Below are 113581 nucleotides of genomic sequence, written 5' to 3' on the forward strand. Positions count from 1 at the left end.
TCGCAGGAGAAACAAGGTGAAAATGGGAGTTATGAATCCGACCGAAATCGTGGCACGGTACAGGTAGTACCGGCGCACTAACCCACGGTCGGATACCGGTCCGAACATACGGACGTTGTCACTTTCGGGGGACTAAAGCACTTCCTGAAACGTGATTCAGTACGATTTTTGACAGGAGAGTGCAGATATCAGCACCCAACGATAGTATTGCAGGGTACTGTGAAGCGTTAGACCGTTTCCGATGGGTCGGTGACCTCGTCAGCGGCCGGATACACGCCGACCTGGTCGCAGTGGCCCGCCAGCGGGCAGGCGTCGGGGTCGTCCAAACAGGCCGGCTTCCGGGCGCTACAGTACTCCCGGCCGAACTGGATCATCGCGGTATGTCCGAAGCCGCATTTCTCCCCAGGGACGTCGCGTTCCAGATACTCGCGGACAGTCTCGTGGTCGGCGTCGGGCGGGGCCAGCCCCATCCGGCGGGCGATGCGGTGGACGTGTGTATCGACGGGGAACACACCGCCGCGACCGCCCGCGAACAGCAGGACGCAGTCGGCGGTCTTCGGGCCGACGCCGTTCATGTCGAGCAGCGTTGACCGCACCTTCTCGGGGTCGCTGTCGCGGACGAACTCGTCGAAGCCCGCTTCGCCGCCGTACTCCTCGCAGATACGCTGAGCGAGGGCGATGATGCGCTCGGACTTCTGGTTGTAGAGCCCGGCCGAGGAGATGGTCTCGGCGAGTTCGGGTTGGTCGGCGTCGGCCAGCGCGCGGGCGAGGTCAGCATCGGTGCCGCCACCGCTCGCAGCCCCGCCGCCGCTCCCGTACCGCGCCATCAATTCGTCGTGGGCCGGCTGGCTCGCCTTGTCGGAGGTGTTCTGGCTGAGAATCGTCCGGACCAGACACTCGAAGGCGTCCCGGCCGCCGTAGGTCTTCGTCCAGTACATTTCGCCGAGGCGGTCCACGATAGCTTCGGCCCGCGTCCCAGCCGTTTCCGGGTCGAACGTGGCTGACTGGCCGCCGCCAGCGGTCCCGCCGCTGATGTTCTCCGCTGGTTCCTCGTCGCTCATATCCAGTGCCAGGGCCGGCGGACTCAAAACGCCTACCCCGAACCGTTCGCATGACGGCGGCATCGCTTCTTCGCCGTCGCTATCGTCGTCAATGGTATGATGAACGGGAGTGATTGGCGGCGGGACCTATCCGGGCCGAGCGTCATCACAAAAGTGCTGATACAGACGATGTGAGATGGGTTCTCGTACTCTCCAGACACCATCCGCTGGGCGGACCGATAGTTCCGGTGTGGTCCACAGCAAAGGACCTGAAATGGGGCGTCCTTGGGGCGAGACGCCCACGGGACAGACACGAAAAACTCGTGGCGCGCGGCGACGGGCTATGCCCACGGTGGTCGTCGCCGCGAAAGATGGTCGAGACTGACAGGTCAATACCCGGTCACGTCCTGACTCTCACCTCCTGTAGGGCGGCGTTTGCGCGGACGACAGGGACGGCAGTACCCGACTCGCTACGGCGACAGATATCCCGTCTCGATGTGGCCTGTTCGTCCGGCATACAATTGTTTAGGCTACCCTAAAATACAAAAAGCCATCGGTTTCTAGGCGAGCCAAAAAGTAGAGCGTCGATTACTCCTCGACGATGACGGTGCCAACCATCCCCGCGGCTTCGTGCGGAATACAGACGTAGCCGTGCTCGCCAGCCGTCTCGAACGTGTGAACGTAACTCTGGCCGGACTGCACTGCCCCTTCCCCGTTCTCCCATCCCTCGCGTGCGGCCGACTCGCTCTCGAATCCGCCGGAGGCCCAGTAGGTCGCGTCCGACGGGATTTCGTCCGCCACAGCGGTGACCGAGTGCGGTTCGCCGCCGACGTGTTCCCAGGCGACTTTATCGCCGACGCTGACAGTGAGTTCTTCCGGCGCATACGCCACTGCTTCCATGTCGACGACGTGGTCGGCGTCGTCGGGAACGCCCTCGACGACGTTCGGGCCGCCGGACAGCGACGTCTCGGTCTCCTCGGACTCCTCGCTACCGTGGCCTCCGGACCCGCTCGGGGCGCTGTCGACAGCGCCGACGACAGCGAACTGCCCGGTTCGTGTGGCATCCGCCATCCGTGTCGGGTTGCCGTCGCCGTTCGTCAGCCCTTGCGAGTAGTCGCTCAACGCAGCCTCGAAGTTCTCGTAGGCGTCGTGGTCCGCTTCCTCCAGCATCTCGTGAACCCGTGCTTCCTCGAAGGTCGCGAAGACGTCCTGTACGATGGCTGTCGCGGCCTCCCCGTTGCCGCCGGCGCTCCCGGCGATGGCATACGCCGCCGCGATGGCCTCGTCGTTGAACGCTGTCGCCGCGCTGGTGACATCCCCACCGTCCTGAGCGGCAGCACGAACGTCGGAAAGCGTCGATTCGAAGCTCTCGTAGATTTCCCCGTCGGTTTCTTCCAGCGCCTCGTGGAAGCCCGCCGCGCCGCTCTCGAAGTGGGCGAAGGTATCCTGGATGACGGTCGCCGCGCGGTCGGTTTCCGACAGCGCCGCGAGGCCGGCCGCGTCGAAGGCCCGCCCGATCATGTAGTCCGCCTCCGCTCCGCTGGCGACAGCCGTCGACAGGGCCGCTTCGAAGTCAAGCAAGGCCTGCTGGACCCCGTCGTGATGGGTCGCCACGGCTTCGCTGTCGTCGTTCTCGTAGGCCGACTGGAGTGCCACGAGGTGTTCCTCTTCGAAGCGATGGTAGAGGTCCTCGCTCTCGTGCTCCATCGTCTCGTGGAAGCCGAGTTCGTTCTCCTCGAAGCGGGCGAACACGTCTGAGACGATAGTCGCCGCGCTGTCGGCGTCGCCGAGGCGATACAGTTCGCGAGCGTCCGCAATGCGCGCACGGAAGAAGGCGGACTCCAGCGCCGCCCGGGCGTCCTCGCCGCCGACCAGCGCTTCGATACCAGTCACGAGGTTCGTATCGACCGTTTCGACGGCGCTGTCGATGCCGTCCGCGCTCCCGTTCTCGATGGCACTGGAAAGGTCCTCCAGTCCGCCCTCGAAGGCTTCGTAGGCCTCGCCGTCGGCCTCCTCCAGCGCGTCGTGCGCGTTCGCTCCCTCGAAGTGAGCGAAGACGTTCTCGACGGCCGTCGACGCTGCATCGGCCGCGTCGTTGGCGGCGAGCCAGTCCGCATCGGCAATCCGGGCACGGTAGCTGTTCAGCGTGACCGTGTGCGCGTACGCCTGCCCGGGACCGCCGGCGGACGCGAGTGCGGCCGCGTCCCAGCCGCGGGCCTGCATCGTCGCGAGGTGACCTGCACCAGCGACCGCCTCTTGCTGGACCAGCGCATACGCACCTGTGACAGTCGCATCGAGCGCGGCGCGGGCCTGTTCGGTGACACCGCTCGCGTCTTCACTGCCCGCGGCGGAACCGATGCCAGCCAGTGCGTTCTCGAAGGCTTCGTAGGACTCCGCGTCCGCAGTCTCTATTTTGCTGTACACCAGCGCGTCCTCGAACGCGGTCATCGTCTCCTCCGCGATGGTAGCGGCCGCTTCGAAAGCGCCCAGCGTCCCGGCCATGGCGGCATTGCTCGCCCGACTACCCAGCACGAGCAGGTCCAGCACTCTGGTGGCCTGCTGTCCGGCAGCGGCCTGCTGCGCTGTCTGGAGGTGGCCCGACGCTTTGTCTGCGGCCGAGGCGGCTCCGGACACGTCGCCCTCGGACAGCGACGACTGGACGGACCCGAGCGCGTCCTCGAACCCCTCGTATGCCGACTCGGACGTGGCTTCTAGCTGTTCGTGGGCTCCGTACTCGCCCGACGCCCCCTCGAAGCGGGCGAAAACGCTCTGGGCGACAGTCGCCCCGGCACCGGGTGCGCCGGCCCGGCCCAGCGCGACGGCGTCGTACAGCCGCGCCCGGTAGACGTTCCACTCAGTCGCGACAGCGGTCATCGGCCCGACCGAGACGCCGCTTTCGTCCCCCTCGTCGGTTTCCGCACCCGTTACCTGTTCTGTCGCTGCTTCGGTATCAGCTGACGCCGTGTTCGGTTCGGACGACCCCTGGCTTGGACAGCCAGCAAGGAGTCCCGTCGCAGCGATCCCCACCGTCTTCAGCAAGTCGCGTCTCTGTGGCATACAGTCGATTAGGCAGGCCTAAAAGACTTAACAGCACCGATTTTTCGGCGAGCCTAAAACCCTTCGTAGTTACACGTCATCACAGTGATACGGAAACTGTGTCGCCGGTACTGACACCGAACGCTTCGTCGCCGCGGCCGCGGTTGACGGCGAGTTCGACGTTCCCATGGCTGCCAACAGTGACGAGTCGCTGGCCCTGGTCGACGGCGGCGTAGGCCCGTCGGACTGGAGCCTCAACGCCGTCGACCGAGACCACCCCGCCGAACCGCTCCGCAAGTACCGCACCGGGTATGTTCGTCACGGCGTTCCCGAAGTCATCGACGACGAGTACCTCGCCGGTCGCTCCGTCACCTTCGACTGCGGCTGCCGGGAACCGAAGGTCGACGTAGTCGTCGGTCGGCTCGATTTCGGGCCGTGTTTCAATGGTATCGACGCCGGTGTCGTGGACGGCCGCCGCGGCGGGCGCAAACACGTCCCGCCCGTGGAACGTCGTACTCGCCGGGTCGTCGTAGGCCCAGGTGAACACCTCGAACGCGTCCGGGGCGTCGTTCTCGGTTTCAGCCAGTTCGCGGGCGACTGGCAGGAGGACGCCGTTGTCAGGCCCCACGAGCGCGTGGTCGCCCGCACGGACGACGATGGCGTCTCTGTCGGTTCCGACGCCCGGGTCGACGACGACACAGTGGACTGCCGGCGGAAAGTACGGGAGCGTCTGCGTGAGCCAGAACGCCGCTGCCCGCACGTCCTGCCGTGGGAAATCGTGAGCGATATCCGCGATACGCGCGTCCGTCGCCCGACAGATGACGCCCTTCATCGCCGCCGGATACGGTGATCCGAAATCAGAGCTGAGCGTAATCATCAGTCGTCGAGGTCATCGATGGATTCGGTGACGGACTCGCCGCTGGCGGTGTATCGTTCGAGCGAGTCACTGTCTGAGACGTGCTGGAGTCGCTTGATGCCGTGGATCTCCTCGATGACTTCCACAACAGATGCCGGGACCCGGTCACGCCAGGACTCGTCGTCGATCATCCGCTGGCGGATCTCGCTGCCCTCCAGTCGGTCGCGGTCGAACATCGGCGACTGGCGGACCTCGATACCGGCCTCCTCGAACAAGCGGACGACAAGCGGATTGTTCGAGTACGCCACGTCGAAGTCCGGGCACATACTCTCGACGTGGCTCACCCAGACGGCGTTGCGGTTGATGTCCTCAAGGGGGACGACATAAGTCGTCAGGTCGTACTCCGCGACGGCCTTCGTAATCATCATGATTCGCTCGCCGGCCGTGAAGGGGTCGTGAGTGGTGTGTGAATCGTCGGCGCTTCCGATGCCCAGGACGAGTTCGTCCACCTCATCGGCGATACGTTCGACCATCGAGTGATGGCCGTTGTGGTAGGGCTGGAAGCGACCGATGTAGAACCCACGCATATTCCCCAGTGGGTGTGGTGGTTTGATAAACCCGACGACGCGGTACCGCCGGAATACAAGCACACCCAATTCGGGCGCTGTACTGCGGTTTCCGGGGTGTTGCAACAACCGACACGGGGAGAAAGTATATCAGTCGACAGGCCTTCCGTGAGTATGTTAGCAACGTTTGTATGAGCGACAACACCGACACCGACGCGACTCCCGACCCTGACCGGGAGGCATCCGACGCTGGGGAGGAAGAGGCGTCGACCAACGGGGCCAAACAGGACCCCGACGAACCCGCCTCTGAGCCCTCGGCCGACGAGCCATCCGACCCGTCCGAGGAGCGATGGGGCGGCGAGGGAGAAACGTCCGAAACGACACTCGGAAGCGATGTCCAAGTTGACGGCGAGTCCGAACTGGACGGAGACGAGGAGAATCTCCTCGGCGGTCTCGAAATCGAGTCGACCGCCGACATCGAAGTGCCAGACCGACTCGTCGACCAGGTCATCGGGCAGGACCACGCCCGTGACGTGATCAAGAAGGCGGCCAAACAGCGCCGCCACGTCATGATGATCGGCTCCCCCGGGACGGGGAAGTCGATGCTGGCGAAAGCGATGTCCCAACTGCTTCCGCGGGAGGAGCTGCAGGACGTTCTCGTCTATCACAATCCCGACGACGGCAACGAGCCGAAAGTTCGCACCGTCCCCGGCGGCAAAGGGGAACAGATCGTCGAGGCCCACAAGGAGGAGGCCCGCAAGCGAAACCAGATGCGGACCTTCCTCATGTGGATCATCATCGCCATCGTCATCGGCTACGCCCTCATCCTCGTCCAGCAAGTCCTGCTGGGGATTCTCGCGGCCGGTGTCATCTATCTCGCGTTCCGCTACGGTTCGCGCGGTAGCGACGCGATGATCCCGAACCTGCTGGTCAACAACGCCAACCAGAAGACTGCGCCGTTCGAGGACGCAACGGGCGCTCACGCCGGCGCACTGCTGGGCGACGTTCGCCACGACCCGTTCCAGTCAGGCGGGATGGAGACGCCGAGCCACGACCGCGTCGAACCCGGTGCCATCCACCAGGCCAACAAGGGCGTGCTGTTCGTCGACGAGATCAACACGCTCGACATCCGCAGCCAGCAGAAGCTGATGACGGCCATCCAGGAGGGCGAGTTCTCCATCACAGGCCAGTCCGAGCGCTCCTCGGGCGCGATGGTCCAGACCGAGCCCGTTCCCTGTGACTTCATCATGATCGCGGCGGGGAACCTCGACGCGATGGAGAACATGCACCCCGCGCTGCGCTCCCGTATCAAGGGGTATGGGTACGAGGTGTACATGGACGACACCATCGAGGACGACCCCGAGATGCGACGGAAGTACGCCCGGTTCATCGCCCAGGAGGTCGAGAACGACGGGCGGCTCCCGCACTTCACCGAGGAGGCCGTCCAGGAACTCATCCTGGAGGCCCGGCGTCGCGCCGGCCGCAAAGGCCACCTCAGCCTGAAGTTCCGTGACCTCGGTGGGCTGGTCCGCGTCGCCGGCGACATCGCCCGCGCCGAGGACCGCGACCGCACCGAGCGAGCGGACGTGCTACAGGCCAAACGCCGCTCCCGGTCCATCGAGCAACAGCTCGCGGACAACTACATCGAGCGCCGCAAGGACTACGAGCTCACCGTCAACCAGGGCGACGTGGTCGGCCGCGTCAACGGGCTCGCCGTCATGGGCGAGGACAGCGGTATCGTCCTCCCTGTCATGGCCGAGGTCAGCCCATCACAGGGTCCCGGTCAGGTCATCGCCACCGGACAGCTCAAGGAGATGGCCGAGGAAGCCGTACAGAACGTCTCGGCGATTATCAAGAAGTTCTCCGACGAGGACATCTCCGAGAAGGACGTCCACATCCAGTTCGTTCAGGCCGGTGAGGGCGGCGTCGACGGCGACTCCGCCTCTATCACCGTCGCCACCGCGGTTATCTCCGCGATAGAAAACGTTCCGATCAAGCAAAACCTCGCCATGACCGGCTCACTGTCGGTCCGGGGCGACGTGCTCCCGGTCGGCGGCGTCACGCACAAGATCGAGGCGGCCGCCAAGTCCGGCCTCGATACGGTCATCATCCCCGAGGCGAACACGCAGGACGTGATGATCGAGGACGAGTACGAGGACATGATCGAGATCATCCCCGTCTCGCACATCTCTGAAGTCCTCGAAGTCGCCCTCGCCGGCGAAGCCGAGAAGGACTCGCTGGTCGACCGCCTCAAGTCCATCACGGGCAAGGCGCTCGATCACGAGGTCGGCCGGCAGAGCGGCAGCCCAAGTCCCCAATAGATGCCCGAGTGGGCCGCGTTCGTCGGCCTGACGGGGTTTCTTTTAACCGCGCTTCTCGGTCTCGCACGGCTCTCGCAGGGAGCCGTACGGTCCGACGGCGGTGTCTCGTCGACAGTCGACGGTACTTCGATGGCCACCGAACCCCAGGACCCGACTCTCCCACGCTTCGAGACACAACGGGCGGCGGCCCAGCGACGGCAGATGCAGGATACGCTCGCCCCAAGTGACCTCTCGACAGGGGCCTTACTTGCCAACGTCGCGTTCACGCAGGGGCTGTTCGGCGTGTTGCTGGTCGCTGGCGCGTTCTACTTCGAAATCCCGGCCAGTGCGTTCGGTATTACTGCGGACGCTCTCTCGACTGGACTGCCGGCGATAGCCGTCGGCATCGGCGCTGGCGTCGGGTTCTGGCTGGGCAACGAACTCGCCGCGGCGCTGGCCGACGGCTTCGGCGTCGCCTTCGACGAGTCGCTGCGGGAACTGCTCGCCCCGGACTCGGCCGGCGGCTGGGTCGTCCTGCTGGGCGGTGTCCTGCCGGTCATCGCCATCGTCGAGGAACTCCTCTTCCGGGCGGCGGCTATCGGCGTTCCCGTAGCCGGCCTCGACGCGCCGGCGTGGGCGATGGCCATCGTCGCCTCCGTCGCCTTCGCGCTGGGCCACGGTGCACAGGGTCGGATGGGCATCGTCGTCACCGGCACGCTGGGGCTGGCGCTCGCGGGCCTGTTCATCGCGACAAACAGCCTGCTCGCCGTCGTCGTCGCCCACTACCTCGTCAACGCCCTCGAACTGATCGTCCACGAGGGGCTGGGCGTCGACCGGCTCTGGGCCTAGAGGCCCTCGATAGCGCGGAGTTTCTGCTCGACGGGCGGCGGCGCGGCGCTCGGTCCGTCACGGACTCTATGGTCCGGAATCAACAGCGGCACGGGGTTCGCGGCCAGTGCCTTCCGGACCTGCGCAAGGTCGTCCTCGTCGTCGTCGTCCAGATCCGGCGTCATCCGCGCGACCTGTGCAACGGTGGCGTCCTCGCCGTACGGAATCTCTTGGACCGCTTCAAGCACTGTGCGCTGGTCCGTCGGGACGGTGAGGCCGACGGTGACGTCCGCGAAGTCGTCCTCGACCCCCTGAAGATACTCGTCGATGCGGTCGAGCAGCGCGTGGTCCGCCCCGGCGTCGTCCTCGGGCTGGGACGGAAACGACAGCGAGATGATCCGGTCGCCGGCCTCACCGAGCTGGACGTACCGGTCGAGATACGACGACTCGCGGGCGTAGATTCCTGCGTCCCCGGTCGGTGCTTCCATACTAGCGTCGTCGGCCGGTCGCCCCTTCAACATTCGGCCTTGGATTGATTGAAGAGACAGACTGGGAAGCGATTTCGAACAGCCAGAAAGCCCCGGCCGGCTCCGGTCGAGGGCCTCGTTGCGCACTTCTTCGCTCCCTACGGTCGCTCATGCAGTGCTTACATCTGCCGTCTTCCCGGAGCCGGCCACCGGGAGACCAGAGGTCTCCCGAGCAGTCGGCGTGGTCCGAGGGAGCGGAGCTCCCTCGTCATCACGAAAGACGCGAAGCGTCTTTCGAGCGACTTCGCGCCGACGACGCCCCTTTCAGTCCCACCAAAGCCCGTTGGACAATCCAGGCTGGGTGGGACTGAAAGGGGCGAGGCGCTGGGCTACTGCGACTCGCTGCGCCCTTCGCTCACTGCGTTCGCTCCAGTGCTTGCGTCGCCTCGTACGCCCAGCGCCTCGGGGCTTTCAGGCTCTTTGAGGAAACACAACGAAAACGAGATCCGCCGTCAGTCCTGAACGGAGAGCACGCTGGGGTAGTCAGAGATGAGCCCGTCGACGCCGGCCCGGACCAGTTCACGGGCCTGATACCACGTACTGATCGTCCAGACGTTCAGATCACGGCCTTCGTCGGCAGCGACGTCGACGAGGTCGATATCGCTCAGATTGGACTCGATGTAGCCGTCGTCGTTGAAGAAGGGCGTTCCCTGAACCATGTTCCGAGGGACGTGCATCGCGTCACAGTCGTAGCGGCGGGTAATTTCCAGCCCCGCCTCGATGTCATTCCAGAAGAGGCAAGCGATGGGAATCGAGTCGTCGTAGTCGCGGACGGTCGCGAGCGCGGCCTCGTAGAACGACGAGACGAGGATGTCGTTGTCGTACTCGCTGACGAGGTCGAGCGCGCGCTCGGTGTAGGGCCGCCACACCGCTCGCTGCGCCGACAGCGCCTGGTCCGGCAGCGACTCAGCGAAACGGAGGTCCTGACTGCCGGGGTTCTTGAACTCCAGATTGACGGCGACGCTCGGCGGAATCGAGTCCATGACCGTTTCGAGCGTCGGGACCGTCTCCCCGGTGCCGAGAACAGTCGCACTGGTCACAGTATCGGTGTCGGTCTCGAAGACGAGCCCGTCAGCGTCGGTCAGACCGCGCTCGCCGCCGTCACGCTCGGCCAGCCCGTCGTCGTGAAAGGTGACGAGCGTGCCGTCGGCCGTTGGCACGACATCGACCTCGATCATGTCGGCGCGTCGGTGGGCCGTCTGGGCTCCCGGACCGCCGAACGAGGACGCCTCGACGGCCAGTTCCGTGTTCTCCGGGTAGACGCCGGCGAATCCGCGGTGAGCGATGAGCGTCGTGTCGTCAGTCATCGCTTTGCGCTCGCTGTCGTCGGTGTCACTGTTGGTTGTGTCAGTATCATCCGATTCCTGGGGCGTTGCGCTCCCCACGAGTCCCGCGCTCGCCAGCGTCGCCGCTGTCCCTCCGACGAACGTCCGTCGGCCGATGTACCGTGACATGCTAGGTACGGCTGCCGAGCGGTTGTGAAAGACCGTTTATATGAGGGATATATGCCTCTCAGTAGACGTGCCCCACAATGTCCAGACCTGTCGCCGTCTACGGCGGCGTGGTCACGCTTACGCGCTGTGCCGCTCGCGGGCCGCGGCCACGACCAGCGGGAGTGTAATCGTCGCGTCGGCATACACCGAGACATTCCGGGCGTCCTTTTCAAGCTTCCCCCACGAGCGGGCCTCGTCGAGCGTCGCGCCGGAGAGGCCGCCGGTGTTCGATGGGTCCATCGTCAACTGGACGGCGTAGTCGTAGGCATCGGGCGAGACCAGCATCGTCTGGAGGACGTAGTTCTTCGGGACACCGCCGCCGACGACCATCGCGCCGGCGCTGTCGGCCTCGTACGCGATATCGGTTATCTGTGTCATGTCCGCCAGCGCGTCGACCGTGAACTCGCTGGTCTGGGAGTACATCCACGCCTGCAGCCCCAGCACGGAGTCCTGAAAGGCCGGGCAGTACACCGGCACGTCGTTCTCGTAGGCCGCCGCCAGCACGCCAGCGTCCTCGGGCACGTCCTCGCGCTCGTTGACCTCGCTGTTGGCTCGGCCCAGTTCCTCCGTCATGCGCTGGATCGAGACCGCGCCCTCGTCTTCCAGCGTCGAGAACACCTCGTCCCGGAGGTGGTTCTCGAACAGGGCGAAATGCTCCTGGGGGAGGTAGACGTTGTAGATCCGGTCGACGCCCTCGTCACGGAGCGTCTCGTCGTGTTCGCGCTCCGTTTGCCCCTCGGGTGTCACCTCGCCGTGGTGGTGCTTGCCGCCGATGGCCTCGATGCTGTCGTGGGTGCAGTTCGCGCCCGTCGTCACGAGTACGTCGATGTGGCCGTCGCGGATGAGTTCGCTGACGATGGCCCGCATCCCGGTCGGGACCATCGCGCCGGCCAGCCCGAAGAAGGTCGTCACGTCGTCGTCGAGCATCTCGCTGTAGATGTCGACGGCCTCGTGGATGTCGTTCGCGCCGATGCCGGCCTCGCCGTAGCTGTCAGCCAGTTCGCCGACCGTCATTCCGGCCCGGGCTTCCGCGTGCCCGATCGGATCGTGATGGAACGTCTCCCGCTCGTCGGTGTGGTCGCTCATTACAATGCAGTCGAATGGCGTCGGGTTTCAACGTCGTGGTTCGCCGTGACGGGTAGAGGCCGTTGTCGACGTGCCGTCACACACCGCGGACGGCCCATGCATCGACGTGCCGTCACACACCGCGGCTGAAACGGAGGGCTTAGACGCCCCTGCGTTGGATTGGGAGCTATGGATACTGCTGCGTTCAGGCGCGGCGTTCGGGATGTTGCGCCGCTGTTGCTAGGAATTATTCCGTTTGGCCTCGTTGCCGGCATCGCGACCGTCAACGCCGGACTGGGGCTGCCGACCGCAGTCGGGCTGTCGGTGGTCGTCTTCGCCGGCGCATCACAGCTCGCGGCGCTGGAACTGCTGGGACAGAACGCTCCGCTGACGGTCGTTGTCGCGACAGCCGTCGTCATCAACCTCCGGCTTCTGATGTACTCGGCGTCGATTGCCCCGTACTTTCGGGAATTCACTGGTCGGTGGAAGGCGGTGCTCGCCTACGTGTTGACCGACCAGGCGTACGCGCTGTCGGTCGCCAGCTACCGGTCCGACCGTGAGACGGACCGGAAGTGGTACTACCTCGGCGTCGCCGTGACGCTCTGGGCGGTGTGGCAGGTCACGACTATCGCGGGGGCGCTACTCGGGACCGGCGTCCCGGACGCCTGGGGTCTCGAATTCGCTATCCCGCTGGTCTTCCTCGCGATTCTGGTCCCTGCAATCGAGGACGCAGCGACCGGCATCGCCGCTGTCGTCGGTGGAACCGTCGCCGTCGTCGGCGCTGGCCTCCCGCTCAATCTCGGACTGCTCGTCGCGGCCGGCGTTGGCATCACCGCTGGTGTTCTCACCGAGTCCGCCACAGGAGGCACCGATGGCGACTAACTACGGCCCAGTTGAGATCGCCGGTGTCATCGCTGTCATCGGCGTGCTGACGTACGCCTGTCGGCTCTCCTTTATCGCGCTGTTCGGTCGGCTGGACGAAATTCCGCCGGTCGTCGAGCGGGTGTTGCGGTTCGTCCCCGCCGCCGTCCTCGCCGCGCTTGTTCTCCCCTCGTTCGTGACACTCGACGCCAGTAGTTTCGCCGCGGACAAGTTCGTCGCCGGAGCGCTCGCGGCAGGCGTCGCCTGGCGGACCGAGGACGTGTTCGCGACGATGGTGACCGGGATGGGCGTCCTCTGGGCCATCAGGTTCCTGCTGTAGTCAGCCCAGTTCCAGTGAGGCCCCACAGCAGTCAGACCGGTACTGCTCGCGTCGGTCGACGAGCTTGCAGTCCTGATAGCGGCGGGCGACGAGGTCCCCACACGCCCCGCAGGTGAGGACGTGCTTGGGATCGGAGAAGGCCGGACAGTGGACGTCGGTGTCGAGCTGGTCGGCCCGTTCTTGAAACGCCCGGCCGTGGTCGGTCGTCCCGTCGCGCTGATATTGCTCGACGTGAATGAGTTCGTGGCGCAGTGTTGCCTCCCAGGCGTCCCGCTCGAAGGCCGAAAAGGCGTCCCAGGTCAGCGACACCGTACATCGAAGCGGGCGGCCGTCGCTCCCGTCGACGCTGTCCCAGTCGTACCGCTCACCGATGGTGGCGTCGTCCAGTTTCGGCCGCTTGACTGCGGCGGCCCGACGCTTGGCTCGGTGGGACACTGCCCAGTCGACGAGGTCGAACCGAACCGAGACGCCCTGCTCGCGGCGGACCCCGCGACAGTACTGTTGCGACCAAGCGATGAGGTCCGCATCCGAGCTAACGCCCTCGAACGAAACGACATCTGCCATCGCCTTAGAGGCCGGTCGGGCAGTCGATGTAGGTCGTCTCCAGCCCCCAGTCCTCGACGACGGTCTGGAGCGACTGAACGCCGAACGTCTCCGTCGCGTAGTGGCCGGCGAGAATGACGTGGAGTCCCTGCTCGCGCGCCTCGTGGAAGGCCTGCTGTTTCCCCTCGCCAGTGATGAGCACGTCGGCGTCCGTCTCGACCGCCTCTTGCAGCCAGTCGACGCCGCTACCGGTCACGATGGCGACGTCCTCGACAGTCGACGGGCCGAAATCAAGCACTTGAATTGGCTGTCCGCCAGTATCCAGATTTCCTTCGAGGGTTTCGGCGAGTTCGGAGACCGTCTGTGGTTCTTGGAGGGAGCCACGCTGGCCGATGTGCTCGCCGCCCATCGATCCGAACGGCGCACGGTTGTCGAGGTCCAGCAGGTCCGCGACGCCGGCGGCGTTGCCAAGCGATTGATGGCCGTCTAGCGGGAGATGCGCGACGTACAGCGCGAGGTCGTTGTCGATCAGCGGTGCGACCCGGCGGTAGTTGGTTTCCGTCACGCGCTCCATCCCGCCCCAGACGATACCGTGGTGGGTCACGAGCAGGTCAGCGCCCGCGTCGGCGGCGCGGTCGATGGTCTCGACGGCCGCATCTACTGCGAAGGCGACGTGCTCGACCGGCTGGCTCGCCGGCCCGACCTGCAGGCCGTTCGGACTGGCGTCGATGTCGGCGTAGGCCTCGATGTCGAGTCTGTCGTCGAGACGCGTCGCGATGTCGCCTGCGTTCATGGCGCGGACTTCGAGATGACCGGTGGTATGTTTTTCTCTACCGGCGACGGGCTACCCATCCGATTCAACCAGCTGGCCGTTTTCCTGACCGATGAGGTCCCGGTCCACCGCGGCGTCGATGATGGCGTCGAACTGCTCCCCGTCGATGTCGTAGGCGTTGACCGCGACCTCGCGGATTTCCGCGCGGTCAACGGGCATCTCACGGTTCTGGAGGAGGCGCATCACCTTGTTGTACTCCAGTTTCGTCAGCGAGGGGCCGTCAGCGCTGTCGTCGCTGTCCGTACCGCGTTCGGTGTCCTCGCTCCCAGTGTTCGCCGCCGAGTCATTCGACTCGGTCGGCTCCGCCGCTTGTCCGTCCGTGGTGTCCGATGCCGCCGGGTTCGTCGCATCTGGCTCCGCAGTCGCCTCCGTCGTCGCCGCTGACTGCGCCGACTGTTCCTGTCCCGCCGCGCTCGCGCCGTCGTCGCCCAGCAGCGAGCCGTCATCGGCCGGCTCGACCACGCTGTCGGTGGTCGCCTGTGCGTCGCCTGCCGTCGTTCCAGAATCGTCCAGTAGCCCCGGCGGCTCCGTGGTCCCGGCGTCGCCAGTCGTTTCCGCTGTCTCGCGGGCGTCCGCCTTCGCCGCCTCGACGGCCGGTTCGACGATGGTTGCGAGCTTCTCTCGGCAAGTCGAGCAGAGAACGACCGTCCCCTGCTTTTCGGCTTCCGGGTCCAGCGATTTCGGGATAATCGGATATTCGGAGAGCGAGACGTCGAGCGCGCCGCCACAGAAGTAACACGACGATAGCTGGTCCATGCTCCCAACCGAGATGGCCTGTTTACTAAAAGACTACTTGCTGTGTCGGATGCCGAGCAAGTGGTGACGGCCACGGCGGTCCGAACAGCACTGACGCTGAGTCGTTGTTTACGATGTATTATATTGAAAACTCTCACCTATCGAAGAATCCACGGACCAGTCCAGCGACTTCATCACCCGGTTCCAGCCACGGCGTATGACCGTGTCCCGGGAGTTCGTGGAACTCGGCGTCGGGCATCTTCTCGGCGACGGGGCGACCGACGTCAGGCGGATAGAAGGCGTCCTCCGTCCCCCAGACGAACTGCGTCGGGCAGTCGATTCCAACGATTTCGTCCCTGATGTCGAACAACGGGTGGACACGGCCGTACGAGCCCTGTGCGGTCGCTAGCGACCGCTGGCTTTCCGGCCGGCCGGGCAGATCCTGGCCGGCGGCGAGCAGTTCGTAGAACACGTCCGGTATCGCTGCGGCGTCAACGACGTTGACCCGCTGCATCGACTGCCTCGCGTTCTCGACTGGGTCACCACGGCTGAGCAGCCACAGCAGCACGCGGTTGAGGCCGCGAACCGTCAGCAGGCGAAACAGGAGCGGGAGGTCCCGCGAGACGCCGCCCGGCGCGCCGATCAGTTGCAGTCGGTCCACACGGTCGTGGTCGATTGCGAGCAGAAGCGACTGCAGGCCGCCGTGGGAGTTCCCGGCGACGTGGGGACGGTCGATAGCGAGGTCGTCGAGCAGTTCCAGCAAGTATGCGACCAGAAACGAACGGAGGTCCCGGTCCCGGTAGCTCGGCGCGGCTGAGAGGCCGAGGCCGGGCCGGTCGGGAGCGTACACGCGGTACTCGTCGGTGAGCGCCGGGACCAGCGGGAGCCACGTCGCTGCTGGCGTTCCGACACCGTGGAGCAGAAGTACGGCGTCGCCGTCCTGATTCCCACCGACCAGATAGTGAACGCGACCCGCGGCGTCCGTCTCGGTCACTCTGGACTCGACGGAGTGGTCGTAGTGGTCCACAAGACGGGCCTGTGCGTCCGCGTATCGGCGCTCGGCCGGATGGGACCAGTCGTCTGGCGACAGCGCGCGGTCCTCGGAAACTGTGGTACTACCACTCATACCCGAACTGTCCGGCGCCGTCCGCATCAGTCTACCGCGGCCAGTGCTACATGGCAAGATTGCGCCTCCATGAGACACATATAGCTCCGCTTCCTCGCACCCACATGGAGGCTATCGAAGGAACCGTCCTTGCCGGGCGGTCGTTCGAGCCGGTCCACGGCAGCGTTGTCGTCGAGGACGGCTACATAACGGCCATCGAGGAGACGTCCGAGCGCGAGAGCGACCACGACCGCATTGTCTTGCCGGCGTTCGTGAACGCCCACACGCACGTCGGCGACTCAGTCGCCAAGGAGGCCGCTGTCGGTCTTGGCTTGGAGGAGGCAGTGGTGCCACCGGACAGCCTGAAACACCAGCAGATCGCAGCGGCCGATGACGAGACGCTGATTGCCGCGATGCACCGTACACTTCGATTCATGCAGCGAACCGGCACCGCGGCGTTTCTCGACTTCCGGGAGTTCGGCGTCGACGGGGCACGGGCACTACGCGAGGCCGCCGAGGGACTCGATATCGAGGACTTCATCTTCGGGAGCGATGACACTGCGGTGCTGGACGTGGCCGACGGGTTCGGTGCCAGCGGCGCGAACGACGACGATTTCACCGCCCGGCGGACCGCCACCGAGGAGCGCGGGGCCCCGTTCGCTATCCACGCCGGCGAACCGGACGCCACTGACATACACCCGGCGCTGGATCTGGAGCCGGAGTTGCTGGTCCACATGGTCCATGCCGAAGCAGAACACCTCGAACGGGTGGCCGATCAGGACGTCCCGATCGCGGTCTGTCCCCGTGCGAACCGCGTCCTTGAGGTCGGCCGACCGCCGATCGAGACGCTTCTGGAGTACACTGACGTGGCACTCGGGACTGATAATGTGATGCTCAATGCACCATCCATGTTCCGTGAGATGGAGTACACCGCGAAGACGTTCGACCTCCCCTCGCGGACGGTGCTTCGGATGGCCACGACCGCTGGGGCCGAAGCGGTCGGCCTCGACTGCGGTGTCATCGAACCCGGCCGCCGGGCCGCACTGCTGGTCCTCGACGGCGACTCAGACAACCTCTCGGCTGTCGCCGACCCAGTCGACGCGGTTGTCCGGCGAGCGTCGCCGCTGGACATCCACCGAGTTGTCTGCTGAAGCCGACGGCGAGAATATTCCCCGATACATCTCGGATTAGCGCTGGTCCGCGTGGGCGAACACGAACGCCCGGAGGAGTTTCGCGGCCAGCGTCGCCGTCTGACCGTCGTCGCGGTCGTTGACCTCCACTACGTCGAAGCCGACGGTCTGCGGTGCGACGGCTCGGACCACGGTGTGCATCTCCCGCGGGTCGAGGCCGAACGGTTCCGGCGTCCCGGTGCCCGGCGCGAACCCGGGGTCGGCGGCGTCGATGTCGACTGAGAGGTACACCCGCTCGTCGTCGAACGCAGGCGACCAGTCGGCCACGTCCTCGGGCGGGACGACGGTCACATCGGGTTCGTTCGCGCGGTCCCATTCGGCTTCCGAGCCAGTGCGTGCGCCCAGCACAATCGCTTCGTCAGCCACCGAGAGCGCGTGGTGGGTCACCGTCGCGTGGGAGTACTCGTCGCCGGCGTAGGACTCGCGCAGGTCGAGATGCGCGTCCAGACAGACGAATATGTCGGGGTCAAGGGCGCGCACGCCGGCCACAGAGACGGTGTGTTCGCCGCCGACGACGAGCGGGACGGCCCCCTCGCTCTCGAAATCCGAGAGAGTGCCCTGGAGGAAAGTGAGGTACTCGGCAACGTCGGCCGTGGGGCCGATATCGCCGTGGTCGTAGACGGAACAGTCAGTGAAGTGCTGGTCGGTGCGGTGGTCGTAATCGTCGAACTGCTGGCCGAACTGGCGGATGCGGCGTGGGCCGAACCGTGTCCCGGGGCGAAACGACGTCGACGCGTCGAGTGGTGCGCCCACGAGCGCGTAGTCGGCCGCCCCGCGGTCGGCCCCCGCACCGGGCAACATCGTTACGAGCGTGTGATCTTGCGCTGTTCCTCGTACTGGAGGTACTCGATTTCGTCGTCAGGCTGGAGGTCGATGTCCTCGGGGACCCGCATCGTGAACGTGTCGTAGGTGTCGAGGTCCATCACCTGTGCGTCGTTGCCGTCCGTGGAAACGACCTGCCCCTGCTTTCGGTTGACAATCGGGACCCAGACCTTCGCGTCGACGGGCTGGGACAGCGAGCGCTTCTTGCCGTCGAAAACGCCCTTGGCGTCGATTCGGGCCTTGGCGCTGCCGTGCTTGCCCGGCTTGGCCGTGCTGTAGGAGTTAATCTTACACGGCGTGTCTTCGATCATGACGTAGCTTCCCTCGTCGAGCTCTCGAACTTCGGTCTGCTCTCTTGCCATACCGCCGGATTACCCCTGTTTGGGTATAAACGGTTTGGAATGCCGCAGGCCAGGTCTGTCGCTGGGCTCGTCCGAGGTAACGAGTCCTCCAGCGGCCGGAACTCCTCGACAGCAGCCCGACTCCCACAGCAGTTCCCACGTCTACCCCCACAGTTCAAGTGAGCTTGCACTAACCACACGGGTGTGGCACTCTCGTTCGACCTGTTCGGGACGCTCGTAGCGGCAGACCGGCCGTCAGAGCCGTGGGACGCCGTTGCGGAGACGCTTTCGGCCCGGTCGGTTCGGGTGCCGGACGACTGGGAGGACGCCTATCGCTCGGCCCACCGCGAGTACGACCGCGGCCGGGAAGCGCCGCTGGACGAACACGTTCGACTGGCGCTTGCCAGCCGCGGAGTCGAGGTTGCCGAGGAGACGGCGACCGAGGTCGTCCTCGATGCCTTCGACAGCCCGGAGACGGTCCGCGAGGGAGCCATCGAAGCGCTGGACGCCGCAGCACAGCGTGGCCCGGTCGCTATCTGTTCGAACTGCAGTGTCCCTGGATTGGTCGAGCGAACGCTGGAGCGAGCGGCCATCGAGAATCAGAGCGGCCACGCGTTCGACGCCGTCGTCACCAGCGTCGACTGCGGCTGGCGGAAGCCGCATCCGACCATTTTCCAGTCGACCGCCGACGCACTCGACGTGGCGCTTGCCGACCTCGTCCACGTCGGCGACGACGCCCGAACGGACGGCGGCGCGGGCCGCGTGGGCGCGCAGTCGATTCTGCTGGAGGACCACTCGCTGCCGGCGATAGCCGAGAAGCTCCGGGAGGGAACGCTGTGTTGAGCGCGCTGGCGGTGGCCGTCGCCGGCGGGCTGGAACTCGCAATCGGTGAGCCACCGACCCGATTGCATCCCGTTGCGTGGTTCGGACGGCTCGTCGGGGCGGTCGACCGCGAGTGGGACCACCCGCTTGCGGTCGGAGGGTTCGCCGCGGCGCTGTTGCCCGTCGGAGTTGCTGTCGTCGTCGGTGGCAGCGTCGCACTCGCCGCCACTCGCGAACCGCTGGCCGCCGTCGCGCTCGCCGGCCTCGCGCTGTTCCTGACCACGAGCCTCCGCAGTCTCCTCTCGACCGCTCGGGGCGTCATCGCCGACACCGAGGCCGACCTCGCGGCTGCTCGGGACGGGCTGCTCGCACTCGCTGGCCGCGACGCCAGCGCGCTCTCTGCGGGCGAGGTTCGCAGCGCCGCCGTCGAGAGCGCGTCGGAGAACCTCGCCGACGGCCTCGTCGCGTCGCTGGCCGCGTTCGTCCTGGGCGGGCTCGCCGCTGCGGGCGTCGGCCTTCTACCGCTTCCCGTCGCTGCCGGGACAGCGGCGTGGATCAAGGCCGTCAACACGATGGACTCGATGCTTGGCTACCGCTCGAAACGCGTCGGGACGCCTGCGGCGCGGCTCGACGACGCCGTGATGTGGCTCCCGGCGCGGGCGAGTGCGCTCCTGCTCGCCGTCGCCTGCGGGTCGCCCCGGTCGGTGGCCCAGGCCCGGGACTGGCTGGACGGCGTTCCCTCGCCGAACTCCGGGTGGCCGATGGGGACGGCCGCCGCGGCGCTGGACGTTCGACTCGAAAAGCCCGGCGTGTACGTCCTCAACCCCACGAGACACCTCCCCGATGTGGCGACAGCCCAGCGTAGCGTCACGCGGGTTGGCGTCGCCGGGGTGCTGGCGTATCTGCTGGCCGGTCTGGGGGTGCTCGCGTGGTTCTGACCGCGGTCCGGGGGGCGCTCGGCTTCCTCTCACGGCTCCCGGTCGGCCACAGCGAACGGGCATGGGACGCCTTCGTCGGGACGCCGGCGGCGTTCCCGATGGCCGGCTACGTCGTCGGCGGCCTCGTCGCGCTCCCGTTCCTCGCCGCCGGCCTGCTCCCGGCCCCGGTCGTCGCCGCGGCCTACCTCGGAGCCGTCGTCCTCGTCGCCGGCGTCAACCACGCCGACGGCCTCGCGGACCTCGGGGACGCCGCCGTCGTCCACGGCGACCCCGCGGAGCGCCGCGAGGTGATGCGGGACACGACTGTCGGCGTCGGGGCCGTCCTCGCGCTGGGGACCGTCCTCCTCGCGCTGGCGCTGGCCGCGCTGGCCGCTGCCGGGCTCCCGCCGCTGGTCGCTGTCGCGCTGGTCCTCGCCGCCGAGGTGGGGGCGAAACTCGCGATGGCGACGCTGGCCTGCGTCGGACGCCCGAGCCACGAGGGATTCGGGTCGACGGTTATCAACGGGAACAGCCCACGCCACCTCGTCGGCTCGCTCGCCATCGCACTCCCGGCCGCTGTCGTCGCCGTTCCAGCAACCGCAGTCGTCGTTCTCACCGGCCCGCTGCTCGCTCTTGGCCTCTCTGGCTGGGCGAACCGCCGACTGGGCGGCGTCAGCGGCGACACGTTCGGCGCGGCCAACGAACTCACGCGCGCTGTCGCGCTCCACGTCGGCGTCGCCGCGTGGTCGCTCTTCGGCGGCGTCCGGTCGGTACCGCTCGTCGACTGGGAGGTGCTCGCATGGACGCTCTGGTGATGTGTGGCGGGCGCGGGACGCGGCTGGACACCGAGGCCGAGAAACCGCTCTTTCGGGTCGGCGGTGTCCCGATGGTCGACCGGGTCGTCGGCGCACTGGAAGACAGTTCCGTTGAAAGAGTTATCGCTGTAACGTCGCCGAACGCACCGGAAACGCAGTCACATCTGGACGTGCCCTGTATCGAGACGCCGGGCGAGGGATACGTCGCGGACCTCGACGCGGCGCTGGCCGACGGCCGACTCGCCCGGCCGGTGCTGACCGTCGCCGCCGACCTGCCGCTGCTTGACGGCGAGATAGTTGACCGTGTTCTCGACGAGCACGACGGGGGGTCGCTGACGGTCCTGGTCCCGGCTTCGCTGAAGCGTGCCCTCGGCGTGAGCGACGACACGGCGTTCGACAACGGAGGTCGGGAGGTCGCGCCGACAGGCGTCAACGTCGTCGGCGATGGCCCCGACGACGCCTGGCTCGCGCGGGACCGACGCGTCGCGGTCAACGTCAACACGCTCGCTGACGCGCGCGTGGCTGAGCAATGGCTGTAACGACGTGGGGCGGAGGCCAACCGCCGCGAAACCTTCTCCACACCGCCCGCCGTAGCCCCCGTCAATGGACCCTGATTCGGTCGAGGGCTTGCGAGCGAGTGGCGGCAACGGGGCCGAGGACGCCATCGGGCCGGACGGGCGCGTCCCACACGGCAGCAGCGACGACCCGGACCTGCTGGATTTCAGCGCGAACACGAACCCCCGCGTCCCGCCGGACGCCGCGAAGACGTACCGGGAAGCGTTCGAGGCCGCCCGCTCGTATCCGGCGGACGACTACCCCGAGTTCCGGGCGGCCGCGGCGTCCTTTGTCGACTGCGAACCGGAACAGGTGATACCCACGGCCGGCGGCCTCGAAGCCATACGTCTGGCGATCCAGACGACAGTTCGGACTGACGACAGCGTGCTCGTCCCGTATCCCAGTTTCGGTGAGTACGCCCGCGAGGTCCGGCTCCAGGGCGGGACGCCGGAGTTCGTCCCACACGACGACCTGCTGACCGCCGACCCGGACGGTCATGCGCTCGCCATCGTCTGCAACCCGAACAATCCGACCGGCGAAGCGGCCGACCCGTCGGCGCTCCGGGCCTTCGCCGACGACTGTCTCTCTGCTGGGACGACACTGCTGGTCGACGAAGCCTTTCTCGGCTTTACCGACGAGCAGTCGCTGGCGGGCCGTGAGGGCATCATCGTCGCGCGCTCGCTGACGAAACTGTTCGGCCTCCCCGGCGTCCGGATGGGCTACGCTGTCGGAGCGGGCGAGGCCCGTGACCACCTCGCCACCGCGCGACGCGCCTGGTCGATGAGCGCGCCGGCGGCCGCGGTCGGCACGCACTGCTACGGGCAACGCGAGTTCGTTGCGGAGACGAAGGCCCGTGTCGCCGACGAGCGAGCCCGTATGCGGGACCGACTCGCGGCGCGGTTCGACGTGTTCCCCTCCGATGCGCCGTTCCTGTTGTTGTCGGTCAGCGACGCCGACGAGTCTGTCGACGACATCCTTGCCTCGGCTCGCGAGGCTGGTATCGCACTCCGGGACGCCCGAACCTTCCGCGGGCTGGACTCGCACATCCGCGTCGCCGTCAGAGCCCCCGAAGAAAACGACCGGCTGCTGGACGCGCTGGATGTTTGAGACGACCGTCGAAGATGGTGTCTGTCAGGTCCGCCGCGAGGGTGCCAACTGGCTCTCGACGGCGTGGGACGGGGGCTACCGGACCGCAGACGCCGTCTACAACGTCACCGTACCCGAGGGGTTCGAGCGGACCGACCTCGACGCCTACCGCGCGGAGCGACTGTCCGCGACCGGTTTCCCCCTCGGCCCGGCGCTGCTCACCGGCGTGCATATGGAGCACGCCCGCTGTGTCCGGAGCGGCCCGGTGTCGGTGTTGGCGACCGCGGGCCTCTCGAACCCCGCGGCGTTACCGATGTCGGGAGAGGGGACAGCGGACGACTCCGACGGAACAGCATCGAATCCGGCAGACAGCCCCGACTGGCGTCCCGGCACGGTCAATCTCGTCGTCGGCGTCGACCGAGCGCTGGACAGCGGCGCGCTGGCAACGCTACTCGCCACGGCTGTCGAAGCGAAGGCCGCGACGCTACTCGACGCAGCGGGCGTGCCCGGAACCACCTCGGACGCAGCCATCATCGGCTGTGTCCCGAGCGCTGAGTCCGCACCGTTCGCCGGCAGCGCAACAGAAATCGGGGCCGCCGCTCGCGTCTGTGTCCGCGACGCTATCCGGTCGAGTCTCGCCGCCCGCTACGACGGCGACAGCCTGCCGACCGTCGACGACGCGGCGTACGGCGTCGTCACCGACCGTGAGACGGAGGTGTTCGAGCCGTGAAAAAGCCGTTTATCACACGACATTCCCGGAGACCAAACGGCTAAACAGAATCCGGTCGAACAGACGGGTATGAGCGATAACACGGCCGGACCGACCGCCGAGCCCATCAGTCCAAGCGCGCCCGAGGAGTTCGGACTGGTCCAGGTCTGGTGGGGCGATGGCAAGGGCAAGACGACCGCGGCGCTTGGGATGGCGACCCGCGCCGTCGGCCACGGCTACCGCGTCCACCTCCTGCAGTTCATGAAGGGCGGGACAAGTACCGTCGAAGACGTGCGCGGCGAGTACAACGCGATTGCCGCCCTGCCGGGCTTCTCATACGAGAACGCGGGCCACTACGGCTGGCACGGCTTCCTCGACGGCAGCGAGGACGACGAGCACGAGGCCCGTGCGAAAGGCGCACTCGACCGGGCACAGGAACTCGTTCAGGCCAGCGCCGACGCCGACCTCTCGACGCCGCGGGACGCCGACGGGCCGCCAGAGGAGGGCGTCAATATGCTCGTCTTCGACGAGATTCTCTACGCCGCGAACCGCGACCTCGTCGATCCGGCGGACGTGATTGGGCTCATCGAAGCAAAGCCCGACGACCTCGAACTGGTCCTGACGGGCGGGCACGAGCGACCAGAATTTCTGACCGACCATGCCGATCTCATAACGGAAGTCAACAAGGAGAAACACCCCATCGACGCCGGGCAGGGCGCGCGGAAGGGAACGGAGTTCTAGAGGGTTCCAAGCAGATAGTCAAGACAGACGCCGAAGACTAGCGAGTACGTCACGTTGGCGATACTCCCCGTGAGATAATACGTCGTGTTCCCACTGGAGATGTCTTGCCAGCGGACAATTGACTTTGCAGTGAACACCAGTCCCAGTGCCGTGTATGCGCCGAGTAGCGTCAACGTGAGTATCAGAATATTCTCTACTTTCCCGACCGCACGTCCCGTATCCGCTTCTTTTTCACTCACATCGGCACCGGCGTATTGGAGAGCAGCGGATACCATGGTCCCACTTGTCGACAGCAACAGAGCGTACCCGGCACCAACTACGACCGCTGAGCGAAATGAGATAGACGAAATCAAATCACCGGTCGCCCAGACAAGACCAAGAATAGCACCGACTGTGACTACGGCCGACGCTGGTGTCCGCCAACTCACAGAACTCATTCCCAGACCTCTGTCATGGCCGCTTCAAGATTTGCTTCGGTTGACAGTACCATCTCCGCCTTTGCCCGCGAAAGCGTCTGTGAGACGGCCTGAATCGAGATGTCTCGGTCGTCAGCCAACGCCTGCATACTTTTTCTTTCGCGGTACTCACGGACGATCGACGCCTGGTGTGGCGTCCATTCCTGTTTCCACGCAAACAGCAGGTGTATCTGGTCGGCAAGCAGCGAAAGTAGCCAAGACTTCACGACAGGATCGTGCAGCGCAACGGCCCGACCGTTTTCCGTGATGTCAGCTAGCAACGTATCTGCTTTGTGGAACGCAGGGCCATCCATCTCTGAAACCTCGCTCGTTGTCATCCCCACGTCAACTTCTCCGTGGACAACCGCAAACCGAATCGCAGTCGGGTGTATCGATTCGGTGATTTCCCGGATAGCGCGGTAAGCATGTCCAGGGTTTCTGATGACTCCTCCGACCTCGTCAACCCCCTTCAACACCGAGAACGGCGCAACCGTCTGGTCGGCGAGTGCGTCGGTCGCTCGTGACACACCCTGATTGAGCGCCGCTCGCAACGCCTCTCTATCTGTGACCGACCGTGACTCGATGACATCACCGATGATGACGCACCATCGCTCCGCCATAGTCATCGACTCAACCCGATATCGTTTACTTGTTTCGGTTAAACCGTTTCACGTTGAGTACCGTGTGAACGGCTAATCCGGATTCAGTTGATTGGGCAGTGTTAAATCGATATGGGTTTAGTGATCTGAGCGAAAGACACCAGTGCGTTCGTCTCCCAACACAGCCTAATGGCCCACACGCTGCTGGTCGCCGGAACGGCGAGCCACGTCGGCAAGTCGACCGTCGCGGCCGGGCTCTGTCGCTATCTGGCCGACCGTGGTGTCTCGGTCGCACCGTTCAAAGCCCAGAATATGAGCAACAACGCCCGGGCGACACCCGGCGGCGAAGTCGGCGTCTCGCAGTACGTTCAGGCCCGCGCGGCCGGCGTCGCGCCGTCAACCGACCACAATCCGGTACTCCTGAAACCGCGAGGGGACGGCAAATCCCAGCTCATTCTGGATGGCGAGGCGGTCGGGCATTTCGAGGCCCGTGGATACTACGACGAGCACTGGGAGGACGCGCTGGACACCGCCCGCGCGGCCCACGACCGACTCGCCCGGTCCCACGACGTGATTGTCGCCGAGGGCGCGGGATCGATTGCCGAAATCAATCTGCACGACCGCGACCTGGCGAACGTCGAGACGGCGCGTTTCGCCGACGCCGACATCCTCCTCGTCGCCGACATCGAGCGCGGCGGCGTGTTCGCCTCGCTCGTCGGGACGTTGGAACTGGTTCCCGACGACATCCGGGACCAGGTGGCCGGCGCGGTCATCACGAAGTTCCGCGGCGACCGCTCGCTGCTTGACCCCGGCATCGACGAGTTCGAGGACCGGACCGGCGTGCCCGTCGTCGGCGTGATTCCCTACGACGACCCCGGACTCCCCGAAGAGGACAGCGTTGCGCTGCCGCCGGTCGGCGAGCGGTCCGTCGTCGGCGCTGACGATGGCGTCCCCGACGACGGGAGTGTTACTGTCGCCGTGCCGCGACTCCCGCGCATCTCGAACTTCACTGACCTCCAGCCACTCGCCCGCGAACCCGGCGTCAGGGTCGCGTACGTCCCACCCGAAGCCGCCCTCGACGACGCCGACGCGGTGGTCCTGCCGGGGAGCAAGAACACGGTCGACGACCTGCTGACGCTCACCGACGCTGGCTTTGATGGCCGCCTCCAGTCGTTCGACGGCCCCGTCGTCGGCCTCTGTGGCGGCTACCAGATGCTCGGGGAGGAAATCACGAACGCCGCAATCGAGGGGACCGGCGACGCGGACCGCGTCGAGGGTCTGGGCTTGCTCCCGGTGACGACGGAATTCAGCGAGTCGAAGACAGTCGAACACGTCCGGCGGGACCTCCGTGGCGTCGGCCCGCTTTCCGGGGCGAGCGGGACTGTCGAGGGCTACGAGATCCACATGGGCGACTCGACGCTGACCGACGAGGCGGCCCGGCCGTTCGACGGCGACGGGGCGGCGACCGACAGCGTTCTCGGCACATACCTCCACGACCTCTTCGTCAACGAGAGTGCCAGAGGTGCCTTCGTGCGAAATGCGTTCGAGAGTGCTGGTGTTAACTCCCCAGCGGCAAACGAGCGAGAAAGCGGCGACCCGTACGAGCGAGCCGCCGGCCTCGTCGCCGACCATGTCGACCTCGGCCCGCTCGGACTGGCCGATTGGTGACCGTTTGATACTTCTTCAAATTCCGGAAATTTATATACATCTAGCTCGCAATATTCTCCAATGGTCGAAGTGTTCGCGGTCGCCAGTGGGAAGGGCGGGACTGGCAAGACGACGAGCACCGTCGCCCTCGGGATGGCGCTGTCCGACCGCTACGACGTGACGGTGGTCGACGCCGACACGGGGATGGCGAACCTCCTCTTTCACGCCGGCCTCTCCGACGCCGAGACGACGCTGCACGACGTCCTGGCCGACGACGCGCCCGTTGAGGCGGCCACGTACGACCGGTTCGGGCTGACCGTCGTTCCCTGTGGAACGAGCCTGGACGGTTTCAGAGACGCCGACCCGGACCGCCTTCGAGACGTGGTTGCGACGCTTGCAGAAGATACTGACATCATCCTCCTCGATTCGCCGCCAGCGCTCGACAGCCGGACCGCCGTCCTTCCCATCGTGCTAGCCGACCGCATCGTCGTCGTCCTCCAGCCGACGATCCCCGCCATCTCGGACGGGCTGAAGGTCCAGGAGTACGCGACGACCTACGACACGGACGTTGCGGGCCTCCTGTTCAACAAGGTCCGCGAGTCCGAATCCATCGAACAAGTCTCAGAGAAGACCGAACGGTACTTCGACGGGCCGACGCTGGCCGCGGTCCCCGAAAGCGAGCGGGCCCGTGAGGCACGCCGTGCTGGCCGGCCGCTCCTTGCCCACGCCCCCGAATGCGAGGCGTCGACGGCCTACCGAGAGGCCGCCGAATCGCTTACCGTGCGGGATGGGGCGGCCGCCGACGCCGCCGACCGGTTCCAGAGCGCCGTCATCCCCGAGTCACTATGAAGTTGCCCCGCGGCCGACTCGACAAGTCCCGCGTCGTCACGGACCCGCGGGACACGCTGGCCGACGTGCTCGACCGCGAACTGACCGGCTATGCCGTCTTCGAGTCCCAGGAGACGCTCCTGCTTGACGGCGAGGGCCGGGGCGTCATCACGTTCACCGACGGCGTGCCGGTGCTGGCCTACCACACCGGCACGGACCGCGGCGGTCCGCCGGCGCTCGCGGACCTCGCCATTCCCGGGCCGTACCACGTCTCGTTGTACACGCTTGACGCCGCTGACCTCGAATCGGCACACGAAGCAGCCGACCTCCGAGTCCCACCCGGGATGCCCGCCGAACGGCTGGGCGGCGACCCGGCGCTGGCCGACAGTACGCGACGGGCGGCTCCCGACGAGCGGCTGCCAGCGATGGGCGACGGCGACGCGGCAGCAGCCGAGGACGGAACCACCGAACAGAGTGCCGTCGAAGCGTTCCTTGACGACGCCGAGAAAATCGAAGCCATCAAACAGCAGGCGCGCTCGGAGGCCCGCGAACGTGCTCAGCAGTGGGAGTTCTGAATGGTCCCGCTTGCGTGGGGTTCTATACAGCCAGCCATGAGATCAGTCTGCTTTGCTACAGGTCTTCAGTGTGTCCGTCGTGACACGGCCCCAATCCCACTCCAAGAGTAAACCGCCTGACGGCACCGTCGCATAGTTGTAGCGATGTACCGATCTGTGTCGACTCCGAAGTCGGTACTATCGGGAAATAGTCGACAACAATCCGCATCAATCCGCTCGCACGGGGATCCACCACACCCGCGACCGGCCCCCGACTTTCTTGCTCGTGATATCCGTCTCCGATTCGAGGTCGTGGAGTTTGTTCAGCGCAGTCCGTCGCGAACAGCCGAGTCTGTCCGCCACCTCCGACGCCGTGAGTGGCTCCGCGTAATCATTTCGGTGTCTGAACACCTCGATAACGTCCGATTCAGTGTACTGAATCTCCCGTCCAGGCGGAGACATACTTCTGTCAACGATTGCCACATACTTATACTGTCGGCTATTATTTCATTCTGGGTGAAAGTATAGAAACACAGCCCGTTGTTGTCGCAAAACGAACCCGGACGTCGGATCAGAATAGCATGAACGTTCTAAGCTGTTACAGCCCCTGTAACATGTGTTGTGTCCCGAAACAGTTACAGCGAATAAGTATAGGCCCCCACCGGCTATACCATGCTCCGGGGATACGCCATCCCGCCCTCCAGTGAGTGCTGGCGCGCCGACCAGTGCTCCCTTCGGCCCTTCCACACCGGATTCCATCCGTGAGCGACTGGATCATTGCTTGTTTTCTTGCACCGACAGGACCGATTCAAGCGGCTGTGACCGCGCTCTGTATCGGTCGAACACCGTCTCAGCCCAGCTATACACCGCTGTGGCGTCGGATTCGGCTATCGCCCGGACGTTGTTCCGGTCGTCGTAGGCCGCCAGACAGACCCGCGAGCGGTCCAGTGCGAGGCCGATATCAAGCGGAGTATCGTGGACGTACGTGTCGATGTTCTCGTGTTCGACGCCTCGTTCCAGCGCGTCTGCGAAGTCCGACGCTGACCGTTCGAGGACGCTGTGATCGATGATGAACTCGATACGCGTCCCCGTTTCGAGCAGGTCCACCGCGACGTCGTTGAACACCGATGTAACGATAGGCGAGATGGCCCGAACGTCGCCGTCGACCTCGTGCAGCCAGTCCGTGAACCGATCAATCGCGGCCAGCGGGTTCTGTTCGGAACTCGTCGTGAGACAATCGGGGTCTAACAGCTCCGCCGGGAGATCCGCCGCGATGGAACCGAGGTGGGCTGCCAGCGGACCGACCGCCCGAGCCCGTTCGATCTCGCTCATGAGTGCCGTGTACTGGTCCAACACCCGCTGTCCAGTCACCGTGAGCCGGTACTCGCCGTCCCGTTTGACGACCCACTGCCGCTCGGAGAAGCCCGCGAGTATCCGCTGGATCGTGGTCCGAGTCGCGTCCACCGCATCGCACAGATCGGTGGGCCGTGCCGGACGCTCCCGGAGCTGGGCCAGTACTGCGAACCGCTGTGGTGACCCAGTAAGGAACTGGCAGTCCTCGAAAACGGTGTCGTCCGGACCCTCCGCCATTGGATACGTCTGCGTGGGCAACCGTCTTAGCCTCTTTGGCGTTTGGCAACACTGAACGAATTGTGGAGCTACTCGTCGCCGAACGAGCCGAGGGTGCTTTGGGTCCCGCCGTCTTCCGCGCCGTTCGACGCATCCGTCCCGTGTTCCGCGGCGATGCGTGCAGCGGCTTCGCGGCCGCCGGAGAAGGAGGCACGGCGCGCAATAGCCGAGTCCTGCAGGGCGTCGGCCGCGTCAGCGCGGACCTCCTCGTAACGCCTGCGGAACGCCTGTCTAGCCGCGTCGTAGTCGACGACCGGGTGCGGGTAGTCTTCGCCAATGCTGACGCCACAGGACGCCTGTACGTGGACCGGCGTCCCCTCGGGCCGGTCGAGGTACTCGTCGGGGAGCGAATCGAGTTCGGGCACCCACCGACGAATGAACTCGCCGTCCGGGTCCTGGTCACGGACCTGCTTTCGAGGATTGTACAGCCGGAGCGTCGGTTTGCCGATCAGTCCACATTGTGATTGCCACTGTGTGTAGTTGATCGCCGCCGAGGCGTCGATGAGATGGTGGTAGAACCAGTCCGCGCCGATCCGCCAGGGCTGCTGGAGCAAGTGGTAGTAGACCGAGGCACACATCGCCCGCATCCGGAAGTTGAGCCAGCCCGTCTCCTTGAGACACCGCATCGACGCGTCGACCATCGGGAACCCGGTCCGTCCGTGCTTCCAAGCGGCCACCAGATCGGGGTCATACTGTGCCGTGTTGAACCCCTCGAACACCGGGTTCACCGCCGTATCGAGCCAGCCGGGCCAGTCTTCGAGTTTCTGTTCGTAGTGTTTGTTCCAGAACAGCCGCGAGACGAACATCTCTTTCCCGCGGCCGTCGGGCGCGTGGGCCTCGATGTACTGGATGACCTGCCGCACGGAGAGACAGCCGAAGGCGAGGTACGGCGAGAGCCCGCTGGTCCCGTCCCGCGCGTCCGTCGGCGCGGAGATGTTCCCCGGGTAGTCGTCGATCCGCTCGGCGAACGCAGACAGCCGTTTGCGTGCTGGCCCGGTTCCGCCGCGCGGCACCGCAGATTTCGACGGCGTGAGGTCGTAGTGTTCCTCAATCGTGCTGATGTCGATGCCGCTATCGAAGCTCCGAGAGGTGACCGTGCTCGGGTCCCAGTCGTACTGGTCGGCGGAGAACCACGCCGACACGTCGTCCTGCCACCCGTTGCGGGTCTCCGCTCGGTCCCGAACCAGCCCGTCGCCGTCGACGAATGTGACGCCACACTGTTCCCGAACGCGGCGGTCCCGCTCCCGGCCGTAGCGTCCGGTGGGAACGGCCATCGTCACGATGTCCCAGCCGGCCTCGCGGAACCGCCCCAGCACGTCCACCGGGTCCCCGTGGGCGTAGGTGAGCCCGCGGCCGGTCACAGTGTGGTACTGGTCTGCGAGGTCGGCCAGACAGTCGTGCAGGAAGCGGATACGGCTGTCACAGGCGAGGCCGTCCGCGCCGTAGAACGCCGGGTCGAACACGAACAGCGGGAGCATATACTCGGACGACGCAGCCCTCGCTACCGCGGCCTGATCACGAATCCGAAGGTGTTCGCGATGCCAGACGACTGTGCCGGATACATCGCTCTCAAGCGTCGGAATCGCGTCCTGTCGTGGCGCGTCCAGCGTCTCGTCTGACTCCAGTCCCGGCATACGCGCTATTGATTCGTCATTGGACCACAGGCACCACTGTCTTTCGTCTCTCGAAGCCACAGTGTTCGAGAGGGCAGCCCAGTGGAGTGAGCCGCGGTCGGCTACCAGAAGGGTTACACCGCGAGACCCGCGCTAGTCGATAATGGAATTCGAGTCCACACGCCGACGATTCATGGAACTCGCCGGAGCGAGCGCGACAGTGTCGCTCGCTGGCTGTAACGCCCTTCAGGGAGGCGACAGCGACGGAACGAACACGGGTACAGGGCCACAGAGCCAGAGCGCGGACGCGGACTCCGCGACCGTGACGGTCGTGGTTGAACCGGACCAGACACAGTTGCGGGAACGACAGCAGGAGATCCAATCTGAACTCCAGGCAGGGAATCTCACACAAAGCGAGGCACAGGCGGAATACCGTACCGCACAGGAGAACCTTGGCGAAGACGCAATCAGTTCTTTCGAGGAGCGTGCGACAGCAGACTTCGGTCTCACTGTCGACGATTCTGTTCCCGAAGCGAGTGCGCTGTTGGTCACTGGCCCACCAGCCGGCCTCATTGGTACCCTTTCAATCGAAAGTGTCACCGGGATCCTCTCACAAGCGACGTTCGAACAGATCCGGTCGCAGGTTCGAACCGAGACGCCGGGTGCGACGGAGTAACGAACGCTACGGACCGTCTCCTGATTTGCGGCGAGGGGTGCAGCTTTTGTTCCGGACTCTCACCACGAGGACCGACCGCTGGTCTCCAGAACCACGGTGACGGTGGTTTCGCCGCGTTCGGTCGTCGTCGTCACGTCGAAGCCGACGGCGAGGACGTGCGTGCGGCCGACCCGGTCCTGAGCGACGACGCCGCGGTCGGCGACGCAGTCCCCGAACTGGCGGTCCGGCCCGGACGGACAGTTCGCGTCTTTCCACTGCCGCGTTGCAGTGCCGTTGTAGGTTATATTGTAGTGAACACCGTCTTCGATTCGGGAGGTCTGGAGTCGGTCGAGCCGAGGCTGCAACCCCGTCCGAACGGCCGCCACTGCCGAATTGTTCGCGGCCCAGGCGTACTGGCTCGGGATGGACGTGCTCTCCGTCGCGACGGCTCGCTCAAGCACCCGAAGCGCGTCAGCAGACGGGTCGTCGTCGTAGTCTGCCGTCGCCCGAACGTCGTCGTGATAGCCCAGTTGGAGTGAGGCGAGCACGATTGGGACCAGCGCTACAGCGATAACCGTGGCCGCAACGAGGACTAGCTGTCCGCGCCGGGTCATGTGTACCACACGATGATTTGGACACTCCCGTGTCCCGTCGGCACAGTTGCGGTCCCAGTGCTGACGCCCTGTGGCGTCGGTGTTCCGACCGCTCCGTGCGGTGTTTCGACCCGGAAGAGGACGTTGTCGGGCAGGATACGGGCGACCCGGTTCGAAAGCGCGTCCCGTTCGCGGTCGAACGCCGTCGGACTCGACACGATCTCCTGCAGTCGCGTCGCTCCGCTGTGTCGCGGCGGGTCGTTAGCCAGCAGCGTCGCCGTATCGGAGGCGTAGGCGTCGAGCTGTGGCCCCTGTCGGTCCGGCGCTGGCGTCCCCAGGGCAAACCCGAGTGCGACGCCGAGAATCAGTACTGTCCCGAAGGCAACTTCCACGAGCGACAGCGGCAGCTGGGCTCTACGCATCGACGGTCACCACCAGGGTTTCCTTCGTCGACCGCGGGGCATCGTAGCTGACGGTCACGTTCCCAGGTTCGAGTTGCCCGGCCCGCTGGAAGCGCAGTTCCGTCGTCTCGTAAGGGACCAGTGGGACCTCGTAGCTGCCGTCCAGCCCGCTTCGGTTATGCAGGACGACCCGGTCGTTAGCGCGGACCGTCCAGACGGTCGTGGCGGCCGGCGGGTCGATAGTTACTGTGGCCTGCGCGCTCCGGCGAGGGAGCGTCACCGCGTCGGTCGTTGCCAGATCAGGCGTGAGGGTGCGTTGCTCCTGAGACTTGACTACGACGAGACGGCTGATTCGCGTGCCGCCGTGAACCGTACCGCTGCGTGCGATCTCCTCGTCAGCCACCGCGACGCTGACCGCGTACTCACCGGCCGGCGGTGCGCTCCCCTCCAGCGCCGACTGGTCGAAGTCGTCCACCCGAGATTTGTTGAGAACGTTGCTCCGGGCGGCCAGTGGACCGCCCGCCGCGACGAGTCGGTCAGCGATAGCGGCGGCGACCCGACGCTCGTCGGGGGCCCTGTCTGCGCCGGCAATCGCGGTGTCGGCCATGGCGACACCCAGTCCGGTGACGACGGTCAGCAATACAAGCGCGATGCCCAGCGCTGGTAGCGACGTCTGTGCGCGAGTAGAATGGGCACAGCGACGGTTCGACAGGGTCATCGCTCCGCCTCCAGTGTCACCGTCACGCTCCCCCGTGTTCCGGAGACAGCGACGACGGTCGGACTGCCGCTCTGCCACTCGCCTTCGAAGGTATCGACTCTGTCGGGCAACAATGGCTGTGTTCGGCCGCCGATTTCGGGGTCGGGATGGTCGAGGACGAGAGCATCCCCGTCAGTCCGGATGCTGTATCCTGCGCCGTCGATGGTCTCCGGCAGCGAAACCCGAACAGTGGCCGAGACGGCCCGAGCATCCGGCGGGATAGCCTGCTCGACGCGGGCCGTGGCTTCGGCGAGCGTTCGGTCGCCGAGTTCCGCCCCGACGGCGGATTGGTACGCTGGGACAGTGCCGCCGTACAGCGTAGTCGTCACTAGTCCGATGTACAGCAGCACCAGTCCCATGCTCAGCAGTTTCTCGACGACGGTGCTGAGCGCACGGTTATCCATGCCCCACCTCCGTCCGCATATCGTGGCGGACCAGATACAGCGTCCGGCGGCCCGGGAACGTCGCCACGACGCTCTGAACGCCGTCGCCGTCGATATCCCTGACTCGCGTGGTTGCGCCGACACGCTGGAAGGACTCGGTAAACGGACGGGGCGTCTCCGTCTCGATAGCCACGCTATAGTTGTCGGACGGGAGCCGTTCGCGTTCGTGGCTGACGTTCTGGCGGATATGTGCGGAGACGCCGCCCGTTCCGGACACCGTGCCGCCGCTGGCGTTGACGAGCGGTGCACCGACGATGACCGCCGTGTCGTCCCGCGTCGCCGTCACCGGCGGGTCCGATTCGAGCCAGGCGTTGCCCGCTGTCCCGCGGACGACACTGCCCCCGAGAAACCGAACGCGGCTGTCGCCGGAGTCGTACACTATCGCGTCGATGGGAACCGTCCGCTGAACTCCCGAATCGTTGAGGACTCGGAGTTCCCGCTCCGCAGTGGTCAGCCGCCCCGCAGTAAACCGGACGCGAGCAGTCTGGTGGCCCGTCTGCTCGACCGGCCGGAACGTCGTCTCGAACGTGTTGGCGACGCGGGTCTCATCGGCAGTCGCAGTGTGGCCGTCGACGACGGTCCCGACGACAGCCGTCAGTCCACCGAGCGCGACGACGGTCAGTCCCAGCAGCAACACCACGCCGACGACGTGTGACTGAGCGTCGGTGTCGGGAATCAAATCAGACCAGCCCCCGCGAAGACGACGTAGGCGACGAGTACCAGCCCCGAAGAGTGTAACAGCGCTTCGTAGACGCCGCGACTCGCCGTGCCGGCGAACCAGCCACAGGCCAGCATCGTCGCCTGCGTGACGACGTAGAACCGATGTTGCTCCCGTGCGGGTTTGATTGCGGTCGGGTCGAAGGCGATGTTGGCACCGCCCGAGACGGCAGATAGTTGCGCGAAGCTATCGAGGACGTAAACGTTGACAGCGACGGTGATCCCGATGACGAGCAGCGCCGTCGTCCAGCCGACCGCAACGTAGACGAGCAGGGCCGATCGGATTGATTTCCGGAGGTGATAGAGCTGGCCGATTTCGGTCTGGAGCGTTTCGAACACGTCCTCCGCGTCACTCCCCGTATCCAGTGCGCCGACGACCAGCCCGATGGTCTGTTCGGCCATCGGCGTGCCGACGCGGTCGACGAACTGGTCCAGCGCCGCGGCCCGGCGGTCAGCCGCGGCGTCGCCGGGGCTATCGCCCAGCGACAGTGTGAACGCGAGCGACTGGACATCGCTGGCGAGCGCACCGAGTTCCACGTCGTCGGCGACGCGTCGGACCGCCTCTGGAAACGGGCGGCCCAGCGCGACGTGGCCGGCGACGGCGTGAACGAAGTCCTGAATCTCCCTGTCTTTCGCGTCGTCCGCTCTGGCCCGGCGGACCGTCACCACGCCGACGGGGACGCCAACGGTAGCATACGAGAGGAGCGCGACGTTGACCGGCCGGTAGCCCAGTGACCAGAGGCCTGCCGCGACGACCGCACCCAGCGGCGCGCAGGCGAGAAGCGCGCTCGCAGGGTTCGAGGGGATCGAGGTGAGTATTGCCACGGGACCGTCCGGGAGGCTGTAACTCGGGGCAGCCGTGTTCCGTGGTCGGAGCGTAGCGACGACAAAGGCTGCCAGCAGCCCAGCAGCCATCACGAACGCCGCGCTCCCGTAGACGACGATGGCACGGACAGTCGTCTCGCCCAGCGGCGTCGCAACGGGCTCAGAGAGGCCGGGCGCGAGAATACCCATCACGGTGACGATGAGCACCACGAGCGCCGGCAACACCAGCAACACGACGAATAGCTCCGCAAGCAGTTCGAGATAGCCGGTCGCCCGCTCGTGCTGCCGGCTCTGCTCGTGGGAGAGCAAGCGGCCCTCCATCTCCAGGTACCCCTCAAGCGCCTCGGCGCTCTGGTTCGCGTGTTCACGGAACTTCAGCAGAAACGGTGCAAGCAGGTCCCGTGAAGGGGTTTCGCTAGCGACTCGTTCGATACCGGTGTCGAGACTGCCGGTGAGAATGCCCTGATTGAGTGCGCGCCGGAAGGCGACCGCCGTCTCGCCGTATGCGTCCTGTTCGGCAACGGCGCGGAGCATCTCGCGGCGGTCGTGGGTTCCGGAGGCGAGCACTCTGAGGTATCGGACTGCGCCAGGGAGCGTGGCCGCGATGTCCGCGCGCCGCGCGCTGGCCACCCACGAGAGATACCGGTTCCCGGCGACGAACACGCCCCGCTTGAGCGTGAGTCCAGCGACGGTTCCGATGCCGGTGGCCACGAGAAGTCGAGGGACTTCCGGCAGCGCCAGCCGATTGATGACCGGGAGGCCCTGCTGGAGCACCGCGACGAACGAGTCGAAGGTCCCCGGCGGCACGAGCATCGCTGTCGTCGCGGTTCCGACGACGCCCACAACGAGTGCCAGCCACGACAGCCCGTACACTCTGGCGACGTAGACGCCGAAGCCGGTGCTCGGATAGGCGGCCCGGTAGCGGTCGCGGGTGCTCGCGTGCCGGTCGTCCTCGGCGTGGTGGGCAAACAGAGCGTACAGGCCCCGGTCGAGCAAGCCAAGTGTCCCGCCGCCCTCAGTCGTCACCCGTACTGACCTCCAGTTGCGGGTCGTCGGGCGTCCCGGCCTGTCGCCGCAGTCGCTCGACGGTCGCTGCCTCGTTCGTCTCTAAGTCGGCCAGCACGCCGAACAGGTCGTCGAAGTCGGTCACCTCCTCCTGAACGAGATACTGCACGTAGCGATGGCGGCGGTGGAACGCGTCCTCGACGGCCGACACCGGTTCGTCCCGGAGGTCCGAAAGCCGGTCGAGAATGCCGGTGTCGACCTGCCGCTGCTCGTCGCCGAACTGCGGGTGGTCGTAGGCGAGTTCGAAGCTTCCGTCCGGTCGCCGCCAGCAGACGCTGTTCCAGTGGATGGTCGTCCCGTCCTTGTGTATCGTGCCGCTCCGGTCGGTCCCGCTCTCGACCATCGATGGGTCGTCGACGAACTCGACCACTTCGCCGACGTAGCGCTCTCCGCCGACGTGGCGGGGGAACACGACGAGGTCGATCTCGTTGAGCAGATAGGTCGGCAAGCCCTTCTCGATGACGCGATTGACCAGCGACTCGATATCGTCGGCGTGGGTCGTCCCGAGGACACCGTGACCCGTATTCAACGTCTCAGCGAAGGTTTCGAACGACGCGGCCGTGTTGATCTCCGCGATGACCTCGACATCGGGGTTCAGGTAATTGCACTGCGTCATCAGGTCGGCCATCGTCACGCGGCGGTGGTCCCGCTCGTGGTCTCTCGTGGTGAGCGAGACGCCGGTCTCGTGGGGAATCCGAACCTCACGCGACCCTTCGTCGATACTGATGGGACGGTCCCGATACGGGATAAACGGCATATGCGCGTTCATAAGGGTCGTTTTGCCGGCTCCCGTGGGTCCCGAAAAGAGGACGACCCCGTGAGACTCGTACAGGAGCCACAGCAGCGCGACGAGTTCCGTCGGCAGTGAGTCCCGCTGGACCAGATCGACCGGCGTCATCGCGTCGCCCGACTGTTTCCGGATGGAGATGTGTGGACCGCCTTCGCTAATAGTCGGCAAGGCAACTGCACAGCGGATGGTGTCGTCGGCGTCGTGGAGGCTGTCCCCGTCCGGGTCGATGTTGACCTTCGCGCTCGGGTTCGAGGCGTTGAGTTCGACGCCGTCGTCGGCGGCCAGTTGCGTGACGACGTTGACGAAGGCCGCCTCGGAGTCGAAGGCGAGGTTGGTCGGCACCCGGCCGTCGTGGCCGAGATCGGCGCGTGGGAGGACCTTCACGCGCTCGTCGACGCGGTTCGCCTCGATGTCTTCCAGCGTGTGGTCCCGGATGGGAACGGTGAGCTTTCCGTAGCCGACGAGGTCTCGAAGCACGTAGTACAGCAGGTCGTCGAGGCGGTCGTCGGCGAACCGATGGTCGACCGGCGGCACGGCCAGGTCGAGTTCGGCCAGCGCCGACCGCAGCCGGTAGCGGGCGGCGTCGACCCACTCGGTCGTGTTGCGGACGGTTAGCTGCCGGGCCAGGAGCGAGCGGGCACGCTCCCGCACGAACTCGACACGGTCCTGAACGACGCCGTCGACGCCGGTTTCCCAGACGCGCTCCTTGCACACCTCGATGAGTTGCTCGTCGCCGGGGAGCAGGTCCGGCTCTCGAACCGCGTACTTCGTCGTGAACGGGTCGGCACCGAGGAGATGCTCGCGGTAGACGACGACCGGAATCTCGAAGCCCTGAAAACGGACGGTGTGGCGCTCGACACGCTCGCTCGCGAACCGGTTAAGATACGCCGGGTCCGGGCCAAGGTCAGTCTCCGCCGGAGCGTAATCGTCAGTGTGGACGACGACGCCGTCGTCGGTCACGTCAGCAACGTCGATGCGGGAATCCAGCGCGTATGGGGTCAGGTCGTCGAAACACGCCAGCGACGAGAGCGCATGGTACTCGATTCGACGGCGGCTCGCTGGCGACGCGTCGATCAGTCGGTCGATTACCCGGCGGTGTTTCGCGTCGAACCCCCCGTTCATCCGCTCGACGGCCCCCTCACGCGTCCGCGGTCGCTCGATGTTCGCACCTGCGAAGTGTGATTCGACAGTCGACAGTGCGTCAGCCTCTGCCGCTGAAAGTACCGGATCACGGACATCGTACCGGAACCCGCTGCGTTCCCGTCGGACGGTCACGACGACGCCCGGATACACCTCGTCTTGCTCACGAACGTCCGGCGCGTACCAGGCGTCGGCGGCGTCCGGTGGCGTCGGTGCGGGAACCACCGGTGCGGTCTCCGTGCCAGCCTGTGCGGTCATACGCAGTTTTAAACTAGCTATTGTACTTAAAGTTGTAGACTTAGTTTTGCGGAATTTAATTAAAATATAATCTCCCTATATGGAGAATGTGAGTTGGAGTACAGACCATGAAAACACTCTGTCAGCATAGAGGCATACGAGCACAATAGGGGTGTCTGATAACATCAAAAAACCACTAATTAGGAGATATGATCCCGCTTTCGGGTCCGCTCTCTCCCATAACTCGGTGTTTCGAGATATGCACCAGAATTATCATAACTGTGCCAGCGGATCAGTTCACGTGGATGAAAGGAAAGGAGTCAGCGACGAGCAACGATAGCACAAAATCGGCAACTACCACACGACGACGGCTCCTCAAAGGAACACTTGGCACAGCAGTGACCGCGGCCGCGGTTCCGAGCCTGAGCGGCGTCGCGGCGGCCCACTTCCCGGTCGAGATCACGGTCGACGTCCAGCCCGAGAACGCGGAGAACTTCATCGACCTGTCGGAACACGACACCATCACCGTCGCAGTCGAGCAGTCAGAGTTCGTCAACAGCGACGGGGACAGCGAGACCTTCGACCCCACGGAGCGGGCCGTCCGCTATCGGTTCGGCTCGCGTCTCGCGCTGGAAGACGGCGAGGGGGCGCGTCCCGTCGAGGATGGCGAGATCAGGGAACCGGACGACGATGCTGCGGACGGCCAGGCGTCGCTCGTTCTCACATTCCCAGTCGATGAGATGGGCTTCGATGGTGGGGAGGAGACAGCATGGCTGTACTGGGAGCGGGACGAATCCGGGAACCACGGGTACGCGGGCTTCGATTCCGTGCGGGTGTATCGTGGGCAGCCCGCAAGCCGCTCGTTAATCGAACAGCTACAGCGATTGCTGGGTGGTGAGACAGCGTCCAGTTCTGACTGAGCGGCTGCGAACCGGAGCGGGGCTGTCAGTGCGCCTGTAATCGCAATGCTGGCGACTATATACGTCGACTCCGATGGCACGCTATGGCCATCGTTGCTGAAATCCTCCTCGCGGACGAGACGCTTCCGCTGGTCGGCGTGGCGGACTCGATTCCGAGCGGCGAACTCTCGATTTCGAACGCCGTCGGCCTCGAAGACGGACGACTGCTGCTTACAGTTAGCGTCGACGCTGGCTCCCGCGACGCCTTCGAGCGAGAACTCGACGCGCGGCCACAGATCACCGACGCGGCGGATATCGGGCAGACGGCCGATGGCTGGTTCTACAAGGTGGTCGTCGACAACGCACCGGATCTCATCGCGTCACACGACCCGGAGGAGTTCGAGGGCGTTGCGATGGACGCGACGGTCACCGGCGACGGGATACGGGAACAGAAGGTGTTCTCCGACTACGACGCGTTCAGTGCGCTACGGGACCGGTGTGCGGTCAACGACATCCCGCTCGAACTACTGCACATCGCTTCGGACCCCGAGAACCCCGGGGAACGCGACCAGTTCGGACTCACGGACAGGCAGTATCGGGCGATGTCCGTCGCCCTCTCCTCGGGGTACTACGACTCACCGCGTCGCTGTTCGACGGCGGAACTCGCCGACAAGCTCGATGTGTCGGCCGCCGCGGCCTCTGACCTCTTGCGTCGAGCCGAAAAACAACTCATCAGTTCGACAGTCGGCCCCGACCAGTTCCGGAACGCGCTCGCACAGTAGCCGCCAGCCTGTGCGACTGCGCTGTTGCAGCCAGTATATAAATGGGCTTATCAGTAAGCAAAGGACGCTCGTGGCTGTCGCACTGACTAAACAGCGATGTCAGACGAATCTGCAGCAGACGATCAGGACGCACAGCGGCTTGCAGGCGACGTGGCGATTGTAACCGGCGCATCGTCGGGAATCGGTGAGGCAACCGCGGAGGCGCTGGCCGACGCGGGCGCGAGCGTGGCGCTGGCGGCCCGCCGCGCTGACGAGCTAGAGGCTCTGGCGGACCGAATCGAGTCGGCTGGCGGGGATGCGCTGGTTGTGCCGACCGACGTGACCGACGAAGACGACATCGACTCGCTGGTCGACGCGACGACCGACGAGTACGGTCGCATCGACATCCTCGTCAACAACGCCGGCGTGATGCTCCTCGAACCACTGGAGCGGGCAGATCGCTCGAACCTCCGGCAGATGGTCGAGGTGAACCTGCTCGGACTGATGAACCTCACCCACGCAGTGCTTCCGGTCATGCAAGAGCAGGAGAGCGGCCACATCGTCAACGTCTCCTCCGTCGCGGGACGCCGGGCCTCGGCCGATTCGAGCGGCTACAACGCGACAAAGTTCGGTGTGAACGCGTTCACCGAGGCAGTCCGGCAGGAAGTGACGACACAGGGCATCCGGACGACGGTTATCGAACCGGGTGCTGTCGATACGGAACTCGCGACACACGTTCCGGACGAGCAAGTGCTTGAGCGGTTCGCGGAGATGGACCTCCCAATGCTCCACCCCGACGATATCGCTCGCGGCATCGTGTACGCGACGAGCCAGCCCGCCCGCGTGGACGTGAACGAACTCCTGATCAGGCCGACCGGGCAGGATATCTGATCGAGGCAGGTCTTGCGAGTGGGAGACAACGGAGAAACGGAGCAGCCACCATTTACGCGGTCACACAGCCGACGACAACGGCTACTGGAACCGTGTCTCACTCGTTCGATCCGGTAGCACTTTACCGGGTTCGTGTCCACCGGCCGCGGTCAGTTTCCGGGGGTGAAACTGGACGCACAGTTGTCGAAACCCCCGGTATCGGAGGAATCTTACGTCGTCTACCCTAACCAGACACATGGCAATTGAGACGGATGTCCTCGTCGTCGGTGGTGGCGCGACCGGCGCTGGCGTCGCTCGTGACCTCGCACTCCGTGGCATCGACGTGACGCTTGTCGAGCGTGACGGGCTGACAAGCGGTACCTCCGGACGTTCGCACGGGTTGCTGCACAGCGGTGCCCGCTACGCCGAGGCAGACCGGGTCGGTGCCGAGGAGTGCATCACCGAAAACCGGATACTCAAAGAAATCGCCGGGGCCTGCATCCGCGACACCGGGGGCCTGTTCGTCCAACTTGCCGGGGACGACCCCGACTACTTCGAGGCCAAACGGGCGGCCTGTGAAGACATCGGCATCCCCGTCGAGACGCTGGACAGCGATGCAGCCCAAGAGCGGGTTCCCGACCTCGCCGCGGAGGTCGAGCGCGCGTTCGAAGTCCCGGACGCCGTCATCTACCCGTCCCGGCTCGTCGCCGCGAACGCCGCAGACGCCCGCGAACACGGCGCGGACATTCACCCACACGCGCCCGTTGAAGACGTGCTCGTGGCGGACGGGCAGGTAACCGGCGTGCGGGTCGGCGGGGCGGTCGGCGATACCATCGAGGCCGACTACGTCGTCAACGCGACCGGTGCCTGGGCGGGCGAGTTCGCTGCGATGGCCGACCTCGACGTCGAGATGCAACCGACGCGGGGCGTGATGGTCTCCGTCGAGTACGACGACCTCGGGCCGGTACTCAACCGCTGCCGGGACCCCGACGACGGCGACATCGTCGTGCCACACGAGCGCGAGGCCGTCCTCGGGACGACGAGCGTGCCGGTCCGCGACCCGGACGAGTACGAGACGGAGCAGTGGGAAATCGAAGAGAGCATCGAAGAGTGTGCGGCGATGCTGCCGCCAGTTGCAGACGCCCCCGAGGTCCGGACCTGGTGGGGCGTCCGGCCGTTGTACGCCCCAGACGAGGACGAGCGCGGCGGCCGCGGCATCTCGCGTGGCTTCTTCCTGCTCGACCATGCTGACGACGGCGTCGACAACATGGCGAGCATCGTCGGCGGTAAACTGACCACCTACCGGCAGATGGCCGAGGCGACGGCCGACCTCGTCTGTGACGGCATCGGCGTCGATGCGGACTGTCGGACTGCGGACCGAAGGCTCCCGAGCGTCGACGACCCGGCGCAGTTGGACGCGCTCGTGGCCGAGTTCGACGGTCAGGGACCGACCGACGAGGACGTGGTCGGGTCGGTGTGACCACGCCCGTCGTGGCCCGTTGCAAGCCGCGGGAACGGGCTGTCAGCCGGCTGTAGCGTTATAAGGGAGGCAACCGCACGTACACTCATGATAAACGAGACCGTGCGGCAGATCGAGGAGATGGAGACACAGAGTTCCTCGATTGCCGCCGTGAAAGCTGCGAAGGCGCTCCGCGAGCTAACAGACCGCGAGTGCCACACGGTCGAGGACTTCCTCCGCGTGGTCGAGCGCAACAGTAGTGCGCTCCAGCGGGCGAACCGCTCGCACGCGCCGCTGTACACCACACAGCAGCGTATCGTCACGGACCTGAAAGACGCCGACCTCGACTCCGTCTCAGAGGCCAAGGAGCGATTGCTCGACACAATCGACGAGGTCGTCACGGAAATCGAGACCAGCAAGGACCGCGCGGCGGAGCGGGCGGCGACGCTCATCGACGACGGCGACGTGCTGGTGACTCACGAGAACTCCTCGACGGTGATGGCGACGCTCATGGCGGCGCTTGACGACGGCAAGGAGTTCCACCTGTACGCCAGAGAGTCGCGGCCGCATTTCCTGGGCCGGCGAACCGCCCGCCAGTTGGCCGACCGGGACGGGGCCGACGTGACGCTCATCGTCGACGGTGCGGCGGGCCACTACCTCTCGGAGGCCGACCGCGTGTTCGTCGGCATGAACTGCCTCATCGACGACACGGTGTACAACCGTATCGGGACGTTGCCACTGGCCGCGACGGCCAACGAGATGGACGTCCCCGTGACCGTCGTCGGGACCTCGTCGAAGTTCATCGGAAGCGGCTTCACCTTCAGGAACACGTTCCGGCAAGGTTCTGACGTGATGCTCGAACCGCCAGAGGGGTTCGATATCGGGAACCCGGGCTACGACGCGACGCCGACCCGCCTGCTCGATACGGTCGTCACGGAAGACGGTATCCTGCAGTTCTGAAGGTACTCAGCGGATCGTTCTGTCGGTGACCTGTCTGAGCCGTTCGGCGACCTCGTCGTTGATGGCGTCTTCGGTCACCCGCCACTGCCAGTTCCCGGTCGCCGTGCCGGGGACGTTGAACCGGGCGTCGCTGTCGAGGCCGAGCAGGTCTTGCATGGTCGTCATCGCGACGACGGCGTTCGAGTTCCACACCGCCTCGATGAGGTCCCAGTTGATCTCGTCTCCGTCGGTGCCGAGGTTGTAGTGGAGGCAGTCCCGTTGCCGGTCCGCGAGGTCGCGGTAGTAGCCGACGATAGTGTCCGTATCGTGGGTCGAGGTGTAGCCGACGGCCGACTCCGGGTAGTGCATCGGCTGGTACATATGCCCCTCCTCGCACCAGTCGGCGTACTGTGGCACGCGCATGCCGGGGAAGCCGAACCGGTCCCGAAGCGCGACGATGCTCTCGTCGAGAAAGCCCAGATCCTCGACGAAGAACGGCAGTTCGCCGAGCCGGTCTCTGACCGTCTCGAAGAAGTGCGCGCCGGGGCCGTCCCGCCACTGCCCGGCGGCCGGGTCGTCCGCCTCGGCCGGAATCGACCAGAACTCGTCGAAGCCCTTGAAGTGGTCGATGCGGGCGATGTCGACGAGGTCGAACAGCCGCTCGAACCGGTCGACCCACCAGCCGTAGTCGTTCGCACGGAGGGCGTCCCAGTCGTACACCGGGTTCCCCCACCGCTGGCCGTCGTCGCCGGGATTGGGCGGGACGCCGGCCACCTCTGCAGGGTGGTGGTCGTCGTCGAGTCGGAACACCTCTGGATACGCCCAGACGTCCGCCGAGTCGAGGCCGACGTAGATGGGGAGGTCGCCGACGAGGCCGATGTCCCGTTCGGCCGCGTACTCGGCCAGCGCCTGCCACTGGCTGTCGAAGCACCACTGGACGAACTTGTGGTAGCGAATATCGTCGGCCAGTTCGTCCCGGTATCGCTCCACGGCCGCCGGCTCGCGCGTTCTGATATCGTCCGGCCAGTCCATCCAGCCGGCATCGTCGAACTCGGCTTTCAGCGCCGTGAACAGCGCGTAGTCGTCCAGCCAGCCGGCCTCGCGCTCGCAGAACTCGGCGAACGACTGCTGGTCCGCATCGCTTGCGCTCTCGTCGAAGCGCTCGTACGCGGTCCGGAGCCGGCGCTCCTTGAACTCGGTCACGCGGTCGTACTTGACGTGCTGTTGTGAGAAATCCTCGGGCGGGTCGACCTCGTCCGCTGTGAGATAGCCGCGGTCGACGAGGTCGCGGAGGTCGATGAGCAACGGGTTTCCGGCGAAGGCGGACGACGACTGGTACGGGGAGTTCCCGTGGATGCTCGCCGTGGGACCGAGCGGACAGAACTGCCACAGCGACTGGTCGGCCCGGTCGAGAAAGTCGACGAACGCCCACGCGCCGGCACCGAGGTCGCCGATACCGTGTGGCCCCGGGAGCGACGTTTGGTGGAGAAACACGCCACTCTGCCGTTCGAATTGCATACGCACCTGTTGCCCTGACAGGCATTTCAATGGGCGGGGTCGGTGACTGCCATCGTGTCTGCTTGCGGGGCCGGAGAAGGGCGCACGCAAACATATATATTGTATCCATTTGATGCTATGGTGAGAGAGCCAGTTACAGAGATGCCACCGAACGTTCTGATGCTTGGCTGGGGGTTCCCACCCAACATCACCGGCGGGCTTGATACCGCTATCGGGGAGCTGTTCGAACAGCTTGAACCGAGAGACGACGTCGAGTTCGAGTTGGTGTTGCCCGCGGAGTACGCGCCGCCGGACCGCGACGGCATCCACGGCGTCTCGACGGGAAGCGGCGACATCGTCACTCGCATCGGCCGGCTGGCTGGAGAGTTCGCCGACGAGGCGGCCGATGCCGACATTATCCACACGAACGACTGGTTCGGCTACAACCCCGGTTCGCGAGCCAAATCGGCCCACGACGTCGAATGGATCTCGACCTTCCACTCGCTGTCGGCGGACCGGAACGTGACGCCGCCACAGCGGGAAGTCGAGACGGAACAGCGGGTCGCCAACCGCTCGGACCACCTCGTCGCGGTGAGTGAGTTCACGCAGCGACGGATACGCGAGCAGTACGACGCCGACTCGACGGTCATCTACAACGGGTTCTCGTCGGTGGAGCCGACGGGCCGGGACATCAAAGCGGAACTCGGTATCGACGGGAAGATGCTGTTTTTCGTCGGCCGACACACCGACCAGAAAGGGCTGTCGTACCTGCTGTACGCGCTCTCGAAGCTCGGTCGGGACGACGTGAGCCTAGTTCTCGGTGGCTCGGGGCATCTCACTGAACAGCTCGAACGGTTCGCGGAGCTGCTGGGCGTCGAGGACCGAGTCTACTTCCCGGGGTATCTCCCCCAGTCGGAACTCGGGGACTACTACAACAGCGCGGACCTGTTCGTCTCGCCCTCGCTGGCGGAGCCGTTCGGCATCACCATCGTCGAAGCGCTATCGGTCGGGACGCGCGTCGTCGCCTGCGAGAGCGGGGCCGCGGAGCTGTTGAACGAGGACTGCGTCATCGAGGTCGAACCCGATTCGGACTCTATCGCCGAAGGGATCGAGCGCGCTCTATCGCTGTCGACGCCCATCGACTACGATGTTCGGACCTGGGAGGAAGTAGCCGACGAACACGTCGAGTTCTACCACGAGGTTCTCGACGAAGCCTGACGACGACCGAACGCTTACCGGAGGAAGCGAACGTCAGTGACCGGTTCCGGGTGAACGATGAGGTAGCCGTCGGCGGTCGGCTCCAGCCCTGTCACGGACGTCGTATCGGTTTGTGTCCGGTACGGGCTGTCTGCGGTCCCGTCAGCCGACTGGTAGGGGCTGTCGTACGGTGTCTGCCTGTCCTCTGGGGGGCGGTCGAAGTCCTCCGGCGGCAGGTATATCTTCTCGCCCGATTTCGAGCGGACCACGACGGCCGTGTCGCGGTCGCCCGAGACGTCGATTCTGGTCCGGCCGTCGTCGATTGTCATCTCGAACGTGACTGGCTCCGTTTCTGGTTGTGCCATGTTGTCAAGTAGCTTGCGTACGGCGAGTAAACGGCGCTGTGTCACTTAGTCCTTCGCCAGCGGTGTGGTGGCTGGCGGCGAATCGTGTCGCGTCCTGCACTCGAACGGTGGCCCCATCGCCGCGAGCCATCAACGGTTGATGATGAGCGACCCGGACATGTTGTACCCCTCGACGTGGACGTTCTCGCCGAGAATCGTTTCGTCGATATCACAGTCGTGGACCTCGGCGTCCGGGAAGATGATGGCCCGGTCGAGGCTGCTGTCGGTCACTTCCGCCCCAGCCATCACATGGACGGTGTCACCGATCTCGGAGTTCTCGACGGTCGCGTCGGGGTGGATGAGCGACCCGCCGTCGAGTTTCCACTCGACCGTTTCGAAATACGAGTCGGGCGTTCCGATGTCGAACCAGACGTCGTCGAACGTGAACGCGGACACCGGCTCCTGCTGTTGCAGCCAGTCGATGTACCAGCCCGGTTCGTCGGGGTTGTTGTCGCCCGAGAGGTACTCCTCAAAGCGGAGCGAGTCGGCCGGGAAGGCGTAACAGGCAATCGAGACGAGCGTGCTCTTGGGGTTGTCGGGCTTCTCCTGGAAGTCGACGACGCGCTCGCCGTCGAGTTCGACGAGCCCGTAGGACTTGGCTTTCTCCCGTGAGCCCACGTCGTAGGCGGCGAGTGCCGGCCCGTCGCGCTCCTCGAAGAAATCCAGAAACTCCGAGGGGTCGAAGCCGATGAGGTTGTCGCCGCCGATGACAAACAGGTCGTCGTCGATGCCCTCGCGGTCGATCAGTTGCGCGAGCGCGCCGACGACGCCGAACTTCTCGTCTTCGTCCGCCGTACTCTCGACGGAGAGCTGGACCTTCTCGTAGCCCATCTCGTCGATGTGAGCCTCGAACTCGTCGGCGAAGGCCTCGTTCGTGCTCAGGTACGTCGTCTCGATTCGGTCGTCGGCTTCCAGTGATTGCAGGACTCCATCGATAACCGTCGTCTCGCCGACCGGGAGCAGCATCTTCGGTCGACGACGGGTGATCGGCCACAGCCGTGTCGCGTAGCCGCCAGCTAGAACTATCGCGTCCATATCCCACAGTCAGACCCGAGTTATAAAGTGGTAACTACTTGTTGGAGTGGCTAGAGGTTGAGCTGCCAGACGGTTGTCCCGGCGGTGACCAGATCCTCGTCGTCCGCGGCGGCGACGATCACCTGGTTCTCACCGGGGTCGACGTCGACTGCGACCTCGAACTCACGTTCCTCGACGGGGATGTACGTGATATCAGCGGGCGTTTTGACGACGACACAGACGCCGGTCGTCTCGCCGGAGACAACCAGTTCGTTCCCGCGGAACTGCGTGTCGACGCGGAGCGCGGGGCTGCGGTCGGGCGTGTGGGCCCGCCGCTTGCGGTAGCGGTCGTCGACGAACGCGGGCGTTTCGACCGGTTCACCGGCGCTGATGCCGTGGGCCAGCCGCACGTACTGGGCCATCGACCACGCCAGCGGCGTCGCCGAGCCGGTCCCTTCGGCGAACTCCCAGTCGTAGTCGGTCGCGTGGCCCCGGTCCCAGATCTGTTCGGCGATCATCCGTCCCGAGTTCGCCACGTCCTGCATCATCTGGAGGGCGTTCTCCGGCGGGATGTCCGGGTCGTCACGGTGGAGTTCGTACTCGGCGCGCTCGCCGGTGAGCAGCGGCCAGAGGCGACCCTTCCCCTTGTGTTCGACCGTCCACGGTGCGCCCTGGTCGTCCCGGCCGCGTTCGCCGTAACCGTCGCCGTTGTATCGGTAGAACCCGGGCGCGTACTCCGTGTCGACGCTGATGGTGTCGTCGACCTCGACGAGCGAGTTCCGGATGGTCTCGTCGTCGTCGGGCTTGATACCCAGCCGGACGAGTTCGAGGAAGCCGCCATCGATGATGTTCCGTTCGTCCAGCGTCGGGCCGTCGTTAGCGAGTGTGCGGAGGTGGCCCATCTCGGGGTTCCCGTCAAGCGTGACCCGGGTGTAGTAGGGCGTGTTGGTGTGGCGCTCGGTCCCGGTCTCGGTCGCGGTCCAGGCCTCGACGTTGTTCGCCCACTGGTCGGCCAGCGACAGCCAGACAAGCGCGTCGGCCTCGTGGCCAGTGTCGAGCGCGAGCTTCGCCGCACACGCGAGTCCGGCAATCTCGGCCGCAATCGAGGACGGCGAGAAGCCGGCCTCCTCCTCCCAGCGCTCCTGTGCGGTCTCGGGGCCGTGGCGGACGACGTACTCGGCCGACCGCCGGACGTTCTCGTAGCTGTACTCGACATCCTCGAAGTCGACGCCGCTCTCGGCGAGGCGATAGGCCATCACCTGCGGGAACGAGATGTTGTCCATCTGCTCGCCGCCCCAGCGGGTCGTCCCGTTGACGTAGGTGTTCTGCGGGATGAAGCCGGCGTCGTCCTGTTGGTACTCGTAGATGTACTCCAGTTGGTCCGTTGCGATGTCCAGCGACCCGATGGCGTCGAACACGCTAAACACCTGATACAGGTCACGTGACCAGACGAAGTTGTAGCCGTAGCCCTTGGGCTCCTCGGCGTGGACGGCTTCGCCCCACGGCACGGACGGCGAGGCAATAGACGCCCCGTGGTAGGTCTTGTCCTCGACCGCTAACAGCGTCATCAGCGCTGTCCTGTACTGGTTTGCCAGTGCCTCGTCGTCGGCAACCGACTCCGGAAGTTGCTTGTCCGAAAGGAAGTCACCCCAGCTGTCGGCGTACTCCGCGCTGACCGTCTCGTAGCCGCGGTCGAGCGCCCCGTCGGCTTCGCCCAGCGCGGCGGCGGTGTCAGCCTGTCGCGCGAAGCCGAGCGCGACCGTGTCGCTGACTCTGGTCCCCGAGTCCAGCCGGCCGATGAGGACGAGGTTCGTCCCGTCGATGGATTCGACCGGGTTCGGGAGGTCTCCGTCGGAGTACAGCCCATCGAGGTGGTCGCTGCCGGCCGCGCCGACGGTGGCCCAGTCGAAACGCCCGGCCGCGGCCATCGCCACGGCGATGGAGTATGCGTCGCCGTTCTCGTCGACGAGCAAGTCGTTGTCCGTCTGATCGGTGTAGGCGCGAGGGTTCCGGCCCACGAGGTGGTAGCTCCCGGGCTGGCCGTATCTGATGGCGCGGTCCTCGGTGACCGTGCTGGTGAGCGCGATGTCCGCGACCGAGAACACGTCGTATGATTTGCCGTCCTTGGCGCTGAAGGACACGTCGGCGACGATGGCGTCGTGCTCGGGGTCGGTCGCGTAGTCGACGGTCAGCGTCCACTCGTGGCCCCGGCCGTCGCCGGTCTCGGTGAAGACGTGGCGATAGAGGAGCGCCTCGTCGTCGACGGGCTCGACGCGTCGCCTGACGCTGTCGTCGGTCCGGCGGTTCTCGCGGTGGGTCCGGACGGCGTAGTCCGTCTCGTCCCTACACCGGACCAGAAAGTCGAGCGTCCGCAGGTTCATCAGGTCGACCTGCGGGTAGCGAGCCTCAGTCAACGCGCCCTCTGTGAGCGTGAACCAGACGCGGGAGGGGTCCGGTTCGTCGTGGTCTGCGACGGTGCCGACGCCGTACTTCTCCCCGGTCGTCCAGGTCGGGCGCTCGCTCGGCCCCTCGGTCCCGGCCGATGTCGTCGGGAGCGCGTTCAGCTCGTCCAGACGGGCAGTCGCGTGGAGCCGCAACGCGTGGGACCAGCCAAGCGGCGTCGCGCTGTCGAGGTCGCCGTCGTCGAAGGCCTGTTCGGCGAGGTAGCCGGCGTCGGTCGTGAGCGGCCCGTCGTCCTCGAGCAGTTCGTACAGGTCGCTCGCGCGGTCGAGGTAGGCGTCGCCGCTCCCGTCGCGGTCGTTCAGCATATCGCCGACGCGGGCGGCGGCGAGGGCCCCCATCGCCGTCGTAACCGTCCAGACCTTCTCGCTGTCCTGATGACCGGTCCGCCAGCGGTCGCCCTCGTAGCGGGCCAGTCCCGCAACCTGGCTCTCGGTGGGGTTCCGAAAGAGTGTATCGAGCGTCGTGCTCACATGATCGGCCAGGCGGATGATGTGCTGGTCAGCAAGCGTGGTCGACTCGACGCTGTCGTACTCCTGCAGCGCGTCCGCGAGGTGGAGCCCCGCGGCGTCGATGCGGTGGTCCGGCGTCCCGTTTGTCAGCCCCATCACGTACACGCCCAGATCACTGTCCCAGAGCGTATCCAGCCCGTCTAGCAACCGGTCGGCTGCCGCCAGACTCTGCTCACAGACCGATTCGGGCATCGGGGCGCGGGTCACCGCGGCGAAGGCCTCGATGAACGTCGCAGTGGTGTGCGTGAACTGGCCGACCGAGTCCTCCCAGACGTTCTGACACGGCTCGGGCAGGTCGTTGGCCGCGATGTCTTCGATGAGCGTGTCGACGGCCGCATCGATTGTCTCCCGAACCATCGCCGTCAGTTCGGCGTCCATCTTGCCGCGGTGTGTTCGCAGCAGCGTCGCGAGGAAGGCGGTGACGGTCGCGGTCTGGTCGGCCTGGTACTCCGGCGATTCGGCGTTGTGCTCGACTCTGGCGTTGGCCCAGCCCGGCGCGATAGCCCCGGTATCGGCCCAGACGCGGTGGGGCCACCGCCCGTCGGAAAGCTGGCTGTCACAGAGGAACGCCGCGCTCTCGGTCAACATTTCGACGGTGTCGATATCGAGTCGGTCGCCGGCTTCGAGCAGATGCCGGGAGACCGAGGCGTCGTCGCGGAACCAGACGTAGCCGTAGCCGCCGGAGTTCGAGTAGAACGGGTCGAACTCCGGGGCGGCGATGCGACCGCCGGTCGGCGAGGACAGCAGGTCAAGCACCCGCAGGTCCATCCGTATCGAATCTGACCGCGGCGTCGATTCGGCCACGTCGATGCGCGTTCGCTCCCGCCCGGCCTGCCGGAGATCGTCAGACGTCGTGTGCTCCGTCACACAGTCGGCGAGGTCGAGGAGTGCCGTCTCCCGGTCGACCTCGTCGTGGTTCGAGAGCTGACTGACCAGCGTCGTGTCCTTGCTGCGTCCGGACCGGTCAAGCGGCGCGGTCACGAGGAAGTCACCGGTGAGGCGGGTCTGGTCGCGTCGCTCGACTGGCTCCGACCGCGGGAACGCAATCGGGCTGCCGTCGAGTATCTCCGCGAGGCGTTCCGGCCGCTGTCCGGCGACGGCGTCCAGCCCGGTCGACGAGGCGAGGTAATCGTGCTCTCGCCGATGGTACACCTCCAGTACGCGCGAGTCGTCTGGCCCGGCGTCTTCGTGAATCAGCGAGCCGACGCCGCTGTCGCTGCTGTCGGGGGCCAGCGTGACGAACGCCACGAGCTTGGCGTCCTGTGGAACCGCCCCGCGCATCGCGACGTGTGTGACGTGTGCCCGTCCAAGCGTCAGGTCGTACTGGTGGACGGTGAACGACCCGGCGTCGTATTCGGTCTCGACGAGCCGCGTCTCGCGGTAGTAGTGCTGTCTGATCGTTTCCAGGTCACTGAACCACCGTGTTTCGTCCCCAAGCATAACCCCGAGCCTGGAGCGGTCAATACCGGAGAGCCCGGAGAGCGAATCGGAATAGTCCTTCAGCGTGCCGTCTTCGCCGACGTGTACGAGCCGATCACCGTGCCCGGAGAAAGAGCCTGAAACAGTCCTGCGTTCTTCTGGAAAGCGCTCGTGACGAGTCCGCTTGTATTCGTTGAGCGCTGTCGAAAGCCGCATACACATCAAAGCAGACCAATCTCTATAAACTCCTGTGGTTCGGACAAATTAGTGATACTTCGAGGGAGTAGCTGCATATCCCGGGAGAACGGGGCCGCTGATGCCGAACAGATCCGCGCGCTCGGTCTACTGGTTTAGAGCGCTCTCGTCAGCCGGGAACACGGCGGCGCTGTCGACGGTGACTGCTGTGTCCCCGTCATCAGCAGCTCCACGATGCTCCCCAGAAACGAGGTCGGTATCATCGGTCCCGGCTGGTAGCCCGACCGTCGACGGTTCACTACTGAAGTTGAGCACGACGACAGCCGCGTCCCCCGCAGTTGTCCGCGCGTACGCGACGACGCGGTCGGACGGGCCGTCACGGACCTCGTACGGGATTCGGAGGAGGTCCGCGTCGGCCGACAGCGCCGGCTGGTCGTGTCTGACCGCGGAGAGGTCACTGACGAACGACTGGAGCGCCTCGTCGGCGTGGTCCCACGCGAGGTCGTCGCGCCGGCCGCGCTGTCCGAACTCCTGGCCGGCGTACAGCAGCGGCGCGCCCGGGAGCGTGAACAGCGCACCCGCGGCGGCCTCGGCGGCGTCCCGCCCGTAGTCGACGACGTAGCGCGTCTCGTCGTGGTTCTCCGCGTACAGCATGAACGACGCGTGCTCGGGGAAGCCGATCTCCGCCCGCCCCTCGATAGCACCGAGGACGGCCTCGGCATCGCCGCCGTCGCCGACCTGCCGGAGCGCGGCGTAGGTCGTCGAATCGAAGTGCATGTCGAACAGTCCGGCCTGAAAGTCGGGGATGTACGGGATGGTCTCGTCCAGTAGCAGGAACTCGCTGTCGCGGTCCTTGCAGTAGTCGTGGATCTCGCGCCAGAAGCTGTTCGGGACGGCCCAGGCCATGTCACACCGGAACCCGTCGACCAGTTCGGCCCACTGGGCGACCGCGTCGAGCAGGTGCCGGCGGACCGGCAGGTGGTCGAAGTCGAAGTTCGCGATGTGCTCCCACTCGAAGTAGGTTTCCGGTTCTGTGTCGCTTCGCCACTCGTACCAGTCGCGGTACTCGCTGTCCGGGTCGTCGCGGGCGGACTCGAAGTACGGGTGGGTCCGCGCCGAGTGGTTGCACACCAGGTCGAACAACACCTTGAACCCGCGGTCGTGGGCCGCCTCGATGAACCGCTCGTAGTCCCCACGAGTGCCGAGGTCAGACGCGATATCGAAGAAGTCGGTGATGTTGTAGCCGTGGGGCGCGTGGTCGTTCTGTAACACCGGCGTGAGCCAGATGGCGTCGACGCCGAGCGAGTCGAGGTAGTCCAGCCGGTCGATGATCGCGTCGAAGGGCGATTCGTCGCTGTCGCCGGCGAACGTGCGAACGTAAATCTCGTAGATGACCGAGTTCTCGGCCCAGGCCGGCGCGTCGTAGGGTCGTCGGGCGGCGACCTCCGCACCGCTCGTCACCGTCTCGACGCCGCCCCCGTCGCGGGTGAACTCGACGGCGTCGGGCACGCTGTAGCCGTGGTCTCCGACTGCAACGGCGTGGATGCGAGCACGGTCCGGGAGCGCGTCCAGCGGAATCCGGAGAGTTGTCCCGTCCCGGGTCACCGCGTCGGCGTCGATATCATCACGGTCGTCCAGCAGGAACTCGACGGCGAGGTCGGCGGCCGTCTCGGTCCCCTCGGGATGGGGACTGCAATCGGCGCGAACGACGGCTTCGTCGCCCTCGATGTCCGGCCGCAGAGTCAGGCGTGGCTGGCCGCCGCCACTGCCGCCGTCGCCGCCGTCCCCTGCCTCGGTGTACTCGCCGCTCCCGCTGCGGCCGGAACCGCTTTGCCCGCCGGAGACGCCACCGCTGTGACCGCCAGAGCGGCCGGACGTGTGTGTCCCGCTCGATTCGAGGGTCCCCGGGAACGCGCGGACAGTGAGGTCGTGTTCGCCGTCCGGTGCGGTGAGTCGGACGACGTATCTGCCCGGCGCGTCGGGGACGAGGTGCTCAACCGGGTCGTCGCCGAGCGATACTGTTGATTCCGTCGGCGTCTGCGCTAGTCGCCATGTGTAGGTCGCCGACGGGTCCGGGTCACGGGGCGCGAGTTCGACCTCGTCACCCGTCGCCACGAACCGCGGCGGTCCAGGATGGTGCATAGGTTCACTGCGATTGACAGTGTCTTTGTACTTGGGGTAGCCGCGAGCGTGCCGCCGCCGGCAGCATCGCTTTCCGGCTACGGCGTGTACCTCCGCTGTGCCCGACTACCGACGCGACGCCGGGTTTGCGCTGCTCTGTGGACTGGCACTCGTCGCGTATCTCCGACAGACGGGCGCAGTTGAGACGTTCTGGTCCGAGTCCGCCATCGCCGTCGGCGTGGCCGTCGCACTGTGTGTCGAGGCGCTGTTCGTTCTCGACACGCCCGTCGCGGCGCTGTGGGAGCGCCGCGGCGTCCGGACGGCGTCGGCAGTCGTACTCCTGGGTGTTGCCGGCGGACTCGCCGTCTTTCTGGGCCCGGTCGTCGTCGCCGCGGCGTGCTGGGGACTCGTGACGTACTTCGGCATCCTCGCTGTGTGCCTGTGTTACCGGTGAGCGTTCACCCTCGCGGGGACGACACCGGTCGATGACCGTAGTAACCACCTACAACTATACGCTCCAAGCTAGTACTGTAATAGAATTATATAACTACTGCTTGCGCTACTCGGAGTTGTTTTTGAGGTTTTGGACCTAAATAGAAGATACTATATTTGAAAAGAGTTGAAGTAGCCCGATTATGGAACTAAATGAGGATACCGAGGGCGGAGTATTTCTCTACAGTAGCCAGACTTGTCCACCACGGACAGCGGGTATTCGGCCGTCGAATAACAACTGTACTGGTATTAGATTCTTCCAGTACCGGCCAACCGTCGGCGACGGAACTCGGTGTATCTGTCGAGACAACAGACAGAGCGGTTATTCGTGAGCCAGATTCACTTCGATGACGTTAGCGGCCTGTTGCACCGTGTCGATGAGTTGTGCTTTGCGGCCCGGCGACTGCAACCGGTTGATGGGCGCGGTGATGCTGATGGCGGCCTCGCGCCGGTCGCCGGTGTCGATGGGGACCCCGACACAACCGGTTCCGTCGACCCGTTCCTCGGTGTCATCGGCGACCCCGCGCTCCCGGATCGTCTCCAGTTCCGCAAACAGCGTCTCGCGGTCTGTGATGGTGTTGTCCGTCTCGGCCGGCAGCCCGCGGGTCTCGATGATTTCCGCGACCCGGTCGTCGTCGAAACTCGACAGGAGCGCTTTGCCGATAGCGGTCTTGTGGAGGTGGATGCGCTTCCCGAGGCGCGTATCGAGCGCGACCGCCTGGTCGCCGCTGGTGGTGTGGATGTAGATGCCGTAGCCCTGCTCCTCAATCATCAGGTTCGCCAGTTCGCCGGTCTCGACGGCCATCCGTCTGACCTCGGGCTTTGCCACCTCGTAGATGCCGTCGTAGCGCTGTGCCATGCCGCCGAACTCCAGCCACCGGAGCCCGATGCGGTACTCGCCGTCCCGTTCCACGACCAGTCCCTCGTCTTCCAGCGTCACCAGGTGTTTGTATATCGTGCTCTTGGCCGGGTCCAGCGAGTCGGCGAGTTCGACCAGCGTGGCGCTCCCGCCGAGGTCTTTGATTCCCGAGAGGACCGACAGCGAGGTCTGCGTCGCCCGGACCGAGTCCGTTTTTGCCCGTGTCATTAGGCACCAGTTCTGGTGCCGCTCGAATAAAATTGCCGTATCGGTTGTGACAATCGCTCTACGGTAGCTTCCGAGGCTTGACGCACGGCGAAGTGGGCGTCACCAGTCTCTACGACCGTCACAGGCATTCGGAAATACGAAACGGAAAGGTGGGTTCAATAGCGCGAAGCCAGCGACCGAAGTCGCCGGGGGCTCCGTGATGTGGCGACTGAACGGTCGCGAGATATCGACAGAGCGGTGTGCACCGCCGACCGTTGTGTCGTCCGGGCGCACGAGTAGTGAAAGAAAAGATAGCATACATATTTCGTATTTCCGAATCCGCTGAAAGACGGTGGAACGACCGCTCTCGTCGATGTTTCGGTCGATAGTGGACGGTAGATTTAAGCGGTTCCGTCGGGTTCTTTGAGACGAGTTATGAGTGTGAAACGACACTACGACCGCGAGTTCGTCAGAACGTTCTTTACCTCTCCAACAGCAGTCGACGGGGAGGACGATTCAGCGAAGATGCTGCGAAGCGCGGGCCAGCTCCGCGGCCTGCAGGCCCCGGATGTCTGGGTCCCGGACAACGAGGACGCGACGGCACCGAACATGCGCGAGGAGGGCGTCGAGAACATCATCGAAGTGGTCTCAGAACAGGGTGCCGAGTTCCCCGGCGAGATCCACCCGCGCGTCGTCTGGCACCGCGAGTCCCCGACGACCCGCTATCAGGGCTTCCAGCAGATGCTCGAAATTACCGACCCCGAAAACGGTGCGGTCGAGCACATCGACGGCTTCGTCATCCCGGAGGTCGGCGACATCGACGACTGGAAGAAGGCCGACGAGTTCTTCACCATCATCGAGCACGAGCACGGACTGGAGGAGGGGAGCCTCTCCATGTCGGTCATCGTCGAGAGCGGCGAGGCCGAACTGGCGATGGGCGACCTGCGCGAGGAGATGGGCAAGCCCTCGAACAACCTCGAACGTATGTTCCTGCTCGTCGACGGCGAGGTCGACTACACGAAGGATATGCGCGCGATGACGCCTACCGGCGAACTCCCGCCGTGGCCGGAACTGCGCCACAACACCTCCCGCGGTGCCAGCGCCGCCGGCCTTATCGCCGTCGACGGCCCCTACGACGATATCCGCGACGTCGAGGGGTACCGCGAGCGGATGAAGGACAACCGCGCGAAGGGGATGACTGGCATCTGGTCGCTGACACCGGGGCAAGTCGTGGAGGCGAACACGGCCCCGCTCCCGCCAAAGACCGGGAGCTGGCTGCTCGACGTCGGCGGTCAGGAGGTCGAACTCAACGCACAGGACGGCAAGCAGGTGTACGACGGCGACGACCTCTCGCTGGAAACGGACGGCGAGGGCGGCTACGTCCTGCAGGCGGGCGGTGACCGGCTGGAACTGGACGAGGACGAACTCACCGAGGAACTGCTCGACCGCACCGCGTACATCCCCAGCATGACCGACATCGTCGACTCGATGGAGGAGTTCGAGGCCGCGAAGGAGGCCGGCAAGGGAGCCATCGCGATGACTCAGGCCGCGACGCTGGTCATCGACGGCGTCGAAGTCGAGGTCAGTAAAGACCGGATGTGGGACGAAGCGACCTACCAGGCCGCCCAGACACCCATCACGCTGTTCCAGGACGTGTACGAGCACCGCCCGGACCAGCACGAGGAACTGGCGGAGATGTACGGCACTGACATCGTCGAACGCGCCACGGCTGTCGGCAACTAACGGCCGTCCTCAGTATTTCGTCACTCGAAACGCCGCGGGCGTGGTTCAGTCTTCCAGCGGTTCGATGAGTTCGACGTGGTGGCCGTCGGGGTCCGCGACGAAGGCCGTGTACGCGCCGGCCTCCGGCTGTGGGCCGGGCTCTTTGACGACGCCGTGATGATCGATGCGGTCGACCGTCGCGTCGACATCGTCCACGCCGAGAGCGAGATGGTCCCAGCCGGACCCCATCTCGAAGCTCGTCTCCCCGTCCGTTTCTGCCAGTTGCAGTTCGACGCCGCTGTCGTCGGCCACGTAGTAGTTCGTCGTCTCGCCGTCGGGCGTGGTGAACTGCCAGGACTCCTCGAAGCCGAACTGCTCGTAGAACGCGATCGATGCTGTGGCGTCGGCCACGTTCAGGCACATATGAAGGATGCTTGCATTGCCCATACATCGCTTCCAGTGCCCTGCGTCAAATAGCTGGCGGGCTACGTAAAGCGAATTGTGACCGCATGCCACAGACTTTAATGATTATTACTCCTGAATGCTCGTATGGCGATCGAAAATGTCGAGGACACCTGGTCAGCACAGGAACTGGACCTCGACCGACCGGACGTGGATGCGTACCGGGACCTGGCGGAAGCGCTTCGCTCGCGGGTCTCGGGTGGGGTCGAGTTCGACGAATACGCCCGGATTCTGTACGCAACGGACGGGAGCATCTATCGCGCCGAACCAGCCGGGGTCGTGTACCCGACTGATACCGACGACGTGCGGGCGGCTGTCGAGGTTGCGACGAGCCACGGCGTTCCGATACTGCCCCGCGGGACCGGGTCGTCGCTCGCCGGGCAGACCGTCGGCCCGGGCTGTGTCGTGCTAGACCTGTCCCGGCACATGGACGGTATCCTCGATATTCGGCCGGGCGAGCAGACGGCGCACATCCAGCCCGGCGTGGTGCAGGACGACCTGGACGACACGCTGGCCGAGTACGGCCTGAAGTTCGCGCCGGATCCGGCATCGTCGAACCGCGCCACTGTCGGCGGCGGCATCGGAAACAACTCCACCGGCGCACACTCCGTCAGGTACGGCATCACCGACGCCTACACAGATGCGGTGAAAGCTGTCCTCTCTGACGGCTCACTCATCCACGCCCGCGAGGTCGTCATCGACTCGCCGGAGTGGGACGACATCGTGAGCAAAGACGACCGCGAGGCCGACATCTATCAGACGGTCCGCGAAGTCGTCGAGGAGAACGCAAGCGAAATCGAGGACCGCTACCCTGACCTCAAGCGCCGGGTGTCTGGCTACAACCTCGACCGCGTTATCTACGAAAACGACGACGGCGAGCGCGTGCTGAACCTCGCGAAGCTGTTTGTCGGGAGCGAGGGGACCCTCGGGGTCATTGTCGAAGCCGAACTTTCGCTGGTGACCGTCCCCGAGGAGACCGCGCTGGCGCTGTACTGCTTTGACACGCTTCCCGATGCGATGCGGGCTGTCCCGGTCGCGCTTGACTACGATGTCAGCGCGGTCGAGTTGATGGACGACGAGATGTTCAGGCTCGCAGCCGGCTCCGACGGCTACGCCGAGTACGTCGACCCGATTCCGGACCGAGCGGCCGCGGCGTTGATGCTCGAATACGACTCGGAATTGCACGATGACTTCGAGGCGGCCATCGCCCGGACCAACGAACGGTTCGTGGACGAGGGGGAAGCCTTCGACGTTGTCGAGGCCTACACCGACGCCGACCAGGCTGACCTCTGGAAGCTCCGCAAAGCCGCGATTCCGCTCCTGATGTCCATGGACGGCGACCCCAAACCGTACCCGTTCATCGAGGACGCGACGGTCCCGCCCGCCGAACTGGCCGAGTACGTCGAGAAGTTCGAGGCTGTGCTAGCTGACCACGACACCTCGGCCGCGTACTTCGCCCACGCCGGCTCCGGAACACTCCACATCCGCCCGATTCTCAACCTGAAGGAGGAATCCGGTATCGAAGACATGCACTCCATCACCGACGACGTGACCGACCTCGTGCTCGAACACAATGGGTCGTTCTCCGGTGAGCACGGCGACGGGATGGCCCGAACGGAGTTCACGCCCAAGATGTACGGCGAGACGCTCTGGGATGCGTTCAAACAGGTCAAGACGGCCTTCGATCCGCAGTGGTGGATGCACCCGGGCAACGTCGTCTACCGTGAGGGGCCGGCGGATATCGGCCCTGATGCCGACCGAGGGGTCGGTGCGGACATGCGTGAGAACCTCCGGTACGGGCCCGACTACCAGTCTCTGGAGCCACAGACGACGCTGGACTTCGAGGACGAAGGCGGCTTCTCGGAGCTCGTCGAACTGTGTAACGGCTGTGGGACCTGCCGCCAGACCGACGGAGACGTGATGTGTCCGACATACCGCGCCTCGGAGGAGGAGGTCCAGACGACACGGGGCCGCGCGAACCTCCTCCGGTCGGCTATTAGTGGCGACCTAGATGAAGACGAGATTCACTCCGACCGCTTCCAGGAGGAAGTGCTCGACCTCTGTGTCGGCTGCAAGGGCTGCAAGAGCGACTGCCCGACCGGCGTCGATATGGCGAAACTCAAGACCGAGCTGAAACACCAGCACCACGAAGCGGAGGGGGCCAGCCTCCGGGAACGCCTGTTTGCTAACATCGACACTGCCTCGAAGCTCGGGTCGGCGCTGGCACCGATTTCGAACTGGGCGACAGACATTCCGGGCGCGCGGGCCGTTATGCAGAAACTGTTCGGCATCGCGCCGGAGCGCGAACTCCCCACCTTCAGCCGAGAGACACTCCAAGACTGGTTCGATGCACGCGGTGGCTCGACTGTCTCGCGGGCCGAAGCCGACCGCAAAGTCCTGCTGTTCCCCGATACGTACACGAACTACTCGTACCCGACGGCCGGCAAGGCCGCCGTCGAAACGCTGGAAGCCGCAGGCGTTCACGTCACCATTCCGGACAACACCGCGCCGTCCGGGCGAGCGGCGTACTCCACCGGAATGCTGGACGTGGCCCGCGACCGAGCCGAGACGAACACGGACCGGCTGGCGGACCGCGTCACAGAGGGGTGGGACATCGTCTTCGTCGAGCCCTCCGACGCCGTGATGTTCCAGGACGAATATCTGGACTTACTCGACGGGTCGGCAGTGTCGCAGGTGGCCGACAGCGCCTACGGCGTGCTGGAATACCTCGACACGTTCCGACTCGACGACGCGCTGCCGGTCGAGGACCGGTCGCTCGGGGCCGCCGGGGCGGTCAGCTATCACGGCCACTGCAACCAGAAGGGGACCAACAAGGATCACCACGCCGTCGGCGTCATGCGTCGCGTCGGCTACGAGGTCGACCCGCTGGACTCGACGTGCTGTGGCATGGCCGGGAGCTTCGGCTACCACGACGAGCACTACGATCTCTCGAAGACTATCGGCCGGCTGCTGTTCGATAAGGTCGAGGAGAGCGACGGCGACCGCGTCGTCGCGCCCGGCGGGTCCTGTCGCTCCCAACTGGGCGACCGGGACGGCATCGACGAGATTCCACCGCATCCTATCGAGGTTGTCGCCGAGCGACTACCAGACACAGCGACGACCTCACGGTCGGCGTGATAGGAACATGGGCTGTTTGTCTGGACTCATACCCGAATGGGATGTTGTTTTCGGACATTTGGAGGTATATTTGGCAAAACACATAGATATAACCGTTCGACAACTACAATCGGGATATATCTCCAGATAGTACGATGATAGCGCTCGAATATCACAGTATATAGAGTTTTATCAGCAGCTCTGCCTGTATTCAGGTCCACCGCTTGTTCGGATCGAATCACATGCCCAAAGTAATACTGGTATAATATGTTGTAGTCGGAGAAACGGATGTACAGTTGTTAGAAATTGTTCCAGATGCATGACGGGGACCGTCGTCACCCGACTGTCAGTCCCGGGTAAACGACGCGGTGCCGTCGGTGAACGTGAGCGACTCGCGGCCGGTAACCTCGGCGGCGGTCGGCAGGTCCTCGACGAGCGGCTCGGAGACGTGCAGTTCGGACAGGTCCTGCGTGGTCTGTATCCAGACGATCCGGACGGTGTCGGGGTCGTAGCCACCGAGCGCGGACAGCGCCGTCCGGATGGCGAACTCATCGTCCGGCGCAACGAGGGGGAGCTTCGCCTTCGCCGTTGACCCGCTGGTGAGCGCGTTCGCGTACGTCTTCTGCAGGTCCAGCTGGTCAACCGCAGCCTGGCGGGTGATATCGGCCAAGCCGATGCCGTTGCCGTTGCCCTTCGTCGCCTCGGTGAGCCCGCGAGCGTACAGCAGTTTGATCGCCGGCTCGTCGGGGTCCGGCGCGTTGAGGACGCGGTAGCGGCCGATGACGTTCGTGTCCATCCCCGCGCCGGAGACGTCCTTGCCGAGTTCGTCGACGACGAGCAGGTCAATGTCGTCGACCGGAAGCGTCGCCATCTCGTCGTACGCCTGCTCCAGCAACGCTGGCTCGCGGTCGGTGAACGAGCCCGCGGGAATCGCTTCGACGTGGGCCGTCTCCTCGTGGAAGTTCTCGACCAGCGCCACGCCGCCGACCAGCGGCAGTGCCGACTCAACAACCGGGAGTGCAGCTTCCAGCGTCTCCACGTACCCCTCCTTGATGGCTGTCGAGTGGAACGCCTTCGCGCCGTGTTGCTTGCCCAGCCCGACGACGGTCATCTTCATCAGACCGCTCTCGATGCGGCCGCTGTAGTTGGTATGGGGTTTCACCCGGTTCACGACGACCACGGCATCCGCTTCCTGTGCCGCCGTCGAGACGTGGACCGGAAACTCGGTGTCACCGACAGTAACGGTGTCGACCTGTGCAGTGTCCATCCGGGCGTCGATGGGGGCATCAAGGCGCGACTCCGTGATGCCCAAGCTCTCCAGCACTTCGCGCTGGCCCTCGGGCGTTGCCCCGCCGTGGCTCCCCATCGCCGGGACGACGACCGGCTCGAAGCCCCGATCACGGATATCCGCAACGACAGTCTCGACGATGTCGTCGATACGGTGGATGCCACGGCTGCCGACGGCAACGGCAACAGTCGCACCCGCTTCCAGCCCGTCAAAGTCGAGGCGGTCGAGTTCGGTCCGCGCCGCGGCCGACGGGTCGTCGACGGCGGCCGTCTCCGGCTCGTACCGGACGCGAGCGAAGCCCGGCAGCGGCTGTGGGTCGATAAGGTGGTCCACGTCGCCTCGGTCGGGGAAGTTCATATCGGAGGATCAGTGCCGAGCCATACAAAAACCGGGGTCGCCCAGCTCTATGGTGACCGGGGATACGGACATCGACCCGAACGATCAGGAATGCCTACGACGGCAACCCCCAGACCGGCGCAGTCAGTCCTGTAACAGCAGTCGGACGGCGTCGGAAAGCTGGCCGACGCGGGCGGCGTGTTCGAAGGACTCGTCGCGGATACCGTTCGTGACGAGCGCGAACCCGACGTTCAGTTCGGGGTCGGCCCAGCCGAACGAACTCCCGAGGCCGGCGTGGCCGAACATGCGCTCTTTGCTGGCGGCCCCGAACATATCGGCGGCCAGCCCGCCGGTCCAGACGCCAAGGCCGTAGCGGGCCGGGCGCGATAGCGTGCCGTCGGACTCGGTTTCGGCGTGAGTCGTGGTCGCCTCGTCGACAGTCGCTTCGGTCAGCAGTTGCGTCCCGTCCAGCGACCCGCCGTTGGCGAGACAGGCGTAGAACCGGGCCATGTCCCGGGCCGTACCGATGCCGTTAGCCGCGGGGATCACTGCCCGGCGCATCGCTTCCTGATTAAATGCCCCGGCGGACGCGGCGGGGTCATCGAGCCCCTCGTCGACATCGTGACACCGCTCGAACGCCTCGTAGCCGGCCAGGGTCGCCACGTCGTCGGGCTCGTCATCCCGCAGACCGATACCGGTCTGGTCCATTCCCAGCGGCTCGAACACGTTCTCCGCGACGTACTCTTCGACCGGCTGGCCGCTACAGCGGCGGATGAGTTCACCGACCAGCCAGCCGTAGTTGATAGCGTGATACGCCGGCGTCGTTCCGGGCTCGAACACGGGGTCGATGTCTTCCATCGCCGCGACGACGGCGTCCCAGTCGCCCCAGCTTTCGTACTGTTCGTCGAACTCACCGAAGGGGAGGCCGGCGGTGTGGCTGAGTACCTGCCGGACTGTAATCGATGCTTTCTGTGTGCCGTCGTCGGCAAACTCCGGCCAGTGCTCGACGACCCGGTCGTCGTAGTCGAGTTCGCCCTGCTCGACGAGCTGGTGCAGGCCGACGCCGGCGAACGGCTTCGTACAGGAGAACAGTACGTGGCGCGTCTCGGGCGTCGTTTCGTCACCGTCGGGACCCGTGGAACCGCCGGCGAAGTCGACGACGAGGTCGCCGTCGACGTACACCGCCAACTGTGCGCCGTGGTGCAGTCCGACCTCGAGTTGTCGGTCGAACTGAGCCCGGAGCTGTTCGATGGCGTCTGCGCTGAGTTGTGGCATACCTTGTCTTGGCTCCGGCGAGATAATAGAAGTTAGGTTCTGTTCGGTCGCGGAATCAAGCGGCAGACGGCTACTGATTGCGTTCGAGCTGCCAGACCATCATGGTCGATTATGCGAAACGTTGATGTCACTAAGCGGTCACAACTCCGTATGCTCGAAAACAAGAACGGAACGTCCGAGGTATCGACGACCCGGACGTCGTTCGAGATTCTGGGGCTGATTCGGGACGCGGGAGGCGCGACAATTGCGGAGATTCGGGCGGAGACGGACCTGGCCAAGAGCACGGTGTATCGGCACCTCAAGACGCTGCACGACATGGACTATCTCGTCGAGGAGGACGGGGAGTACCGGCTCTCGCTGCGGTTTCTGCAGCTCAGCGAACCGCCGCGGATACGGCGGCCGGGCTATATCGTCGCCAAACAGAAAGTCATCGAACTGGCGATAGAGACCGACGAGCGGGCGCTGTTTCTGGTCGAAGAGGGCTTCGAGGGCGTGTATCTCCATCGAGCCGGCGGCCGGAATCCCCTGCAGAGCGACACGATGATCGGCAAACGTCGGCCGCTGCACGCGCTCGCCTCGGGAAAAGCCATCCTCGCGGAGTGGCCCGACGAACGCATCGAGGAGTTCGTCGAAACCACTGCCCTCGAAGAGTTGACGGCGAACACGATTACCGACCGGGACGCGCTGTTCGAGGAACTCGAACAGGTCCGCGAGCGGGGTTATGCGACCAACATGTCAGAACATATGGACGGCCTGCGGGCGGCTGGCGTGCCGGTGTACAACCACGAGGACGACCTCATCGGCGCGTTGAGCGTCTTCGGGCCGAATGGCCGGGTGAGCCAGGACGACATCGAATCGACGTACCCCGATCTGCTGGAACGGAAAGCCAGCGAGCTGAAGATTGACCTCACGTACGATTGAGAAGTACTGTTTCGTGTCAGCGGGGCTGTTCCGTATACCGGAAGAGATTCGACGGCCGCCCTACTCGAACGCCGGAATGCCGGTCAGATCGTGTCCGAGGATGAGCGAGTGGATGTCGTGCGTCCCCTCGTAGGTGTAGACGGTTTCGAGGTTCGTCAGGTGCCGCATCGGGGAGTAATCAGCCGTGATGCCGTTGCCGCCGAGCATCTCGCGGGCCACCCGTGACTGCTCGCGGGCCATCCGTGCGTTGTTGCGCTTGGCCATCGACACCTGTTCCGGGCGGAGGTCGCCGCGTTCCTTCAGGTCAGCGAGCCGGTGAGCGAGCAACTGGCCCAGCGATATCTGGGTCGCCATCTCCGCGAGCTTCTCCTGCTGGAGCTGATAGCCGGCGATCGGTTTGCCGAACTGCTCGCGGTCGGTGGCGTACTCGTGGGCGGTCTCGAAACAGTCCATCGCGGCCCCCACCGTCCCCCAGGCGATGCCGTAGCGGGCCTGTGTGAGACAGGACAGCGGCCCCTTCATGCCCTCGACGCCCGGCAAAACGTTCTCCTCGGGGACGCGGGCGTTCTGCAGGCCGATCTCGCCCGTAATTGACGCGCGCAGCGAGAGCTTCTCGTCGATCTTGTTCGTCGTCACGCCGTCGCGGTCAGTCTCGACGAGGAAGCCCCGCACGGGGTCGCCGTCGGCGGACGTGACTTTTGCCCAGACCACTGCGAGGTCGCTGATGGGCGCGTTCGTAATCCATGTCTTCGAGCCGTTCAGGACGTAGCCGTCGGCGTCGCGCTCGGCCGTCGTCTCCATCGCCGACGGGTTCGACCCGTGTTCGGGCTCGGTCAGACCGAAACAGCCCACCCGCTCGCCGCTGCCGAGCGCCGGCAACCACTCCTCCTTCTGGGCATCGCTGCCGTAGGCGTGAATCGGGTACATGACGAGCGCACCCTGAACGCTGGCCATCGAGCGCAGGCCGCTGTCGCCGGCCTCCAGTTCCTGTAACAAGAGGCCGTAGGCTGTCTCGCTGAGTCCAGGCAACCCGTACCCGTCGAGGTTCGGTGCGTAGAACCCGAGTTCACCCATCTCGGTGATGAGGTCCGTCGGGAACGTCCCGTCGATCCAGTGCTGGCCGACGTCCGGTTTGACTTCGTTCTCGACGAAGTCCCGGGCCGTGTCACGGACCATCCGCTCTTCCTCGCCGAGGTCGCCTTCGAGACCGAGGTAATCGATCATATAGGATCTGTGGCCGGGGTTCAATTAAGCGTTTGCCTGCTGCCAAAGTGCTAAAAGTCCGTAGCGCTGTCGACAGCATGGAATGTCACAACCAGATAGCCAGACGGCGTGGAGCCAACTGTACATCGACGGCGAGTGGCGCGACGCCGGAGCGTCTGATACGATTCCGGTGACTAACCCCGCGACGGGCGAGGAAATCGCGGCGGTGCCCGCCGGGACAGAGGGGGACGTCAACGACGCCTATCAGGCCGCCGAAGCGGCCCAGTCCGACTGGGCGGCGCTGTCGCGCGAGGAACGCAACGAGTACGTTCAGGCGATGATCGGGGTGATGCAGGAACGACTCGACGAGATCGTCGAACTGCTCGCGACGGAGTCAGGCAGTGTTCAGGCCAAAGCGACTGCCGAGGCCAACTTCGCCATGGCGGACTTCCAGAGCGCACTGGAAATGGTCCCGCCGGAGGAAGAGGTCCGCGATTCGATGTATCACGAAGATAAGGACCATCACATCGTCCGCGAGCCCGCTGGCGTCGTCGGGATTATTTCGCCGTGGAACTTCCCGCTACACCTCACGACGCGGGCGCTCGGTCCCGCGCTCGCACTGGGGAACACCGTCGTCATCAAGCCCGCGACGGACACGCCGATTACCGGCGGGCTCCTGCTGGCCGACATTGCCGAGGAAGCCGGTCTCCCGGACGGCGTCGTCAACGTCGTCACGGGCCACGGCTCCGACATCGGCGACCGGATGGCCGGCCATCCGACCGCCCGCGTGATGTCGTTCACCGGGTCGACGGCGGTCGGCAGGTCTGTGGCCAGTCAGGCCGGGGACGCGCTCGCCCTCCCGGCGCTTGAACTCGGTGGCAACGGACCGTTCGTCGTCACCGAGGACGCCGACATCGAGGCAGCCGCCAAGGCCGGCTCCGTCGGTGCCTTCGGCCATCAGGGACAGGTGTGTATCTCGATTAACCGCCACCTCGTCCACGAGGATGTCTACGATGAGTACGTCGAGAAGCTCGTCGAACACGCGGAGTCACTGACTATCGGGAACCCGCTGGACGAGGACGTGGAGTTCGGCCCGATCATCAACGAGAGTCAGGTCGACCAGCTTACCTCGTTCATCGAACAGACTGTCGATGCCGGCGCGACGCTGGAAACGGGCGGCGAGGTCGAGGACCTGTTCCTCGAACCGACCGTCCTCTCGGGGTGTACCAACGATATGTCCGCGGCCTGTAACGAGCACTTCGGCCCCGTCGCTCCGGTCATCCCGTTCGAGTCCGACGAGGAAGCTGTCGAACTCGCCAACGACACCGAGTACGGCCTCGCCGCGGGCGTCTACAGCGGTGATATCGAACACGGTCGTTCCATCGCCGACCAGATCGACGCCGGGATGGTCCACGTCAACGACCACCCGATTCAGGACGAACCCAACGCCCCGTTCGGCGGGATGAAAAACTCCGGCCTCGGCCGGTACAACGGCGAGTGGATCATGGACGAACTGACCGAGACCAAGTGGATCTCCGTCCAGCACGAGGAGCGCGACTACCAGCTGCTCTGAGCTGTCGGTAGCTCTGTCAGCGGCGTCGCAGAAATCAACGCTGGCCCCGAACCGGCTTAGAACTCGTCGATGACGGGGATACCGACCGTCTCGTACGCACCCATCGACGAGAGGGTGGCCGGCACGTCTTCGAGCACGAGCGTCTCCCCGACAATCTTCGACGGGTCGAGCGTCCCGGCGTCAATCAGTCTGAACAGCTCGTCGTAGCGAACCGGCGGCATCCCGTAGGAGCCGTGGAAGTCGATTTCCTGCAGGGTCATCGTATCCACTGGGAGAGAGATTTCGCCGGCCTCCTCGTCAGTCGTGAGGCCGACCTGAACGTGGGTGCCCTGCTTGTCCAGTGACTCGACAGCGTTGCGACACGTCTCGGCGATGCCTAGCGCGTCGATTGCCACGTCGGCCCCGCCGTCCGTGACTGCATGGACCTCGCCGGGGACGTTGTCCGCCTCGGCGGCGTTGATTGTCGCCGCCGCGCCGAGGTCCCGCGCTCGGTCGAGTTTGCCCTCCTGTACGTCGACCGCAATCGGTTCGGCCCCCAGCGCGTCGGCGATGTGGACCGCCGAAAGCCCGACGCCGCCACAGCCGTGAATCGCGACGGCGTCGCCCGGCCTGAGGTCCGCCCGGTCGGTCAGCGCGTGGTACGCCGTCATGAACCGGCAGCCGAGCCCGGCCATCTCGGTGAAGTCGACGGCATCCGGCAGCGTGACGCAGTTGAAATCGGCTTCGCGGACGGGGAACGCCTCGGCGAACGCCCCCGGTGCGGCGTCGAGGAATCCGAGCGGCATCGATGTCTCGCAGATATTAGCGTGCCCGCGCTGGCAGTACTGGCACGACCCGTCGCCGAGGTGGAACGGGACCGTAACGCGGTCCCCCTCGGAGAACTGTTCGACGTCTGCACCCACGTCGGCGACGACGCCGGCCGGCTCGTGGCCCAGAATCTGCCCGGGCCCGGTCTGGATGCCGAACCACTCCCAGTCCCCCTGCCAGGCGTGCCAGTCACTCCGGCAGACCCCGCAGGCTTCTGTCTCGATGACGACCTGATCCGGCTGGGGCTCCGGATAGGGCACGTCCTGAATCGTGAGCGGTTCGCCGTGCTCCTCAATGACAGCTGCTCGCATACCGCAAGGTGCGCAGGGCTAGCATAAATACTTATCCGCCATTGGACATGAGGTGGCTGATTCGGCAGCGATAGCTGCTCGCGACCGAGGCCGCCGCCGATACTATTTTGACAGCCGGAATGCCCCGCCGCGCTTCAGTCGGGTTACGTCGCCGGAGCGTTCTCGGCGACGGTTTCGATGACCGACTCGTCGACGTACTCGTCACGGAGCGTCTGCTTGGAGAACTTCCCGGTCGCGCCCTTGGGAATCCCGTCGACCAGACGGATGGCGTCGGGGACCCACCACGACGGGTACGACTCGGCGACGAGGTCTTTGATCTCCTGGCGCAGCGCGGCTTCGTCGGACACAGCGTCGCGTGTGACGACGAACGCGGCGGGGCGCTCGTCCCACCGCTCGTGGGGGACCGGGACAACTGCGGCTTCGACGACCTCGTCGTGGCCCATGACGGCGTTTTCGACCTCGACGCTTGCTATCCACTCGCCGCCGCTCTTGACGAGGTCGTCCATCCGGTCGACCACGTCGACGTACCCCTCCGGACTCACCCGGACGATGTCACCGGTCTTGAACCAGCCGTCGTCGGTGACAGCCTGTTCGGTCGCGTCGGGGGCGTTGTAGTACTCCTGTGTAACCCACGGGCCGCGCATCCAGAGTTCGCCCAGCGACTCGCCGTCCCAGGGCACTTCCTCGCCGTCGGTGTTGACGACTTTGAACTCCAGGCCGGCAATCGGAAGCCCCGCGGAGTGGCTCCGCAGGTCGAACAGCTCCTCCTCCGGAAGGTCCGCCAGCCCGGGCTTTGGCTCGTAGGCGTGGGTGACCGGCGACGTTTCGGTCATACCGTAGCCGGAGATGAGGTCCACGTCGAACTCCTGCTTGTAATCCTCCATCAGTGACCGCGGCGTCGCGGACCCGCCGCTGGTAAAGTACCGAACCGACGAGAAGTCCACGTCGCTCTCGCGGGCGTACTCCAGCAGGTCCATGAAGACGGTCGGGACCGCTGCCGAGACGGTCACGTCCTCTTCCTCGATGAGCCTCGCCAGGTCCTCGGCCGACGGGTTTGGCCCGGGGAGGACCGTCTTGGCTCCGGCGGCGATAGTCGTGAACGGGCGACACCAGCCGCTGACGTGGAACATCGGAACGTACGTCAGTTCCACGTCGTCGGTCTTGATGCCGACCTCGCTGGTCATCAGCGACATGACCTGTGTCCAGTACATCTTCTGGGTGTACTCGACGCCTTTGGGCTTGCCTGTTGTCCCGGACGTGTAGCACATCCCCGCGGGCTGGTCCTCGGGCAGTTGCGGGAAGGAGTAGTCCGGGTCGCCGTCGGCGATGAACGATTCGTAGTCGACGACTGGCCCCAGCGACGTCTCCGGTACCTGCTCTCCCATCACGATGTACTGCTCGACGGAGGCGAACGCCTCCTCGTCGTACGCCGCTTCGAGCTTCTCCAGCATGACGGGGTCGACGATGAGGATCTCGTCCTCGGCGTCGGCCACGATGTGCTGGATGTGCTCGTCGGGGAGGAGGAGGTTAATCATGTGTACCTGCGCACCCATGCAGGCGACGCCGTAGTAGGCCTCCTGATGCCAGTGGTTGTTCCAGGCGAAGGTCCCGACTCTGTCGCCGCGTTCGATGCCCGCCTGTTCGAGCGCCGAGGCCAGTTTCCGCACGCGCTCGGCGTACTCCGCTATTGTGTATCGGTGAATCCCCTGATGTGTCCGCGAGACGATCTCGCTGTCGGGGAACACGTTTTCGCCACGCCACAGGAACGACCGGAGGTTGAGTGGTGCACCACCTGGCATACTCCGTGTCAACACACACCGATATGTTAAAACTAGCCCTGCCAGGCCCGATGGCTTGGCAATCCCAGTGCGTCGCCGGCGATGGCTGAAACTGTGAACTAGCGGTAAATTTATACCGGAACCATGTGAAGCGACCCCATGCAGCGACAACGGAGTGATATCCAGTGAGCGAGTCCGTACTGCTCTCCATCACCGACGGCATCGCCACGCTGACGCTGAACGAACCGGAAACACGGAACGCACTCACACAGCCCGTATACGACGCCTTGGAGCGCCACCTCGATACCATCGAGACTGCGTCCGATGTTCGATGTGTCGTCATCGAGGGCACCGGCGAGTCGTTCTCGGCCGGCGGCGACATCGAGGGAATGAGCGAGCGGCTCACGAACGACGACCCGACCGACGACGCCGTCAGCGAACTGGCTCGTCGGACCCGCGACACCATCGCCAGGGTCGTCGCACTGCCGGTCCCGACCGTCGCAAAGGTCGACGGGTCGGCCGTCGGGGCCGGCGCGAACCTCGCTATCGCCTGTGACATCCAACTGGCGAGCGAGTCGGCCAGCATCGGCTTCGTGTTCCGGCAGGTCGGCCTCAGCGTCGATGCCGGCACATCGTATCTGCTTCCCCGCATTGTCGGGACGAACGTCGCAAAGGAACTCGTATTCACTGGCGAGATACTGGATGCCGAGCGAGCCGCAGAACTGGGCCTGTTCAACCACGTCTACGACGCCGAGTCGTTCGAGTCCGAAGTCGCGGCGACTGTCAGCCGCATCGCCGATGGGCCGACCGTCGCCCTCCGGCACTCGAAGCGACTGCTTCAGGACGGGCTGGAGAAGTCCTTCGACCGCGCCCAGCGCGATGAGGCGACGGCTCAGGGCATCGTCTTCGAGACGGCCGACCACGAGGAGGGTGTCGAGGCGTTCCTGACCGACCGCCGGCCGGAGTTCGTCGGACGATGACACGACCCGCAGTTTTTCATGAGATGGACGCGAAACGACGACCATGACTGAACGCAGCACCGACTACTACCAGCGGCTGGTCGACGAAAGTGCGCTCGAAGAGTTCCTCGCGAGGGAGATAGGCCCGGCCGAGACGTTCGACGTTGCGCGCCACGAACAGGGCCACTCCAACGAGACGCTGTTTGTCACCTGGGGCGACCGGGAACTGGTTGTCAGGCGACCCCCGCCGGGCCAGACCGCCGAGACGGCCCACGACGTATTACGGGAGTATCGCGTCATCGACGCGCTACAGGACACAGCCGTGCCGGTCCCACCGACGGTGACGGCCTGTGACGACCAGACGGTCATCGGCAGCGATTTCTACGTCATGGCCCGCGTCGAGGGGACCGTCATCCGAGACGAAGAACCGGAGCGCTTCACGAACGACGATGCCCGAGAGGCCGTCGGCACCGAACTGGTGGACACCCTCGCGGCCATCCACGAAGTAGACCCCGAATCCGTCGGCCTGTCCGACCTCGGCCGTGCAAGAGGGTATGCGAAGCGCCAGGTCACGCGCTGGGGGAAACAACTGGCGTGGGCGTTCGAGCGGACGGCCGAATCCCGAACCATCCCTGAACTGGAGCGGGTTGGCTCGTGGTTACAGGACGAGTGCCCCGACGACCATCCGGAGACACTGGTTCACGGCGATTATAAACTCGACAACGTGATGTTCGGCCCCGGTGCTGACCCCGAACTCGCCGCTGTCTTCGACTGGGAGATGGCGACACTGGGCGACCCACGGGCCGACCTCGGCTGGCTGCTCTCGTACTGGCGCGACGCCAAGGACCCGAAGCCGGAGATTCCCGACCTCGCGATGGAGTTCATCGAAGCGCCGGGGTATCTGACCCGGCAAGACCTGGTCGACCGCTGGGAAGCCCAGACGGGCCTTACTTTCGAACACGAGCGGTTCTACCGCACGCTCGCCGTGTACAAGCTCGCCGCTCTCGGCGAGATGTTCTACCGCCGCTATCTGGAAGGCAACGCCGACGACCCGTTCTATCCCCTGATGGAGAACCGCGTCCCGGCGCTGGCCGACCGCGCGATTCGGATTATCGAGGGCGACGAACCGCTCTGAAAACGAAGATAGACGATTGAGATTATCTGCCGGGCGAGTGGACGGTTTTTCTGAAGTGGATTGAAACAGCCAGAAAGCCCCGACTGGCTGATGACACCGTGACCAACACCACCAGCCACGATTGCTGCTAGGGGGATGATTGATATGTGTTGCAGTAGACACTACGCGTATGCGAGCAGAGCAGACAGAGATAGCGACAGTTGCAGTGCTCGGTGCGGGAACAATGGGTCACGGTATCGCCGAGGTCACGGCTATCGCCGGCTACGACGTCGTGTTGCGTGACATCGATGCAGACATCGTCGAAGACGGCTACGACGAAATCGAGTGGTCGCTCGAAAAGCTCGCCGAGAAGGGGCGACTCGACGAGGACCCCGACGACGTGGCGGCGCGGGTCGCGACGACGACCGATCTGGAGGCGGCGGTCAGCGACGCGGACCTGGTCATTGAGGCCGGGCCGGAACAGCTCTCGGTGAAGCAGGACATCTTCGAGTCCGTCGACGCCGCCGCGCCGGAGGACGCCCTGCTGGCGACCAACAGCTCCTCGCTCTCGATTACGAAAATCGCCCAGGCGACGGAGCGGCCGGAATCGGTGCTGGGCCTGCACTTCTTCAATCCGCCGGTGAAGATGGACCTCGTCGAGGTCATCTACGGCGAGGCGACGACCGACGAGACGGCCGAGGCCGGCTACGAATTCGTCGAGTCCATCGGCAAGACGCCGATTTACGTCCGCAAGGACGTGCGCGGGTTCGTCGTCAACTCCGTCCTCGGGCCGTTCATGAGCGAGCCGGCCTGGATGGTCTCGGCGGGCGAGGCGACCATCCGCCAGGCCGACGCCGCGATGGTCCACGAGCGGGGCTACCCGATGGGGCCGTTCGAACTCGGCGACCTGACCGGCATCGACATCGGTTACCACGTCCGGAAGGAGGCCGGGACGCCGATTCCGCCACTCATGGAAGAGAAGGTCGAGAACGAGACCCTCGGCCGCAAGACCGGCGAAGGGTACTACGAATACGACGACGGCGACGGGCCGGACTACGGTCCAGAGGACGCCGACGGCTTTGACCATCTCCGCGTCGAGTCGGTGATGGCAAACGAGGCCGCGAAGCTCGTCGGCGACGACGTGGCGACGCCGGAAGCCATCGACACGGGGATGCAACTCGGCGCGGGCTTCCCCGAAGGGACCTGCCGACGGGCCGACGACATCGGTCTCGACACCGTCCTCGACAAGCTCCGGACGCTCCACGACGAACACGGCGACGACCGCTACGAGCCGGCCGACTACCTCGTCGAACTCGTCGAGGCCGGCCATACCGGCACGGAAGCGGGCCGGGGCTTCCACGAGAACGACACCGGCGACGGCCCGGGCGACTACCACACCATCAACTGGGCTCTCGACGACAACGGCCTGCTGGAAGTGGAACTCGACCGGCCATCGCGGATGAACGCCATCAGCGAAACGCTCGCCGACGAGGTCGTCGACCTGCTCTCGTCGGTCGATGATGACGAAGTCCGAGCCGTCGTGTTCGAAGGGGCCGGCGACCGCGCCTTCTCCGCCGGGGCCGACATCTCCGGCTTCGCGGACCGTGACCCCGCACAGACTTCGGAACCGACGGAAGTGTTCACGACCGTCGCCGAGTACCCGCGGCCGACGTTGGCGCGCATCGACGGCTACTGTCTCGGGGCGGGCCTGGAGCTTGCCCTCGCCTGTGACCTCCGGCTGGCGACGACCGACTCGGAGTTCGGCTTCCCCGAAATCACGCTCGGCCTGCTGCCCGGGGGCGGCGGGACCCAGCGCGCGATTCGGATGTTGACCGACGCCCGAGCGAAGGAACTGGTCTTCCGCGGCGAGCACGTCTCCGCCGAGCGGGCGGCCGACTGGGGGCTCATCAACCGGGCCGTCGACGCCGACGAGTTCGACAGCGTGGTTGGGGAGTTCGTCGAGGACCTCGTCTCCGGGCCGCCGATTGCCCTCCGCAAAGCCAAGCGCGTGATGAACGAGGGGGCCGACGAGAGTCTCGACGCCGGCCTCGAAATGGAGAGCCAGGCCTTTGCGCTCCTGTTGACCACTGACGACGTAGCGGAAGGGACGGCGGCCTTTGCGGCCGACCGCGAACCGGAGTTCGAGGGGCAATAGCGACCCGTTCCGCTGGCGGCCCGCGTTCTACTCCCGGTAGCGACGGACTGGCTCCAGTTCCTCGCTGTCCACGTCCTCGAACGCCTCGCGGGCGATGGTACGCAGGTGAACCTCGTCGGCCCCGTCGACGATGCGGAACGTCCTGACCAGTTCGTAGAAGTCCGCCAGCGGGAGGTCCCGGCCGATGCCGTTGCCGCCACAGAACTGGACGGCGGTGTCGATGGCGTCCTGCGTCGCCCGCGCGGCGAACACTTTGCTCATCGACACCTCGACGCGGGCTTCATTGCCGGCGGCGATGGCGTCCGCGGCGGCCCGGACCAGCGCCCGCGCGGCCTGAATCTGTGTCTCCTGTTCGGCGATTTCAAAGCGGACGTGCTGTTTGTCGGCCACGGAGTCGCCGAAGGCCTGCCGTTCGGTGGTGTAGGCCTTGGCGATGGACAGCGCCCGCTCGGCCATCCCCGAGAAGCGCATACAGTGGGTGAGTCGCGCCGGGCCGAGGCGTTGCTGGACGTGCTGGAAGCCGTTGCCTTCCTCGCCCAGCAGGTGCTCCTCGGGGACGCGAACGCCGTTGAACTCGATTTCGGCGTGGCCCTTCGGGTCGCCCTGGCTGCCCATGTGCGGGACGTTCCGAACGATGTCCACGCCGTCGGCGTCGGCCGGGACGATGAACACTGAACACCCTTCATACGGGTGCACGTCCTCGTCCGTCCGGGCAAAGACGAGCAGGATGTCGGCGTCGACGCCACCGGTCGTCCACCACTTGTGGCCGTCGATGACCCACTCGTCGCCATCCTTCTGCGCCGTGGTGCGTATCATCTTCGGGTCCGAGCCCGCGCCCTGCATCGGCTCCGTCATCGCGAAGCCGGACTGTATCTCGCCCTCGACGAGCGGGTCGAGGTACTCCGATTTCTGGAGGTCCGTCCCTTGCATCTCCAGCAGGTGCATGTTCCCCTCGTCGGGCGCGTCCACTCGCATCGCAATCGGGCCGAGGAGGCTTCGACCCGCTTCCTCGAACGTCGGCAACACGTCCCGGAAGTCATAGCCCATGCCGCCGTGTTCCTCGGCTATCTGGGGGGCGTACACGTCGTACTCTCGCGCGGCCGCGCGGAGGTCACGAACTGTTGCGTCGGAGATAGTCGTCCCGCCTGCGAGTTCGCGCTCCCGCGGAATGACGACCTCGTCCATCAACGCTCTGGCACGCTCGGCAAGCGTAGTCGCAGCCTCGGAATCGGTGAACGATATCATGGCACACTTTCGTTCTCGTACGTCGACAGCATAAGTGTTGGAGCACAGCGAACGCGTGGTCGGCCGTTTATTTTCCGGAATCGTGTTCCGGTACGTCATCACGGCGTCCCCACCACGACACCGAGCGTCGGCGGTAGTTTCATACCCGGGCCAGTCCAAGCCGCTGCCGTGAGCGAGAGTCCAGACGTCGAGGCCGTCTTCTGGGATATCGGGGGCGTCATCCTTCGGATGGAGTCCGTCCGGGCGGCCCACCGCGAGTTTGTCGAGCAGTTGTGTGCGGAGTATCCAGTGGCCGTGGATTCCGACACGGCCCTCGAACAGTGGCGGTCGGCCCTCGGAACGTACTTCGGCGAGCGCGACGGGACGGCGTTCCGGCCGGCCCGCGAGGGCTACCGGCTGGCAGTCGACGAGATTCTGACAGTCAGCCCCGAGGAAACTAAGTGGGAATCACTGTTCCAGAGCATCCGCGACGAACGGGTCGAACCCAACCCCGACGCCATCGCAGCCATCGAGGTCTTGGCAGACGCGCCGCTCCATCAGGGCGTCGTCAGTGACGTGGACGACGACGAGGGCAAGCAATTGCTTCGGGCTTTCGGCGTCTGGGACGCGATGGATTCGTACACCGCTTCGGAGGCCGTCGGTCGAACCAAGCCGGACCCCGCGATGTTCGAAACGGCGCTGGGAAAGGCCGGAGTCGCACCGGCACAGGCCGTGATGATCGGTGACCGCTACGAGCACGACATGGACGGCGGGACGGAGGCCGGACTGTGGACGGTCGCCTACGGGGCTGAGGACGGACCCGCCGTGGATATCGCGCTCGACGACCTCCGGGAATTGCCGGACTGGCTCGGAATCTCGGCCGGGGAGTGACACCGCAGTCCCAGCCGTCGGTACTGGTCCCGGCGCTCAGATGTCGGGCGTCTCTTCGAGCCGTGGGACGCCGGCGGCGGTGATGGTCTGGCCGACGATGTACGACGACGCCGGGCTGGCGAGGAACCGCGCGATGTCGGCGATTTCCTCGGAGAGGCCGATGCGGCGCTCGACGGCCTCGCGGTCGATGTTGTCGGCGCTGACGCCCATCTGTGACTCGACGCCCGGCGTGGCGACGAAGCCCGGTGCGATGCAGTTGATCCGGATATCGCGGTCAGCCCACTCCGCCGACAGCGTCGACGTGAGGTTGCTGACGCCGGCCTTGGCGGCCCCGTAGTGGCTCATGTACGGCGCGCCCTGTTCGCCGGCGACGCTGGAGAGATTGATGACCGCCCCGCCGTCGCCGTCGGCCAGCGCGTCGCCGGCCGCCTGCGTGCAGTGGTAGGTCCCGTGGAGGTTGATGTCGACGATGGTCTTCCAGCCGTTCTCGCTGATGTCGTCGAACCCGGCCATGAAGCTCGCGCCGGCGTTGTTCACGAGCACGTCCAGCCCGCCGAACTCGTCGACGGTCGCCTCCACCAGCGCCTCGACGGCCTCGCGGTCTGTCACGTCGCATTCGATAGCGACCGCCTCGCCGGGCCGGTCGCTGTCGTTGATCTCGTCGGCGACGGGGCCGACGTTGTCCTGCTCGCGCGAGCAGACAACCACGTCGGCCCCGTCGGCAGCGAACTCCTCCGCGATTGCTCGGCCGATGCCGCTCGATGCGCCCGTGATAATCGCCCGCTGACCCTTCAGGCTAAACCGCTCCGTGTGTGGCTTTGACATCGCTTCTGACATCTCGGGCATCCCCAATAAAGCTACGTCCTGAGCCCCCTCTGCGGGATTCCGTTGAATATAGTTGAACAGCCAGAACAGGCTGAGGTGCTTCGTATCTTTGCGGTGGTGGTGAGAACGACCGGAGAACCCCGGTACCATTAACACCGGCGCGGGACACGGTGACGACGTGTATGTCCAGCAACAGTAGCAGACCGCAGTCCCGGAACCGGCAGATGCGGACGCGGCAGTGGCGACCAGACCAGAAACCGAAGCGTCGTTCCGCAGTCGCTTGCGAGGGACGGTACGATGGCCGGTGAGTTCGAAACCGTCGAGGTTGGCGAGGGATTCACCACGTCGGGGCGAACCATCACCGAGGCCGACGTGGTCAACTTCGCCGGTGTCAGCGGGGACTTCAATCACCTCCACACGAACGCAGAGCGGATGGCCGACTCGGGGTACGGTGAGCGTATCGCCCACGGCGCACTGGTGTTTTCAGTCGTCACCGGACTGCTGTGGCAGGCCCGCGACGAGGCCGAAAAGCGGCACATGGTCGCGTTCTACGGGCTCGACCGCCTCCGGTTCGTCAAGCCGGTGTTTCTGGGGGATACGGTTCACGTCGAGGCCGAGATCGTCGACAAGGAGCGGCGAGACCACCCGGTTGCGACGGGCGTCGTCCGGACCGAAGTCACCGCGCTGAATCAGGCCGACGAAGCCGTCTTCTCGGCCGAGTTCCTGACGCTCCGGCGGTAGACTGTGCGGTCTCCCAGCCTCGGTGCAGTCTTACAGCACGCGGTCGGCGATGATGTTCTTCTGAATCTCGCTGGTCCCCTCGTAGATTTTGGTGATTCGGGCGTCGCGGTAGTACCGCTCGACGTTGTGGTCGGTGACGTAGCCCGCACCGCCATGGACCTGAATCGCCTCGTCGGCCACGTCGACGGCGTGCTCGCTGGCGAAGAGCTTCGCCATGCTGGCCCACTTCGTCGCAACGTCGAGGTTGTCCTCGTCGATGGCGCTGGCAGCGCGGTAGGTGAGCGACCGCGCGGCCTCGACGTTGGTCGCCATCTCAGCGATCTTGTGTTCGATGGCCTGAAACTCGCTGATCGGCTGGCCGAACTGCTCGCGCTCGTTCGCGTACTGAACTGAGTCGTCGATGGCGGCCTGAGCGGTGCCGACAGCCTGTGCGGCGACATTCGCCCGACCGCTCGCGAAGAAGTCCATCAGCTGGTAGAAGCCAGCGCCCTCCTCGCCGACGAGGTTCTCCTCGGGCACGCGAACGTCGTCGATGATGATTTCGGCCAGATCTGACGCGCGGATGCCGAGCTTGTTGTCGATTTTCTCGGCCTGCAGGCCGTCGGTATCCGTCGGCACGAGGAACGCGCTGATGCCCTCGTGGCCGGCGTCGGGATCGGTCTTGGCCATCACGACCATCACGTCGGCGACGGTGCCGTTGGTAATCCACATCTTGTTGCCGTTGAGGACCCAGCCGTCAGCGTCGCGCTCGGCGTAGGTCTCGATGCCGGCCACGTTCGAGCCGTGGGCGGGTTCGCTGATAGCGCTGGCACACGCCGACTCGCCGCTGGTGATTTTCGGCAGCCACTCCTCTTTCATCCACTCGTCGCCGTACTTCTGAATCATGCTCGACCCGAAGCCACGGGAGCCGATGGCGCTCCCGATACCCGGGTCGGCCCGCCAGAGTTCCTCGGTGACGACGACGCCAGTGAGGCTGTCCATCCCCGCGCCGCCGTACTTCTCGGGGACTTCCGGCGCGATGAGGTCGTACTGTGCCGCCTGCTCCATCAGTTCCGCCGGGTAGCGCTTCTCCCTGTCGCATTCCTTTCCGAGCGGCTCGATCTCGTTTTCGCCGAATTCACGCACCGCTTCTCGGACTGCCGTCTGCTCGGCCGTCAAGCTAAACGCCATATTCGATGTGTGACGGCCACCCAGATATAGATTTGGTCGAATCCTCCCGCATCTTTAATGTGTATGGTTTGGAACGTGGTACCACCCACCGAGGGTAAACCATGGCAGACCCAACGAGCACACCCAGCGACAGCAGCACAGCATATACCAACAGCATCGGTCGGCGGTCATTCATCAGAGCGGCCGGGGCGAGCACGGCGCTTGGACTGGTCGCCGGCTGCAGCGGCGATGGCGGCGGTGGTGGAGAGAACCCCAATGGAGGTGGAGGCATCTCCGAGACGGTCACCATCGGCCACCTTGCACCGCTGAACAACCCGCTCGGCGTTGGCTCGAAGCGGTCGGCGGAGATGGCGGTCGCCGAAATCAACGACGACGGTGGTATCGCCGACCAGACCGTCGAACTCGTTACGAAGGACACGCGGGCGTCGCCGTCCGAGGCGCGCACCGTCGCAGGCGAGTTGGTCCGACAGGAGGAAGTCGACGCCATCGTCGGCACGTTCTCCAGCGAGGTGACCCAGTCTATCATGGACCTCGTGTCGGAGTTCAATACGCCGTTTCTGGTCACCGGCTCCGCCGCGCCGAGTACCGTCACGGAGTTCGTCGCGTCCGACTACGAGCGCTACAAGAACACGTTCCGGGTCGGGCCGGTGAACTCCCACTTCCAGGCGGAGGTCATCAGCCAGTACGCCGGCCACCTCTCGGACCGCCACGGATGGAACACGTTCGCTGTCGTCGCCGACGACGCCGAGTGGACGACGGTGTTCCGGAACCGGCTGGTCGACCTGCTGAAGGAGGCGGACTTGGACGTGCCGATGGTGAACGGGCTGGCAACGGATACTACCTCTTTCGGGTCGGTGCTTGACGATGTGGACGCGGCGGGTGCGGACGCGATGTTCCGCTTCTTCGCACACATCAACGGCGGGCCGATGGCGGCCCGCTGGGCACAGGGCGAGTACGAGTTCGGCATCGAGGGAGTGCACGTCGCGTCGATGCTGCCGGCGTACTACCAGCTCACCGAAGGCGCGGCGGCCTACGAGACGACGACACAGTCCGGCGCGGCGGGTGTCACCGACATCACGTCGAAGACGGTCCCGTTCACGGAGGCGTACATGGAGGCGTACGGCGACGCCGATGACCCGCCGAGCAAGCCGATGTACATGGGCTTTGTCACCTACGACGCGATACACGTCTTCAAGAACGCTGCCGAGCGCGCCGGTACCGTCGACCAGGAGAACAACCTCGATACAATTGTCGACGCGCTGCTCCAGACTGACTTCACCGGTGTGGCCGGGCAAATCCAGTTCTACGGGGCCGACGAGACGTACGCTCACGACCTGCGAGAGGAGCGAGACGGTGACGGCGTCATCACGAACTACCCGCTTACCCAGTGGCGCGAAGACGGCTCGCTCGAATGTGTCTACCCGGAGGGCTTGCAGACAGCCGAACACGCCGCGCCGCCGTGGATGGGGTGAACGATGCTGGGCGACATTGCCAGCGTCATCGTCGACGGCGCGCTCATCAGCGCCGTCTACGCCCTGATCGCTATCGGCTTCACCATGGTGTTTGGCGTCGGCGGCGTGTTGAACCTCGCCCACGGTGCGCTGATAATGGCCGGCGCGTACACCTACCTGAGTCTCGTCTCGGACAGCATCCTCGCGAGCGTGACGCTGCCTCCGATAGTCGCGTTCCCGCTCACTATCGTCGTCGTCGGCCTCATCTCCTACGGCCTCTACGTCGTGTTAGTTCGGACCATCGAGGAGAACGTCGTCATCACGTTCCTCGCGACCATCGTGGTCGCCATCGCCTTCACCGAACTCGTCACGCTCGTGTTCCACGCGCAACCCTACCAGTACAGCGTGGTGCCGGGCGTGCTGCAGGTCCAGGCGCTCGGGACCCGAATCCTGTACGTCGAACTCGCGGCCTTTGTCGTCTCGTGGGTCGCGATGGGGCTGCTCTGGTACTACGTCACCAAGACCGACAGCGGGCGGTCGATACGCGCCACCTCGATGAGCGAGCGCGGAGCCATGCTCACCGGCGTCGACGTGTCAGGCGTGCGTGCCCGTACGTGGCTCGTCGCGGGCGGCCTGGCTGGCATCGCCGGCGTGTTCCTGGGCGGCATCGGGGCGGCCGAACCGACGATGTGGCTGGAACCGCTCGCGCTCGCCTTTATTATCGTCGTCGTGGGCGGCATCGGCTCGATCAAGGGGTCGGTCGCCGCGGCCTACATCGTCGGCTACCTGCAGACGGCGACCGGACAGTTCCTCGGACAGAGCGTCCGCGGCATCATGTCGCTGGTGGTCCTCGTGGTCGTCCTGCTGGTGCTGCCACAGGGCCTGTACGGCACGGAGTTCGTCCATGAGTGACCGAGAGCAGACCGGCCGAGGTATCGGCCGGCTCGTTGGCCGCGCCGAATCGGTCCTGAGAGACAGCGTCCTCCCGCAGGGAGCCGGCGTCATCGGAGCGGTCGGCCAGCCAGCGGAGCGGCTGCTCTGGCCGGTCGCCGAGCGGTACAACCGGACACTCGGCAAACGCTTCGGCGAAATTACCGGCCTGCAGTTGTTGCTGTTGCTGGTAGCTTTTGGCGGTCTCGTCACCGCGCCGCTGTGGGGCCAGGACTACCTCAGACCGCTCACGCTTGGCGCGGTCTGGGCCGTCTTCGCGATGGGCTGGGACATCCAGAGCGGTTACACCGGCTACATCAGCTTCGGCCACTCGGCGCTGTCGGGGGCGGCCGGCTACACCACCGGCTTGCTGGTGCTCCATCTGAATCCGGAGCTATCGCTGTTTGTCACAGTCCCGCTGTCGATACTCGCGACGACGGTGCTGGGTCTGGCCATCGCCGTCCCCTCGCTCCGTCTCCGTGGCCCGTATTTCTCGCTCGTCACCTTCGTCACCGTCCTGCTGTTCTACCGGCTGACAAAGGCCCTGAGCCACTGGACGAACGGCCTGCGGGGCATCCGCGTCGACGTGTTCACCTACGACCTGACGCTGCAGTACTACATGGTCGTGGTGCCGATGCTCGCCGTTGCGGCCACACTGACCTACGTCGGGCGCTCCGATGTGGGGACCGTGCTGGTCGCCATCCGCGAGAACGAGGATGCCGTCTCCGCGGCCGGCTTGGACCCGACGAAGTTCAAGCTCTGGTCGTTCGTGCTGAGCGCCGTCCCGATGGGTATCGGCGGGGTCCTGCTCGCCCACGTCAACGCGGGCGTCGACCCACAGACGTTCGTCATCGTGGACAACAGCATCCAAATGATAGCGATGGCAGTCATCGGCGGCATGAGCTCGATTCTGGGACCGCTCGGCGGCGCGTTCCTGTTCGTCGGACTCCGGGACGTGTTCCTCGTCGGCCTTGGCGAGGAACTGCGCTGGCTCGCCCTCTGGCTGCTGGTCCTCCTCGTGCTGGTGTTCGCCCGCGACGGACTGTTCCGTCTCCTCTGGCGTGCACTCGGCGCGCTGGGAGGTGACCGACGGTGACGCTGCTGTCGGTCGACGGGCTGGCCAAGCAGTTCGGCGGCCTCGTCGCCGTCGACGACCTCTCCTTTGGCGTCGAGAGCGGCGAGATACTCGGCCTCATCGGCCCCAACGGCTCCGGCAAGACGACCGTGTTCAACTGCATCATGAGCATCTACGCGGTGACCAGCGGAACGGTGCGCTTCAGCGGCACAGATATTACGGACGACAAGACACACCAGATTGTCAACCGTGGACTGTCGCGCGTCTCTCAGGAGTCCAATCCAATCGGGTCGATGACCGTCCGAGAGAACATCGAGCTGTTCACCTTCCCCAACAGCGTCCGCTCGTTCGACGGCGGCGCGAGCGACGAGGCAATCGCAAGCTACGCCGCCCAGGTCGATATCGAGGACGCTCTCGACGACGACCCCGGCTCCCTGCCCCACGCCGACGTTCGCCGCCTCGAAATCGCGAAGGCACTGGCGACGGAGCCGGACCTCCTCTTGCTCGACGAGCCCTTCGCCGGCTTGAACCAGACGGAGGTCCGGCAGCTTTCAGAGCAGTTCGAGTCGTTCCGCGAGCAGGGCATCACCATGGTCGTCGTCGACCACAACATGCGCGGCCTGATGGACCTCGTCGACCGGGTCGTCGTGTTGCACAACGGCCAGAAGCTGGCAGCCGGTGACCCGGCCGACATCGTCGGTGACGAACGGGTTCAGGACGCCTACCTCGCCGGGGAGGTGAACGCGGTCCAATGAGCGACCCGCTGCTCGAAGTCGAAGACCTCGACGTGTACTACGGCAAGTCACAGGCGCTAGACGGCGTTTCGCTGACCGTCGAGCACGGGGAAATCGGCGGCATCGTCGGCCCCAACGGCGCGGGGAAGACGACCCTGTTGGACGCCGTCGCCGGCTTCCTCGACTACGACGGGACGATTCGGTTCAACGGGCGAGACGTGGCCGACCTCGACCCCCAGCAGTTGGTCAACGACGGCCTCGTCTACTGCACCGAGGATCGCGACCTGTTCCCGTTCTTCTCGGTGCACGAGAACCTGCTCATGGGTGCGCAGTTCCGCGAGGACCGCGATGCCGTCCGGGCTGACCTGGACATGGTGTACGACCTGTTCCCGCGGCTCGACGACCGCCGGGACCAGGAGACCCAGACCATGAGCGGCGGCGAACAGCAGATGCTGGCCGTCGGACGTGCGCTGATGGGCGACCCGGAGCTACTCGTCCTCGATGAACCGACGCTCGGACTGGCTCCTGTCATCATCGACGACATCAGCGAGGCCATCGAGACGCTGAACGGTCAGGGTCAGACGCTCCTGCTCGTCGAGCAAAACGCCACGTTCGCACTGCGCCACGCCCACCGGCTCTCACTGCTGGAATCCGGCCGGGTCGAGCTCAGTGGCTCCGCCGCGGAGTTCCAGAACAACGACTACATCACGGAGGCGTACGTCGGCATCCACTGAGCGAGCGCTGGCGAACCGAATCCTCGGACGTGTTAACACTACGTCCGTCGTCGACTGCCACTCGTGCAGTCGCACTTCGCTGTCGGCGGTTCGTATTCTCGAACAGATGCCGAATACAGTGAAAGCAACGGGTGGCCAGCCATCGGACTACACCGCCCCGCGAAATGGGCGCATATATAGCTGTACGCGCTTGCCGCGGTCTCTTATGATGACGGTTCATTGCCGGCAAACGCAGAGCGCACCGGGAGCAAACACAATCGATGTGTTGCTTGTTCCGTATACTGAAACTGACAGTGTTCCACGGCACTGTGGCTCGCCGATAGCCCGGTCCAGCGGGAGAAACAGGGACTTCTCAGTACAGTGGAATAATAACCGTACTTTTGTTATCTAGTAGGACAAGCGAGGGCAGACTGCCCGAGCGTGTGTCGCCCGTGGGAGCGGATACACCGGTCCGGCGGCAGGGTTACCAGTTGACGTGGACTAGTTGACTGCCACCGGGCCAGGCTTACGCTACGACGCAGGCGCTTTCGATATCATTCGACCTATCCGAACGATCACAACAGGGTAGTGCGTCTTTGGTGGTGTGATATTACCGAGACCACGGTAACAGATTTGGTCAGAGGTATAGATCTAAATATTCGATATGTATTCAACTATTCCGATAACTGAGAGTTAGGTAGAGATATCGACTGCTGAATGAACGGTTTTGGTCTTATATTAGACCGAAAAAGTGCCCCCGAACGTGGTTATAACTACACATATTGGAGAGACAATAACACCCATACAACTCGCTTTTGCAGTGAAACAGCCGGTAGATGCGTCTGTTGTAACAAATATGGAAACGTATTTCTACAAGTGTGCATATATTTGTCCCTATGGGAGACGAAGAAGACATCGAAGACGAGACCGTGTCAGTATCGATGGAGATATCGGGGAATTACGACGAAGTCATGTCGAAACTGGCAACAGAAGACGAGGGGTCGACGTCGCTCGTCTCGCTACTCGACGACCTCGAACAGTTGCTTGACACGGTGGTCCGTATGGACGGTGGGACACGCAGTGCAATTGCCCAGCAGCTGCCCGAGGATATGGCCGTCTCCTTCGACGCTCAGGCGGTCGTCGATACGCTTCAGGTGCTCGAACGCTACGACCTCGTTGTCCTCGAAGGCAACACCTGGAAGCCCGGTCCGAAACTCACCACCGAAGAGTGATTCACCACAGTCCGGCCGGTAGCGGGTGGCTAGTTCGCCGGAACCGGTCATGATGACCGGAGCCAACGGCTGTAACACCTTCCGGAGTACCAGTTTCGGTGTACAACGGCGATAGATTTCCAGTTGACGTGACCGAAGTGCAGTAGCGTCCCCCTGTCGCCCAGTCTGTCCACTGTCACCACGTAAAGAGCTGTATAACAAACATCGGATCGCACGGAAGACTGTGTGCGAGCACAGTGCGTGCTCGTACTCTCCCGACGCCCACCGTCCCATGCTCCCCTGTACGGGACGGTTTCACGCCGGGTTTGCCCACCCGGCATCGGCCTTCGACGTCCGTTCGATCCGCATTTCTCGAACAGTTCTGTCACGCAGGCGATTACCAGCGGTGGTGGACGTCGTCGAAGACGTACGCCTCGTAGATGTCACGTACCGCGCCGTGGACCTGATTCGAGAGCGGGTCCATCTCGCTGACTGCTGCGTTCGCCCGGACGTGCTCCGGCGAGGTCGAGCCGGGGATGACGGTCGACACCGCGTCGTGGTCCAGAATCCAGCGCAACGCCATCTGGGCCATCGTCATCCGCTCGGGGACGTGCTCGCGGAGGTCGTCGACGGCGTCGAAGCCCGCGTCCACCGGGAGGCCGGCGAAGGTTTCGCCGCGGTCGAACGCCTCGCCCTCGATGTTGAAGTTCCGGTGGTCGTTCTCGGGGAACTCCATGTCCCGGGAGAGCTTGCCAGTCAGGAGTCCGGAGGCCAGCGGGACACGGACGATGACGCCGATGTCGCGGCGCTTGGCCTCCTCGAAGAACAGCTCCGCGGGTCGCTGGCGGAACATGTTGAAGATTATCTGGACAGTCTCGACGCCGGGATACTCGATAGCTTTCAGTGCTTCCTCGACGCGTTCGACGCTGACGCCGCAGTGCTCGACTTTCCCCTCGTCTTTCAGCCGCGCCAGGGCGTCGAACGTCTCGGGCCGGTAGTAGGCGTCTGTCGGCGGACAGTGCAGTTGCAGGAGTTCCAGCGTGTCGACCCCGAGGTACTCCCGCGAGCGGTCGACGTGCTCGGAGAGGTTGTCGTAGTTGTAGCGCTCGGCCGTATGGGGGTCGAGTCGGCGACCGGCCTTCGTCGCGACGGTCACCTCGTCGCGGACCTCGCGTTCGTCGAGCACGTCGGCGATGCGCTGTTCGCTGAAGCCGTCACCGTACACGTCGGCGGTGTCGATGAAACGGACGCCAGCATCGAGCGCGGTCCGGATCGTTTCTCGGCCTTCCTCCGCCGAGACGTCGCCCCAGTCACCACCGATATTCCAAGTCCCAAGTCCGACAGCTGTCACGTCGTACCCTGTCGTCCCTAACTGTCGTCGGTTCACGTATAGCCGTACCGTCGGCGGTCACTTGGTGGCTGTGGTACGCGGCACCAATCTAAAAAAGGGCAGTGTAGCCCGATAGCAGGCAGTCCGGTGGACGTGCCAACGTGGACGCCGGGGGCTACGTGAGCCACTTCGTCCGGCGGATGTCGTACGCACCGCAGTCCGGACACGAGTGGTACTGAACGTCGAACGACGCCTGGCACACCAGACAGGTGTACCGGCGTCTCGGTTCCTCCCCAGGGGACACGGCGTTATCGAACAATCCCATCGACGACCACACACTCCCTTCGCAGTACGAGAGTAAAAACAGGGCAGATCGTTCATGCACATCATATCGTCGCTGTCTTGCGGTTACGATTATGGGGGAGGGTGGTGTCCGCTGGTGACTGGCAACACAAACGTGATCTTTGAGAGAGGTTTTTGGAACGGGAGGTTGTCGTCCCAGCGAAGTTGTGAAGCCGACCTTGCCCTGACCAGAGAGTCGTGACCGCGGATTTTAATGCCCAGTCACCGGGTAACACACGGTATGGATGAGGCACCAGCTGTCGGTGAGTTGACACCACCGGATCGAACACTGATGGGTCCCGGCCCGAGCGACGTCCACCCGCGCGTACTCAAGGCGATGAGCACGCCGCTGGTCGGCCACCTCGATCCCTCGTTCATCGAGATCATGGACGAGGTCCAGGACCTCCTCCGGTACACGTTCCGAACGGACAACAAGTGGACGATTCCGGTCTCCGGGACCGGCTCCGCGGCGATGGAGGCCGCCATCGGCAACGTCGTTGAACCGGGCGATACGATGCTCGTCCCGACGAACGGTTACTTCGGCGACCGGATGGCAAGCATGGCCGAGCGCGCGGGCGGCGACGTCGTCACCGTCGACGCCCCCTGGGGCCAGCCGCTCGACCCGGCGGCGGTCGAAGCGGCATTCGACGAACACAGTCCGGACGTGTTCGGGTTCGTCCACGCCGAGACCAGCACCGGCGTCCTCCAGCCGTCCGTGCCCGAACTCACTGATATCGCCCACGCGAACGACGCGCTGGTCATCGCCGACAGCGTGACCTCGCTGGGCGGCGTCGAACTCCGCGTCGACGAGTGGGGCATCGACGTGGCCTACTCCGGCCCGCAGAAGTGCCTCTCCTGTCCGCCGGGCGCGAGCCCGCTCACGCTCAACGACGACGCGATGGACAAGGTCCTCTCCCGCGAGTCAGAGGCCCGCTCTTGGTACCTGGACATCTCGCTGCTGGAAGGGTACTGGGGCGAGGAACGCGCCTACCATCACACGGCCCCGATTACGAACGTGTATGCGCTCCGTGAGGCGCTTCGCCTCGTCGCCGAGGAAGGCATCGAAGAACGCTGGGACCGCCACCTGCGCGTCGCTGGCGCGCTGAAAGCCGGCGTCGAGGGCATGGGACTTGAGATGAACGCCCCCGACGACTTCTGGCTCCCGAGCCTGAACACCGTCCGCGTGCCCGACGGCGTCGACGACGGCGCAGTCATCCAGCACCTGCTGGACGAGTACGACCTCGAAATCGCCAGCGGTCTGGGCGCACTGGCAGGCGACATCTGGCGGATCGGCTGCATGGGCCATTCGGCCCGACGGCAGAACGTCAGCTACCTGCTGACGGCACTGGGCAACGCGCTCGGAGAGCAGGGCGCGACCGTGGACGTGGACGCTGGGCTGGCGGCGATGAGCGAGCGGTTCTGACGCTGTACTGAGCCGTCCCCGACGATTTTATTTCACGGATCTGCTGGAACAGGGTTGTCTCACGTAGCGCCGTTGTCCGAAGTCATGCGACAGACCAAGTCCTGTTCACAGTCACTCGACACCGACTGAAAACCAAGTCCGCCCTCCCCGATTTGAACGGGGGACAAGTCGATCTACAGTCGACTGCTCTACCAGTCTGAGCTAAGGGCGGTCGACACCCGAAAATACCCCGCCGTCCAGACTTAAGGATTGTTATTCGTAGAGGGTGCGCCGAACGGTCACACGACGCGGAGTGACACACCGGCTGGTGTCAGACACGTCTGACCCCGCTTCCGATCTTCCGATAGGCGGACCGAAACGGTCTACGAACGGTGTCCGACCGAACAGAGATGTATCGCGTCATGCCGGTAGCTGACGGGCGTCAGACAGCGCGGGAAGATTAAAATACCAGCCTGTATAATACCCTCATCGAGCCCGATGAGTAAGATAACGTTCCGTGCTGACGACGACCTCATCGACCAACTCGAGGCATTCGACGCCTCGAAGAGCGAGGTCATGCGCGAAGCACTCCGGGAGTATCTCGGAGACGCGTCACCGTCAGCGTCGGAACCACCGTCGGCGGCGTCGGAGTCCGTGACCGACGCCGAGACGATCGACGAGCTCATCGAAGACCGCGTCGACAGTATCATCGCCGACCGGCTGCAAACGCGACAACCGCGCTCGCAACCGCAGGATGTCAACGTAAACATCTCGTTAGACGGCGTAAGCGCGGGGGCAGCGAGCGCCGAAACCGAGCAACAGCGCGCCGGCGGCCGAGGGGAAAGCACCGAGAGCGGACGGTCCCACGACGAAAGTCAAACGTCTGATACGAGCGGGCGTAAGACAGAAGCGGAAACACGGGACAGAGCCGAGACGGAAGAACGTAAGACGTGTGCGCAATGTGGTGAAAACTTGGGTTCTGACCACGTTTACTGCCCGAACTGCGGTGAGAAAGCGTCCCGCCGGGTGTTCTGTGACTGCGGCGATGAACTCCGGTCGGACTGGGGATTCTGCCCGGGTTGTGGGAGACGAACGCCTGCGGCGGATGTCCTCGACCAGACCTAAACCAGCGTTTGCACGCGATAGACGCGCTCAGACGCCGTAAACGGGAAAGTGTATGACACTGCCCGTAAGTTTTAATACATCAGGGTCAGTGGTTTATTCTGCGTAAGACGGTCGTCTTACACAGCGACGAACGCGAGGGGATGCCGCCCTCGTACTGCGGTTTCGCTGTGTAAACACTCGTGCGGGGCGTAAACAGGTCCCGTCCGGGCCGTCTTACCCAAGGGGAAACTACCAAACATGGAGCGTGTGACACTACGGATTCCGAAGCAGCAGATTGAAGAGGTCGAACAAATGGTCGAGACGGGCGAGTACCCCAATCGGAGCGAAGCGATTCGCTCGGCGGTTCGGGAGATGCTCGCCGAAGAAGGCTCCGAACAGGCCTCCGAAAAGAAGCGGTCCTGGGCCAAGGTGTAACGATGCAGGATATCGTCAACGAGGCCCTCGAACGCGACGAGCAAGAAAAGAAGAAGATGTCCGACGAGGACGTCGACGGGTTCGGAGACCCGCGCATCGTCATCGTCGGCTGTGGTGGCGCCGGCAACAACACGGTCAACCGCCTGTACAACATCGGCGTCGAGGGCGCTGACACCGTGGCCATCAACACGGACAAACAGCACCTCAAGATGATCGAAGCCGACACGAAGATTCTGGTCGGCAAGTCCCTCACCAACGGCCTCGGGGCCGGCGGTGACCCATCGATGGGCGAGCGCGCGACGGAGATGGCACAGGGGACTATCAAGGAAGTGCTGGGCGACGCTGACCTCGTGTTCGTCACCGCCGGCATGGGTGGCGGCACGGGGACTGGCGCGGCCCCGGTCGTCTCGAAGATTGCCAAGGAACAGGGCGCAATCGTCGTCGGCATGGTGTCGACGCCGTTCAACGTCGAGCGAGCGCGGACGGTCAAGGCCGAGGAAGGCCTGGAGAAGCTCCGCAACGAGGCGGACTCCATCATCGTGCTGGACAACAACCGCCTGCTCGATTACGTCCCGAACCTGCCAATCGGCAAGGCGTTCTCCGTGATGGACCAGATCATCGCCGAGACCGTCAAGGGCATCTCCGAGACCATCACCCAGCCGAGCCTCATCAACCTCGACTACGCCGACATGACATCCATCATGAATCAGGGCGGCGTCGCGGTGATGCTGGTCGGCGAGACCCAGGACAAGAACAAGACCGAGGAGGTCGTCAAGGACGCGATGAACCATCCGCTGCTTGACGTCGACTACCGCGGTGCGAGCGGTGGCCTGGTCCACATCACTGGCGGCCCGGACCTCACGCTGAAGGAGGCCGAGGGCATCGCACAGAACATCACCGAGCGGCTCGAGGCCGACGCCAACGTCATCTGGGGCGCGCGGATTCAGGAAGAGTACAAGGGCAAGGTGCGAGTCATGGCCATCATGACCGGCGTCCAGTCCGCCCAGGTACTCGGCCCGACGACCCAGAAGCAGGCCAACAAGTCCCGCGAAGCAATTCAGGAAGTCGGTGACGACACGTCCTTCGACGCGTCCGACAACGTCGAAAGCTTCGACAGCCCCGCCCCGAACAGCGGGAGTCAGAACAGCGGCGGTCGAACCACCGGCTACAGCGAGACCGACGGCGGGCAGGACCAGCGCGAGAAGAACAACGGACTCGACGTCATCCGGACGAACAAGTAGCGACGTCCGCGGTTCTTCTTTCGGTTTCTCGGTCGTGAGCGACGCCTTTACTCAGCGGTGTCTGACAGACGGACTTCGGTCAGACCGCTTCCAGCGCGTCCAGCAGATTGCACTTCCGGCAGAGGTCCCGCGCCGTCGGTGCGCCGCAGTTGTCGCACTCGCCGTAGTCGGTGTCGCTGTTCTCGCCGCCGTAGGTGTCGGCGGCTAACGCGGCGAGTTTTTCGTAGCCGGCCATAATCGAGTGGCGGGTTCCGGGGTGGTTCTCTTCGAGGCCAAGCATGAGCTCCTGTATCTCGCCGCGGTAAGCCTCCTCGGCGTGGGGACATTCGGTGATGTGCGCCGGGAGATCTTCGAACCGGGCGTACAGCGCGACTTCCTTCTCCGGGATGTCACGGAGCGGCTTGGCCCGTGGGATGTGGTGGTCTTGCGCCTCACGCGTCTGCTCCGTCGGTGCGTCGGCGGACGAGTCGAACGGTCCCAGCGACGCTTCGAAATGCTTGGCGATCTGTGAGATATCGCCTTCGAGGAAGTTCATCAGTGCCGTCTCGGCCTCGTCGTCGAGGTTGTGGCCGGTCAGCAGTTTGTCCGCGTCGAGTTCGTCCGCGTACTTCGAGAGGAGGTCACGGCGGAACACACCACAGTAGGCGCAGGCGGCCATCCCCTCGGGGTCGTCCTCGACGACGTCGTCCATCTGGACGCCGAACTCCTCGGCATAGGAGACGGTGACGTGTTCGATGCCGAGGTCGTCGGTCAGTTCCTCGCAGGCCTCCAAACTCGCGTCGCGGTATCCCTCGATGCCCTCGTGAATAGAAAGGGCGACCAGTTCGATGCGGGGGTCCTCGGCGAACGTGTCGTGCAGAATCTGCGTGAGAACGACGCTGTCTTTGCCGCCCGAAAGGCCAATTACCCATGTCTCGGGGTCTTCGACTGTGGCGTCGTCGGACACGAGCCCGTCCTCGCGGATGCGACGGCGGACCCGTTTCGTGACCGCTCGGCAGAGATGAGACTCACAGAGGTGAAGCCCGGAATAGGCCGCATGTAACACCGCGTTCTCGCCGCATTTGTCGCACTCCATCGTGACGAGTAGTCGTGGCCGCAATGGTGAGAGGGTTTCGTCTCGGCCACGACAGGCCAGGTCGTACCGAATCGATCACAGCCACACTCACAGCGTGTCGGGGCCGTGCTGTAACGCGTCGAGGACCATCTCGACGGTGTCCTCGCGGCCGCTCGACGAGAACAGTTCGTGGCCGCCGTCGTACAGCCGGATGCGGTCGGCCGGCAGGCGCTCGCCGACGGCACGCGGGTCAACGACTGTGTCCGTGAGCGAGCAAAACGCCGCGGCGGCGTCCCGGGCCGGCGGCAGCGACCGCTGGGCACGAAACACCGTCCGAAGGAAGGCGGGCGAAACCGACGACGGAGCCTCCGCGAGTTGCTGGGCCGTCGCCAGGTCGCCGATAGCATCGGCGTCCAAGGTATCGATAGGGATGAACGGTTTCGTAATCGGGAGCGATGCGATAGCGTCGAGTACCGGCCCCGGAACCGGAAAGTCACTGTCCCACCAGGGGCTCAGGTACACTCGATTGCCGATGCCATCGGCGTCGATGTGGGCCGCTGTCAGCCCGCCCGCGCTGTGGCCCAGCAGGTCGAACCTGCCGAGGTCGGCGGCGTACTCCTGAACCGGACCGACCCACTCCCGCCGGTAGTCGGTGATGTGTGTCGGCAGTTCGACGGCGTGGACGCGGTATGCCGCCGCAAGCTGGTCGACGAGCCACTGGACGTTCCGGTGTCGGCAGCGGTTCCCCCACCCGAGGACGAGCAGGCAGTCGCGGGCAGCCCCCTCGTCGTACACGCGAATCTGCATACGCGACGTTCCCGCGGCGGAGACATAAGCCCGGGTGAACGCCTGACAGCCGCCCGTCGTGTTGCCGGCGTGGGTAGCCAGTTGGTGCGCTCAGGGCCGCCACGATAGCCACGCCCCGTGTGGCTCGTAGTCGACGAGACGTGTCGTTTCGATGCCGTCATCAGTCCAGCGCCTCCAGTCCAGCCTCACCGACTCGCCGCCCGACAGGTCCCGCTGACCGGTGAGCCAGTGCAGCTGGCGCTCGGCCATTTGCGCTTCGAGCAACGCCGTCAGCGCCTCGCTCAGTTCCGCCGGGACCTGATACAGCACGAGCGTGTTGACGACACAGACCGGGACGTCGGACGGAATCTCGTCGAGGACCGGCGGCAGGTCATCGAGCATGTCGCCCTCGATAAGCTCGGGTGGGTCGTCGCGTGCAACCGTCAGCGCACCGTCTAAAACGGCGCGCCGCGCCCCGTGTTCGGGCCAGACGAGCGCGCGGAGCCAGTCCCTGTCGGCCTCGTCGGTCACGTCGAGCGGATTGCGGTCGATGCCAACCCGGGAGTGTATTTCGGGGGGTGTGTCCGGAAGCGGCGGGTCGCCACGTCGGACGCTGCTCCCGATGGTGACCGGCGAGTCGCTGTTACCCACTACGCAACCGTCGTAATCGTAGCGGTAGCGGTCGAACAGCAGGTTCAGGCCGGCGCTTGGCCCGAGCTCCACCAGCGCAAGCGGCCCGTCAGCGGCGCGGGCCACCCGTGCAATAGCCGGATAGAGGACCGCGCTACGCCGCACTGCGTTCGTCTGCGTGCGCCGGGTCCGCAGGAGCGGTCGGATATCGTCGGCACGGTCGAGACAGAACTCGCGGAACGCTGGGAAGCACCCGTCATCGGGGTCGTGTGCCGTCTGGGTAATGCTCGGGTAGTACTCGGCCAGCCGGTGGTTGGGATGCCGGTCGAGCAGGTACTGCACCGCAGCCAGCAGGAGATGCGGGGCCTGGCGACTTTCGGGAACGGTCGCTGCGATGTCGAGGATATCGCTGTCTTCAGCCGCCTCGCGGCAGAGATGGGCGTACAGCGGGGAGGAGTCCGCGGCCCACGTCGCCAGATCCCGGAACTGCGTCTGGAGGGATGACATAACGGCGGAGACACCGCACTGGCAGATGAGTGTTCGGCTCCCGGTAGATACTATTTAGACCGTCACACATGTAGCTGGGCCAATGAGTCTGTGCCGGCAAAACGAACTCGGACGAGTCACAGTCCTCACCGCGACGAGTGGGTACGGGATACTCTCACAGGTGGGGCGTCATGGGAACTGAATCCGCGGACGTGGCCGTCATCGGAGGCGGTGTCGCCGGTATGAGCACGGCCGCACGATTGCAGGCAGACGGCTACTCGACGGTCGTTCTCGAACAGCACCACAGCGTCGGTGGTTGTGCGGGCTACTACGAGCGGGCGGGGTTCCGGTTCGATGTCGGCGCGACGACACTCGTGGATTTCGTCACGGGGGGTGTCGGCGGCCAGCTGTTGTCGACTGTCGGCTTCGAATCCCCACCAATGGAGAGACAGGACGCCTACGACGTCTGGCTGCCGGACCGGACAGTGACGCTGTACCGCGACCAGACGGACTGGGACGCCGAGCGGCGTACGAAACTCGGCGACGACAGGCGACATCTCGCGTTCTACGACTTCATCGACGATCTCTCGGCGCGGCTCTGGCGACTCACCAGAACAGACGTCAAGATGCCGATACAGAGTGTCGGCGATCTCGTTCGGAACGCCAGTGCGGTCGGCCTTCGGGACCTGCCGCTGGCCAGATATCTCCGCTGGACGATGGCCGACGCGATGCGCGCCCACGGCGTGTACGACGACCGACCGCTCCGAGCAGTCGTCTCGATGCTCGTCGAGGATACGGTCCATGCCACGCTCGACGACGCGCCGCTGTTAAACGCCGTCCTTGGAATGACGATCCGTCGGACAGGGCTGGGCCGGGCGACCGGCGGGATGTACGGCTTCTGGGAGTCCTTCGTCGACCAGTACACGGACATCGGCGGGCGAGTCGAGACCGGTCGAACCGTGACTGCGGTGACCGGCTCCAACAGCGGCTTTCGCGTGGACTCGGCGGCTGGTCCGGTCCACGCAGACCAGGTCGTCAGCACTGTCCCAGTTCCCGTTACCAGAAGCCTCGCACCGACGGTCGTCGGCGACAGACTCGACGACTACTGTTCGATGCTGCAAGCCCACGAGGGGAGCGCACTCGTGCTGTTTCTCGGTGTCCCGGCAGCCGAGGTCGACAGCCGCGAGCGGACGCACCACCAAATTCTGCAGGCCTACGACGAGCCGCTGGGCAACGGGAACAACATGTTCGTCTCCGTCTCCGCGCCGGGTGACGACGTGAGCGCACCGGCAAGGCACCGGGCAGTCATGCTATCCACCCACTGTGCAGTCGAGCCGTGGCAAGGCCTTGACGAGGCGGCCTACGGGGAACAGAAGGCGGCCGCTCGCGAGCAACTGTTGGCGGGCGGCCGGACCGTCTATCCCGACCTCGGGACCGACCCGGTCGTCTCCGAGGTGGCGACGCCGGTCACCTACGAGCAGTTCACGAAGCGACCCCGCGGGGCTGTCGGCGGGTACAAGCAGACGCGGGCAAACGCGAACCAGGGGGCTGTGCCACAGAACATCGGTATCGAGGGGTTCTACCTCGCGGGCGACACCACCTGGCCGGGGCTTGGCACCGTCGCCTGCGTCAAAGGGAGCAAAATCGCGGCCGATCACGTTCGTCGGTGAGCATCACAAGGTGGCATGGCGAGCCGCAACGCGACGGGCGCGGAGAGTCAGCGTTTAGGCCGCCCGACCGGTAGAGGGGACAATGAGTATGGACCGTCCGGAGGCAGTCGAGCGCGTCGAGGAGATCGTCACGACGGTCGAAGCGGAGACGATGCCGGTCCCGGTCCGGGAGGTGTGGGTGTACGGCGACGTGGCGCTCGGGCTGGACCCGGTCGAGCGACTGGACGTGTACGTCACCAAGGACATCCTGTTCAAGGACGCGCCGGAGCGCGCCGAGGAGTTCCAGCGCAGTCACGGCGTCGACGGCGTCGGCAAGACCGTCCGCGCCGCGTGGGCCGACGAGCATCCCGAGTACATCCGCGCGAACGCCAACGGCCACGCCGCGCCCGAAAAGTGCCTCGCCGCCCACCTCCTGAACGACGACGAGCCGGTCCATCTGGAAGTGTGTAACGCCTCCTTCGAGGACAACGTCACCCAGCGGCTCAAGGGGGCGAAGATGCGAAACGACTACGAGCAGATTCTGGACCCGCGCGGGGCCTGCCTGTGGCTCGACGGCGAACGGTCGCCGGAGGCGTTCCAGAAGCTCCGTGACAACGAGTTCGTCTTCCCGACGCTGACCCAGTCGCTGTCGATGCTCGGGATGGACGAGACGGAGGCCGGCGACGCCGCCGACGCGGTCAAAGAGTACCGGGCACAGCAGGAGGGAGCGACGGTTCGGGGCGACGTGGTGTAGGCGGTCGCCGCCGGCTTTGGTAGGCCGATTACTGCAGCCAGGGCGCGGCGACCGTCGAGAATCGATGTCCGCAGGCGGGACATTCGACGAGCCCCGAGCCGCGCTCGCCGTCGTCGACGGCAGCGAACCGGCGGCTCCAGGTAACGTGTCGGCACTCCGGACAGCGGCGGACGAGCGGTGGTATCATGTGGAGACGCGAATCGGTACGTGTCGTCCGTAGCTGCTCGCCCCGCAAGGGTCTATCGGCGGGTGCCATCGCCCCGCGCGGAACCGCTGGGCGCGAACACAGCCCATGACAACTACAACGCGGTTTTGAGCGAACAGAAGGAATACACCCACACCACGGGAAGGGAATCGTATGCAACGGACGCGACGAGCGACCCTGGGACTGGTCGGTGGCATGGCGATGGGTGCCCTGAGCGGCTGTCTCGCGCCGGGCGGGAACGGCAGTGGGGACGGCGGCACGGAAACACGCACGCATCCGTCGCCGGGAACTGCTCCCGACACCGAGACCGACGACGGAGCCACCGACACCGAGACGGAGGACGAAGCCACCGATACCGAAACCGACGACGAAACGCCGACGGACACGCCGAACAGGCTGCCCGGCGACCTGGACCGGGTCGATACGCCGCCGTACGAAATCGAGGACATCGAATGCAACATCGACGACTCCGGCGAGGGCGACCGCGACCCGCTGTATCTCTGTGCAAACATGCCGGCCGAGCCGTCGCTGTCGTTCGAGCAGGCGTCGACGCGAGGGACGCTGTTTGCCGACGAAGGGCTGGAGTTCGTCGAAGACAACACCGACGACCAGCTCTACGCGACGCTGCTGACGGATGCGGACGACATCGAACGGTTCGAAAACGACAGGGGTGACGCCTACAGTCTCGCCGCCGACACCGACTTCGAGAGCCACGCCGTGCTCGTCGTCCAGACCGGCTGGGGGTCAGGGTCGATTCTCCCCCACCTGAAACGCATCGAGGAGACGGCGGACGGCATCCACGCGTTCGGCTGTTACACACAGCCCTGTGTCTACACCAGCGATTTCACCGCCCGGTCGACGGTCGTCAGGTTCGAGCGCCCGGACGCACTCGACAGCGGCGTCGTCAGCCTGACCGTCGACCCGTCGACACGGTACAACGTGGCGACGGGCGAGGACGTAGTGACAGTCGACCGGTCGGAGTGACCCCCTGATTCTTTGCGACCTGCCGGTGAAGCGACAGCTATGGCAGCCCTCCCGATTCGAACCCTCCACGTCCTCGCGATGGCGGTCCTCGTCGGCGGCACGACCCTCCTCTGGTACAGCTATCGGAGCGGCGCTATCGCTTCGCTCGCGCCCGCGCGACAGTTCGAGTGGCTGTTCTGGGCCGGCGTCGGCGTGCTCGTGTTCACCGGCGTCGGCAACCTCGGCACGCTCGGGCCGCCAGGACCCGGAACCGATTGGGGACGAACCCTGCTGGCGAAACTCATCGTCGTCGTCGCCCTCGTCGTCGGGTCGGTCGTCCGGACGCTCCTCCTCGTTCAAGCCAGCGACCGCGAGGCAACATCCGGTGACCTGTCCCCAGCCCTTCGGCGAACGCTTTCGCGGGCCTACGGCGCGACAGCGGCCGTCCTCCTGAGCATCGTCGTCCTCGCGGAGGTACTCGCGCATGGCTGAGGACCAGCGTGAGCGGAGAGGTGAAAGCGAGATAGCGACCGGGACCGAGACCGAGCCAGCGTACACCGCGGAACGGGCCGACGCGCGACGGGTATCGCTCGTGACGTGGACGCTCGCGACCTTCGACACCGCCCTGTTCGTCCTGCTCGGCGTCCTCGCCGCCCACGCGAGCGGCGGCCTCGCCGACCTGCTTGCCGGGCTGAACACCCTCGTCGGCGTGGCCGTCTTCTGCTACCTCTGGGCGCTGTTCGTCCTGGCGGTCCGATGGGTTCACGGCCGGGTGGCGCTTGACTCGGCAGGAGTCAGCACGCTCGTCCTCCACGGAGTTGCGGCCGGCTGTGCCACCGGCGTCGCGTTCCTGCTGGGTCTGTTCGCGGTGGCACTCGTGCCGACGCTACAGAGCGGCGGGGTCCGACTGCAGGCGGTGCTGCTTGTCTTGCTCATCGGGGCCGGTGTCGCCGCTGTCGTCGGCGGCGTCGTCGGACTGGTCGCCAGCCTGCTGGACGGCGCAGTCTACAGACTGGCGGGCTATTTCCTCCCTGAAGCCGAGAACGAGCAGGTCACTGAACCTCGCCGACGGTAACGAAGAACGGGACCGTCTCGCGGCGTTCGTAGGCCTCCGCTTGCATCTGCTCGATTACGTCCCGGCCCATCGACCGCCAGCGCTCGCGGAGCGCGTCGTACTCGGCGGGCGTCGCATCGCCGTTGAGAATCGTCTCGCGGTTGTGTGCCAGTCCGGTTCCAGTGGCTTTCCGCTGGGCCGCCTGCATCGCCGCGTCGTCGTAGGGCGGCTCGATGCGCTGCTCCTGGTCGTACTGCGTCGTCGAGACGACGGACAACCCCGCGTCGCGGAACACGTCGGCGGCGTCGCTCCCGAGAGTGACGTCCGTCCGCACGCCATCGAGGAACAGCCGGCGAGCGCGGCGGGCCAGTGTCGGCTCCGCGTCGACGGTCGACTCGACGGTGACGGCGGCGTTGTTCGGCTCGATGGCGGCCACCCGGTCGGTGGCGACGCGGGCGAACTCCCGAACCGCGACCTCGGGGTCAGGGAGGTTGATGAGCAGCGCCTGACACACCACCAGGTCGAAGCTGTCGCCGGCAAAGGGGAGCCGCGTCGCGTCGCCGCAGACGGTCGGGTCGCCGGCGGCGGCCAGCAGATCCGTATCAGCGTCGAGGCCGACGACCGTTCCGTCGGTCTCCTCGCGGAGGACACGGGTCAGTTCACCGGTCCCACAGCCCACGTCGAGGACGCGCTCGCACTCGCCTAACTGCAGGTCCGAGAGCGCCTCGCGGGAGTCGGCCCACATCCCCCTGCGGGTGGTTTCGAGGTAGTCGGCGGAGAACCTGCGCACAGTTCCTCAGAGTCGAGTCGCCCCCAAAAGTACCGCGGTCGAACGCGCTCGAACTTCCCCACAGAGTCGAGAAGCTCGGATACGCCGCGCTCGATAGCGACGTCTATTCGCCGCGGAGTTCCGTGACGCGCTCGATGTTCCAGGCGAAACTCTTGCCGTTCTCGGTCGGCGTCTCGAGCACCAGCGGCACGTCGCGGATGGCGTCGTGATTGACGAACGCGTGCATGCCGTCCTCGCCGATGTGGCCCTCGCCGATGTGGGCGTGTTCGTCCTTGTTCGTCCCGCACTCGTGTTTCGAGTCGTTGAGGTGAACGCAGGCGAGGTCCTCGAAGCCGACGACCTCGTCGAACTCCGCGAGCGTCTCGTCGACGGCCCCGGGCGTCGAGAGGTCGTAGCCCGCGGCGAACATGTGGGCCGTGTCGAGACAGAACTCGATGTCCTGGTCGGTGCGCTCCCGAACCGTCGCGAGATGCTCGAACTGGCCGCCGAGTTTCGTCCCGCTACCGGCGTCGGACTCGACCAGCACGGTGACGCCCTCGGGGATGTCGAGGTCGTCCAGCACGCTCGCGGCGTTGTCCAGGCCGCCGTCGACGCCCGCGCCGGTGTGAGCGCCGAGGTGGACGTTGACGTACTCGATGCCCAGCTTCGCGGCGGCGTCGACCTCCTTTTGCATCGAATCGAGGGACTTCTCGCGGAGGTCGTCTTTGGGCGTACAGAGGTTGACCAGATACGACGAGTGGATGACCCACGGGCCGACGCCGTGGTCGGCTGCGAGGTCGCGGAACTGCTCGGCTTCGTCGTCGTCGATGTTCGGGTCCTGCCAGACCTGTGGCGAATGGGAGAATATCTGCCCGCAGTTGCCGCTGTACTCGACCTGTTCCTCGACGGCGTTGTAGACGCCGCCGGCGATAGAGGTGTGCGCCCCGACTCGTACCATGCACACCGGTCGGTGATGCCCGACAAAAGAGGTTCCGGAGTGCCACGGTCGGTTATAGCTCGTGTCCGGATTTCGCCGGGGCGGGACGACAGACCGGGGAACAGGGATACCCGACCGCCTCAGACCCACTCGCGAACGGGCGGGATCATGCGGAGGCTCGATAGCGCGAGGTATGCACCGAACAGGACGAGAACCACGCCGATAGCCGCTGGAAGCGGCGTTGCTGACATTAGTAACGCTGCGCCCCAAGAGGCCAGTACGATGCCGATACCGACCAACATGAGCGTGCCGAGCGCGCCAAGCACTGCGTCCTCGGTAGCCACCCGAACAACCGCGTACAGTTCTTCCTCGGAAAGCGTTGCGGCGCTGCCGTCGGCTGCCTGAGGGTCGGCGGAGGTGTCGGCAGCGTCGTCATCAGCGGGGGACGAGACCATGCCACTGCTTGGCCGGGTTGCCACAAAACGGTGACGTAGCTCTGTTGTCAGGAACGTTGGACAGTCCGCCCTCGTAGCCCGTCATTGCAGGCGTGAGGGTCACGATAAATCGACCACCGCGCCGACATCGGTGACCTCGCTGTCGAGCATATTCTTATCAATAGCCAACTATCTAGTTTTGAGCGTCTTCAGTCGACTGGTAATCGACTTATACCGGTCTCGATAAGTTAGTAATAGCCAAATGACCGAATCACAGGCCGCAGTAAATGAAACACGCGAGTTCGAGTTCGTCTTGCAGTTCGACGCGGGAGCCGATAGCCTGATGGACGTGTTCCGGCAGCACGAAAGTCTCTCTGTGTGGTCCTCGGCCATCTTCGTCGGTGACGACCATATGTGGCGGCTGGACCACGCGAAGGGGACGCCCGAGGCCCTGAGTGCGTTCGACGAGGTCTTTCTGGACGAAGACCGCTGTAACGAGTGTTTCGACGTCGTGAGCTGTGATACGACGCGAACCTACCATATGCTGGACCGCGGGGAAACGTCGCGGACGGTGTACACGTTGCGTCGCGAAATCAGCGGCTGTCAGTCGCTGCCGAGTTTCCTGCACCGACACGTCAGTGACGGGGCTATCTTCGAATCCCGGCGGACTGGCGACGAGTACCGCTGGCGCGTCCTCTATCCGGGGTCGAACCCCATCGGCGAGGTGTACGACAGAATCGAATCGAGCCTCCGCGATGGCGTCACACTCTCGGTGTCTCACATCACCAGTGCTGGAAACTGGAAGGCCACCGAACGGGTCGCGACGAACTTCTCGCCCCAACAGTGGCGGGTGCTGAAGGCCGCCGTGACCCACGGCTACTACGAGCGGCCGCGGGAAGTCTCGGTCAAGGACCTCGCATCGATACTGGACGAGCCCCGGTCGACCGTGCAGTACCAGCTCCGGACTGCCGAGGACCGCCTTATCTCGCAGTTTGTCGAAGAAACACTCTGAAGGGCGATCTTTCAGGGTAGGACGCGGCTCGTGGTGGCCCGGCACGGCCGTCATCGCCGGACCGCACCGCCAGCGTCAGGGCGACCGGCGAATCCACTCGTCTGCGTCGAATTTATCCCCCGCGTGCTCGCGTGCGCGTAAGAGTTCGTCATCCGTCCACGAGCCCTCGGTCGCGTCGACCCACTCGGCCAGCGTCGAGCGGAGCGTCTCGACGGCTTCGGCGCGGTCGATATCGGCGTACTCGTCTATCGCCCCGACACGTTCGGTGAACCGCTCCGAGTCGGGGTCGGCGGTGAAACAGCCGCAGTGGCGGTCGGGGCGCAGCGAGACGGACAGGGAACCGTGCTGGATGACGGCGTCCTTCTGGCGGTACTGCGCGTTCCCGCTGAGTTTGCGGCCGTCGGGGCCGACGATATCGTGGGCCGGATGGAGTTGCCGCAGGTAACAGGCCGGCTGGTGGACCGCCGACCGCTCGTCGTCGGCAAACGACGCGTCGACGCCCATGCGCTCGAACGCGTCCAAAACGGGCTCACAGAACTGCTCGTAACACGCCATCAGATCGCCCGGCACGGCGTCGGCCGGCGCGATGATGCCGTACGAGATGTCCGCCACGCTGTCGTGATAAATTGCGCCGCCACCGGTGGGTCGTCGTGTTACCCCAATATCCTCGCGCTCGCAGAACGCCCAGTCGATCGTGTCTGGGTCCTGTCCGTAGCCCAGCGACAGCGTATCGGGCCAGGTGTACACCCGCACCGTTGCCGGACCGCCAGCCGCGACGGTTTCGGCAGCGGCCGCTTCCAGTGCCATCGTCATCGGTCCGGGTCGTGTTTCCTCGCCGATGACGCGCCACTCCAGGTCGGCCAGTGACATACCTGGGCTTCGTGACGCGATGCGATATGAATTGCGGGCTAGCAACGGGTGGAATGACTGACGGGGTCGTTGTTTATGCAAAGAGCCAGAAAGCCCCGGCCGGCTGAACTCGGGGGGCTCGCTGCGCTCCTTGTCACACCCTCCGGTCGTTCCTGTGGTGCTTACATCGCCCGCCTTCGTCCAGCCGCCCACCGGGAGACCTGCGGTCTCCCGAGCAGTCGGCGCACAGCGCCGACAACGCCCCTTTCAGTCCCGCCCAGCATTCTTTGTCCAACCGGCTACGGGTGGGACTGAAAGGGGCCGCTCGCTCGACGTTCGAGGCGATGCAAGCACTGACGAGCGACGTTGAGGAGCGAGGAAGCGCGCAGCGAGTCGCAGGAGTCGAGCGAGCGGGGGCTTTCTGGCTGTACAAACACCTGTTACCAGTCACGAGAGCGACAGAAGTGGGTCCTAGCCCTGGACGTTCCCGCAGTCGGTACAGGTCAGTTCGAACCGACCCTCGGCGAGGGCGACGCTCTGGGTCGTTTCTTCGTCGCACTCCGGGCAGTGCGCTCTCGATTCTAGCTCGTCCCAGTCGTGAGTTGCACCGGGCGCGCCAAAGGCCCAGCCGATGACGCGCTCGTCGCCGGAGTTGTACCCTTCCTGAAACTCGCCGGGCTCGAAGCGAATGAGTTCGCCGCCCGAAACATCGACTTCCTCGCGGTCGAGGCCGACCTCGAAGGTGGTCTGTCCCTGTTCGATGTAGAACACCTCTTCTTGGTCGTGGTGGCGGTGGAGGCTTCCCGAGAAGGAGTCACCGGGTTCGAGTTCGAAGTAGTTCGCCGCGAAATGCTCGGTCCCGAGTTTCCGGGAAACGGGCTTGCGGATGTCGTGTACCTGCATCGGGTTCCGTTCGACCGGTACGTCGTCGATAGTTACTGTGTTCATGGTCGGTGTTGTCCTGAGTCGGGCTACCGCTGGCCCCTGTGATGCGTTCGCAATCCAGCATTAGAAGGCACTGTTCCGGAGTTTATAGTTTTTCGGGACAGCATACGGTAGGCAACCGCTCCGACAGTTCCCGGGCAGAGCGGACTACGCCGTCGATGCGGGACGCTGTTCGAGTATGTCAGCCATCACGCGGGCCTCAGCTTTCCGGAGGTGTTCAGCGGCAGTTCCGGGTGCACAGCCGAGTTCATCGGCGACATCGTCGACGCCGCCTTCGCGAGTGTCGCCGTAGTACCCACAGTCGACGGCGGCGGCGACGGCCTCGAACTGCCGGTCGGTGAGCGCCGCGCCGGTGTCGAGCCGCCGGCTGTCGTACTCCCCCACCTCCCGAACGTCGACGGAGACGCCGTCTGGCACCGTCTCGACTGCCTGCTGGACCGTCCCGCCCGGACCGACCAGCGTGAGTCCGACCGTGCCATCGGCGTGGTAGGCGACCGGCGAGACGATGACTAGACCGGCCCGCGTGAGGGCGTCGACGAGGTCGTGACCGGTCGCCGACGGCGAATCCTGTACGTAGAGGAAGAACGTCTCGTCGGGACACGTCGAGATAGCATATTCCCGGACGGTTTCGGCCTGTTCCAGCGCCGCTCGGTAGGGCTCCGGCGGGAAGCCGTCGACGTGAAACAGCAGCGTCTGGAGGTCGGAACCGATGTCGTTGCCCCGGAGGAGATAGCTCGCCTCGTAGCCGTCGTGCTCAACGACGAACTGGTGCATCGAGTGGCGGACCTCAGGGGCCATCCACAGCGAGAGCGTGACGTACTTCATACCTGACTGTTCCGAGAGGTATTTAAAATAACCTCGGGCATGAGGGGACAGGTCGAGGGACGCAAACGCCGAACGCACGGTCACGGAGATGGCCCAGACAGTCCACCGAACCGACGATGTCCATCCGCTTATCGAGCCGATCGCCGACCACGTCCTTTCCACCGAACGCCACGAGAACGCCCCGGCTGCTGTCATCCGTGCTGACGAGGTCCAGACCGTCCTCTCGACGCTTCGAACCGAGGCCGGTCTGGACCACTGCGCCTGCGTCACAGCCCAGGAGTACGCCGACCGGTTCGAGACGATCTATCACCTGCGACGCTACGCCGACCCGACACAGGAACTCTCGGTCGTCGTTCCGACACCCAGGGAGTCGCCGAGCAGCGAGTCAGCCGCACCCGTGTACCCGACGGCGGCGTGGCACGAGCGGGAGGCCTACGACCTGGTCGGCATCGAGTACGAGGACCATCCGGACCTCCGGCGCATTCTCCTGCCCGAGACTTGGCAGGGCCACCCACTGAGCCGGGACTACAATCAGGACCAGCCACAGATCGTCTCCTTCCGGGAGCACGAGCGCCTGCTCGAAGACCGCCGTGAGGGGCCGGAGACGATGCACCTCAACATGGGGCCACACCATCCCTCGACGCACGGCGTTCTCCACCTGAACGTCCAGCTCGACGGTGAGCAGGTGGCGGCCGTCGACCCAGACATCGGCTACATCCACCGCTGTGAGGAACAGATGTGCCAGCAGGGGGCCTACCGCCACCAGATCATGCCCTACCCGGACCGTTGGGACTGGGGCGGGGCCGGGCTGTTGAACGAGTGGGCCTACGCCCGCACGGCCGAAGACCTCGCCGACATCGAGGTGCCGGCGTATGCCCAGGTCATCCGGACGATGGGCGGCGAACTCTCGCGAATTCTCTCGCACATGCTTGCGGTCGCGACCTACGCGCTGGACGTGGTCGGGGAGTTCACCGCCACCTTCCAGTGGGGGGTCCGGGACCGCGAGCTCGTGCAGGACATCCTTGAGGACCTCACCGGCCAGCGGCTGATGTTCAACTACCTGCGGCTGGGCGGCGTCGCCTGGGACCTGCCCGAGCCCCGCGAGGCGTTCTTCGAGAAGATACGCGCGTTCCTCGACGACCTGCCGCACAAGCTCACGGAGTACCACGACATGCTCACCAGCAACGAAATCCTCCAACTGCGAACGGTTGACACGGGCCACCTCCCGGCCGAGACCGCGAAGGCCTATGGCTGTACCGGGCCGGTCGCCCGAGCCTCGGGCGTCGACTACGACCTCCGGCGGGACGACCCCTACGGCTACTACGACGAACTCGACTGGTCGGTCGTCACCGAGCAGGGCGGCGACAACTTCTCGCGCCTGCTCGTGCGCCTGCGCGAAGTAGAGGAGTCCGCGAAGATTATCCAACAGTGTGTCGACCTGCTGGAGGACTGGCCCGAGGACGACCGCGAGATACAGGCGAACGTCCCCCGCACGCTCCGGCCCGATCCCGACGCCGAGATTTACCGCGCCGTCGAGGCCGCCAAGGGCGAACTCGGCATCTACATCCGTTCGGACGGGACGGAGACGCCAGCCCGGTTCAAGATCCGCGGTCCCTCCTTCTCGCACGTCCAGGCGCTGTCCGAGATGGCACGCGGCGAGTACATCCCCGACCTCGTGGCGACGATCGGTAGTCTGGACACTATCATGGGCGAGGTCGACCGGTAGGCCGATGTCCGTCTGGGACGAACACAGCCAGTGAGTTTTGTACGCCGGGCACGTACGTCCGGTGATGACTGAACAAGCGACATTCGCGGGCGGTTGCTTCTGGTGTACGGAATCGGTGTTCAAGCAGGTCGACGGCGTGACCGATGTGGTCTCGGGCTACGCCGGCGGCCACGTCGCCGACCCCAGCTACGAGGCGGTCTGCCGCGGGGAAACGGGCCACGCCGAGTGCGTCCAGCTCACTTTCGATCCGGACGAGGTGAGCTACGAGGACCTGCTCGCGGTCCACTTCACGACGCACACCCCGACGACGAAAGACCGGGAGGGCAACGACGTCGGCACGCAGTACCGCTCGGCCGTGTTCTACCACGACGAGGCCCAGCGCGAAACCGTCGAAGCCCTCATCGAGGAGATAGAGCCGGGCTACGACAGCGACATCGTCACCGAAGTCGAGCCGCTGGAGACGTTCTATCCCGCGGAAAAGTACCATCAAGACTACTTCGAGAAGAATCCGGACCAGAGTTACTGTCAGTTGACCATCCCGCCGAAAATCGAGAAGCTCAAAGAGAAACACGCGGAACTGCTGGCATGAGCTTCGAGTACACGACGGAAGTCGAGGTCCGGTACACGGACATCGACACGTACGGCCACGTCAACAACGCGACATACGCGACCTACTTCGAGGAGGCTCGCATCGACTACCTGCACGACGTGGTCGACTGTGGCGAAGCGCTGCTCTCGGGCAGCGAGTCGGGCACCGGCATGGTCATCGCGAACCTCGAAATCGATTACATCCAGCCGGTCCGGATCAGTGACTCCGTCGCCGTTGCCGTCCGGGTGCCCCGTCTGGGCGGGAAGAGCTTCCCCTTCGAGTACGAGGTCCGGACCGAGGACGGTGTGGCTGCGACCGGGGAAACGACTGTCGTCACGTACGATCGCGACACGGAATCCTCGCGTCCGATCCCCGAAGACTGGCGGGAGGCGATCACGGAGTTCGAGGGGCTGTAGCCACAGCCGATAGCGTGACGCCGCCCATTTCGTTCCGCCACGCTAGAAATCATCGAGCCGACCGGTGGTTTTATTTTTCATCGAGATGTTGTATTGAAAACATATGGAATATAGTACCGACCTCGGACGGCGCGCCCTCTTTGCCCTCGCAGGCGTAGCACTCCTCCTCGTGGTCGGGTTCGTCCTGTCCCAGTTCCTCCCGACGCTCGTGTTTACCGTCTTCCTGTACTACGCCAGCCGACCGATCTATCGACGGCTCGGGCGGCTTCCGCTGCCCGATTCGTTCCTGAATCGAGCCGTCCCCTACCAGAAGCAGGTCCACGCGGCGGCCACGATCTTCTTCTTTCTCCTGCCGTTCGTGGTTCTGGTCGGCTACACGCTCGTCCTCATTGTCCCCGAATTACAGGCGTTCTTCGGCGAGGGCGGCTTGGGCGCGGCGTACCTCGCGCAGTTCCAGGATCTCCAGGGTGGTTCACTGCCGGGGCCGCTCGCCGACCTCGGCTTCACCGATTTGCTGGCAATGGGACCGGCTGAGGTGATCGACCTGTTGCGAAACGCGACAGTCCAGTCGTGGCTGGGGCAAATATCCGATACGCTCATCGGCTCCGTGAGCATGCTTACGGCGCTACTGCTGCGCGTGTTCATCGTGTTCGCTGGAACGTACTACCTGCTTACCGACGGACCGCGCCTCGTCGGCTGGTTCCTCGACACCTTCGACGGGTCGGGCGTCCTCAGGGAGTACGCGGCAGCAGTCGACGAGGAACTGTCCTCGATTCTCTTCGGGAACATCCTGAACGCACTGGTGACTGGTGTAATCGGGATTTTCGTGTTCTCGCTGTACAATCTGGTCGCTCCCGGCTCAGTGCAGATTCCGTTTGCACCACTCGTCGGCGCACTCACCGGCATCGGGAGCCTCGTTCCTGTCGTCGGAATGAAAATCGTCTACCTGCCCGTCGCTGCACTGCTTGCGATCTCCGCTGTCGTCACGGGACAAACGGCGGCCCTGGCTTGGGTCGTTCTCTTCCTCGCAGTCACGCTGGTCGTCGTCGACACCATCCCGGATTTCCTGATTCGGCCGTACGTCAGCGGCGACCTGACCCACATTGGCCTGTTGATGTTCGCGTACATCTTCGGACCGATCGTGTTCGGATTCTACGGCATCTTCCTTGGCCCGATTCTGCTGGTCCTTGCCGCCCAGTTCTTCCGGATTCTCGTTCCCTACATCATCACGGGCTCAGTCGAAACGACGCAAACGTCGCTCTCCGACTACGACTCCGCGGAGTCGTAACGGGCTATCCGTTCCCGAGTCGGGCTCTGGCGGTCCCGAAGTCGAGACACCGACTGTCTACCGACGAGTCGACTCGGTCGAGCCACCGCAGTTCCATCAGCGAGAGCCGGTAGTGACACGTCGACGGCTCGATCTGTTGCCAGTAGATGTATCGGACGTCGGGTACTGGTTCGGCCTCGTCATAGGCCGCTGGAAGGTCGTGGGTTTCGAGGTCCGACATCGGCACCGGTCCCGGCGTCTCGACGGGTGTGAAGACGACGCCGACGCTACCGAGGAAGGCGACGTTCACGACGAGGACCAGCGCAAGGACGACGCCGAGATTCTGCGCCTGTTGTCGGTCGCGAAGCACCGTTGCGATCATGCCGATACCGATTGCGACGAACGCGAGCCCCGGAATGAGGTCGGTGTAGCCGCCTGTTTCGAAATCGACGAACAGTATCAGAAACGCGAACCACGCTGCGCCGACCGGAATCCACCATTCGGTGCGCCCGGCAACGCCGTCAGTGTCTGTGAAACAGCATCGAGCGGTATGAGCGAGGCCGAGCCCGCCAAGCAAGACGAACGGTGACGCCCATTTAAAGTGGACGACACCGGCGACGAACCGAGCGAGCAACGACGCGTGTTCCTCCGTTTGTAACGGTACGAGGAGAACCTGAACGACCATCTCCGAGGCTGAATGCCAGAGGAGAAACACCGGCAGCAACATGACGACGGTAAAGCCGAGACCGCCGGTGACGACACGCTCAAGCGCCCGCGTGTCGCGCCGTTGGATCGCTAGACCGACCACGATCAGCGGGAAGATGGCCCCAGCCTGCCAGTATCCAACACTGGCTGCCGCAGCCACGCCGCTCAGTGCCGGGTAGCCACGCGTGTACAGATATATCGCCAGTAATCCACAGAGAACGAGGAGATATTTCGCTTTGAACCCATACGCCGGCCGGACGGCAAACCCCGGCAACAGGAACATCGACAGGCCAGCCAGCAGCGCAGCGATATCATCGCCAGTGATGTCATAGACCAGTATCACGACGAGTCCGACGATTGCACACACCGCACCGCTCATCAGCACCACGCTGAGGAGGTGGAGTCGGTACATATCGCCACCGGACAGCAATGCCAGTATCCCGGTCGTCTCGTAGGACAGCGGCAACTTCGGTTCCCAGGCGTCGACGTACAACCGCCCTCCGCGTGTCAAATACCAGCCGAGGTGCTGGAAGATACCAGCGTCGGGTGCCATAGGCGGTCGAGTGGAATCGAGTGTGATTGTCACGAAAAAGTACAGTTGCGTGCCGACGGCAAACAGTACCGGAAACGCGAGTCGTCTATCGTGGGGATGGAGGGCAAGCGAGCGAAGCAGATCTCTGAGTTGATCTTTGTTTCGTCTGCTCACACGGGCTGTTTGTGTTCAGGTGACCAAAAGTATAGACTAATTTAGAATATATTCAGTAGCCAAAGGCAGCTACTGTTCGCATTACATATACTGCTACCGAAGTTAGGATTGTATTTGTAGATTGATGTGTAGCTCGCAACCCCTTTCAGACACCGTTCATATAAAGGAAGCCTGCAACCGGTCAGAGCCAGCGTTCACGAGTCCTCAGTCGTGATTTGAGCTACAGAGACGTAATACAGCGGTGATACCCGACCGATAATACTACTATGTGAACCTGTACTCATGTGGGTTAAAGTATTCCTACTCGGCAGGACATTGTCTCAGACGCTGTTGGGCGCGAAACACCGAAATCAGGTCCGTATCGGAGTAGCTAGATACCCATATCAGCCCGATTGCAAACCGAACAGCGACGAGGCCGAGACAGGGTTTTGTATAGCGAATGCTAATTTATTGATGCCATCCGCCGAACGCGTCGGCCTTTTACCAGTTGGCCCAGTAGAGAACCCTAATGGTCCAGAACGTGGCTTCAGTGATGGCGGAGCTGGAACCCGAGGACTTCCATCTGCTCTCTGGCGTCGAACAGGGGATGCGGTTCTCGGAGTACGTCGCCCGCGAGAAGTTGACCGAATTCTCCCGGCTGACGACGGAGGACGTCGACTACCGGCTCGACCGGTGTGCGGACCGGGGGCTGGTCGAGCGCAAGACCATCCAGTACGAGGGGTTCAAACTCACGTTCGAGGGGTACGACACGCTTGCGCTGCACACCTTTGCCGAGCGCGACACTATCGAAGGAGTTGGGTCGCCGCTGGGTGTCGGCAAGGAAAGCGACGTGTACGAGGCTCAGTCGTACAAACCGGTAGCGCTGAAATACCACCGCGAAGGGTACACCAATTTCCGCGAAGTGATGAAAGAGCGGGAGTACACCGCCGACCGCGACCACGTCTCCTGGCTCTACACCGCCCGGAAGGCCGCCGAACGGGAGTACGATGCCCTCGAAACGCTGTATCCGGACGTATCAGTCCCACAGCCTATCGACACGAACCGCCATGCGATTGTCATGGAGAAGATAGACGGCGTCGAACTCTCCCGAACGAAACTCGAACCGGAACAGGTACTGCCGATTCTGGATCTCGTGCTCGAGGAGATGCAGACGGCCTACCGCGAGGGGTACGTCCACGCGGACATGAGCGAGTACAACGTCTTCGTCACGAACGAGGGCGTCGTCGTCTTCGACTGGCCCCAGGCCGTCCCGACCGACCACGAAAACGCCAGGGAACTGCTAACTCGCGATGTCGAGAACATCGTGAGTTACTTCGAACGAAAATACCCGCAGGAAATCAGCGACGTGGACAGGGACGCAGTCGCCGAACGGCTGGCGACCGACGCGTTCGATTCTATTACCGATTTTACCGAGTAGCGACGTTTTAGCCGCTATGCACCTTCTGTTGGCTGTTCACGGACGAGTCGGAGCTTGGCCGATCGCGGGCTGAATAAACCATATAATGCGATACGAAAATGGTTAAACCGACTGAGCGGGTCGATTCGAGACAGCGGTGAGAGAGGCGGTGTGTTCCGGGTAGCGAAGCTGAGTGCCACGCGACGGACTCGCTGCGTCGGACAGCGGAGTCAACTGTTCCATTTACCGACTTCGCAGATTGGATTAGGCAGTCCTAAAAACCGCAGACGTTTTATATTATTAGGTTGGCCTAAAACATATGGCAGACGACGGTACTGCGTGCGGGGCACAAACGGGGAGAGACCCGCAGAGGACTCGATGGCGAGCGGTGTCGTATCGTCGAGGACGACGTCGGCACCCTTCGCGGGGTAGCGGCGTGCACCGCGGGCCATATCCCGAGGTCCCAGTGGCGAGCAGTTGCTCGACCGCCCGTGCTCTGCCGACACTATTGGGGGGCGTCTGCCTGATGAGTGGCGACAGCGGTAGCGGGATATCGGGGGAACCGAACGATGGGTAAACGCCCGCAACGGTCGCGCGCTCGACTGTGGACTTGGGCCTACGCGGTGGTCTTCGGGACCGGTGAGCAGTCGACAGGGGAGTCGACGGCCAGTACGCCCGCAGCAAGCGGCGGGGATGGGGCGGATTCGGCGGAGCGATGAGAACGGCACCGGAGTATTTGCTGGCGATCTACATCGCACAGCACCGGGATGACCCGCCAGTCGCACCGGGAGAGTTGGGGGAGATGCTCGATCGGTCTCCGGCGGCGGTGACGGAGATGTGCCAACGACTTGCCGAAGACGGTCTCGTCTCCTACGAGCCCTACGATGGGGTGACGCTAACTGAATCGGGGCGCGAGGAAGCCACAGAGTTACACGAGACGTACGTGACCGTCTCGTGGTTCTTCCGAGGCGTGCTAGATCTCGACGACCACGAGACGGAGGCGATGGAACTGGCCGGTCTGGTCAGTCCGATGGTCGCCGAGCGGTTGGCGGCTACGCTCCCCTGTGACGCCGGGGCGGAGGGTACACGGGGGGTTACCGATTCAGACTCGACGACCTCCGATGGGGACACTGCGTGAGGGGGCTGTACTGTTCAAGACCTATTTTAGGCCGTGCGAAAAGTTGATAGAATTGATATAGTAAAAAT

108 protein-coding genes and 1 tRNA gene (1 of these 109 only partly in view) are annotated in these 113581 nt (G+C 64.8%); 55 read left to right on the plus strand and 54 right to left on the minus strand.

Going from position 1 to position 113581, the window contains the following annotated elements; genetic code table 11:
* From SG26_RS04625 to SG26_RS04645, 5 genes are all read right to left on the minus strand, one after another.
* A protein-coding gene (locus SG26_RS04625) for an MFS transporter (protein ID WP_050036964.1) crosses the window boundary here: on the minus strand, positions 1 to 108 show its 5' portion. 1206 nt of this gene lie to the left of the window's left edge; only the first 108 of its 1314 coding nucleotides appear in the window; the start codon lies at positions 106 to 108; the stop codon falls past the left edge of the window.
* A gap of 119 nt (positions 109 to 227) precedes the next feature.
* Positions 228 to 1061 carry an endonuclease III gene (gene nth / locus SG26_RS04630; RefSeq protein ID WP_014041112.1) on the minus strand — a complete coding sequence of 278 codons (834 nt, stop codon included), beginning with the start codon at positions 1059 to 1061 and terminating at the stop codon, positions 228 to 230.
* A gap of 567 nt (positions 1062 to 1628) precedes the next feature.
* Positions 1629 to 4097, minus strand: a complete 2469-nt coding sequence (locus SG26_RS04635) for a DUF5059 domain-containing protein (protein WP_050036965.1) — start codon at positions 4095 to 4097, stop codon at positions 1629 to 1631.
* 79 nt (positions 4098 to 4176) lie between these two features.
* Complete coding sequence (locus SG26_RS04640) at positions 4177 to 4953, minus strand: S-adenosyl-l-methionine hydroxide adenosyltransferase family protein (protein WP_050036966.1); 777 nt, start codon at positions 4951 to 4953, stop codon at positions 4177 to 4179.
* Positions 4953 to 5519, minus strand: a complete 567-nt coding sequence (locus SG26_RS04645; RefSeq protein ID WP_014041115.1) for a nicotinamide-nucleotide adenylyltransferase — start codon at positions 5517 to 5519, stop codon at positions 4953 to 4955. The genes SG26_RS04640 and SG26_RS04645 overlap by 1 nt, the downstream gene beginning before the upstream one ends.
* A gap of 170 nt (positions 5520 to 5689) precedes the next feature.
* On the opposite strand from SG26_RS04645, the gene lonB reads away from it, so the two are divergent.
* Together lonB and SG26_RS04655 are read left to right on the plus strand one after the other, a co-directional pair.
* Positions 5690 to 7819 carry an ATP-dependent protease LonB gene (gene lonB / locus SG26_RS04650; RefSeq protein WP_014041116.1) on the plus strand — a complete coding sequence of 710 codons (2130 nt, stop codon included), beginning with the start codon at positions 5690 to 5692 and terminating at the stop codon, positions 7817 to 7819.
* Positions 7820 to 8647, plus strand: coding sequence for a CPBP family intramembrane glutamic endopeptidase (locus SG26_RS04655; protein WP_014041117.1), 828 nt, complete (start codon positions 7820 to 7822; stop codon positions 8645 to 8647).
* Here the strand turns inward: SG26_RS04655 and SG26_RS04660 are convergent.
* From SG26_RS04660 to SG26_RS04670, 3 genes are all read right to left on the minus strand, one after another.
* Positions 8644 to 9147, minus strand: a complete 504-nt coding sequence (locus SG26_RS04660; RefSeq protein ID WP_023843387.1) for an MGMT family protein — start codon at positions 9145 to 9147, stop codon at positions 8644 to 8646. The genes SG26_RS04655 and SG26_RS04660 overlap by 4 nt on opposite strands.
* 458 nt (positions 9148 to 9605) lie before the next feature.
* Positions 9606 to 10607, minus strand: a complete 1002-nt coding sequence (locus tag SG26_RS04665; protein WP_014041119.1) for a glycerophosphodiester phosphodiesterase — start codon at positions 10605 to 10607, stop codon at positions 9606 to 9608.
* A gap of 117 nt (positions 10608 to 10724) precedes the next feature.
* Complete coding sequence (locus SG26_RS04670) at positions 10725 to 11732, minus strand: deoxyhypusine synthase (protein WP_023843388.1); 1008 nt, start codon at positions 11730 to 11732, stop codon at positions 10725 to 10727.
* 168 nt (positions 11733 to 11900) lie between these two features.
* On the opposite strand from SG26_RS04670, the gene SG26_RS04675 reads away from it, so the two are divergent.
* Both SG26_RS04675 and SG26_RS04680 read left to right on the plus strand, forming a co-directional pair.
* The gene (locus SG26_RS04675) at positions 11901 to 12593 is read left to right on the plus strand and encodes an AzlC family ABC transporter permease (protein ID WP_050036967.1); all 693 of its coding nucleotides are present in this window, start codon (positions 11901 to 11903) and stop codon (positions 12591 to 12593) included.
* Positions 12583 to 12912, plus strand: coding sequence for an AzlD domain-containing protein (locus SG26_RS04680; protein ID WP_050036968.1), 330 nt, complete (start codon positions 12583 to 12585; stop codon positions 12910 to 12912). The genes SG26_RS04675 and SG26_RS04680 overlap by 11 nt, the downstream gene beginning before the upstream one ends.
* Here SG26_RS04680 and SG26_RS04685 read toward each other — a convergent pair whose 3' ends face one another.
* The 4 genes from SG26_RS04685 to SG26_RS04700 all read right to left on the minus strand — a co-directional run bounded on the left by SG26_RS04685 (position 12913) and on the right by SG26_RS04700 (position 16148).
* Entirely contained in the window at positions 12913 to 13476 is a 564-nt protein-coding gene (locus SG26_RS04685; protein WP_050036969.1) for a SprT-like domain-containing protein, read from the minus strand.
* A 4-nt stretch (positions 13477 to 13480) separates the two neighbouring features.
* Positions 13481 to 14248 carry a Nif3-like dinuclear metal center hexameric protein gene (locus tag SG26_RS04690; RefSeq protein WP_014041124.1) on the minus strand — a complete coding sequence of 256 codons (768 nt, stop codon included), beginning with the start codon at positions 14246 to 14248 and terminating at the stop codon, positions 13481 to 13483.
* Positions 14249 to 14299: 51 nt separating this feature from the next.
* Complete coding sequence (locus SG26_RS04695; protein ID WP_050036970.1) at positions 14300 to 15043, minus strand: hypothetical protein; 744 nt, start codon at positions 15041 to 15043, stop codon at positions 14300 to 14302.
* Between the two features lie 133 nt (positions 15044 to 15176).
* Entirely contained in the window at positions 15177 to 16148 is a 972-nt protein-coding gene (locus tag SG26_RS04700) for an alpha/beta fold hydrolase (protein WP_050036971.1), read from the minus strand.
* A gap of 104 nt (positions 16149 to 16252) precedes the next feature.
* Here SG26_RS04700 and SG26_RS04705 point away from each other — a divergent pair, with 104 nt between their 5' ends.
* Entirely contained in the window at positions 16253 to 17278 is a 1026-nt protein-coding gene (locus tag SG26_RS04705; protein WP_050036972.1) for an amidohydrolase family protein, read from the plus strand.
* 36 nt (positions 17279 to 17314) lie between these two features.
* On the opposite strand, the gene speB is transcribed toward SG26_RS04705, so the two are convergent.
* Positions 17315 to 18118, minus strand: a complete 804-nt coding sequence (speB, locus tag SG26_RS04710) for an agmatinase (protein WP_050036973.1) — start codon at positions 18116 to 18118, stop codon at positions 17315 to 17317.
* A gap of 2 nt (positions 18119 to 18120) precedes the next feature.
* Positions 18121 to 18501: a translation initiation factor IF-5A gene (locus SG26_RS04715; protein ID WP_004515075.1), complete on the minus strand. Its 381-nt coding sequence runs from the start codon at positions 18499 to 18501 to the stop codon at positions 18121 to 18123.
* A gap of 183 nt (positions 18502 to 18684) precedes the next feature.
* On the opposite strand from SG26_RS04715, the gene SG26_RS04720 reads away from it, so the two are divergent.
* From SG26_RS04720 to SG26_RS04750, 7 genes are all read left to right on the plus strand, one after another.
* A complete protein-coding gene (locus tag SG26_RS04720) occupies positions 18685 to 19323 on the plus strand; it encodes an HAD family hydrolase (protein WP_050036974.1) in 639 nt (212 codons plus the stop codon).
* The gene (locus tag SG26_RS04725) at positions 19317 to 20240 is read left to right on the plus strand and encodes a CobD/CbiB family cobalamin biosynthesis protein (RefSeq protein ID WP_050036975.1); all 924 of its coding nucleotides are present in this window, start codon (positions 19317 to 19319) and stop codon (positions 20238 to 20240) included. Before SG26_RS04720 ends, SG26_RS04725 begins: the two co-directional genes overlap by 7 nt.
* The gene (gene cobS, locus SG26_RS04730) at positions 20231 to 21034 is read left to right on the plus strand and encodes an adenosylcobinamide-GDP ribazoletransferase (protein WP_050036976.1); all 804 of its coding nucleotides are present in this window, start codon (positions 20231 to 20233) and stop codon (positions 21032 to 21034) included. Before SG26_RS04725 ends, cobS begins: the two co-directional genes overlap by 10 nt.
* A complete protein-coding gene (locus SG26_RS04735; RefSeq protein ID WP_175055163.1) occupies positions 21034 to 21573 on the plus strand; it encodes an NTP transferase domain-containing protein in 540 nt (179 codons plus the stop codon). The genes cobS and SG26_RS04735 overlap by 1 nt, the downstream gene beginning before the upstream one ends.
* 64 nt (positions 21574 to 21637) lie before the next feature.
* Positions 21638 to 22696: a threonine-phosphate decarboxylase CobD gene (gene cobD, locus SG26_RS04740; RefSeq protein WP_050036978.1), complete on the plus strand. Its 1059-nt coding sequence runs from the start codon at positions 21638 to 21640 to the stop codon at positions 22694 to 22696.
* Positions 22689 to 23405 (plus strand): adenosylcobinamide amidohydrolase, encoded by a 717-nt coding sequence (locus tag SG26_RS04745; protein ID WP_014041134.1) that lies wholly within the window; start codon positions 22689 to 22691, stop codon positions 23403 to 23405. Before cobD ends, SG26_RS04745 begins: the two co-directional genes overlap by 8 nt.
* 69 nt (positions 23406 to 23474) lie before the next feature.
* Positions 23475 to 24125, plus strand: coding sequence for a cob(I)yrinic acid a,c-diamide adenosyltransferase (locus SG26_RS04750; RefSeq protein ID WP_050036979.1), 651 nt, complete (start codon positions 23475 to 23477; stop codon positions 24123 to 24125).
* On the opposite strand, the gene SG26_RS21905 is transcribed toward SG26_RS04750, so the two are convergent.
* Entirely contained in the window at positions 24122 to 24400 is a 279-nt protein-coding gene (locus tag SG26_RS21905) for a hypothetical protein (RefSeq protein WP_014041135.1), read from the minus strand. The two genes, SG26_RS04750 and SG26_RS21905, sit on opposite strands and share 4 nt — an antisense overlap.
* Before the next feature lie 158 nt (positions 24401 to 24558).
* The gene (locus tag SG26_RS04760; protein ID WP_050036980.1) at positions 24559 to 25200 is read right to left on the minus strand and encodes a SatD family protein; all 642 of its coding nucleotides are present in this window, start codon (positions 25198 to 25200) and stop codon (positions 24559 to 24561) included.
* A 168-nt stretch (positions 25201 to 25368) separates the two neighbouring features.
* Here SG26_RS04760 and SG26_RS04765 point away from each other — a divergent pair, with 168 nt between their 5' ends.
* The 3 genes from SG26_RS04765 to SG26_RS04775 are packed head-to-tail and all read left to right on the plus strand — an operon-like array spanning position 25369 to position 28229.
* On the plus strand, positions 25369 to 26847 hold the full coding sequence (locus SG26_RS04765) for a cobyric acid synthase (protein WP_050036981.1): 1479 nt from the start codon (positions 25369 to 25371) through the stop codon (positions 26845 to 26847).
* A gap of 60 nt (positions 26848 to 26907) precedes the next feature.
* Positions 26908 to 27675 carry a P-loop NTPase gene (locus tag SG26_RS04770; protein WP_050036982.1) on the plus strand — a complete coding sequence of 256 codons (768 nt, stop codon included), beginning with the start codon at positions 26908 to 26910 and terminating at the stop codon, positions 27673 to 27675.
* Complete coding sequence (locus SG26_RS04775; protein ID WP_014041139.1) at positions 27672 to 28229, plus strand: hypothetical protein; 558 nt, start codon at positions 27672 to 27674, stop codon at positions 28227 to 28229. Before SG26_RS04770 ends, SG26_RS04775 begins: the two co-directional genes overlap by 4 nt.
* Before the next feature lie 207 nt (positions 28230 to 28436).
* On the opposite strand, the gene SG26_RS04780 is transcribed toward SG26_RS04775, so the two are convergent.
* From SG26_RS04780 to SG26_RS04790, 3 genes are all read right to left on the minus strand, one after another.
* Positions 28437 to 28670 (minus strand): HTH domain-containing protein, encoded by a 234-nt coding sequence (locus SG26_RS04780; protein ID WP_008308192.1) that lies wholly within the window; start codon positions 28668 to 28670, stop codon positions 28437 to 28439.
* A 312-nt stretch (positions 28671 to 28982) separates the two neighbouring features.
* Positions 28983 to 29798: a winged helix-turn-helix domain-containing protein gene (locus SG26_RS04785; protein ID WP_050036983.1), complete on the minus strand. Its 816-nt coding sequence runs from the start codon at positions 29796 to 29798 to the stop codon at positions 28983 to 28985.
* Positions 29799 to 29866: 68 nt separating this feature from the next.
* Entirely contained in the window at positions 29867 to 31471 is a 1605-nt protein-coding gene (locus SG26_RS04790) for an FAD-binding domain-containing protein (RefSeq protein ID WP_050036984.1), read from the minus strand.
* A 142-nt stretch (positions 31472 to 31613) separates the two neighbouring features.
* On the opposite strand from SG26_RS04790, the gene SG26_RS04795 reads away from it, so the two are divergent.
* A complete protein-coding gene (locus SG26_RS04795) occupies positions 31614 to 32126 on the plus strand; it encodes a hypothetical protein (protein ID WP_050036985.1) in 513 nt (170 codons plus the stop codon).
* A gap of 59 nt (positions 32127 to 32185) precedes the next feature.
* Here the strand turns inward: SG26_RS04795 and SG26_RS04800 are convergent, their stop codons facing one another.
* From SG26_RS04800 to SG26_RS04830, 7 genes are read right to left on the minus strand one after another with little or no spacing between them, the layout of a single operon-like run.
* A complete protein-coding gene (locus tag SG26_RS04800; RefSeq protein ID WP_050036986.1) occupies positions 32186 to 32719 on the minus strand; it encodes a hypothetical protein in 534 nt (177 codons plus the stop codon).
* Complete coding sequence (locus tag SG26_RS04805; protein WP_050036987.1) at positions 32716 to 33120, minus strand: hypothetical protein; 405 nt, start codon at positions 33118 to 33120, stop codon at positions 32716 to 32718. Before SG26_RS04805 ends, SG26_RS04800 begins: the two co-directional genes overlap by 4 nt.
* Positions 33113 to 33817, minus strand: a complete 705-nt coding sequence (locus SG26_RS04810) for a hypothetical protein (protein WP_050036988.1) — start codon at positions 33815 to 33817, stop codon at positions 33113 to 33115. The genes SG26_RS04805 and SG26_RS04810 overlap by 8 nt, the downstream gene beginning before the upstream one ends.
* Positions 33814 to 34260 (minus strand): hypothetical protein, encoded by a 447-nt coding sequence (locus SG26_RS04815; RefSeq protein ID WP_014041146.1) that lies wholly within the window; start codon positions 34258 to 34260, stop codon positions 33814 to 33816. Before SG26_RS04815 ends, SG26_RS04810 begins: the two co-directional genes overlap by 4 nt.
* The gene (locus tag SG26_RS04820) at positions 34253 to 34978 is read right to left on the minus strand and encodes a hypothetical protein (RefSeq protein ID WP_050036989.1); all 726 of its coding nucleotides are present in this window, start codon (positions 34976 to 34978) and stop codon (positions 34253 to 34255) included. Before SG26_RS04820 ends, SG26_RS04815 begins: the two co-directional genes overlap by 8 nt.
* Complete coding sequence (locus SG26_RS04825; RefSeq protein WP_050036990.1) at positions 34975 to 36867, minus strand: type II secretion system F family protein; 1893 nt, start codon at positions 36865 to 36867, stop codon at positions 34975 to 34977. Before SG26_RS04825 ends, SG26_RS04820 begins: the two co-directional genes overlap by 4 nt.
* A complete protein-coding gene (locus tag SG26_RS04830; RefSeq protein ID WP_050036991.1) occupies positions 36857 to 39094 on the minus strand; it encodes a type II/IV secretion system ATPase subunit in 2238 nt (745 codons plus the stop codon). The genes SG26_RS04825 and SG26_RS04830 overlap by 11 nt, the downstream gene beginning before the upstream one ends.
* A gap of 377 nt (positions 39095 to 39471) precedes the next feature.
* Here SG26_RS04830 and SG26_RS04835 point away from each other — a divergent pair, with 377 nt between their 5' ends.
* From SG26_RS04835 to SG26_RS04855, 5 genes are all read left to right on the plus strand, one after another.
* The gene (locus SG26_RS04835) at positions 39472 to 39993 is read left to right on the plus strand and encodes a hypothetical protein (RefSeq protein ID WP_014041151.1); all 522 of its coding nucleotides are present in this window, start codon (positions 39472 to 39474) and stop codon (positions 39991 to 39993) included.
* Between the two features lie 83 nt (positions 39994 to 40076).
* Positions 40077 to 40754, plus strand: coding sequence for a helix-turn-helix domain-containing protein (locus SG26_RS04840; RefSeq protein WP_014041152.1), 678 nt, complete (start codon positions 40077 to 40079; stop codon positions 40752 to 40754).
* 96 nt (positions 40755 to 40850) lie between these two features.
* Positions 40851 to 41624, plus strand: a complete 774-nt coding sequence (locus SG26_RS04845; protein WP_014041153.1) for an SDR family oxidoreductase — start codon at positions 40851 to 40853, stop codon at positions 41622 to 41624.
* A 235-nt stretch (positions 41625 to 41859) separates the two neighbouring features.
* Entirely contained in the window at positions 41860 to 43083 is a 1224-nt protein-coding gene (locus SG26_RS04850; protein ID WP_050036992.1) for an FAD-dependent oxidoreductase, read from the plus strand.
* An 87-nt stretch (positions 43084 to 43170) separates the two neighbouring features.
* Positions 43171 to 44022, plus strand: coding sequence for a translation initiation factor eIF-2B (locus SG26_RS04855; protein ID WP_014041155.1), 852 nt, complete (start codon positions 43171 to 43173; stop codon positions 44020 to 44022).
* A 6-nt stretch (positions 44023 to 44028) separates the two neighbouring features.
* Here SG26_RS04855 and malQ read toward each other — a convergent pair whose 3' ends face one another.
* Positions 44029 to 45519, minus strand: a complete 1491-nt coding sequence (gene malQ, locus SG26_RS04860) for a 4-alpha-glucanotransferase (protein WP_050036993.1) — start codon at positions 45517 to 45519, stop codon at positions 44029 to 44031.
* 141 nt (positions 45520 to 45660) lie between these two features.
* Here malQ and SG26_RS04865 point away from each other — a divergent pair, with 141 nt between their 5' ends.
* Positions 45661 to 46716 (plus strand): glycosyltransferase family 4 protein, encoded by a 1056-nt coding sequence (locus SG26_RS04865; RefSeq protein ID WP_044952006.1) that lies wholly within the window; start codon positions 45661 to 45663, stop codon positions 46714 to 46716.
* A gap of 14 nt (positions 46717 to 46730) precedes the next feature.
* Here SG26_RS04865 and SG26_RS04870 read toward each other — a convergent pair whose 3' ends face one another.
* From SG26_RS04870 to malA, 4 genes are all read right to left on the minus strand, one after another.
* The gene (locus SG26_RS04870; protein ID WP_011223949.1) at positions 46731 to 47060 is read right to left on the minus strand and encodes a hypothetical protein; all 330 of its coding nucleotides are present in this window, start codon (positions 47058 to 47060) and stop codon (positions 46731 to 46733) included.
* A gap of 129 nt (positions 47061 to 47189) precedes the next feature.
* Positions 47190 to 48134 carry a sugar phosphate nucleotidyltransferase gene (locus tag SG26_RS04875; protein ID WP_050036994.1) on the minus strand — a complete coding sequence of 315 codons (945 nt, stop codon included), beginning with the start codon at positions 48132 to 48134 and terminating at the stop codon, positions 47190 to 47192.
* Positions 48135 to 48184: 50 nt separating this feature from the next.
* Positions 48185 to 52720 carry a glycoside hydrolase family 15 protein gene (locus SG26_RS04880; RefSeq protein WP_050036995.1) on the minus strand — a complete coding sequence of 1512 codons (4536 nt, stop codon included), beginning with the start codon at positions 52718 to 52720 and terminating at the stop codon, positions 48185 to 48187.
* Between the two features lie 126 nt (positions 52721 to 52846).
* The gene (malA, locus tag SG26_RS04885; RefSeq protein ID WP_050036996.1) at positions 52847 to 54841 is read right to left on the minus strand and encodes an alpha-amylase MalA; all 1995 of its coding nucleotides are present in this window, start codon (positions 54839 to 54841) and stop codon (positions 52847 to 52849) included.
* A 97-nt stretch (positions 54842 to 54938) separates the two neighbouring features.
* On the opposite strand from malA, the gene SG26_RS04890 reads away from it, so the two are divergent.
* Positions 54939 to 55274 carry a hypothetical protein gene (locus SG26_RS04890; protein ID WP_050036997.1) on the plus strand — a complete coding sequence of 112 codons (336 nt, stop codon included), beginning with the start codon at positions 54939 to 54941 and terminating at the stop codon, positions 55272 to 55274.
* 360 nt (positions 55275 to 55634) lie between these two features.
* Here the strand turns inward: SG26_RS04890 and SG26_RS04895 are convergent, their stop codons facing one another.
* Positions 55635 to 56399 carry an IclR family transcriptional regulator gene (locus SG26_RS04895; protein WP_050007058.1) on the minus strand — a complete coding sequence of 255 codons (765 nt, stop codon included), beginning with the start codon at positions 56397 to 56399 and terminating at the stop codon, positions 55635 to 55637.
* Positions 56400 to 56813: 414 nt separating this feature from the next.
* On the opposite strand from SG26_RS04895, the gene aceB reads away from it, so the two are divergent.
* Complete coding sequence (gene aceB / locus SG26_RS04900) at positions 56814 to 58121, plus strand: malate synthase AceB (RefSeq protein ID WP_050036998.1); 1308 nt, start codon at positions 56814 to 56816, stop codon at positions 58119 to 58121.
* Positions 58122 to 58166: 45 nt separating this feature from the next.
* Here the strand turns inward: aceB and SG26_RS04905 are convergent, their stop codons facing one another.
* Positions 58167 to 58547 carry a VOC family protein gene (locus SG26_RS04905; RefSeq protein ID WP_011223955.1) on the minus strand — a complete coding sequence of 127 codons (381 nt, stop codon included), beginning with the start codon at positions 58545 to 58547 and terminating at the stop codon, positions 58167 to 58169.
* 102 nt (positions 58548 to 58649) lie between these two features.
* Here SG26_RS04905 and SG26_RS04910 point away from each other — a divergent pair, with 102 nt between their 5' ends.
* Positions 58650 to 61700: an FAD-binding and (Fe-S)-binding domain-containing protein gene (locus tag SG26_RS04910; protein ID WP_050036999.1), complete on the plus strand. Its 3051-nt coding sequence runs from the start codon at positions 58650 to 58652 to the stop codon at positions 61698 to 61700.
* Positions 61701 to 62025: 325 nt separating this feature from the next.
* Here the strand turns inward: SG26_RS04910 and SG26_RS04915 are convergent, their stop codons facing one another.
* Together SG26_RS04915 and SG26_RS04920 are read right to left on the minus strand one after the other, a co-directional pair.
* Positions 62026 to 63324, minus strand: a complete 1299-nt coding sequence (locus tag SG26_RS04915; protein WP_050037000.1) for a DUF362 domain-containing protein — start codon at positions 63322 to 63324, stop codon at positions 62026 to 62028.
* Between the two features lie 123 nt (positions 63325 to 63447).
* Complete coding sequence (locus tag SG26_RS04920) at positions 63448 to 64578, minus strand: serine hydrolase (protein WP_050037001.1); 1131 nt, start codon at positions 64576 to 64578, stop codon at positions 63448 to 63450.
* A gap of 150 nt (positions 64579 to 64728) precedes the next feature.
* Between SG26_RS04920 and SG26_RS04925 the strand changes: the two genes are divergently transcribed.
* Positions 64729 to 65499 (plus strand): IclR family transcriptional regulator, encoded by a 771-nt coding sequence (locus tag SG26_RS04925; protein ID WP_050037002.1) that lies wholly within the window; start codon positions 64729 to 64731, stop codon positions 65497 to 65499.
* 60 nt (positions 65500 to 65559) lie between these two features.
* On the opposite strand, the gene SG26_RS04930 is transcribed toward SG26_RS04925, so the two are convergent.
* Positions 65560 to 66723, minus strand: a complete 1164-nt coding sequence (locus SG26_RS04930; protein WP_050037003.1) for an acyl-CoA dehydrogenase family protein — start codon at positions 66721 to 66723, stop codon at positions 65560 to 65562.
* 82 nt (positions 66724 to 66805) lie between these two features.
* On the opposite strand from SG26_RS04930, the gene SG26_RS04935 reads away from it, so the two are divergent.
* A complete protein-coding gene (locus tag SG26_RS04935) occupies positions 66806 to 68275 on the plus strand; it encodes an aldehyde dehydrogenase family protein (RefSeq protein WP_050037004.1) in 1470 nt (489 codons plus the stop codon).
* A 56-nt stretch (positions 68276 to 68331) separates the two neighbouring features.
* Here the strand turns inward: SG26_RS04935 and SG26_RS04940 are convergent, their stop codons facing one another.
* Positions 68332 to 69393 (minus strand): zinc-dependent alcohol dehydrogenase family protein, encoded by a 1062-nt coding sequence (locus SG26_RS04940; RefSeq protein ID WP_050037005.1) that lies wholly within the window; start codon positions 69391 to 69393, stop codon positions 68332 to 68334.
* A gap of 143 nt (positions 69394 to 69536) precedes the next feature.
* Positions 69537 to 71192 (minus strand): long-chain-fatty-acid--CoA ligase, encoded by a 1656-nt coding sequence (locus SG26_RS04945; protein WP_050037006.1) that lies wholly within the window; start codon positions 71190 to 71192, stop codon positions 69537 to 69539.
* Positions 71193 to 71356: 164 nt separating this feature from the next.
* On the opposite strand from SG26_RS04945, the gene SG26_RS04950 reads away from it, so the two are divergent.
* The 3 genes from SG26_RS04950 to SG26_RS04960 all read left to right on the plus strand — a co-directional run bounded on the left by SG26_RS04950 (position 71357) and on the right by SG26_RS04960 (position 75399).
* Positions 71357 to 72151, plus strand: a complete 795-nt coding sequence (locus SG26_RS04950; protein WP_050037007.1) for an enoyl-CoA hydratase/isomerase family protein — start codon at positions 71357 to 71359, stop codon at positions 72149 to 72151.
* Positions 72152 to 72194: 43 nt separating this feature from the next.
* Entirely contained in the window at positions 72195 to 73265 is a 1071-nt protein-coding gene (locus SG26_RS04955) for a phosphotransferase family protein (RefSeq protein ID WP_050037008.1), read from the plus strand.
* Between the two features lie 169 nt (positions 73266 to 73434).
* Positions 73435 to 75399, plus strand: a complete 1965-nt coding sequence (locus SG26_RS04960) for a 3-hydroxyacyl-CoA dehydrogenase/enoyl-CoA hydratase family protein (protein WP_050037009.1) — start codon at positions 73435 to 73437, stop codon at positions 75397 to 75399.
* A 27-nt stretch (positions 75400 to 75426) separates the two neighbouring features.
* Here SG26_RS04960 and SG26_RS04965 read toward each other — a convergent pair whose 3' ends face one another.
* Complete coding sequence (locus SG26_RS04965) at positions 75427 to 76644, minus strand: acyl-CoA dehydrogenase family protein (RefSeq protein WP_050037010.1); 1218 nt, start codon at positions 76642 to 76644, stop codon at positions 75427 to 75429.
* A 168-nt stretch (positions 76645 to 76812) separates the two neighbouring features.
* On the opposite strand from SG26_RS04965, the gene SG26_RS04970 reads away from it, so the two are divergent.
* On the plus strand, positions 76813 to 77514 hold the full coding sequence (locus SG26_RS04970) for an HAD family hydrolase (protein WP_050037011.1): 702 nt from the start codon (positions 76813 to 76815) through the stop codon (positions 77512 to 77514).
* Between the two features lie 36 nt (positions 77515 to 77550).
* Here the strand turns inward: SG26_RS04970 and SG26_RS04975 are convergent, their stop codons facing one another.
* Positions 77551 to 78360, minus strand: a complete 810-nt coding sequence (locus tag SG26_RS04975; protein WP_044952010.1) for an SDR family NAD(P)-dependent oxidoreductase — start codon at positions 78358 to 78360, stop codon at positions 77551 to 77553.
* Positions 78361 to 78636: 276 nt separating this feature from the next.
* Between SG26_RS04975 and SG26_RS04980 the strand changes: the two genes are divergently transcribed.
* The gene (locus tag SG26_RS04980; protein WP_014041178.1) at positions 78637 to 79080 is read left to right on the plus strand and encodes a MaoC/PaaZ C-terminal domain-containing protein; all 444 of its coding nucleotides are present in this window, start codon (positions 78637 to 78639) and stop codon (positions 79078 to 79080) included.
* A gap of 30 nt (positions 79081 to 79110) precedes the next feature.
* Here the strand turns inward: SG26_RS04980 and SG26_RS04985 are convergent, their stop codons facing one another.
* Positions 79111 to 80250 (minus strand): acyl-CoA dehydrogenase family protein, encoded by a 1140-nt coding sequence (locus SG26_RS04985; RefSeq protein WP_050037012.1) that lies wholly within the window; start codon positions 80248 to 80250, stop codon positions 79111 to 79113.
* Between the two features lie 101 nt (positions 80251 to 80351).
* Between SG26_RS04985 and SG26_RS04990 the strand changes: the two genes are divergently transcribed.
* The 6 genes from SG26_RS04990 (at position 80352) to SG26_RS05015 (ending at position 86385) form a co-directional block, all read left to right on the plus strand.
* Positions 80352 to 81722, plus strand: a complete 1371-nt coding sequence (locus SG26_RS04990) for an ABC transporter substrate-binding protein (RefSeq protein WP_050037013.1) — start codon at positions 80352 to 80354, stop codon at positions 81720 to 81722.
* A gap of 3 nt (positions 81723 to 81725) precedes the next feature.
* Complete coding sequence (locus SG26_RS04995) at positions 81726 to 82613, plus strand: branched-chain amino acid ABC transporter permease (RefSeq protein WP_014041181.1); 888 nt, start codon at positions 81726 to 81728, stop codon at positions 82611 to 82613.
* Positions 82606 to 83727 (plus strand): branched-chain amino acid ABC transporter permease, encoded by a 1122-nt coding sequence (locus SG26_RS05000; protein ID WP_050037014.1) that lies wholly within the window; start codon positions 82606 to 82608, stop codon positions 83725 to 83727. The genes SG26_RS04995 and SG26_RS05000 overlap by 8 nt, the downstream gene beginning before the upstream one ends.
* Positions 83724 to 84461 carry an ABC transporter ATP-binding protein gene (locus SG26_RS05005; protein WP_050037015.1) on the plus strand — a complete coding sequence of 246 codons (738 nt, stop codon included), beginning with the start codon at positions 83724 to 83726 and terminating at the stop codon, positions 84459 to 84461. Before SG26_RS05000 ends, SG26_RS05005 begins: the two co-directional genes overlap by 4 nt.
* Positions 84458 to 85174, plus strand: coding sequence for an ABC transporter ATP-binding protein (locus SG26_RS05010; protein ID WP_050037016.1), 717 nt, complete (start codon positions 84458 to 84460; stop codon positions 85172 to 85174). Before SG26_RS05005 ends, SG26_RS05010 begins: the two co-directional genes overlap by 4 nt.
* An 875-nt stretch (positions 85175 to 86049) precedes the next feature.
* Positions 86050 to 86385 carry a hypothetical protein gene (locus SG26_RS05015; protein WP_014041184.1) on the plus strand — a complete coding sequence of 112 codons (336 nt, stop codon included), beginning with the start codon at positions 86050 to 86052 and terminating at the stop codon, positions 86383 to 86385.
* Positions 86386 to 86761: 376 nt separating this feature from the next.
* Here SG26_RS05015 and SG26_RS05020 read toward each other — a convergent pair whose 3' ends face one another.
* Positions 86762 to 87751 (minus strand): aldo/keto reductase, encoded by a 990-nt coding sequence (locus SG26_RS05020; protein WP_050037017.1) that lies wholly within the window; start codon positions 87749 to 87751, stop codon positions 86762 to 86764.
* 118 nt (positions 87752 to 87869) lie between these two features.
* A complete protein-coding gene (locus tag SG26_RS21085) occupies positions 87870 to 88079 on the minus strand; it encodes a hypothetical protein (protein WP_014041186.1) in 210 nt (69 codons plus the stop codon).
* Positions 88080 to 88277: 198 nt separating this feature from the next.
* On the opposite strand from SG26_RS21085, the gene SG26_RS05025 reads away from it, so the two are divergent.
* Complete coding sequence (locus SG26_RS05025) at positions 88278 to 89459, plus strand: alanine--glyoxylate aminotransferase family protein (protein ID WP_050037018.1); 1182 nt, start codon at positions 88278 to 88280, stop codon at positions 89457 to 89459.
* A 137-nt stretch (positions 89460 to 89596) separates the two neighbouring features.
* Here SG26_RS05025 and SG26_RS05030 read toward each other — a convergent pair.
* Positions 89597 to 89670, minus strand: a tRNA-Tyr gene (locus SG26_RS05030).
* A gap of 266 nt (positions 89671 to 89936) precedes the next feature.
* On the opposite strand from SG26_RS05030, the gene SG26_RS05035 reads away from it, so the two are divergent.
* The 3 genes from SG26_RS05035 to ftsZ all read left to right on the plus strand — a co-directional run bounded on the left by SG26_RS05035 (position 89937) and on the right by ftsZ (position 92218).
* On the plus strand, positions 89937 to 90563 hold the full coding sequence (locus SG26_RS05035; protein ID WP_050037019.1) for a zinc ribbon domain-containing protein: 627 nt from the start codon (positions 89937 to 89939) through the stop codon (positions 90561 to 90563).
* A 237-nt stretch (positions 90564 to 90800) separates the two neighbouring features.
* Complete coding sequence (locus SG26_RS05040) at positions 90801 to 90977, plus strand: ribbon-helix-helix domain-containing protein (protein ID WP_004515010.1); 177 nt, start codon at positions 90801 to 90803, stop codon at positions 90975 to 90977.
* Between the two features lie 2 nt (positions 90978 to 90979).
* Positions 90980 to 92218, plus strand: coding sequence for a cell division protein FtsZ (gene ftsZ, locus SG26_RS05045; RefSeq protein WP_005537569.1), 1239 nt, complete (start codon positions 90980 to 90982; stop codon positions 92216 to 92218).
* 79 nt (positions 92219 to 92297) lie between these two features.
* Here the strand turns inward: ftsZ and SG26_RS05050 are convergent, their stop codons facing one another.
* From SG26_RS05050 to SG26_RS05060, 3 genes are all read right to left on the minus strand, one after another.
* On the minus strand, positions 92298 to 93293 hold the full coding sequence (locus SG26_RS05050; protein WP_050037020.1) for a TIGR00269 family protein: 996 nt from the start codon (positions 93291 to 93293) through the stop codon (positions 92298 to 92300).
* 87 nt (positions 93294 to 93380) lie between these two features.
* A complete protein-coding gene (locus tag SG26_RS05055; protein ID WP_050037021.1) occupies positions 93381 to 94079 on the minus strand; it encodes an alpha/beta hydrolase in 699 nt (232 codons plus the stop codon).
* 90 nt (positions 94080 to 94169) lie between these two features.
* Positions 94170 to 95195 carry a DUF2332 domain-containing protein gene (locus SG26_RS05060; protein ID WP_050037022.1) on the minus strand — a complete coding sequence of 342 codons (1026 nt, stop codon included), beginning with the start codon at positions 95193 to 95195 and terminating at the stop codon, positions 94170 to 94172.
* A 170-nt stretch (positions 95196 to 95365) separates the two neighbouring features.
* Here SG26_RS05060 and SG26_RS05065 point away from each other — a divergent pair, with 170 nt between their 5' ends.
* From SG26_RS05065 to SG26_RS05085, 6 genes are all read left to right on the plus strand, one after another.
* Positions 95366 to 96844, plus strand: coding sequence for an NAD(P)/FAD-dependent oxidoreductase (locus tag SG26_RS05065; protein ID WP_050037023.1), 1479 nt, complete (start codon positions 95366 to 95368; stop codon positions 96842 to 96844).
* Between the two features lie 82 nt (positions 96845 to 96926).
* Positions 96927 to 97577, plus strand: coding sequence for a hypothetical protein (locus tag SG26_RS05070; protein WP_175055143.1), 651 nt, complete (start codon positions 96927 to 96929; stop codon positions 97575 to 97577).
* Between the two features lie 64 nt (positions 97578 to 97641).
* Positions 97642 to 97797 carry a hypothetical protein gene (locus SG26_RS21090; protein WP_154020789.1) on the plus strand — a complete coding sequence of 52 codons (156 nt, stop codon included), beginning with the start codon at positions 97642 to 97644 and terminating at the stop codon, positions 97795 to 97797.
* Between the two features lie 138 nt (positions 97798 to 97935).
* Positions 97936 to 98766, plus strand: a complete 831-nt coding sequence (locus SG26_RS05075; protein ID WP_050037024.1) for a hypothetical protein — start codon at positions 97936 to 97938, stop codon at positions 98764 to 98766.
* A gap of 39 nt (positions 98767 to 98805) precedes the next feature.
* Positions 98806 to 99237 carry a CopD family protein gene (locus SG26_RS05080; protein WP_014041200.1) on the plus strand — a complete coding sequence of 144 codons (432 nt, stop codon included), beginning with the start codon at positions 98806 to 98808 and terminating at the stop codon, positions 99235 to 99237.
* On the plus strand, positions 99230 to 99820 hold the full coding sequence (locus tag SG26_RS05085) for a hypothetical protein (protein ID WP_014041201.1): 591 nt from the start codon (positions 99230 to 99232) through the stop codon (positions 99818 to 99820). Before SG26_RS05080 ends, SG26_RS05085 begins: the two co-directional genes overlap by 8 nt.
* On the opposite strand, the gene SG26_RS05090 is transcribed toward SG26_RS05085, so the two are convergent.
* The 3 genes from SG26_RS05090 to SG26_RS05100 form a co-directional block, all read right to left on the minus strand.
* Positions 99798 to 100544, minus strand: a complete 747-nt coding sequence (locus tag SG26_RS05090) for a methyltransferase domain-containing protein (RefSeq protein WP_014041202.1) — start codon at positions 100542 to 100544, stop codon at positions 99798 to 99800. The two genes, SG26_RS05085 and SG26_RS05090, sit on opposite strands and share 23 nt — an antisense overlap.
* A gap of 148 nt (positions 100545 to 100692) precedes the next feature.
* On the minus strand, positions 100693 to 101526 hold the full coding sequence (locus SG26_RS05095; RefSeq protein WP_050037025.1) for a deoxyribonuclease IV: 834 nt from the start codon (positions 101524 to 101526) through the stop codon (positions 100693 to 100695).
* 119 nt (positions 101527 to 101645) lie between these two features.
* A complete protein-coding gene (locus SG26_RS05100) occupies positions 101646 to 101960 on the minus strand; it encodes a hypothetical protein (RefSeq protein ID WP_008308090.1) in 315 nt (104 codons plus the stop codon).
* Positions 101961 to 102201: 241 nt separating this feature from the next.
* Between SG26_RS05100 and SG26_RS05105 the strand changes: the two genes are divergently transcribed.
* Positions 102202 to 102951 carry a helix-turn-helix domain-containing protein gene (locus SG26_RS05105; protein ID WP_014041204.1) on the plus strand — a complete coding sequence of 250 codons (750 nt, stop codon included), beginning with the start codon at positions 102202 to 102204 and terminating at the stop codon, positions 102949 to 102951.
* A gap of 75 nt (positions 102952 to 103026) precedes the next feature.
* On the opposite strand, the gene SG26_RS05110 is transcribed toward SG26_RS05105, so the two are convergent.
* The 3 genes from SG26_RS05110 to SG26_RS05120 form a co-directional block, all read right to left on the minus strand.
* A complete protein-coding gene (locus SG26_RS05110; RefSeq protein ID WP_050037026.1) occupies positions 103027 to 103821 on the minus strand; it encodes a biotin/lipoate A/B protein ligase family protein in 795 nt (264 codons plus the stop codon).
* Positions 103822 to 104271: 450 nt separating this feature from the next.
* Positions 104272 to 104748, minus strand: coding sequence for a cupin domain-containing protein (locus SG26_RS05115; RefSeq protein ID WP_050037027.1), 477 nt, complete (start codon positions 104746 to 104748; stop codon positions 104272 to 104274).
* Positions 104749 to 104892: 144 nt separating this feature from the next.
* Complete coding sequence (locus tag SG26_RS05120) at positions 104893 to 105570, minus strand: helix-turn-helix domain-containing protein (RefSeq protein WP_050037028.1); 678 nt, start codon at positions 105568 to 105570, stop codon at positions 104893 to 104895.
* Positions 105571 to 105658: 88 nt separating this feature from the next.
* On the opposite strand from SG26_RS05120, the gene SG26_RS05125 reads away from it, so the two are divergent.
* From SG26_RS05125 to SG26_RS05140, 4 genes are all read left to right on the plus strand, one after another.
* A complete protein-coding gene (locus SG26_RS05125) occupies positions 105659 to 107296 on the plus strand; it encodes an NADH-quinone oxidoreductase subunit D (RefSeq protein ID WP_050037029.1) in 1638 nt (545 codons plus the stop codon).
* 64 nt (positions 107297 to 107360) lie between these two features.
* Positions 107361 to 107885, plus strand: coding sequence for a peptide-methionine (S)-S-oxide reductase MsrA (gene msrA, locus SG26_RS05130; RefSeq protein ID WP_023843406.1), 525 nt, complete (start codon positions 107361 to 107363; stop codon positions 107883 to 107885).
* The gene (locus SG26_RS05135) at positions 107882 to 108301 is read left to right on the plus strand and encodes a thioesterase family protein (protein ID WP_014041210.1); all 420 of its coding nucleotides are present in this window, start codon (positions 107882 to 107884) and stop codon (positions 108299 to 108301) included. Before msrA ends, SG26_RS05135 begins: the two co-directional genes overlap by 4 nt.
* A gap of 103 nt (positions 108302 to 108404) precedes the next feature.
* Positions 108405 to 109589: an AI-2E family transporter gene (locus tag SG26_RS05140; protein ID WP_050007077.1), complete on the plus strand. Its 1185-nt coding sequence runs from the start codon at positions 108405 to 108407 to the stop codon at positions 109587 to 109589.
* 4 nt (positions 109590 to 109593) lie between these two features.
* Here SG26_RS05140 and SG26_RS05145 read toward each other — a convergent pair whose 3' ends face one another.
* Positions 109594 to 110826 carry a DolP-mannose mannosyltransferase gene (locus tag SG26_RS05145; RefSeq protein ID WP_050037030.1) on the minus strand — a complete coding sequence of 411 codons (1233 nt, stop codon included), beginning with the start codon at positions 110824 to 110826 and terminating at the stop codon, positions 109594 to 109596.
* Between the two features lie 661 nt (positions 110827 to 111487).
* On the opposite strand from SG26_RS05145, the gene SG26_RS05150 reads away from it, so the two are divergent.
* The gene (locus SG26_RS05150) at positions 111488 to 112396 is read left to right on the plus strand and encodes a serine/threonine-protein kinase RIO2 (RefSeq protein ID WP_050037031.1); all 909 of its coding nucleotides are present in this window, start codon (positions 111488 to 111490) and stop codon (positions 112394 to 112396) included.
* A gap of 694 nt (positions 112397 to 113090) precedes the next feature.
* On the plus strand, positions 113091 to 113513 hold the full coding sequence (locus SG26_RS05155; RefSeq protein WP_014041214.1) for a metal-dependent transcriptional regulator: 423 nt from the start codon (positions 113091 to 113093) through the stop codon (positions 113511 to 113513).
* Positions 113514 to 113581: the final 68 nt, after the last annotated feature.

Origin of the sequence: Haloarcula sp. CBA1115 (assembly GCF_000827835.1) — an archaeon.
GTDB lineage: Archaea > Halobacteriota > Halobacteria > Halobacteriales > Haloarculaceae > Haloarcula > Haloarcula hispanica.

Coding starts and splice junctions, on each gene's coding strand:
- nth (WP_014041112.1), bottom strand. CDS start 1,061: ATGAGCGACGAGGAACCAGCGGAGAACATCAGCGGCGGGACCGCTGGC.
- SG26_RS04635 (WP_050036965.1), bottom strand. CDS start 4,097: ATGCCACAGAGACGCGACTTGCTGAAGACGGTGGGGATCGCTGCGACG.
- SG26_RS04640 (WP_050036966.1), bottom strand. CDS start 4,953: ATGATTACGCTCAGCTCTGATTTCGGATCACCGTATCCGGCGGCGATG.
- SG26_RS04645 (WP_014041115.1), bottom strand. CDS start 5,519: ATGCGTGGGTTCTACATCGGTCGCTTCCAGCCCTACCACAACGGCCAT.
- lonB (WP_014041116.1), top strand. CDS start 5,690: ATGAGCGACAACACCGACACCGACGCGACTCCCGACCCTGACCGGGAG.
- SG26_RS04655 (WP_014041117.1), top strand. CDS start 7,820: ATGCCCGAGTGGGCCGCGTTCGTCGGCCTGACGGGGTTTCTTTTAACC.
- SG26_RS04660 (WP_023843387.1), bottom strand. CDS start 9,147: ATGTTGAAGGGGCGACCGGCCGACGACGCTAGTATGGAAGCACCGACC.
- SG26_RS04665 (WP_014041119.1), bottom strand. CDS start 10,607: ATGTCACGGTACATCGGCCGACGGACGTTCGTCGGAGGGACAGCGGCG.
- SG26_RS04670 (WP_023843388.1), bottom strand. CDS start 11,732: ATGAGCGACCACACCGACGAGCGGGAGACGTTCCATCACGATCCGATC.
- SG26_RS04675 (WP_050036967.1), top strand. CDS start 11,901: ATGGATACTGCTGCGTTCAGGCGCGGCGTTCGGGATGTTGCGCCGCTG.
- SG26_RS04680 (WP_050036968.1), top strand. CDS start 12,583: ATGGCGACTAACTACGGCCCAGTTGAGATCGCCGGTGTCATCGCTGTC.
- SG26_RS04685 (WP_050036969.1), bottom strand. CDS start 13,476: ATGGCAGATGTCGTTTCGTTCGAGGGCGTTAGCTCGGATGCGGACCTC.
- SG26_RS04690 (WP_014041124.1), bottom strand. CDS start 14,248: ATGAACGCAGGCGACATCGCGACGCGTCTCGACGACAGACTCGACATC.
- SG26_RS04695 (WP_050036970.1), bottom strand. CDS start 15,043: ATGGACCAGCTATCGTCGTGTTACTTCTGTGGCGGCGCGCTCGACGTC.
- SG26_RS04700 (WP_050036971.1), bottom strand. CDS start 16,148: ATGAGTGGTAGTACCACAGTTTCCGAGGACCGCGCGCTGTCGCCAGAC.
- SG26_RS04705 (WP_050036972.1), top strand. CDS start 16,253: ATGGAGGCTATCGAAGGAACCGTCCTTGCCGGGCGGTCGTTCGAGCCG.
- speB (WP_050036973.1), bottom strand. CDS start 18,118: ATGTTGCCCGGTGCGGGGGCCGACCGCGGGGCGGCCGACTACGCGCTC.
- SG26_RS04715 (WP_004515075.1), bottom strand. CDS start 18,501: ATGGCAAGAGAGCAGACCGAAGTTCGAGAGCTCGACGAGGGAAGCTAC.
- SG26_RS04735 (WP_175055163.1), top strand. CDS start 21,034: ATGTGTGGCGGGCGCGGGACGCGGCTGGACACCGAGGCCGAGAAACCG.
- cobD (WP_050036978.1), top strand. CDS start 21,638: ATGGACCCTGATTCGGTCGAGGGCTTGCGAGCGAGTGGCGGCAACGGG.
- SG26_RS04745 (WP_014041134.1), top strand. CDS start 22,689: ATGTTTGAGACGACCGTCGAAGATGGTGTCTGTCAGGTCCGCCGCGAG.
- SG26_RS04750 (WP_050036979.1), top strand. CDS start 23,475: ATGAGCGATAACACGGCCGGACCGACCGCCGAGCCCATCAGTCCAAGC.
- SG26_RS21905 (WP_014041135.1), bottom strand. CDS start 24,400: ATGGTATCCGCTGCTCTCCAATACGCCGGTGCCGATGTGAGTGAAAAA.
- SG26_RS04760 (WP_050036980.1), bottom strand. CDS start 25,200: ATGGCGGAGCGATGGTGCGTCATCATCGGTGATGTCATCGAGTCACGG.
- SG26_RS04765 (WP_050036981.1), top strand. CDS start 25,369: ATGGCCCACACGCTGCTGGTCGCCGGAACGGCGAGCCACGTCGGCAAG.
- SG26_RS04770 (WP_050036982.1), top strand. CDS start 26,908: ATGGTCGAAGTGTTCGCGGTCGCCAGTGGGAAGGGCGGGACTGGCAAG.
- SG26_RS04775 (WP_014041139.1), top strand. CDS start 27,672: ATGAAGTTGCCCCGCGGCCGACTCGACAAGTCCCGCGTCGTCACGGAC.
- SG26_RS04780 (WP_008308192.1), bottom strand. CDS start 28,670: ATGTCTCCGCCTGGACGGGAGATTCAGTACACTGAATCGGACGTTATC.
- SG26_RS04785 (WP_050036983.1), bottom strand. CDS start 29,798: ATGGCGGAGGGTCCGGACGACACCGTTTTCGAGGACTGCCAGTTCCTT.
- SG26_RS04790 (WP_050036984.1), bottom strand. CDS start 31,471: ATGCCGGGACTGGAGTCAGACGAGACGCTGGACGCGCCACGACAGGAC.
- SG26_RS04795 (WP_050036985.1), top strand. CDS start 31,614: ATGGAATTCGAGTCCACACGCCGACGATTCATGGAACTCGCCGGAGCG.
- SG26_RS04800 (WP_050036986.1), bottom strand. CDS start 32,719: ATGACCCGGCGCGGACAGCTAGTCCTCGTTGCGGCCACGGTTATCGCT.
- SG26_RS04805 (WP_050036987.1), bottom strand. CDS start 33,120: ATGCGTAGAGCCCAGCTGCCGCTGTCGCTCGTGGAAGTTGCCTTCGGG.
- SG26_RS04810 (WP_050036988.1), bottom strand. CDS start 33,817: ATGACCCTGTCGAACCGTCGCTGTGCCCATTCTACTCGCGCACAGACG.
- SG26_RS04815 (WP_014041146.1), bottom strand. CDS start 34,260: ATGGATAACCGTGCGCTCAGCACCGTCGTCGAGAAACTGCTGAGCATG.
- SG26_RS04830 (WP_050036991.1), bottom strand. CDS start 39,094: ATGACCGCACAGGCTGGCACGGAGACCGCACCGGTGGTTCCCGCACCG.
- SG26_RS04840 (WP_014041152.1), top strand. CDS start 40,077: ATGGCCATCGTTGCTGAAATCCTCCTCGCGGACGAGACGCTTCCGCTG.
- SG26_RS04845 (WP_014041153.1), top strand. CDS start 40,851: ATGTCAGACGAATCTGCAGCAGACGATCAGGACGCACAGCGGCTTGCA.
- SG26_RS04850 (WP_050036992.1), top strand. CDS start 41,860: ATGGCAATTGAGACGGATGTCCTCGTCGTCGGTGGTGGCGCGACCGGC.
- SG26_RS04855 (WP_014041155.1), top strand. CDS start 43,171: ATGATAAACGAGACCGTGCGGCAGATCGAGGAGATGGAGACACAGAGT.
- malQ (WP_050036993.1), bottom strand. CDS start 45,519: ATGCAATTCGAACGGCAGAGTGGCGTGTTTCTCCACCAAACGTCGCTC.
- SG26_RS04865 (WP_044952006.1), top strand. CDS start 45,661: ATGCCACCGAACGTTCTGATGCTTGGCTGGGGGTTCCCACCCAACATC.
- SG26_RS04870 (WP_011223949.1), bottom strand. CDS start 47,060: ATGGCACAACCAGAAACGGAGCCAGTCACGTTCGAGATGACAATCGAC.
- SG26_RS04875 (WP_050036994.1), bottom strand. CDS start 48,134: ATGGACGCGATAGTTCTAGCTGGCGGCTACGCGACACGGCTGTGGCCG.
- SG26_RS04880 (WP_050036995.1), bottom strand. CDS start 52,720: ATGCGGCTTTCGACAGCGCTCAACGAATACAAGCGGACTCGTCACGAG.
- malA (WP_050036996.1), bottom strand. CDS start 54,841: ATGCACCATCCTGGACCGCCGCGGTTCGTGGCGACGGGTGACGAGGTC.
- SG26_RS04895 (WP_050007058.1), bottom strand. CDS start 56,399: ATGACACGGGCAAAAACGGACTCGGTCCGGGCGACGCAGACCTCGCTG.
- aceB (WP_050036998.1), top strand. CDS start 56,814: ATGAGTGTGAAACGACACTACGACCGCGAGTTCGTCAGAACGTTCTTT.
- SG26_RS04905 (WP_011223955.1), bottom strand. CDS start 58,547: ATGGGCAATGCAAGCATCCTTCATATGTGCCTGAACGTGGCCGACGCC.
- SG26_RS04910 (WP_050036999.1), top strand. CDS start 58,650: ATGGCGATCGAAAATGTCGAGGACACCTGGTCAGCACAGGAACTGGAC.
- SG26_RS04915 (WP_050037000.1), bottom strand. CDS start 63,324: ATGAACTTCCCCGACCGAGGCGACGTGGACCACCTTATCGACCCACAG.
- SG26_RS04920 (WP_050037001.1), bottom strand. CDS start 64,578: ATGCCACAACTCAGCGCAGACGCCATCGAACAGCTCCGGGCTCAGTTC.
- SG26_RS04925 (WP_050037002.1), top strand. CDS start 64,729: ATGCTCGAAAACAAGAACGGAACGTCCGAGGTATCGACGACCCGGACG.
- SG26_RS04930 (WP_050037003.1), bottom strand. CDS start 66,723: ATGATCGATTACCTCGGTCTCGAAGGCGACCTCGGCGAGGAAGAGCGG.
- SG26_RS04935 (WP_050037004.1), top strand. CDS start 66,806: ATGTCACAACCAGATAGCCAGACGGCGTGGAGCCAACTGTACATCGAC.
- SG26_RS04940 (WP_050037005.1), bottom strand. CDS start 69,393: ATGCGAGCAGCTGTCATTGAGGAGCACGGCGAACCGCTCACGATTCAG.
- SG26_RS04945 (WP_050037006.1), bottom strand. CDS start 71,192: ATGCCAGGTGGTGCACCACTCAACCTCCGGTCGTTCCTGTGGCGTGGC.
- SG26_RS04955 (WP_050037008.1), top strand. CDS start 72,195: ATGACTGAACGCAGCACCGACTACTACCAGCGGCTGGTCGACGAAAGT.
- SG26_RS04960 (WP_050037009.1), top strand. CDS start 73,435: ATGCGAGCAGAGCAGACAGAGATAGCGACAGTTGCAGTGCTCGGTGCG.
- SG26_RS04965 (WP_050037010.1), bottom strand. CDS start 76,644: ATGATATCGTTCACCGATTCCGAGGCTGCGACTACGCTTGCCGAGCGT.
- SG26_RS04975 (WP_044952010.1), bottom strand. CDS start 78,360: ATGCCCGAGATGTCAGAAGCGATGTCAAAGCCACACACGGAGCGGTTT.
- SG26_RS04980 (WP_014041178.1), top strand. CDS start 78,637: ATGGCCGGTGAGTTCGAAACCGTCGAGGTTGGCGAGGGATTCACCACG.
- SG26_RS04985 (WP_050037012.1), bottom strand. CDS start 80,250: ATGGCGTTTAGCTTGACGGCCGAGCAGACGGCAGTCCGAGAAGCGGTG.
- SG26_RS04990 (WP_050037013.1), top strand. CDS start 80,352: ATGGCAGACCCAACGAGCACACCCAGCGACAGCAGCACAGCATATACC.
- SG26_RS04995 (WP_014041181.1), top strand. CDS start 81,726: ATGCTGGGCGACATTGCCAGCGTCATCGTCGACGGCGCGCTCATCAGC.
- SG26_RS05000 (WP_050037014.1), top strand. CDS start 82,606: ATGAGTGACCGAGAGCAGACCGGCCGAGGTATCGGCCGGCTCGTTGGC.
- SG26_RS05010 (WP_050037016.1), top strand. CDS start 84,458: ATGAGCGACCCGCTGCTCGAAGTCGAAGACCTCGACGTGTACTACGGC.
- SG26_RS05015 (WP_014041184.1), top strand. CDS start 86,050: ATGGGAGACGAAGAAGACATCGAAGACGAGACCGTGTCAGTATCGATG.
- SG26_RS05025 (WP_050037018.1), top strand. CDS start 88,278: ATGGATGAGGCACCAGCTGTCGGTGAGTTGACACCACCGGATCGAACA.
- SG26_RS05035 (WP_050037019.1), top strand. CDS start 89,937: ATGAGTAAGATAACGTTCCGTGCTGACGACGACCTCATCGACCAACTC.
- SG26_RS05040 (WP_004515010.1), top strand. CDS start 90,801: ATGGAGCGTGTGACACTACGGATTCCGAAGCAGCAGATTGAAGAGGTC.
- ftsZ (WP_005537569.1), top strand. CDS start 90,980: ATGCAGGATATCGTCAACGAGGCCCTCGAACGCGACGAGCAAGAAAAG.
- SG26_RS05050 (WP_050037020.1), bottom strand. CDS start 93,293: ATGGAGTGCGACAAATGCGGCGAGAACGCGGTGTTACATGCGGCCTAT.
- SG26_RS05055 (WP_050037021.1), bottom strand. CDS start 94,079: ATGCAGATTCGCGTGTACGACGAGGGGGCTGCCCGCGACTGCCTGCTC.
- SG26_RS05060 (WP_050037022.1), bottom strand. CDS start 95,195: ATGTCATCCCTCCAGACGCAGTTCCGGGATCTGGCGACGTGGGCCGCG.
- SG26_RS05065 (WP_050037023.1), top strand. CDS start 95,366: ATGGGAACTGAATCCGCGGACGTGGCCGTCATCGGAGGCGGTGTCGCC.
- SG26_RS05070 (WP_175055143.1), top strand. CDS start 96,927: ATGAGTATGGACCGTCCGGAGGCAGTCGAGCGCGTCGAGGAGATCGTC.
- SG26_RS21090 (WP_154020789.1), top strand. CDS start 97,642: ATGTCCGCAGGCGGGACATTCGACGAGCCCCGAGCCGCGCTCGCCGTC.
- SG26_RS05075 (WP_050037024.1), top strand. CDS start 97,936: ATGCAACGGACGCGACGAGCGACCCTGGGACTGGTCGGTGGCATGGCG.
- SG26_RS05080 (WP_014041200.1), top strand. CDS start 98,806: ATGGCAGCCCTCCCGATTCGAACCCTCCACGTCCTCGCGATGGCGGTC.
- SG26_RS05085 (WP_014041201.1), top strand. CDS start 99,230: ATGGCTGAGGACCAGCGTGAGCGGAGAGGTGAAAGCGAGATAGCGACC.
- SG26_RS05090 (WP_014041202.1), bottom strand. CDS start 100,544: ATGTGGGCCGACTCCCGCGAGGCGCTCTCGGACCTGCAGTTAGGCGAG.
- SG26_RS05095 (WP_050037025.1), bottom strand. CDS start 101,526: ATGGTACGAGTCGGGGCGCACACCTCTATCGCCGGCGGCGTCTACAAC.
- SG26_RS05100 (WP_008308090.1), bottom strand. CDS start 101,960: ATGGTCTCGTCCCCCGCTGATGACGACGCTGCCGACACCTCCGCCGAC.
- SG26_RS05105 (WP_014041204.1), top strand. CDS start 102,202: ATGACCGAATCACAGGCCGCAGTAAATGAAACACGCGAGTTCGAGTTC.
- SG26_RS05110 (WP_050037026.1), bottom strand. CDS start 103,821: ATGTCACTGGCCGACCTGGAGTGGCGCGTCATCGGCGAGGAAACACGA.
- SG26_RS05115 (WP_050037027.1), bottom strand. CDS start 104,748: ATGAACACAGTAACTATCGACGACGTACCGGTCGAACGGAACCCGATG.
- SG26_RS05120 (WP_050037028.1), bottom strand. CDS start 105,570: ATGAAGTACGTCACGCTCTCGCTGTGGATGGCCCCTGAGGTCCGCCAC.
- SG26_RS05125 (WP_050037029.1), top strand. CDS start 105,659: ATGGCCCAGACAGTCCACCGAACCGACGATGTCCATCCGCTTATCGAG.
- msrA (WP_023843406.1), top strand. CDS start 107,361: ATGACTGAACAAGCGACATTCGCGGGCGGTTGCTTCTGGTGTACGGAA.
- SG26_RS05135 (WP_014041210.1), top strand. CDS start 107,882: ATGAGCTTCGAGTACACGACGGAAGTCGAGGTCCGGTACACGGACATC.
- SG26_RS05140 (WP_050007077.1), top strand. CDS start 108,405: ATGGAATATAGTACCGACCTCGGACGGCGCGCCCTCTTTGCCCTCGCA.
- SG26_RS05145 (WP_050037030.1), bottom strand. CDS start 110,826: ATGGCACCCGACGCTGGTATCTTCCAGCACCTCGGCTGGTATTTGACA.
- SG26_RS05150 (WP_050037031.1), top strand. CDS start 111,488: ATGGTCCAGAACGTGGCTTCAGTGATGGCGGAGCTGGAACCCGAGGAC.
- SG26_RS05155 (WP_014041214.1), top strand. CDS start 113,091: ATGAGAACGGCACCGGAGTATTTGCTGGCGATCTACATCGCACAGCAC.